The sequence below is a fragment of the Xanthomonas sp. CFBP 8445 genome (genome assembly GCF_025666235.1).
Taxonomy (GTDB): Bacteria; Pseudomonadota; Gammaproteobacteria; order Xanthomonadales; family Xanthomonadaceae; genus Xanthomonas_A; species Xanthomonas_A indica.
In genome coordinates this window covers 3737558-3847304 of record NZ_CP102594.1, presented here as the reverse complement: position 1 = coordinate 3847304, position 109747 = coordinate 3737558, and the positions used below count along the sequence as shown (strand labels likewise).

The 109747-nt window shown below is 68.4% G+C and carries 111 protein-coding genes and 5 tRNA genes (1 of these 116 only partly in view); 74 read left to right on the top strand and 42 right to left on the bottom strand.

Annotated features, from left to right (window positions below; all coding sequences use genetic code 11):
• The 3 genes from NUG21_RS16565 to NUG21_RS16555 all read right to left on the bottom strand — a co-directional run.
• A protein-coding gene (locus NUG21_RS16565; RefSeq protein WP_242081713.1) for a DMT family transporter crosses the window boundary here: on the bottom strand, window positions 1-345 show its beginning. 615 nt of this gene lie to the left of the window's left edge; only the first 345 of its 960 coding nucleotides appear in the window; the start codon lies at window positions 343-345; the stop codon falls past the left edge of the window.
• A 30-nt stretch (window positions 346-375) separates the two neighbouring features.
• Window positions 376-1152: an AraC family transcriptional regulator gene (locus tag NUG21_RS16560; RefSeq protein WP_263391427.1), complete on the bottom strand. Its 777-nt coding sequence runs from the start codon at window positions 1150-1152 to the stop codon at window positions 376-378.
• 289 nt (window positions 1153-1441) lie between these two features.
• Window positions 1442-3196 (bottom strand): glutamine--tRNA ligase/YqeY domain fusion protein, encoded by a 1755-nt coding sequence (locus NUG21_RS16555; RefSeq protein WP_263391426.1) that lies wholly within the window; start codon window positions 3194-3196, stop codon window positions 1442-1444.
• A gap of 208 nt (window positions 3197-3404) precedes the next feature.
• On the opposite strand from NUG21_RS16555, the gene NUG21_RS16550 reads away from it, so the two are divergent.
• Window positions 3405-3632: a putative signal transducing protein gene (locus tag NUG21_RS16550; protein ID WP_017915895.1), complete on the top strand. Its 228-nt coding sequence runs from the start codon at window positions 3405-3407 to the stop codon at window positions 3630-3632.
• A gap of 60 nt (window positions 3633-3692) precedes the next feature.
• Here NUG21_RS16550 and NUG21_RS16545 read toward each other — a convergent pair whose 3' ends face one another.
• The 3 genes from NUG21_RS16545 to NUG21_RS16535 are packed head-to-tail and all read right to left on the bottom strand — an operon-like array spanning window position 3693 to window position 6792.
• A complete protein-coding gene (locus NUG21_RS16545; RefSeq protein WP_242081710.1) occupies window positions 3693-4187 on the bottom strand; it encodes a response regulator in 495 nt (164 codons plus the stop codon).
• Entirely contained in the window at window positions 4184-6094 is a 1911-nt protein-coding gene (locus tag NUG21_RS16540; protein ID WP_263391425.1) for an ATP-binding protein, read from the bottom strand. The genes NUG21_RS16545 and NUG21_RS16540 overlap by 4 nt, the downstream gene beginning before the upstream one ends.
• Entirely contained in the window at window positions 6091-6792 is a 702-nt protein-coding gene (locus NUG21_RS16535) for a helix-turn-helix transcriptional regulator (protein WP_263391424.1), read from the bottom strand. Before NUG21_RS16535 ends, NUG21_RS16540 begins: the two co-directional genes overlap by 4 nt.
• Before the next feature lie 127 nt (window positions 6793-6919).
• Here NUG21_RS16535 and NUG21_RS16530 point away from each other — a divergent pair, with 127 nt between their 5' ends.
• Both NUG21_RS16530 and msrA read left to right on the top strand, forming a co-directional pair.
• Window positions 6920-7447, top strand: coding sequence for an SgcJ/EcaC family oxidoreductase (locus tag NUG21_RS16530; protein WP_263391423.1), 528 nt, complete (start codon window positions 6920-6922; stop codon window positions 7445-7447).
• 103 nt (window positions 7448-7550) lie between these two features.
• Entirely contained in the window at window positions 7551-8201 is a 651-nt protein-coding gene (gene msrA, locus NUG21_RS16525) for a peptide-methionine (S)-S-oxide reductase MsrA (protein WP_263391422.1), read from the top strand.
• On the opposite strand, the gene NUG21_RS16520 is transcribed toward msrA, so the two are convergent.
• The 9 genes from NUG21_RS16520 to ahpC all read right to left on the bottom strand — a co-directional run bounded on the left by NUG21_RS16520 (window position 8147) and on the right by ahpC (window position 16276).
• Window positions 8147-8701: a hypothetical protein gene (locus NUG21_RS16520; protein WP_263391421.1), complete on the bottom strand. Its 555-nt coding sequence runs from the start codon at window positions 8699-8701 to the stop codon at window positions 8147-8149. The genes msrA and NUG21_RS16520 overlap by 55 nt on opposite strands.
• A 31-nt stretch (window positions 8702-8732) precedes the next feature.
• Window positions 8733-8882 (bottom strand): hypothetical protein, encoded by a 150-nt coding sequence (locus NUG21_RS16515; protein ID WP_263391420.1) that lies wholly within the window; start codon window positions 8880-8882, stop codon window positions 8733-8735.
• Between the two features lie 111 nt (window positions 8883-8993).
• Window positions 8994-10220: a hypothetical protein gene (locus NUG21_RS16510; protein WP_263391419.1), complete on the bottom strand. Its 1227-nt coding sequence runs from the start codon at window positions 10218-10220 to the stop codon at window positions 8994-8996.
• 190 nt (window positions 10221-10410) lie between these two features.
• Window positions 10411-10980 (bottom strand): type 1 glutamine amidotransferase family protein, encoded by a 570-nt coding sequence (locus NUG21_RS16505; protein ID WP_019797849.1) that lies wholly within the window; start codon window positions 10978-10980, stop codon window positions 10411-10413.
• A gap of 309 nt (window positions 10981-11289) precedes the next feature.
• The gene (gene tal / locus NUG21_RS16500) at window positions 11290-12258 is read right to left on the bottom strand and encodes a transaldolase (RefSeq protein WP_242081706.1); all 969 of its coding nucleotides are present in this window, start codon (window positions 12256-12258) and stop codon (window positions 11290-11292) included.
• Window positions 12259-12304: 46 nt separating this feature from the next.
• Entirely contained in the window at window positions 12305-12736 is a 432-nt protein-coding gene (gene rnk / locus NUG21_RS16495) for a nucleoside diphosphate kinase regulator (protein WP_263391418.1), read from the bottom strand.
• A gap of 114 nt (window positions 12737-12850) precedes the next feature.
• Window positions 12851-13804 (bottom strand): LysR substrate-binding domain-containing protein, encoded by a 954-nt coding sequence (locus NUG21_RS16490; RefSeq protein ID WP_184502369.1) that lies wholly within the window; start codon window positions 13802-13804, stop codon window positions 12851-12853.
• 150 nt (window positions 13805-13954) lie between these two features.
• Window positions 13955-15547: an alkyl hydroperoxide reductase subunit F gene (ahpF, locus tag NUG21_RS16485; protein ID WP_184502368.1), complete on the bottom strand. Its 1593-nt coding sequence runs from the start codon at window positions 15545-15547 to the stop codon at window positions 13955-13957.
• A gap of 162 nt (window positions 15548-15709) precedes the next feature.
• Window positions 15710-16276: an alkyl hydroperoxide reductase subunit C gene (gene ahpC / locus NUG21_RS16480; protein WP_019795895.1), complete on the bottom strand. Its 567-nt coding sequence runs from the start codon at window positions 16274-16276 to the stop codon at window positions 15710-15712.
• 236 nt (window positions 16277-16512) lie between these two features.
• On the opposite strand from ahpC, the gene prmC reads away from it, so the two are divergent.
• The 4 genes from prmC (at window position 16513) to pip (ending at window position 21422) form a co-directional block, all read left to right on the top strand.
• On the top strand, window positions 16513-17346 hold the full coding sequence (prmC, locus tag NUG21_RS16475) for a peptide chain release factor N(5)-glutamine methyltransferase (protein WP_263391417.1): 834 nt from the start codon (window positions 16513-16515) through the stop codon (window positions 17344-17346).
• Window positions 17347-17657: 311 nt separating this feature from the next.
• Entirely contained in the window at window positions 17658-18254 is a 597-nt protein-coding gene (locus tag NUG21_RS16470; protein WP_263391416.1) for a hypothetical protein, read from the top strand.
• Complete coding sequence (locus tag NUG21_RS16465; protein WP_019797910.1) at window positions 18251-20359, top strand: Tle-like phospholipase domain-containing protein; 2109 nt, start codon at window positions 18251-18253, stop codon at window positions 20357-20359. Before NUG21_RS16470 ends, NUG21_RS16465 begins: the two co-directional genes overlap by 4 nt.
• 121 nt (window positions 20360-20480) lie before the next feature.
• Window positions 20481-21422 (top strand): prolyl aminopeptidase, encoded by a 942-nt coding sequence (gene pip, locus NUG21_RS16460; protein ID WP_184502365.1) that lies wholly within the window; start codon window positions 20481-20483, stop codon window positions 21420-21422.
• 63 nt (window positions 21423-21485) lie between these two features.
• Here the strand turns inward: pip and NUG21_RS16455 are convergent, their stop codons facing one another.
• Entirely contained in the window at window positions 21486-22373 is an 888-nt protein-coding gene (locus NUG21_RS16455) for a transglutaminase-like domain-containing protein (protein ID WP_263391415.1), read from the bottom strand.
• 385 nt (window positions 22374-22758) lie between these two features.
• Between NUG21_RS16455 and NUG21_RS16450 the strand changes: the two genes are divergently transcribed.
• Window positions 22759-23418 (top strand): DUF7716 domain-containing protein, encoded by a 660-nt coding sequence (locus tag NUG21_RS16450; protein WP_263391414.1) that lies wholly within the window; start codon window positions 22759-22761, stop codon window positions 23416-23418.
• A 73-nt stretch (window positions 23419-23491) separates the two neighbouring features.
• Here the strand turns inward: NUG21_RS16450 and NUG21_RS16445 are convergent, their stop codons facing one another.
• Window positions 23492-24376 (bottom strand): LysR family transcriptional regulator, encoded by an 885-nt coding sequence (locus NUG21_RS16445; RefSeq protein ID WP_263393103.1) that lies wholly within the window; start codon window positions 24374-24376, stop codon window positions 23492-23494.
• A gap of 108 nt (window positions 24377-24484) precedes the next feature.
• Here NUG21_RS16445 and NUG21_RS16440 point away from each other — a divergent pair, with 108 nt between their 5' ends.
• Window positions 24485-25903, top strand: a complete 1419-nt coding sequence (locus tag NUG21_RS16440; RefSeq protein ID WP_263391413.1) for an MFS transporter — start codon at window positions 24485-24487, stop codon at window positions 25901-25903.
• A 30-nt stretch (window positions 25904-25933) separates the two neighbouring features.
• On the opposite strand, the gene NUG21_RS16435 is transcribed toward NUG21_RS16440, so the two are convergent.
• From NUG21_RS16435 to NUG21_RS16420, 4 genes are all read right to left on the bottom strand, one after another.
• Window positions 25934-26731: an N-formylglutamate amidohydrolase gene (locus NUG21_RS16435; RefSeq protein ID WP_263391412.1), complete on the bottom strand. Its 798-nt coding sequence runs from the start codon at window positions 26729-26731 to the stop codon at window positions 25934-25936.
• The gene (locus tag NUG21_RS16430) at window positions 26724-27275 is read right to left on the bottom strand and encodes an NUDIX hydrolase (protein ID WP_184502361.1); all 552 of its coding nucleotides are present in this window, start codon (window positions 27273-27275) and stop codon (window positions 26724-26726) included. The genes NUG21_RS16435 and NUG21_RS16430 overlap by 8 nt, the downstream gene beginning before the upstream one ends.
• Window positions 27276-27414: 139 nt before the next feature.
• Window positions 27415-28338 carry a 5'-3' exonuclease gene (locus tag NUG21_RS16425; RefSeq protein WP_263391411.1) on the bottom strand — a complete coding sequence of 308 codons (924 nt, stop codon included), beginning with the start codon at window positions 28336-28338 and terminating at the stop codon, window positions 27415-27417.
• Window positions 28335-28910 (bottom strand): nitroreductase family protein, encoded by a 576-nt coding sequence (locus NUG21_RS16420; RefSeq protein WP_263391410.1) that lies wholly within the window; start codon window positions 28908-28910, stop codon window positions 28335-28337. The genes NUG21_RS16425 and NUG21_RS16420 overlap by 4 nt, the downstream gene beginning before the upstream one ends.
• Window positions 28911-29065: 155 nt before the next feature.
• On the opposite strand from NUG21_RS16420, the gene NUG21_RS16415 reads away from it, so the two are divergent.
• The 3 genes from NUG21_RS16415 to NUG21_RS16405 all read left to right on the top strand — a co-directional run bounded on the left by NUG21_RS16415 (window position 29066) and on the right by NUG21_RS16405 (window position 35448).
• Window positions 29066-31297, top strand: a complete 2232-nt coding sequence (locus tag NUG21_RS16415) for a DUF1631 family protein (RefSeq protein ID WP_184502358.1) — start codon at window positions 29066-29068, stop codon at window positions 31295-31297.
• Window positions 31298-31509: 212 nt separating this feature from the next.
• Window positions 31510-33825, top strand: coding sequence for a PacR family protein (locus NUG21_RS16410; RefSeq protein ID WP_263391409.1), 2316 nt, complete (start codon window positions 31510-31512; stop codon window positions 33823-33825).
• Window positions 33826-34368: 543 nt separating this feature from the next.
• The gene (locus NUG21_RS16405) at window positions 34369-35448 is read left to right on the top strand and encodes an NAD(P) transhydrogenase subunit alpha (protein WP_263391408.1); all 1080 of its coding nucleotides are present in this window, start codon (window positions 34369-34371) and stop codon (window positions 35446-35448) included.
• A gap of 522 nt (window positions 35449-35970) precedes the next feature.
• On the opposite strand, the gene NUG21_RS16400 is transcribed toward NUG21_RS16405, so the two are convergent.
• Genes NUG21_RS16400 through NUG21_RS16390 form a run of 3 tightly spaced genes read right to left on the bottom strand, consistent with a single transcriptional unit; the run spans window position 35971 to window position 37441 of the window.
• A complete protein-coding gene (locus NUG21_RS16400) occupies window positions 35971-36468 on the bottom strand; it encodes a DUF3106 domain-containing protein (protein ID WP_263391407.1) in 498 nt (165 codons plus the stop codon).
• A 5-nt stretch (window positions 36469-36473) separates the two neighbouring features.
• Window positions 36474-36869: a hypothetical protein gene (locus tag NUG21_RS16395; protein ID WP_263391406.1), complete on the bottom strand. Its 396-nt coding sequence runs from the start codon at window positions 36867-36869 to the stop codon at window positions 36474-36476.
• A complete protein-coding gene (locus tag NUG21_RS16390; RefSeq protein WP_184502353.1) occupies window positions 36866-37441 on the bottom strand; it encodes an RNA polymerase sigma factor in 576 nt (191 codons plus the stop codon). Before NUG21_RS16390 ends, NUG21_RS16395 begins: the two co-directional genes overlap by 4 nt.
• 164 nt (window positions 37442-37605) lie before the next feature.
• Between NUG21_RS16390 and NUG21_RS16385 the strand changes: the two genes are divergently transcribed.
• Together NUG21_RS16385 and NUG21_RS16380 are read left to right on the top strand one after the other, a co-directional pair.
• Window positions 37606-37917, top strand: coding sequence for an NAD(P) transhydrogenase subunit alpha part 2 (locus NUG21_RS16385; protein ID WP_019800723.1), 312 nt, complete (start codon window positions 37606-37608; stop codon window positions 37915-37917).
• Between the two features lie 107 nt (window positions 37918-38024).
• Complete coding sequence (locus NUG21_RS16380; RefSeq protein ID WP_263393102.1) at window positions 38025-39494, top strand: NAD(P)(+) transhydrogenase (Re/Si-specific) subunit beta; 1470 nt, start codon at window positions 38025-38027, stop codon at window positions 39492-39494.
• Between the two features lie 203 nt (window positions 39495-39697).
• Here NUG21_RS16380 and NUG21_RS16375 read toward each other — a convergent pair whose 3' ends face one another.
• Entirely contained in the window at window positions 39698-40117 is a 420-nt protein-coding gene (locus NUG21_RS16375) for a hypothetical protein (protein ID WP_019796977.1), read from the bottom strand.
• Window positions 40118-40222: 105 nt separating this feature from the next.
• Between NUG21_RS16375 and sufT the strand changes: the two genes are divergently transcribed.
• The 3 genes from sufT (at window position 40223) to NUG21_RS16360 (ending at window position 44350) form a co-directional block, all read left to right on the top strand.
• A complete protein-coding gene (gene sufT, locus NUG21_RS16370; protein WP_019796976.1) occupies window positions 40223-40774 on the top strand; it encodes a putative Fe-S cluster assembly protein SufT in 552 nt (183 codons plus the stop codon).
• A 108-nt stretch (window positions 40775-40882) separates the two neighbouring features.
• The gene (locus NUG21_RS16365; protein ID WP_263391405.1) at window positions 40883-41983 is read left to right on the top strand and encodes a branched-chain amino acid aminotransferase; all 1101 of its coding nucleotides are present in this window, start codon (window positions 40883-40885) and stop codon (window positions 41981-41983) included.
• Between the two features lie 585 nt (window positions 41984-42568).
• Window positions 42569-44350 carry a serine protease ExpR gene (locus NUG21_RS16360; protein WP_263391404.1) on the top strand — a complete coding sequence of 594 codons (1782 nt, stop codon included), beginning with the start codon at window positions 42569-42571 and terminating at the stop codon, window positions 44348-44350.
• 319 nt (window positions 44351-44669) lie between these two features.
• On the opposite strand, the gene ybaK is transcribed toward NUG21_RS16360, so the two are convergent.
• From ybaK to wrbA, 4 genes are all read right to left on the bottom strand, one after another.
• Complete coding sequence (gene ybaK, locus NUG21_RS16355) at window positions 44670-45143, bottom strand: Cys-tRNA(Pro) deacylase (RefSeq protein ID WP_242081688.1); 474 nt, start codon at window positions 45141-45143, stop codon at window positions 44670-44672.
• 9 nt (window positions 45144-45152) lie between these two features.
• A complete protein-coding gene (locus tag NUG21_RS16350; protein ID WP_017909075.1) occupies window positions 45153-45638 on the bottom strand; it encodes an asparaginase domain-containing protein in 486 nt (161 codons plus the stop codon).
• Between the two features lie 79 nt (window positions 45639-45717).
• A complete protein-coding gene (locus NUG21_RS16345) occupies window positions 45718-46074 on the bottom strand; it encodes a DUF2069 domain-containing protein (RefSeq protein WP_263391403.1) in 357 nt (118 codons plus the stop codon).
• Window positions 46071-46667: an NAD(P)H:quinone oxidoreductase gene (wrbA, locus tag NUG21_RS16340; protein WP_152246294.1), complete on the bottom strand. Its 597-nt coding sequence runs from the start codon at window positions 46665-46667 to the stop codon at window positions 46071-46073. The genes NUG21_RS16345 and wrbA overlap by 4 nt, the downstream gene beginning before the upstream one ends.
• A 76-nt stretch (window positions 46668-46743) precedes the next feature.
• Between wrbA and NUG21_RS16335 the strand changes: the two genes are divergently transcribed.
• The gene (locus tag NUG21_RS16335; RefSeq protein ID WP_184502570.1) at window positions 46744-48018 is read left to right on the top strand and encodes a YihY family inner membrane protein; all 1275 of its coding nucleotides are present in this window, start codon (window positions 46744-46746) and stop codon (window positions 48016-48018) included.
• A 5-nt stretch (window positions 48019-48023) separates the two neighbouring features.
• Window positions 48024-48647 carry a TlpA family protein disulfide reductase gene (locus tag NUG21_RS16330; RefSeq protein ID WP_242160372.1) on the top strand — a complete coding sequence of 208 codons (624 nt, stop codon included), beginning with the start codon at window positions 48024-48026 and terminating at the stop codon, window positions 48645-48647.
• A 454-nt stretch (window positions 48648-49101) separates the two neighbouring features.
• On the opposite strand, the gene ppk2 is transcribed toward NUG21_RS16330, so the two are convergent.
• From ppk2 to hemA, 8 genes are all read right to left on the bottom strand, one after another.
• A complete protein-coding gene (gene ppk2 / locus NUG21_RS16325; protein ID WP_263391402.1) occupies window positions 49102-49890 on the bottom strand; it encodes a polyphosphate kinase 2 in 789 nt (262 codons plus the stop codon).
• A complete protein-coding gene (locus tag NUG21_RS16320; protein ID WP_010341252.1) occupies window positions 49887-50231 on the bottom strand; it encodes a helix-turn-helix domain-containing protein in 345 nt (114 codons plus the stop codon). The genes ppk2 and NUG21_RS16320 overlap by 4 nt, the downstream gene beginning before the upstream one ends.
• Before the next feature lie 13 nt (window positions 50232-50244).
• Window positions 50245-50763 (bottom strand): molybdenum cofactor biosynthesis protein B, encoded by a 519-nt coding sequence (gene moaB, locus NUG21_RS16315; RefSeq protein WP_242160313.1) that lies wholly within the window; start codon window positions 50761-50763, stop codon window positions 50245-50247.
• A 234-nt stretch (window positions 50764-50997) separates the two neighbouring features.
• Window positions 50998-51576 (bottom strand): hypothetical protein, encoded by a 579-nt coding sequence (locus NUG21_RS16310; protein WP_242160314.1) that lies wholly within the window; start codon window positions 51574-51576, stop codon window positions 50998-51000.
• A 358-nt stretch (window positions 51577-51934) separates the two neighbouring features.
• On the bottom strand, window positions 51935-53647 hold the full coding sequence (locus NUG21_RS16305) for an O-linked N-acetylglucosamine transferase, SPINDLY family protein (protein WP_263391401.1): 1713 nt from the start codon (window positions 53645-53647) through the stop codon (window positions 51935-51937).
• A 40-nt stretch (window positions 53648-53687) separates the two neighbouring features.
• A complete protein-coding gene (locus NUG21_RS16300) occupies window positions 53688-54140 on the bottom strand; it encodes a GNAT family N-acetyltransferase (protein ID WP_263391400.1) in 453 nt (150 codons plus the stop codon).
• Window positions 54137-55222 (bottom strand): peptide chain release factor 1, encoded by a 1086-nt coding sequence (prfA, locus tag NUG21_RS16295; RefSeq protein ID WP_184502340.1) that lies wholly within the window; start codon window positions 55220-55222, stop codon window positions 54137-54139. The genes NUG21_RS16300 and prfA overlap by 4 nt, the downstream gene beginning before the upstream one ends.
• A complete protein-coding gene (gene hemA / locus NUG21_RS16290; protein ID WP_160959199.1) occupies window positions 55200-56483 on the bottom strand; it encodes a glutamyl-tRNA reductase in 1284 nt (427 codons plus the stop codon). The genes prfA and hemA overlap by 23 nt, the downstream gene beginning before the upstream one ends.
• A gap of 66 nt (window positions 56484-56549) precedes the next feature.
• On the opposite strand from hemA, the gene NUG21_RS16285 reads away from it, so the two are divergent.
• The 53 genes from NUG21_RS16285 (at window position 56550) to NUG21_RS16025 (ending at window position 98309) form a co-directional block, all read left to right on the top strand.
• On the top strand, window positions 56550-58220 hold the full coding sequence (locus NUG21_RS16285; protein ID WP_263391399.1) for a tetratricopeptide repeat protein: 1671 nt from the start codon (window positions 56550-56552) through the stop codon (window positions 58218-58220).
• Window positions 58221-58282: 62 nt separating this feature from the next.
• Window positions 58283-58870 carry a lipoprotein insertase outer membrane protein LolB gene (lolB, locus tag NUG21_RS16280; RefSeq protein ID WP_263393101.1) on the top strand — a complete coding sequence of 196 codons (588 nt, stop codon included), beginning with the start codon at window positions 58283-58285 and terminating at the stop codon, window positions 58868-58870.
• Window positions 58867-59730, top strand: coding sequence for a 4-(cytidine 5'-diphospho)-2-C-methyl-D-erythritol kinase (gene ispE / locus NUG21_RS16275; protein ID WP_263391398.1), 864 nt, complete (start codon window positions 58867-58869; stop codon window positions 59728-59730). The genes lolB and ispE overlap by 4 nt, the downstream gene beginning before the upstream one ends.
• A 12-nt stretch (window positions 59731-59742) precedes the next feature.
• Window positions 59743-59819 (top strand) — tRNA-Gln (locus NUG21_RS16270).
• Between the two features lie 138 nt (window positions 59820-59957).
• Window positions 59958-60917, top strand: coding sequence for a ribose-phosphate diphosphokinase (locus tag NUG21_RS16265; protein WP_184502335.1), 960 nt, complete (start codon window positions 59958-59960; stop codon window positions 60915-60917).
• Between the two features lie 168 nt (window positions 60918-61085).
• Window positions 61086-61733 carry a 50S ribosomal protein L25/general stress protein Ctc gene (locus NUG21_RS16260; protein WP_017907366.1) on the top strand — a complete coding sequence of 216 codons (648 nt, stop codon included), beginning with the start codon at window positions 61086-61088 and terminating at the stop codon, window positions 61731-61733.
• A 54-nt stretch (window positions 61734-61787) separates the two neighbouring features.
• The gene (gene pth, locus NUG21_RS16255; RefSeq protein ID WP_019797973.1) at window positions 61788-62372 is read left to right on the top strand and encodes an aminoacyl-tRNA hydrolase; all 585 of its coding nucleotides are present in this window, start codon (window positions 61788-61790) and stop codon (window positions 62370-62372) included.
• 73 nt (window positions 62373-62445) lie between these two features.
• Window positions 62446-63537, top strand: coding sequence for a redox-regulated ATPase YchF (ychF, locus tag NUG21_RS16250; protein ID WP_184502333.1), 1092 nt, complete (start codon window positions 62446-62448; stop codon window positions 63535-63537).
• A 159-nt stretch (window positions 63538-63696) separates the two neighbouring features.
• Window positions 63697-63782: transfer RNA gene (locus tag NUG21_RS16245), tRNA-Tyr, on the top strand.
• A 32-nt stretch (window positions 63783-63814) separates the two neighbouring features.
• Window positions 63815-63888 (top strand) — tRNA-Gly (locus NUG21_RS16240).
• A 30-nt stretch (window positions 63889-63918) separates the two neighbouring features.
• A tRNA-Thr gene (locus tag NUG21_RS16235) sits at window positions 63919-63994 on the top strand.
• Between the two features lie 45 nt (window positions 63995-64039).
• The gene (gene tuf, locus NUG21_RS16230) at window positions 64040-65230 is read left to right on the top strand and encodes an elongation factor Tu (protein WP_242081676.1); all 1191 of its coding nucleotides are present in this window, start codon (window positions 64040-64042) and stop codon (window positions 65228-65230) included.
• A gap of 165 nt (window positions 65231-65395) precedes the next feature.
• Window positions 65396-65471: transfer RNA gene (locus tag NUG21_RS16225), tRNA-Trp, on the top strand.
• Between the two features lie 50 nt (window positions 65472-65521).
• Window positions 65522-65935, top strand: coding sequence for a preprotein translocase subunit SecE (gene secE, locus NUG21_RS16220; RefSeq protein WP_019796555.1), 414 nt, complete (start codon window positions 65522-65524; stop codon window positions 65933-65935).
• A 13-nt stretch (window positions 65936-65948) separates the two neighbouring features.
• Entirely contained in the window at window positions 65949-66506 is a 558-nt protein-coding gene (gene nusG / locus NUG21_RS16215; protein WP_010341344.1) for a transcription termination/antitermination protein NusG, read from the top strand.
• Between the two features lie 200 nt (window positions 66507-66706).
• On the top strand, window positions 66707-67135 hold the full coding sequence (gene rplK / locus NUG21_RS16210) for a 50S ribosomal protein L11 (protein WP_010341342.1): 429 nt from the start codon (window positions 66707-66709) through the stop codon (window positions 67133-67135).
• A 3-nt stretch (window positions 67136-67138) separates the two neighbouring features.
• Window positions 67139-67837, top strand: coding sequence for a 50S ribosomal protein L1 (gene rplA / locus NUG21_RS16205; protein ID WP_017908392.1), 699 nt, complete (start codon window positions 67139-67141; stop codon window positions 67835-67837).
• 481 nt (window positions 67838-68318) lie between these two features.
• Entirely contained in the window at window positions 68319-68861 is a 543-nt protein-coding gene (gene rplJ / locus NUG21_RS16200; RefSeq protein WP_010341340.1) for a 50S ribosomal protein L10, read from the top strand.
• 63 nt (window positions 68862-68924) lie between these two features.
• Window positions 68925-69293, top strand: a complete 369-nt coding sequence (gene rplL, locus NUG21_RS16195; protein ID WP_019797548.1) for a 50S ribosomal protein L7/L12 — start codon at window positions 68925-68927, stop codon at window positions 69291-69293.
• Window positions 69294-69596: 303 nt separating this feature from the next.
• Window positions 69597-73748 carry a DNA-directed RNA polymerase subunit beta gene (gene rpoB / locus NUG21_RS16190; protein ID WP_010341337.1) on the top strand — a complete coding sequence of 1384 codons (4152 nt, stop codon included), beginning with the start codon at window positions 69597-69599 and terminating at the stop codon, window positions 73746-73748.
• Window positions 73749-73903: 155 nt separating this feature from the next.
• Window positions 73904-78121 (top strand): DNA-directed RNA polymerase subunit beta', encoded by a 4218-nt coding sequence (gene rpoC, locus NUG21_RS16185; protein ID WP_184502855.1) that lies wholly within the window; start codon window positions 73904-73906, stop codon window positions 78119-78121.
• A gap of 227 nt (window positions 78122-78348) precedes the next feature.
• Entirely contained in the window at window positions 78349-78723 is a 375-nt protein-coding gene (gene rpsL, locus NUG21_RS16180) for a 30S ribosomal protein S12 (protein WP_003469157.1), read from the top strand.
• A gap of 12 nt (window positions 78724-78735) precedes the next feature.
• Window positions 78736-79203, top strand: a complete 468-nt coding sequence (rpsG, locus tag NUG21_RS16175) for a 30S ribosomal protein S7 (RefSeq protein WP_010341334.1) — start codon at window positions 78736-78738, stop codon at window positions 79201-79203.
• A gap of 138 nt (window positions 79204-79341) precedes the next feature.
• Window positions 79342-81432: an elongation factor G gene (gene fusA, locus NUG21_RS16170; RefSeq protein WP_184502856.1), complete on the top strand. Its 2091-nt coding sequence runs from the start codon at window positions 79342-79344 to the stop codon at window positions 81430-81432.
• Between the two features lie 90 nt (window positions 81433-81522).
• Entirely contained in the window at window positions 81523-82713 is a 1191-nt protein-coding gene (gene tuf / locus NUG21_RS16165; protein WP_242081676.1) for an elongation factor Tu, read from the top strand.
• Between the two features lie 489 nt (window positions 82714-83202).
• Window positions 83203-83514: a 30S ribosomal protein S10 gene (gene rpsJ, locus NUG21_RS16160; protein WP_010341589.1), complete on the top strand. Its 312-nt coding sequence runs from the start codon at window positions 83203-83205 to the stop codon at window positions 83512-83514.
• An 11-nt stretch (window positions 83515-83525) separates the two neighbouring features.
• Window positions 83526-84176 (top strand): 50S ribosomal protein L3, encoded by a 651-nt coding sequence (rplC, locus tag NUG21_RS16155; RefSeq protein WP_019796625.1) that lies wholly within the window; start codon window positions 83526-83528, stop codon window positions 84174-84176.
• 12 nt (window positions 84177-84188) lie between these two features.
• Window positions 84189-84794: a 50S ribosomal protein L4 gene (rplD, locus tag NUG21_RS16150; protein ID WP_010341591.1), complete on the top strand. Its 606-nt coding sequence runs from the start codon at window positions 84189-84191 to the stop codon at window positions 84792-84794.
• Window positions 84791-85090 (top strand): 50S ribosomal protein L23, encoded by a 300-nt coding sequence (rplW, locus tag NUG21_RS16145; RefSeq protein ID WP_019796624.1) that lies wholly within the window; start codon window positions 84791-84793, stop codon window positions 85088-85090. Before rplD ends, rplW begins: the two co-directional genes overlap by 4 nt.
• A gap of 10 nt (window positions 85091-85100) precedes the next feature.
• Entirely contained in the window at window positions 85101-85928 is an 828-nt protein-coding gene (rplB, locus tag NUG21_RS16140) for a 50S ribosomal protein L2 (RefSeq protein WP_010341593.1), read from the top strand.
• Between the two features lie 6 nt (window positions 85929-85934).
• A complete protein-coding gene (gene rpsS / locus NUG21_RS16135) occupies window positions 85935-86204 on the top strand; it encodes a 30S ribosomal protein S19 (protein ID WP_010341594.1) in 270 nt (89 codons plus the stop codon).
• A gap of 12 nt (window positions 86205-86216) precedes the next feature.
• The gene (gene rplV / locus NUG21_RS16130; protein ID WP_003470663.1) at window positions 86217-86552 is read left to right on the top strand and encodes a 50S ribosomal protein L22; all 336 of its coding nucleotides are present in this window, start codon (window positions 86217-86219) and stop codon (window positions 86550-86552) included.
• 17 nt (window positions 86553-86569) lie between these two features.
• A complete protein-coding gene (rpsC, locus tag NUG21_RS16125) occupies window positions 86570-87295 on the top strand; it encodes a 30S ribosomal protein S3 (protein ID WP_263391397.1) in 726 nt (241 codons plus the stop codon).
• 5 nt (window positions 87296-87300) lie between these two features.
• Window positions 87301-87714, top strand: coding sequence for a 50S ribosomal protein L16 (gene rplP, locus NUG21_RS16120; RefSeq protein WP_003470657.1), 414 nt, complete (start codon window positions 87301-87303; stop codon window positions 87712-87714).
• The gene (gene rpmC, locus NUG21_RS16115) at window positions 87714-87899 is read left to right on the top strand and encodes a 50S ribosomal protein L29 (RefSeq protein WP_010341597.1); all 186 of its coding nucleotides are present in this window, start codon (window positions 87714-87716) and stop codon (window positions 87897-87899) included. Before rplP ends, rpmC begins: the two co-directional genes overlap by 1 nt.
• An 11-nt stretch (window positions 87900-87910) precedes the next feature.
• The gene (gene rpsQ / locus NUG21_RS16110) at window positions 87911-88180 is read left to right on the top strand and encodes a 30S ribosomal protein S17 (RefSeq protein ID WP_010341599.1); all 270 of its coding nucleotides are present in this window, start codon (window positions 87911-87913) and stop codon (window positions 88178-88180) included.
• A gap of 14 nt (window positions 88181-88194) precedes the next feature.
• Window positions 88195-88563 carry a 50S ribosomal protein L14 gene (rplN, locus tag NUG21_RS16105; RefSeq protein ID WP_003486699.1) on the top strand — a complete coding sequence of 123 codons (369 nt, stop codon included), beginning with the start codon at window positions 88195-88197 and terminating at the stop codon, window positions 88561-88563.
• Between the two features lie 15 nt (window positions 88564-88578).
• Window positions 88579-88896, top strand: coding sequence for a 50S ribosomal protein L24 (rplX, locus tag NUG21_RS16100; RefSeq protein ID WP_010341604.1), 318 nt, complete (start codon window positions 88579-88581; stop codon window positions 88894-88896).
• Between the two features lie 11 nt (window positions 88897-88907).
• Window positions 88908-89450, top strand: coding sequence for a 50S ribosomal protein L5 (gene rplE / locus NUG21_RS16095; protein WP_010341606.1), 543 nt, complete (start codon window positions 88908-88910; stop codon window positions 89448-89450).
• A 110-nt stretch (window positions 89451-89560) separates the two neighbouring features.
• Window positions 89561-89866 carry a 30S ribosomal protein S14 gene (gene rpsN, locus NUG21_RS16090; protein WP_010341607.1) on the top strand — a complete coding sequence of 102 codons (306 nt, stop codon included), beginning with the start codon at window positions 89561-89563 and terminating at the stop codon, window positions 89864-89866.
• Between the two features lie 254 nt (window positions 89867-90120).
• Entirely contained in the window at window positions 90121-90519 is a 399-nt protein-coding gene (gene rpsH / locus NUG21_RS16085; protein WP_010340446.1) for a 30S ribosomal protein S8, read from the top strand.
• A 16-nt stretch (window positions 90520-90535) separates the two neighbouring features.
• Complete coding sequence (gene rplF / locus NUG21_RS16080) at window positions 90536-91063, top strand: 50S ribosomal protein L6 (protein WP_017908703.1); 528 nt, start codon at window positions 90536-90538, stop codon at window positions 91061-91063.
• 87 nt (window positions 91064-91150) lie between these two features.
• Window positions 91151-91510 carry a 50S ribosomal protein L18 gene (rplR, locus tag NUG21_RS16075; protein ID WP_263391396.1) on the top strand — a complete coding sequence of 120 codons (360 nt, stop codon included), beginning with the start codon at window positions 91151-91153 and terminating at the stop codon, window positions 91508-91510.
• Window positions 91511-91665: 155 nt separating this feature from the next.
• Window positions 91666-92211: a 30S ribosomal protein S5 gene (rpsE, locus tag NUG21_RS16070; RefSeq protein ID WP_010340449.1), complete on the top strand. Its 546-nt coding sequence runs from the start codon at window positions 91666-91668 to the stop codon at window positions 92209-92211.
• Window positions 92204-92395 (top strand): 50S ribosomal protein L30, encoded by a 192-nt coding sequence (gene rpmD / locus NUG21_RS16065; RefSeq protein ID WP_019796104.1) that lies wholly within the window; start codon window positions 92204-92206, stop codon window positions 92393-92395. The genes rpsE and rpmD overlap by 8 nt, the downstream gene beginning before the upstream one ends.
• 6 nt (window positions 92396-92401) lie before the next feature.
• The gene (rplO, locus tag NUG21_RS16060; protein WP_019796105.1) at window positions 92402-92845 is read left to right on the top strand and encodes a 50S ribosomal protein L15; all 444 of its coding nucleotides are present in this window, start codon (window positions 92402-92404) and stop codon (window positions 92843-92845) included.
• A 7-nt stretch (window positions 92846-92852) separates the two neighbouring features.
• Window positions 92853-94223, top strand: coding sequence for a preprotein translocase subunit SecY (secY, locus tag NUG21_RS16055; RefSeq protein ID WP_184502564.1), 1371 nt, complete (start codon window positions 92853-92855; stop codon window positions 94221-94223).
• Window positions 94224-94561: 338 nt separating this feature from the next.
• Window positions 94562-94918: a 30S ribosomal protein S13 gene (gene rpsM, locus NUG21_RS16050; RefSeq protein WP_010340453.1), complete on the top strand. Its 357-nt coding sequence runs from the start codon at window positions 94562-94564 to the stop codon at window positions 94916-94918.
• A gap of 9 nt (window positions 94919-94927) precedes the next feature.
• Window positions 94928-95320 carry a 30S ribosomal protein S11 gene (gene rpsK, locus NUG21_RS16045; protein WP_003470632.1) on the top strand — a complete coding sequence of 131 codons (393 nt, stop codon included), beginning with the start codon at window positions 94928-94930 and terminating at the stop codon, window positions 95318-95320.
• A gap of 14 nt (window positions 95321-95334) precedes the next feature.
• A complete protein-coding gene (rpsD, locus tag NUG21_RS16040) occupies window positions 95335-95964 on the top strand; it encodes a 30S ribosomal protein S4 (protein ID WP_010340454.1) in 630 nt (209 codons plus the stop codon).
• Window positions 95965-96014: 50 nt separating this feature from the next.
• Window positions 96015-97013, top strand: a complete 999-nt coding sequence (rpoA, locus tag NUG21_RS16035) for a DNA-directed RNA polymerase subunit alpha (protein WP_010340455.1) — start codon at window positions 96015-96017, stop codon at window positions 97011-97013.
• Between the two features lie 200 nt (window positions 97014-97213).
• A complete protein-coding gene (rplQ, locus tag NUG21_RS16030; RefSeq protein ID WP_010340456.1) occupies window positions 97214-97597 on the top strand; it encodes a 50S ribosomal protein L17 in 384 nt (127 codons plus the stop codon).
• 199 nt (window positions 97598-97796) lie between these two features.
• Window positions 97797-98309 carry a disulfide bond formation protein B gene (locus NUG21_RS16025; protein WP_184502562.1) on the top strand — a complete coding sequence of 171 codons (513 nt, stop codon included), beginning with the start codon at window positions 97797-97799 and terminating at the stop codon, window positions 98307-98309.
• A gap of 167 nt (window positions 98310-98476) precedes the next feature.
• Here NUG21_RS16025 and NUG21_RS16020 read toward each other — a convergent pair whose 3' ends face one another.
• Complete coding sequence (locus NUG21_RS16020; RefSeq protein ID WP_263391395.1) at window positions 98477-99361, bottom strand: alpha/beta hydrolase family protein; 885 nt, start codon at window positions 99359-99361, stop codon at window positions 98477-98479.
• A gap of 277 nt (window positions 99362-99638) precedes the next feature.
• A complete protein-coding gene (locus NUG21_RS16015) occupies window positions 99639-101780 on the bottom strand; it encodes a TonB-dependent receptor (RefSeq protein WP_263391394.1) in 2142 nt (713 codons plus the stop codon).
• A 200-nt stretch (window positions 101781-101980) separates the two neighbouring features.
• Between NUG21_RS16015 and NUG21_RS16010 the strand changes: the two genes are divergently transcribed.
• The gene (locus tag NUG21_RS16010) at window positions 101981-103375 is read left to right on the top strand and encodes a class II 3-deoxy-7-phosphoheptulonate synthase (protein ID WP_242081673.1); all 1395 of its coding nucleotides are present in this window, start codon (window positions 101981-101983) and stop codon (window positions 103373-103375) included.
• Window positions 103376-103634: 259 nt separating this feature from the next.
• Window positions 103635-104792, top strand: a complete 1158-nt coding sequence (locus NUG21_RS16005) for a mechanosensitive ion channel family protein (RefSeq protein WP_263391393.1) — start codon at window positions 103635-103637, stop codon at window positions 104790-104792.
• Window positions 104793-104879: 87 nt separating this feature from the next.
• Here NUG21_RS16005 and NUG21_RS16000 read toward each other — a convergent pair whose 3' ends face one another.
• The 3 genes from NUG21_RS16000 to typA all read right to left on the bottom strand — a co-directional run bounded on the left by NUG21_RS16000 (window position 104880) and on the right by typA (window position 109722).
• A complete protein-coding gene (locus tag NUG21_RS16000; protein WP_263391392.1) occupies window positions 104880-107045 on the bottom strand; it encodes a ricin-type beta-trefoil lectin domain protein in 2166 nt (721 codons plus the stop codon).
• A 345-nt stretch (window positions 107046-107390) separates the two neighbouring features.
• Window positions 107391-107876, bottom strand: a complete 486-nt coding sequence (locus NUG21_RS15995; protein ID WP_184502557.1) for a DUF2127 domain-containing protein — start codon at window positions 107874-107876, stop codon at window positions 107391-107393.
• Between the two features lie 16 nt (window positions 107877-107892).
• The gene (typA, locus tag NUG21_RS15990) at window positions 107893-109722 is read right to left on the bottom strand and encodes a translational GTPase TypA (protein ID WP_010340464.1); all 1830 of its coding nucleotides are present in this window, start codon (window positions 109720-109722) and stop codon (window positions 107893-107895) included.
• Window positions 109723-109747: the final 25 nt, after the last annotated feature.

Here is a 109747-nt window from a genome sequence, read left to right as displayed (position 1 = left end):
CGAGCCGATCACGGTGACCGCCGCCGGCAGCAGGCCGATGATCAGCGCGGTGGCGGCGCCGCCGGCCCACTGCACCGCGCTGCCCAGCAGCACGTAGTAGACGATGTTGCCGAGCAGGCTCAGGCGCAGCAGCGCCCACCATTCGGCGGCGCCCAGCGGCGCGGTCGCGGCGCGCCAGCGCGGCAACAGCACCAGCGCGGCGATGGCGCCATAGGCCAGGTAGCGCGAGACCGCCAACTGCAGCGGCGAGAAGGCGCTCAGCAGTTGTGGCGCCAGGAACACCAGGCCCCACAGCGCGCCCGCGGCCATGCCGCTGCCAACCCCTGCCCATAGACGTTCGCGCATGTGTTCCGGTTCCGTTCCAGCGGTTCCGGCTCAGCATGCCGCCGGCGGCGGGCGCCGGCTTGTCCCAGACTCCTGTCCTGCCGCGGGGCGATGGCGTCGGCGGTAGGCGGCCGGGGTTTGCCCGGTGCTGCGCTTGAGCGCGCGGGTCAGCGCGCTCTGGTCGGCATAGCCGCTGTCCTGGGCCAGCGATGCGATCGGTCGGTCGCCGTGCGCCAGCTGCCGACGCAGCCAGTCCAGCCGCCGTGCCGCCACCCAGTCCTGCGGCGTGCGCCCCAGCGCGGCGCGGAACAGCGCGTGCAGGCGGCTCGGGCTCAGGTGCGCCAGCTGCGCCATGCGCCGCACCGGCCAGTCCTGGCCGGGCGCGGCCTCGATGCGCCGGCACAGCGCCTGCAGCCGCTGCCAGCCGCGCGGCGCGGTGTTCGCCTGCAGCCAGGCCAGCGCCGCGGCGCCGGCCCGGGCATGGGCAAGGTGAAGGTCGGGATGCGGTGCCTGCGCGGCGAGCAGGTCCTGCAAGGGCGGGGGCAGGTCGAGGAAGGGCTGCCGTTGCAGGCGCTGCAGCGCGTCGTCGCCGAAAGCATCGGCGGCGCAATCGACGATCAGGAAGCGGTTGGGGTCCAGCGCGGACTGCGCATGCCGGGTCTGCGGCGCGACCACGGCAGCGCGGAAACGGTCCAGATAGCCACCGCGCCCATCCACGTCCAGTTCCAGCGTGCCGTGCAGCGGCAGCACCAACTGCACATGGCCGTGCTGATGGGCGGCGCCATCGCGGCCGTAGCTGCGCAGGCTGAAGGAGGGGGCGGGGGACATGCCCGTTACGCTAGCGCGCGGGTGGTGGCGGGGGAAGGGCTGGGATTGGGGATTCGCGACAGCCCGATGGCGCGCTGTCGTCGTAGGAGCGGCTTCAGCCGCGCCCCTGGTTCCTGGTAAGGCCCGTCGCGGCTGAAGCCGCTCCTACGGACGCCTGGAGCGTTTCATCGCGGTGTACCAGCGATGCGGTGCGGAGACCAGACGCCGGATCGGCCGGCGCTGGCCCACGCGGCGCGCTGGCGCGTGCGGCCGCGAGGGCCGCAGCCCGTACTGTCTCAGGCGCCCTGCGTCAGGCGCCGCCCTGGCCGCCGCTCCAGGTGTCGCGCAGGGTCACGCTGCGGTTGAACACCGGCGCGTCGGCGCGGTGGTCGTAGCGGTCGGCGACGAAATAGCCGGTGCGCTCGAACTGGAACGCCTGCTCCGGCGCGGCCTGGGCGGCGGCGGGTTCGACGTAGCCGCGCACGCTGCGCTTGGAGGCGGGATTGAGATAATCGCGGTAGGTCTTGCCGTCGGACTCGTCGTCGGGCTTCTCCACCGAGAACAGGCGGTCGTACAGGCGGATCTCCGCCTCCACCGCGTGCGCGGCGCTGACCCAGTGGATGGTGCCCTTGACCTTGCGGTTGGCGCCTTCCATGCCCGGGCGCGATTCCGGGTCGAGCCAGCCGCGCAGTTCCACGATCTCGCCGGCGTCGTTCTTGATCACTTCGTCGACGCGGGCGATGCCGGCGCCGCGCAGGCGCACTTCGCCGCCCGGCACCAGGCGCTTCCAGCCCTTGGGCGGGACTTCGGCGAAATCCTCGCGCTCGATCCACAGTTCGCGCGAGAACGGCACCTCGCGCGTGCCGAAGCTGTCGTCCTTGGGGTGATTGGAGAAGGTCAACGTCTCGCGGTGGCCGTCCGGCAGGTTGCTCAGCACCAGCTTCAGCGGCTCGATCACCGCCATGCGCCGCGCGGCATGCGCGTCCAGGTCTTCGCGCAGGCAGCCTTCCAGCACCGAGAAGTCGATCACCGAGTTCTGCTTGCTGATGCCGACGCGATCGACCAGCAGGCGCAGCGCGGCCGGCGTGTAGCCGCGGCGGCGCAGGCCCTGCAGGGTGTACATGCGCGGGTCGTCCCAGCCGTCGACCAGGCCTTCGGCGACGAGCTGGGTCAGCTTGCGCTTGCTCATCACCGTGTAGTTGATGTTGAGCCGCGAGAACTCGATCTGCCGCGGCTTGGCCGCCTCGCGCGGCAGGCCCTTGTCCAGCAGCGGCTGCAGCAGCTCCGGGTGGCCGGCCAGGTCGACCTTGTCCACGCACCAGTCGTACAGCGGGCGGTGGTCCTCGAACTCCAGCGTGCACAGCGAGTGGGTGATGCCTTCCACGGCATCGCCCAGCGAATGCGCGAAGTCGTACATCGGGTAGATCGGCCAGGCGTTGCCGGTGTTCTGGTGCTCGACGTGCTTGATCCGGTACAGCGCCGGGTCGCGCAGGTTGATGTTGCCGCTGCTCATCTCGATCTTGGCGCGCAGGGTGCGCGCGCCGTCCGGGAACTCGCCCGCGCGCATGCGCCGGAACAGGTCCAGGTTCTCCTCGACGCTGCGGGTGCGGTACGGCGAGTCGCGGCCCGGCTCGGTGAGGGTGCCGCGGTACTCGCGCACCTGCTCGGCGGAGAGGTCGCAGACGAACGCGTGGCCGTCGCGGATCAGCTTTTCGGCGGCCAGGTAGTACACCTCGAAATAGTCCGAGGCGTGGCGCAGCTCGGCCCAGTCGAAGCCCAGCCAGCGCACGTCGTCCTGGATCGCGGCGACGAATTCGGGGTCTTCCTTGGCCGGATTGGTGTCGTCGAAGCGCAGGTTGCAGCGCCCGGCGAACTCGGCGGCGATGCCGAAGTCCAGGCAGATCGCCTTGGCGTGGCCGATGTGCAGATAGCCGTTGGGCTCGGGCGGGAAGCGGGTGCGGATGGCCGTGTGCTTGCCGCTGGCCAGGTCCTCGCGGACGATCTGGCGGATGAAGTCTTTCTTCTCGGCCGGGGCGGAGGCATCGGTGGCGGGGGTGTCGGACATGCGCGCTTTGGAGAATAAGTAAAGCGCAAGTTTAGCCGAGCTGGCCGGCGGCCGCCCCGGCGCGTAGGCTGCCGCTTGGCTCAGCTGCGAGATCCCGCCATGTCCTTGTCCTGCTTCGTCGTCGGCGATCGGCTCCGGCCCACGCGGCCGCAGCGCGCCTGGCGTGCCCACGCCGCCGCCGTCGGCGTACCCGGCTGAGGGGCCGACCATGCAGATCGCCTACCGCGCCCAGCACCTGATCGATGCGCACCTGGCCAAGCACGCGCTGGAGGACGCCGGCATCACCGCCTTCGTGTTCGGCGAGGCCCTGCTCGGTGGCGCCGGCGAACTGCCGTTCGGCGTGGTGCAGGTCTGCGTGGCCGACGAACTGCTGGAAAAGGCGCAGGAAGTGCTGATGGCATTGGGCCTGGGCGGGCAGGTGACGCGGGCGATGTAGGTGTGGGGCGGGGATTGGGGAGTCGGGATTGGGGATTCGTAACGGCAAGCACTCCCGCTTCTACGAATCCCCAATCCCTAATCCCGAATCTCCGCCCCTCGTCGACCAGCCCGGCGGCGCGGCATCGGCCACGGCGAGGGCGCGCAGGCGCTTGAACAGCACCACGGTCTCGGCCACGTTCCAGACCCGCAGGGCCACCTCGAAGGTGTCCAGCGGCTTGGTCAGGAAATCCTTGGCGCCCAGGCCGAGGGCGCGGTGGCGGGCGCTGCGGCTGGGGTCGGCGGTGAGCACGATCACGGGCAGGAAGCTGGACGGGCCGGCCAGCCGCGCCAGTTGCTCCAGGATCGCGTAGCCGTCCAGTTCCGGCATCATCAGGTCGAGCAGGATCAGGTCCGGCGCGAATGCGGCGACCAGGCCCAGCACCCGCTGCGGGTCGGTGGTCGCCACCACCTGGCGGAAGCCCTCGCGCTGCAGCAGTTCCTCCAGCAGGCGGACGTTGGCCGGTTCGTCGTCGACGATCAGGATGCGCGCGGCGAGGACATCGTTGCGGGTCATGCGAGGTGCCGGTCCAGAATGGAAAAGAAGTCGGCCACGTCCAGCGGCTTGGTCAGATAGGCACGCACGGGGTCGCCCTGCACGCGTGCCAGCGTGGTCGCGGTGGCATCGGCGCTGATCACCACCACCGGGATGGCGGCGGTGTGCGGTTGCGCGCGCAGCGCCTGCAGCAGGTCCTCGCCGTTGCCGTCGCTCAGGTGCAGGTCGAGCAGGATCAGGTCGGGCGTGGCGTGCTGCAGATGCGCGTGCGCCTGCGCCAGGCTGGCGGCCTCGTGCAGGCGCCAGTGCGGGCGGCGTTCGACCAGGGTGCGGATCAGCGCCTGGTTGGACGGGTTGTCCTCCACGCTGAGCAACTGGCGCTGGGCTACGCCCGTCGCCGCCGTCGCTACCGTCGGATCCGGTAACGGCGCCGGCTGCGGTCGGTCCAGCGGTAGCGCGACCGTGAACCGCGATCCGTCCGGGCCGCTGTCCACGGCGATACGTCCACCCATCGCCTCGGTCAGGCGCTTGCTCAGCGCCAGGCCCAGGCCGGTGCCCTCGATCGCCGAGCGCTCGGCGCCGAGCCGCTCGAACGGGGTGAACAGCCGCTGCACCTGCGCCGGCGTCAGGCCATGGCCCTGGTCGTGCACGGCCACGGCCAGGGACTGGCCTTCGGGCACGGCGCTCACCCACACCGCGCCACCCGGGCGGTTGAACTTGATCGCGTTGGACAGCAGGTTGATCAGCACCTGGCGCAGCCGCTGCGGATCGGCGCGCACGGTCCATTCCGGCGGCAGCTGCGGCGGCCGCAGCACGATGCCGCGCGCCTGCGCTTCCGGCGCGACCAGGCCCAGCGCCTCCTCCAGCGCGGTGCGCACCGGCACCGGCCGCGGGCTCAGGTCGAGTTGATCGGCCTCGATGCGGGCAATGTCGAGCAGTTCGGTGATCAGCCCCAGCAGGTGCCGGCCGGCGCCGAGGATGTGCTGCAGGTGATCGCGCTGCGCCGCGCCCGGCAGGTCCATCTCCAGCACCTGCGCATAGCCGAGGATGGCGTTGAGCGGGGTGCGCAGTTCGTGGCTGCTGCGCGAGAGGAATTCGGTCTTGGCGCGGTTGGCGCTCTCGGCCTCGCGGCGCGCCGACTGCGCTTCCTCGGCGCGCGCGGCGAGCAGGGTGCTGGCCTGCTGCAGGCGTTGCGCCACCTGGCCCAGTTCGTCGCCGGCCGGCGGCTGCGGCGCCAATGGCCGGCCGTCGCCGAGGCGGTCGGCGTTGGCCGAGAGTTGGCGCAGGCGCCGCGACAGCGACGAGGCGAACCAGGCCACCGCCAGCACCGCGCCGAGCCCGCCCAGCATCGCCGCGCACAGGGTGATCAGCAGGTTGCGCTGGCGCAGCGCCTGCGCCTTGGCGGTGCGCACCTGCAGCTGCGCGGTCTCGTAGTTGCGCAGCTCGCGCAGTTCCGCGCGCAGGATGTCGAGGGTGACCTTGCCTTCGCGCAACTGGCGGATCTCTTCCTCGCGGCTCAGGTCCGGCGCCAGCAGCCGCCGCCAGCCCTGCATCTTCTCCTCGAACAGCGGCTGGATGCGGGCGAAGCGCTGCGCCTGGCGCGGGTCGGTGATGCGTTGCGACAGGCGTTGCACCACGGTCTTCAGCCGCGGCTCGGCGTCGCGGTACGGGGTCAGGAACGCGTCCTGACGCACCAGCCGGTAGCCGCGCACGCCGGCGGCGGTCTCGGCCAGCAGCGCATGCGCCTCATGCAAGTCGCTGAGCAGCTGCAGGGTGCGGCGCACGTCGTTCTCGGCTGCGATGTTCTGCCGTTCGACGCTGTAGATCGCCACCAGCGCCGCCACCAGCAGCAACAGCGGCAACGCCACCAGCGCCAGGCTCTTGCGGGTCAGCGGCCAGTCGTTCCAGCGTCGCGCCAGCGCCCTCACAGCGCCACCCCCGCCTGCACCGCGACCACTGCGGCCTGGGTGCGGTCGGCCACCTGCAGCTTGTGCAGGATGCGCTCGACGTGGACCTTGGCGGTGCCGGCGCTGATGCCCAGTTCGGCGCCGAGCGCGGCATTGGTGAGGCCGCGCGACAGCAGCGCCAGCACCTGTCGCTCGCGCGCGCTGAGCACGGCCAGGCGGTCGGCCTGCGCCGGCTTGCGCCGCCGCGGCGCACGCGGCGGTTCGGCGGCCAGCGGCGCCAGCAGCGCGGCGATCGCAGACAGGGCCTGCACGTCCTCCGGCGCCGGCACGGTGCGCGTGTTCCAGCCCAGGCACAGCGTGCCCAGCGGCACGCCCAGTGCGGCGATCGGCAGGCACAGTTCGCTGGCCTCGGCGGCGGCCTCGCCGCGCAGGCGCCAGGCATGGACCGGGGCCTCGACGGCGACGCTGGCGCCGGGTGGCAGCGCATCGCCCTGGCTGGCCAGCACCAGGCAGCGCGCGCCGCGCAGGGCCAGCACCGCGGCGTGCGGTGCCGCCACCAGGGCACTGGCCGGCACGAGTGCGTGCGCGGCGGCCTGCGCGGCGTCGCCGGCCTCGCGCAGTGCCGCGGCGGCGGCGGCCACGGCCTGCCAGCGCGCGGCGTCGGCGGCGTCGCGGCGCAGCGCTTCACGCCACTGGCCTGCATTGGAAGGAGGGTGCACGGGCGCGTCTCCGGTATGCCGAACGGCATATTCGAGGATATGCCGCCCGGCGGATGTTCCGCAAGCCGCGGCTGCCAATACTCGCTTCGCCCCGAGACGGCATCCCCTCAGCACACGGAGACTTCCCATGCGTCGCATCCTGTTCGCCCTGGCACTGTGCCTGACCACCACCTCCACCGCGCTGGCCGCGCCGGCGATGCACTACGACGGCCAACCGGCGATGCCGGCCAGCAGCGCCGAACGCGAGATCGCCGGCCTGTTCGACCGCTGGAACGCGGCGCTGGCCACCGGCAATCCGCAGCGCGTGGCCGACCTGTACGCCCGCGACGGCGTGCTGCTGCCCACCGTGTCCAACCAGGTCCGCGCCAGCCGCGCCGAGATCGAGGACTACTTCAGCCACTTCCTTGCCGCCAAGCCGCGCGGTGCCATCAACTACCGCCAGGTGCGGCTGCTCGACGACGACAGCGCGGTCGATGCCGGCGTCTACACCTTCACCCTGAACAATCCCGACGGCAGCACCCGCCAGGTGCAGGCGCGCTACACCTTCGTCTACGAAAAGCGCGACGGGCGCTGGCTGATCATCAACCACCACAGCTCGGCGATGCCGGAGCCGGTCGCCACGGCCACCGCCACTGCCACTGCCGCGGCGAAATGAGCGGCGCGCCCGGCGCCGCCGCCGCGGTGGCCGGGCGCACTTGAAAGCGGACGCCGGCAGCGCCATCCACATGACATCGCCGTCGCTGCCAGGAGTCCGTGCCATGTTGGGAATCGGTGCCTTCAAGCAGCGCCTGCCGCGCCCGGGCGAGAGCCTGCCGGGACGCGCGCAGCCGCTGCCGCTGCACAACCGTCACTTCGTCAACGGCCATCCGTTGCGCGACGCCTTCGCCGGCCTGGAGCAGGTGCAGTTCGGCCTGGGTTGCTTTTGGGGCGCCGAACGCAAGTTCTGGTCGCTGCCGGGCGTGTTCAGCACCGCGGTCGGCTACGCCGGCGGCGAGACGCCCAATGCCACCTATCGCGAGGTCTGCTCCGGCCAGACCGGCCACACCGAGGCGGTGCTGGTGGCGTTCGATCCGCAGACCGTGCGCTTCGAGCAGTTGCTGCAGACCTTCTGGGAAAGCCACGATCCGACCCAGGGCATGCGCCAGGGCAACGACACCGGCACCCAGTACCGCTCGGCGATCTATTGCACCACCCAGGCGCAGTACGAGGCCGCGCTGGCCAGCCGCGATGCCTACCAGCAGCGCCTGGACGCCGCCGGCTATGGCCCCATCACCACCGATATCCGCTTCCCGGCGCCGCCGTTCTACTACGCCGAGGACGAGCACCAGCAGTACTTGGCCAAGAACCCGGGCGGCTACTGCGGCCTGGGAGGGACCGGGGTGAGTTGCCCGATCGGGCTGGAGGCCTGAGCCTCGACGCGCAGGTTGCGCCGCGGCCCACCCGCGCTTGGCTGCGGCGCGCCTGCACGCTTCCTGCGCGCTCCCGTCCGCCCTTTGGTGGCCGGGAGCGGCTGAAGCCTAGGGTATCTGCGATCGAAGTCGCTGGTGAGCCGGTAAGCGGCCTCCGCACACGCAGAGAGCCAGGCCAGGATGGGGGTCGATAGCACCATCGCCAGCGCAATCCCACCGGCACTTTCGTTGGATGGCTCAAAGAGATGGAAGGCGGCCGGCGCAAGCAGCCAAGGCACGAATGCGGCCACGTACAGCGCAATGGCCCCTTTTCGATAGCTCCTGGCCGATCTCCAGATCCCTTTGGGTACGAAGCGCGCCTTGTCGTCCGACAGGCCAATCATGCCTTTGGCCATCTTGCAGTACGCCAGGACCCGCGCTGCATTGCTGCGTTCCAACGCGACTCTGATCTCGTCGGCGTCGAGGTTGCCCCCGATCGCGTTGCCGACCGCGATCTGCAAGGCGGCCGCATCCGCATGTCGCCAGGCGCCGTCAAGGGACAGTGCGTACAGGCGTTGCGTACGTTTCACCGAGCCCGAGAAAGCCGGTCCTCCACTTGAGGAAGAACATGGGAAGCGCGCCAGCGGCGGCGATGACGCCGGCGATATGGCTGTAGCGACCTGCGAACTCGGCGAGTGACATGCTGCGGCTCCGGACTGGACTCGGACGCATCAAGCCAAAGCAGCCTCTCAAGGAGCGAGACTGCACCTCGATGGGCGCGGCGACAGCGTGCGTCTTGCCGACGCCATCCGCTTACTTGGCGCTACCCGCGCTGCCCTTGCCGGCGGCGGGCCGCAGCCGCGCCGCGTAGCCGGAAAGCTGCAGCGCCTTGCGCGGCGGCAGGTCGGCCGTGAGCCGTGCGATCGCCGCATCGCCGTCGCGGCTGCGGCCGAGCGCATAGTCGGTCCGTGCCAGTTCCAGCGTGGCGCGCTGGCGTACTGTCAGGTTGCCGAACGGGTCGAAGAAGGAGTCCACGCGCGTGCGGTCCTGCACCCCGGTCCAGCCGAACTCCAGCTCGGCCCGCGTCTCTTCGGCGAGCCGTGCGTAGCGCCGCCGCGCCTCGGCCGGTGCGAGCTGGCCGCTCAGCAGCGCCAGGCGGGTCCGCAACAGCGCCGTTTCTGAGGCCGATGCGTCGGCGGCGTACGCATCCAGGACGCGGCGCATCCACGCCCAGTCGACGTTGCCGGTGTCGGCCTGGGTGCCGAGCAGGTTGAAGGCGAGGATCGCCGCGCGCTGCGTCGCGGTGGTGGCGCGCTCGACCGCGTCCGCCGTCGGGCGCCCCAGCGTCGACGGCTTGACCAGCGCAATCGCCGGATCGTGCGCGAGGATCGCTTCCAGGTCCGGCTTGTGGAAATAGCCGACCACGACCAGCACCGTCTTGCCCGGGTGCGCCAGCGCCGCGGCGTGGATGCGTTGGGCCTGCAGGAAGGTGCGGTACAGGTACAGCCGCCGCGGCAGGTCCTGGTCGGCACGGGGCGCCGGCGTCTGCGCCCACTTCTGCACCGCGGCCACGTTCTCGGCCGCATCCGCGGCAAAGAAGTCGCGCTGCAGGGCGGCCTTGTCGGGGAACGACAAGAAGCCCTGGAAACCCTGTTCGCGGCGCAGTTCCAGCGGGGTGTCCAGGTCCACGCCGAAGCCGAGCTTGGCGTCCTCCACCGGCGGCATCCAGTCGATCGGACAGAGGGCGACGGGATGCGCCGCAGCGTACGGCAGGATCACCCCCTGCACCTCGTAGGTGTACTCGTAATAGTCGCCGCGTGCCGCCTGCTCCGGCGGACGCTCCAGGCAGATCGCGTCCGGCGCGAGGTGCTCCAGGAACGCGGCGAGCACGCCCGGCTGGTCGCGCTCGGAGACCAGTTGCGCGGCGTGCTCCACGCCCAGGATCGCGACCCGGGTCGGTGCCGGCGTGGCGGCCATGCCGGTGGCGCTGGCGGCGGCAAGCGCCTGCAAAAACACACAACGCGCCATCCATCCGCGCATGCACTCTCTCCTGTCGAAGCCGTGGAAGCACCCTGCCGGCGCGCGGGTGTGCGTAACCGCCGTTACGTCATGCCCGGCCACGATCGACCGCGACGCCGCGCGCAGCCGCCGATGGCGGACTGCAGGGTGTGGCGACAAGTGTAGTCATGCTGCGCCGCCGCCGTCTGCATGACAGGTGGCACTGGTCGCGCTAGACGAACTCGGCCGCGAACATCTGCCGCATCTGCGCGATCTGCTCCTCGCGTTCGGGGTGCAGCAGGCGCAGGCATGCCTCGGCGAAGCTGACCGGGCTGGTGCCGGGGGCGGTGATCAGGCCGTCGGCGCTGACCACGCGGCGTTCCTGGTAGTGCGCGCTGCCGGCATAGACAGTGGCGTGCTCGCGCAGGAAGGCTTCGGAGTTGCTGGTGTGCGGACGGGTATCGAGCAGGCCGGCGTAGGCCAGCGCCAGGGTCGCGCCGCAGATCGCCGCCACGCCGCGACCGGCCTCCAGGCGCTGCTGCAGCAACGCGCTCAGGCCCGGAATCTCGCCGGCCTGCCAGCGGTCGCTGCCGGGCAGCAGCCACAGGTCCGCGTCCAACGGCGCCAGATCCGACAGGGCATAGGTGGGGTGCAGGTTCAGTCCGCCGATCGAGGTGATGGGCTTGCCGTCGATGCTGGCGATCTGCAGTGTGTCGCCGAACCAGGCCCGCGCCGCCGGCAGGATGGTGCCGATCTCCCAGTCTGCCACGCCGTCCACCATCACCACTGCGATCGTTGCCATTGCCTTGCCTCTGCACTCGGGCGCGCAGCATAGCCCGGGAAAAGTTGCGGCTGCGCCAACGCGATGTCGAAAGCGCCGTGGGTGATAGGTGCTGCGCCTGCGCCTGTTTGCCGTGTTCCGCGTCGTTGCCGATGCGGCGTCGCGCCGCGCAGCGGCCTGCACCGACGGCAGCGGATCGAACGACGAACAGGCCGCGCGGCGGACACCCCCTCGCCCATCCCCCATTCCCCATTCGCGGTTTCCCGCACAAACAAAGAGCGGCGTCGCCGCCGCTCTTCGGATGCCGCAAGGCGAGCGCCGCTCAGCCGATCAGCCGATCAGCTTGTGCCGGATCGTGTCGCGCAGGCTCTGCAGGTCCTTGGCGAAAGTGTCGATGCCGCCGGCCAGCTTCTCGGTGGCCATCGGGTCGGCGGCCAAGTCGGCAGCGAAGCGCTTGGCGTCGATCGGTTCCACCTTGGCGCCATCGGCCTGGCCGGGCGAGAGCTTGCGCGGCAGCGGGCCGTGGTCGGCGTCGAGCTTCTCCAGCAGGTCCGGCGAGATGGTCAGGCGATCGCAGCCGGCCAGCGCCTCGATCTGCGCGGTGGAGCGGAACGAGGCGCCCATCACCACGGTCGCCGAGCCGCGGCGCTTGAACTCGTCGTACACGCCGCGCACGAACTGCACGCCCGGGTCTTCGTCGATGGTCGCCGGGGTCTGGCCCTTGGCCACGTACCAGTCGAGGATGCGGCCGACGAACGGCGAGATCAGGAAGACCCCGGCCTCGGCGCAGGCCAGGGCCTGGGTGCGGTTGAAGATCAGGGTCAGGTTGCAGTCGATGCCGTCCTTCTGCAGCTGCCGCGCCGCCTCGATGCCTTCCCAGGTCGCGGCGACCTTGATCAGGATGCGGTCCTTGGGGATGCCGCGTTCGGCGTACATGGCGATGAACTTGTGCGCCTTGGCGATGGTGGCGGCGGTGTCGTGGGCCAGGTCGGCGTCCACTTCGGTGGACACGCGGCCGGGTACCAGCGCGCTGAGCTTGGCGCCGACGCCGATGGTCAGGCGGTCGGCGATCTCGTCGACCAGGGCGGCGTGGTCGCCGTCCTGGCCGCGCGCCCAGGCCAGCGCCTCGTCGATCAGGTCGGCATAGACCGGCAGGTCCAGCGCCTTCTTCACCAGGGTCGGGTTGGTGGTGCAGTCCACCGGCTTGAGCCGCTTGATCGCGTCGTAGTCGCCGGTATCGGCCACGACCACGGACAACTCGCGCAACTGGGCGAGCTTGGAGGGGGCGGAAGAGGTCATCGGTATCTCTCGGGAACGAGTGGGAACAAGGATAGGGCCGCGCACGTTAACGCGCTGCGCGCGCGTTGTCGTCGTCGGCGCGCTGCACCGCGGTCACGCGCAGGCGCAGCGGGCGTCCGCCGGGCGCCTGCCAGTCGATGGACTGGCCCACGGCCAGGCCGAGCAGGGCGCTGCCGACCGGGGCCAGCACCGAGATGCGCGCATGCGCGGCATCGGCTTCGTGCGGATAGACCAGGGTCAGGTGGTGGCGCTCGCCGTGCAGCTCGTCTTCGCATTCCACGCGCGAATGCATGGCGACGATGCCGGGAGGAAGTTGGTCCGGCGCCACGACGGTGGCGCGGTCGAGTTCTGCGCCCAGCGCGAGCGCGGCCGGGTGCTGGTGCAAGGCGGGGGAGTCGAGCAGGGCTTCCAGGCGCGCGAGGTCGCGGCTGGAGACGATCAACGAGGGCGGCAGGCCGCTGCGGTGTTGCGAAGTCATGGACAGGCTCCGGTTGGATGGCACAACGAACGGGGGCGGCACCGTGCCGCCCCCTGTCGCCATTGTGCAAGCAAGCCGGCGCCGATGCGACGCCGCGGCCCGGTCGGGCCCCGCTCAGGCCACCTGGCGCGGCGCCTGGCTCGGCAGCGGCGCCTGCGCCGGCAGCGTGAACAACGCTTCGGGCAGCGCGCCGAACAGGTGCGCCAGTTGCTGCAGGAACGCACCCATCGCCGAACTGCGCCGCCACAGCATGGCGATGCGCCGGCTCGGCCCGCCGTCGGGCGCGAACGACAGCAGCCGCAGGTTCGGCGGATTGGCCACCGGCGGCTGCACCGCCAGCAGCGGCAACAGGGTCACGCCGACGTTGGCGGCGACCATTTGCCGCAGCGTCTCCAGGCTGGTGGCCTGGAACTCGGCCTTCTCCAGCGCGCCGGACAGATGGCAGACGTCCAGCGCCTGGTCGCGCAGGCAGTGCCCGTCCTCGAGCAGCAGCAGGCGTTGCGCGTGCAGTTCCTCCAGGGTCAGCGGGGTCGGCCGCCGCGCCAGCGGATGCTGCTCGGGCACCGCCAGCACGAACGGTTCCTCGAACAGGAATTCGGCGTGCAACTGCTCGTCGTGCAGCGGCAGTGCCAGCAGCGCCGCGTCCAGCCGGCCCTCGCGCAGGCGGGTCAGCAGCACGTCGCTCTTCTCTTCGATCAGCAGCAGTTCCAGTTGCGGGAAGCGCTCGCGCACGCGCGGGATCACGTGCGGCAGCAGGTACGGGCCGAGTGTGGGGAAGATGCCCAGGCGCACGGTGCCGGCTTCCGGATCCTGGCTGCGCCGCGCCGCTTCCTTCATCTGCTCGATCTCGGCGACGATGCCGCGCGCGCGGCTGGCCGCCTCGCGCCCGGCCGGGGTCAGCATGACCTTGCGCGGGGCGCGTTCGACCAGAGGCACGCCCAGTTCGTCCTCGAGCTTCTTGATCTGCGTGGACAGCGTCGGCTGGCTGACGAAGCAGGCCGCGGCGGCGCGCCCGAAATGCTTGTGATCGGCCAGCGCCACCAGGTATTTCAGATCACGCAGGTTCATCGACGGGTTCCTCGGGACGCAGCGGCGGGAGGTGTCGCAGGATCACAGCATAGAGCGTCTGGCGCCGCTGACGGCGAGACAGATGGGCGTGCGCGTCGCAGGCCGTACGCCCGGGTCCCGCGCCGGCAGGGCGGCGCGGGACGGGGCGGATCAGGCCGCTTCGGCGACGCTGCCGCTGGCGACCGGTGCGCTGTGGCGGATCAGGTGGTCGAAGGCGCTCAGCGCCGCCTTGGAGCCTTCGCCCATGGCGATGATGATCTGCTTGTACGGCACCGTGGTCGCATCGCCGGCGGCGAACACGCCCGGCAGCGAGGTCTGGCCGCGGTCGTCGACCACGATCTCGCCGCGCGGCGACAGCGCCACCGTGCCCTGCAGCCACTCGGTGTTCGGCAGCAGCCCGATCTGCACGAAGATGCCTTCCAGCGCCAGACGATGCACATCGCCGCCGACGCGGTCCTTGTACACCAGGCCGGTGACCTTCTGGCCATCGCCCAGCACCTCGGTGCTCTGCGCGTTGACCAGGATGTCGACGTTGCCCAGGCTGCGCAGCTTGCGCTGCAGGACGTCGTCGGCGCGCAGCTTGCTGTCGAACTCGACCAGGGTCACGTGGCTGACGATGCCGGCCAGGTCGATCGCCGCTTCCACGCCGGAGTTGCCGCCGCCGATCACCGCCACGCGCTTGCCCTTGAACAGGGGGCCGTCGCAGTGCGGGCAGTAGGCCACGCCCTTGTTGCGGTACTGGTCTTCGCCGGGTACGTTCATCTGCCGCCAGCGCGCGCCGGTGGACAGGATCACCGTGCGGCTCTTCAGCGAGGCGCCGTTGGCCAGCTTGACCTCGACCAGGCCGTCGGCACCGGCCGGCACCAGCTGTTCGGCGCGCTGCAGGTTCATGATGTCCACGTCGTACTGGCGCACGTGCTGCTCCAGCGCCGCGGCCATCTTCGGGCCTTCGGTCTCCTGCACGGAGATGAAGTTCTCGATCGCCATGGTGTCCAGCACCTGGCCGCCGAAGCGCTCGGCCGCCACGCCGGTGCGGATGCCCTTGCGCGCGGCGTAGATCGCCGCCGCCGCGCCGGCCGGGCCGCCGCCGACCACCAGCACGTCGAACGGGGCCTTGGCCGCGATCGCCGCCGCGTCGCGCTTGGCCGCGCCGGTGTCGAGCTTGGCCACGATCTGCTCCAGGGTCATGCGGCCCTGGTCGAAGACTTCGCCGTTGAGGTAGACGGTGGGCACCGACATGATCTGCCGCGCCTCGACCTCGTCCTGGAACAGTGCGCCGTCGATGGCCACGTGCTGGATGTTCGGGTTCAGCACCGCGGCCAGGTTCAGCGCCTGCACCACGTCCGGGCAGTTCTGGCAGGACAGCGAGAAATAGGTTTCGAAGCGGTATTCGCCGGGCAGGTTGCGCACCTGCTCGATCAGCTCGGCGGTGGCCTTGGACGGGTGGCCGCCGACCTGCAGCAGCGCCAGCACCAGCGAGGTGAACTCGTGGCCCATCGGCAGGCCGGCGAAGCGCAGGTGGATGTCGTGGCCGGGGCTGTTCAGCGCGAACGACGGGGCGCGCTCGCCGCTGTCGCGGTGCACGTCCAGGGTGATCTTGTCCGACAGCAGCACCAGATCCTCGAGCAGGTCGAGCATCTCGCGCGACTTGGCGCCATCGTCCACCGACGCGGTGATGTGGATGGGCCGGACGACCCGCTCCAGGTAGGCCTTCAACTGGGTTTTCAGATCGGCATCCAACATGGCGGACTCCTGACGTTGGGCAAAACGAGGGTGAGGCGAACTGCCAGGGCAGTGCGCCGCGAACAAGGGAGGAGGGATGAACCGCAGCCGGCGCCGGCGCGCGATGCCGGCTGCGGTTCACCCCCACCCCCGCCAGCAGGCGGAGATGGGAGCGAGGGCGGCTTAGATCTTGCCGACCAGGTCCAGCGACGGCTTCAGGCTCTTCTCGCCTTCCTTCCACTTGGCTGGGCACACCTCGCCCGGATGCGAGGCGACGAACTGCGCGGCCTTGAGCTTGCGCAGGGTCTCGGTGACGTCGCGCGCGATCGCATTGTCGTGGATCTCGAGGGTCTTGATCACGCCTTCCGGGTTGATCACGAAGGTGCCGCGCAGGGCCAGGCCTTCTTCCTCGATGTGCACGCCGAAGGCGCGGGTGAGCTGGTGGGTCGGGTCGCCGACCAGCGGGAACTGGGCCTTGCCCACCGCCGGCGAGGTCTCGTGCCACACCTTGTGCGAGAAATGGGTATCGGTGGTGACGATGTAGACCTCGGCGCCGATCTTCTGGAACTCGGCGTAATGCTCGGCGGCGTCTTCCACTTCGGTGGGGCAGTTGAAGGTGAAGGCGGCCGGCATGAAGATCAGCACCGACCACTTGCCCTTCAGGTCCGCGTCGGTGACTTCGATGAATTCGCCGTTGCGGTAGGCGTTGGCCTTGAACGGCTGGACCTGGGTGTTGATCAAAGACGACATGGAGTTTCCTCGTGGTTGCAATAGGGTCGGGGGATGGAACGAGGCTCATGATAGGGGGCGCCGATAGATCCCTCAAATCGATTGATGGAATTAAATAGATAGGTTTCCTCTATCGATTTCCAAGCCTGGCTCTTTGCTGCACTGCCGCACGATGGCGCCAGCCGCCCATGGCGCTTAGGCGTTGCTCTCTTCTACCACGTTGGCTTTTCCGCGCCCGCTGCGTCATCGTGACAGCGATGAATGCGCCTACCCCCGAGTCCCTGCTGCGCGCGGCCTGCCTCCAGGTCGAACGCGGCGACGCCGAAGCCTTGCTGCTGCACGCCCTGCAACGCGATCGCGCGTGGTTGTTCGCGCACGCCCGCGAGCCGCTGGCCGAGGCCGTGGTCGCTGGGTTCCAGGCGCTGCTGGCGCGGCGTGCGCAGGGCGAGCCGGTGGCCTACCTGACCGGCCGGCGCGGCTTCTGGACCCTGGACCTGGCGGTCGGGCCGGCCACGCTGATCCCGCGCGCGGACACCGAGCGGCTGGTGGAACTGGCGCTGGAGCGGCTGGATGCGGCGCCGGGCCGGCGTGTCGCCGACCTCGGCACCGGCAGCGGCGCCATCGCCCTGGCCCTGGCCAGCGAACGCCCGCAGGCGCAGGTGACGGCCACCGACCTCAGTGCAGCCGCCCTGGCGGTGGCGCAGGCCAATGCGCGCGCGCACGGCCTGGATAACGTCGCCTTCGTCCACGGCGCCTGGCTGGCACCGCTGGCCGGGCAGCGCTTCGACCTGATCGCCAGCAACCCGCCGTACATCGCCGCCGACGACCCGCACCTGCAGCAGGGCGACCTGCGCTACGAACCGGCCAGTGCGCTGGCGTCCGGTCCCGATGGCCTGGACGATCTGCGCCGGATCGTCGCAGACGCGCCGCCGCATCTGCTGCCCGGTGGCTGGCTGCTGCTGGAACACGGCTGGGACCAGGGCCCGGCCGTACGCGCGCTGCTGGAGGCGGCCGGCTTCGTGGAGGTGGCGACCCACCAGGACCTGGAAGCGCGCGATCGGGTCACGCTTGGGCAGTGGCTGGCGGCGTAAGCCTGCAGCCATCCCATGGGAATTCCGCACTGCGCTGCATCCGCCAGCCCGGGTGTCGGCGTGGCGCTATGCGTAGACAAAGCAGTCATCCGCCGGTTCGGCAACACCGTGCCGCATTCGCTGCGGGTCAGTGTGGAGCGCTCAGTCGCGCATTATTGAAGCGCCGCGCTCCCCGCCTGGCATTGAATATGGTTTGCGATGAGGTGCGGTGGCGCGACCGTCTTCCGTGGGCGCTGGAAGAGGCGGTCAGGCTGGAGCGCCGCGCTGCCAGCGCGTTGCCGTCCCTGACGGCTGCGGCGTAGAGTGCCCGCATGAAAACCCGAATTGCCCTGGCTGCATTCACCCTCTCCATAACCCTGACGGCAGGATGTTCCATGACACACGGCAGCCCGAAAGACCCCGCGAAGAATCCACACCCGGTCAAGCGCTACGAAGTCATCGCTACGTCGCAGGCTCCCGAACCGTGGGATTCGATCGCGGGTTACATCGGATATGACGTGGTCAACAAGAAATGCTTGCCGATGGACTCATTCCTCGGCCAGCAGGATGTCCCCAACATTGGCATCGACATTGAAATGGCTCGCGTGGACGACCACACGTGGAAAGGGTATTTCTACCGCGACGCCTTGCAGGACGAGGATTACTACAAGCTTGGCGTATGCCACTGGGACGTGACCAGTGTGGGCATCACGGCGGTCGCCACGGGAGTCAGGTTCAACTGGAGCCACACGTTGAATACCCTCCTGCGCGACGGCCTGCAGACGAGTTATTTCAAGAAGAGCTTGTACGGCGACCGCGCCGCCGCGCGCTATGGTGCGCAGACCCTGACTGCTGAAGACCCTGAAGTCTCGCAACATCCAGATGCGTACTTTCCCGTCACCGTCGTCGTCAAGGATGTCATCCCATGAGCCACATGGATCAGGTGCGCGCCGACGCGGCCAACGACGCCTATGTCAACCGCTCGCAGCGTGATGTCGAAACGTCGAAGGCCGTTTCCCTGGACGGCAAGGACTATACCGTCTTCGGTTATGCGAACGACCCGACGACCGGCTTTCACGCGACCGCCTATCAAAACGTGGCGGCGCCGCATGACGTCATCATCGCCTATCGCGGCACTGATCCAGCGCTGTTTTCGGGGGCGACCAGCGCGGAGAGGCGGGACCACGCGCTGACCACGCTGCAGGACATTGCTGTCGACGCCAAGATGGTGCGAGACAATGTCAATCCGCAAAAAGCCGCCGCCGATGCGTTCACCGCGGACATGCTCGCCAAGGCAGCCAGTCGCGGCATCCCCAGTGACCAGATCTCGGTTGCCGGCCATTCCCTCGGCGGGGCGCTGGCGGAACTCGAGGCGGCCAAGTACGGCCTGCGCGGCGCCACCTTCAACGGCTATGGCGCGGCGCAGCTGACCGATGGTCCGGCGCAACCGGGCTGCCAACTCACCAATTACCGCATGGCCGGCGATGTGGTGAGCGCGGCCAGCCCGCATATCGGCGAGGTAGTGTCGCTGGCCAGCCAGGACGACATCCAGAGCCTTCGCGCGGGGCGCTATCTGGATGCGCCGGCCGGCGCGCCGCCGCCCAACGTGCTAATCGCGATGCGCCTGGATGATCATGGCGGCCAACAGCACTTTGGCAGCCAGAGTCCGGAGAATATGCTGCAACCCGCCCGCTTCGCAGAGGCGGTGCAGCGCTCTGAGGAGCATGAAGCGGCCATTGCAGCTTTCCGCAGCGACGTATCGCAACACCGCGGGGAACTGTCGCTGGCGCTGCGGCAGATGCAAGCAGGCGATGGCCAGCGCCTGCTGCCTCCCGGAGTCCAGCGGCAAGTGAACGAATACCTGACCTTGCATGCCGATCAGCCTATCCGTGACCGGATCGAAGGCAGCGGTATCGTGCAGGGCGTGCAGCACGGCTTGCAATCCAGTGCCGATGCGGTGCGTTCCAGCGGCCGCTACGTGCAGGCATTGGACGAGCGCATAGCCGCGGTGGCGCGTGAGGGTGGCCGCTTTACCGCACCGTTCATCCCGGTTGCGCCGCTGGCTGGGCATGTGGTGGGCGAAGCCGCCCGCCTGCACGGCCGGGGTGCGGATGCGGCGGCACGTTGGGTAGGCGGTGGACTGGAATCGGCAAAAAGCGCCGTGGAGCGAGGCGCGCATGCGGCTGCCGACGCCGTGGTGGAACGCATCCATGATCCTCGCTTCCAGGCGGGCGTGGCCAACGTCGCCAATCACATCGTCAATGCCTACGATGGCGCGCGGGTTGCGGCGCAAGCCGCCACACAAACGTATCAGCTCGGCAAGCAGGCGGTCTCCGATGGGGTTGAGCGGGCCGAACGCGCGGTGACGCACACCTACGCCGCGACCAGACACGCGATCTCGCAAGCGGCGGACAGCGCCGCACGGGTCGGCACGCAGGCGTACGAAACCGCAAGACAGACCGCCACGCAGGGCATCGATGCGGCCAAGCACGCGGCGGGCCAGGCCTACGACACGCTGACCCATCCTGGGCAATGGTTCCAGCGCGGCACGCCGGCCCCTGCGTCCGCGCAGCCGCATCCGCAGACGCCTGCCGCGACGCATCCGCATGGCGCGTCGACGCCGCCGGCTTCCAGCGTCCAGGCGGCACCGTCGGCCGCACACGCAACCGATCGTGCGCAGAATCTCAACGCGCTGTCTGCGTCCGATCAGGCCATGTTCGCGCGTATCCGCAAGGACGTGCCGGCGCATATCGACGATGCGCACGTCGCGCAGGCGATGCTCGGCGCCAAGCAAGCCGGCATCGTGGGCGCGGACAAGATCGACCGGGTGCAGATGGCCGGCGACACGCTGTGGGTGTCCGGTACCACGCCTGGCTTTCGCGCCGCCACGGACGTGGCGCAGGCGGCTGCACCGATGCACGAGACAGTACAGCGGGCACAGGCGTTCAATCAGCAGCGTGAGCAGCACGTGGCCATGGAAGCGCAGCAGCGGCAGCAGGACGCGCACGGCAGAAGCGCGTCGGTTCTCGGTTAGTCCCGATCCCGCGTGACCGGTCGGCGCTGTGCCAGGCCCCTCCGCGGCCGGCCGTTTGCTGACCAGCGCCGCTGATCGTGGCGCGCATGGGTAGAATCGCGGTTTTCCCGCAGGAGGCGCCATGCGCACGCTGTATCCCGAGATCGAGCCGTTCGACAGCGGCATGTTGCCGGTGGACGCACGGCATACCCTGTCCTACGAACAGTGCGGCAATCCGCACGGCAAGCCGGTGGTGCTGCTGCATGGTGGTCCCGGCGGCGGCTGCAACGCCAAGATGCGCCGCTTCCACGACCCGGCCAAGTACCGCATCGTGCTGTTCGACCAGCGCGGTTCCGGCCGCTCCACGCCGCATGCCGACCTGGTCGACAACACCACCTGGGACCTGGTCGCCGACATCGAGCGGCTGCGCACGCACCTGGGCATCGAGCGCTGGCAGGTGTTCGGCGGCAGCTGGGGCTCGACCCTGGCGCTGGCCTACGCGCAGACGCATCCGCAGCGCGTCACCGAGCTGGTGCTGCGCGGCATCTTCATGCTGCGCCGCTGGGAACTGGAGTGGTTCTACCAGGAAGGCGCCAGCCGCCTGTTCCCCGATGCCTGGGAGCACTACGTCGCGGCGATCCCGCCGGTGGAGCGCGCCGACCTGATCTCGGCCTTCCACCGGCGCCTGACCAGCGACGACGAGGCCACCCGCCTGGCCGCGGCCAAGGCCTGGAGCGTGTGGGAAGGCGCGACCAGCTTCCTGCACGTGGATGCCGATTTCGTCGACAGCCACGAAGACCCGCACTTCGCGCTGGCGTTCGCGCGCATCGAGAACCACTACTTCGTCAACGGCGGCTTCTTCGAGGTCGAGGACCAGTTGCTGCGCGACGCGCACCGCATCGCCGACATCCCCGGGGTGATCGTGCACGGCCGCTACGACGTGGTGTGCCCGCTGGCCAACGCCTGGGACCTGGCCAAGGCCTGGCCGAAGGCGACGCTGCAGATCACGCCGGCGGCCGGCCATTCGGCGTTCGAGGCGGAGAACGTCGACGCGCTGGTGCGCGCCACCGACGGTTTCGCCTGAGTCCGCGCGCGCCTGCGCGGCGCGCTCACGCAGGGGGCGCCGTGCGGCGCCTCCGTTTCCGGCTCAGCAGGCCAGCGCGTTGCCAGGTGCGTACCCGGCAGCCTCGACCGCACCCGGCGGTGCGGGCCGCGCGTCGAGCTGCGCCTGCGTGGTCTCCTCGGTCCACACCACGAACGATTCGAGCACGTTGTCGCCGAAGGTGGTGCTGATCGCCACGTCGGCGGCATCGCGGCCGCGCGCGATCAGCACCCGGCCGATGCGCGGCAGGTTGTGGCGCGCGTCGAAGGTGTACCAGTGCCCGTCGAGGAAGGCCTCGAACCAGCCGGAAAAGTCCATCGGGGCGTCCGAGGCGGGGACGCCGATGTCGCCCAGATAGCCGGTGCAGTAGCGGGCCGGGATGTTCATGCAGCGGCACAGCGCGATGGCCGCATGCGCGAAGTCGCGGCACACGCCGCGCCCTTCCTGCAGCGCCTGCGCGGCGCTCTTGGTGGCGCAAGCGTGGGCGTAGCCGAAGGCGATGTGCGCATGCACGTAGTCGCAGATCGCCTGCACCCGCGCCCAGCCGTGCGGGGTGCCGGCGAACAGCTCCCAGGCCATGCCGCTGAGCAGGTCGGTTTCGCAGTAGCGGCTGCCGAGCAGATACACCAGGGTGTCGTCGGGCAACTGCTCCACCGGCGTCTGCGCCGCATCGTAGCGGTACTGGTCCGGCAGCCCGCTGTCGCGCACCACCGCATCGGCACGCAGGGTCAGCGGGCCGGCGGGCGCCTGCAGGCGCGTGCAGCGGTTGCCGAAGCCGTCGCGATAGCTGTGCAGCGGCGCCGCCGGCGCGCTGTGCAAGGCGGTGGCGGCGACGATGTCGTCGCGGCGGCTGTCGTGGATGTCCAGCATCGCCAGCATCGGCGTCGCTTGCGCGAACCGATAGCGAATCTCGTAACCGAGGCGGATGAGCATGGGGTGTCCGGTGCGGGGCGGGGCGCCGGTGCGGACCGGTCCAGCCCGAGCGTGCGCAGCCAGCGCTCAGCTTGATGTGAAGATGGGCGCTCGCCGCTTCAGCATGCTGAGCGTCGCTGCGGTCGAGGCATGCCGAATGGTCGCAGTGGCGATCGGATGCGTTGCCGATCGTTGGCGCATGTGCGCCAACCCAGCCTCGTCGCTGCACTGGCACGCATCGCGGCGGCGCACCGGCCGCGAACTGCATGGGCGGACGTGGTGGTCTCGCCTGGCGCCGACCCTGGCGAGGTCCGGCGGCGTGCCGTCATGGTCCCGCATGGGCCCCGGCGCAAGCCTGACGTAGACTGCGCTGCCACTGCCTGTCCGACGACACATGATCCCGCTGATGAGCCTGCGCGAGACGCTGGACGCCTTTGCCGCCTGCAACGACGAGGGCCACGTACACGAGGCGTTCGGCTGGGTGCATGCGACCGGTGAGGATCCGCTGCAGGCGCGCTTCTGGTTGCCGCCAGACGAAGCCACCGCGTTCGACGACGATGGCGCAGTGCCGGCGGCGGCGCGCGCGCTGGGCCTGGCGCCCTACCTGGAACCGGCGACGTTCGCCGATGTGCTGGATGTGCAGAAGCGGCAATGCCCGCTGTCCACGTTGCAGGACTACGCGCAGGCGTTGGCCTACTACGCCGAGTCCGACGCGTTCCTGCAGGTGGAGGGTGTGGACGAGGCCCTGGGCGAGGCGGACGAGGACGCCTGGGAGGCGGCCCGTGCACTGGGCGTCGGCCCCGGCATCTTCGCCTCGTTCGATCTGGTGCTTGCGCGCTGCCCGCCTGAACAGATGAAGCCGGCGGCGCAGCAGGTCGCGCGCCTGCTGGATTGGACGATCGGGCGGGCGCTGGCGGCCTGTCGTGCCGGTCCGTTGACAGTCGGCGAGGCACTGGATCGGCGCCGCGCCACGGCGATCGCCGCCGACTTCGCTGCGCTCGCTGTTCCGCTGCAGATACTGGGCTACAAGGCGTTTCCGTGGATGCCGGTGCCGACGCTGGCATAGGGCCACGGGCCGCATGCGCATGGCGTGCATCGTCGTCGCGGCGCATTGCCGTGCCATCGGCGGTGCAGTGGCTTCACCAGCTCCCGGCCAGCAGGGCCTCCGTCAGCACGCGCAGCTTGGCCGAGCGTTGCCGCGACGGCGGATAGATCAACGACAGCGTGCGGCTGCGGCCTTCGAAGGCCTGCAGCACGCGTTGCAGGCGTCCGTCGGCCAGTGCATCGGCCACTGCGAAATCCATCACCTGCACGATGCCCATGCCGGCGATGGCGCCCTCCACCAGCGGGTCACCGTGGTCGAACACCATCCGAGCCGGCGGCGCGAATCCGCAGCGTTGCCCCTCCTGCAGGAATTGCCAGTTCACCAGGCGCCCGCTGCGCGGATTGCGGATCGCCAGGCAGGCGTGATCGCGCAGCGTCTCGAGATCGGTGGGCGCGCCGCGTGCGGCCAGGTAGGCAGGACTGGCGACGGTCACCCAGCGTAGCGGCCGCAACGGGCGCGCGACGATGCGCCTGTCGGCGATGGGGCCGGTGCGCAGTGCCGCGTCGAAGCCTTCCTCGACCAGATCGACCAGGCGGTCGCTGAGCACGGTCTCCACGCGCAGCTGCGGATGCTGCGCCAGCAATGGGGCCAGCAGCGGCACCAGCACCTTGCGGCCGAACATCGACGGCGCGCTGATCCTGAGCGTGCCGGACGGCGTGCAGGAGCGGTCCGCCAGTTGCCGCTCGGCCTCGTCCAGCCCGCCCAGCAGCGGCGCTACCTGCTCGACGAACTGGCGCCCGTCCGGGCTCAGCCCGACGTTGCGGGTCGTGCGCTGCAGCAGCTTGACCCCCAGTGTCGCTTCCAGCCTGCCGATCGCGCGGGACAGCCCCGATTGACTGACGCCGAGCTGGCCGGCGGCGATGGTGAAACTGCGCGCTTCGGCCACGCGCACCAGCATGCGCACCGCGTTGAGATCCATGCTTTTGCGATTCATGCGAAAAATCATGACGCATATGAAGAGCACAGGATTTATCGACGATTTCGCATCAGTGAGACTGGCGGTTCCTCCCCCATGTCCCCGATGCCGATGCACTCCCTATCCCATCCGCGCAGGGCGTTGGCGCTGCTCGCCACCGCGCAATTGCTGATCGCCCTGGACGCCACCATCATCTTCGTCGCCCTGCACGACATGGGCCGGGCGCTGCAGATCGACGCGCAGCGCCTGCAATGGGTGGTCAGCGCCTACACCGTGGCATTCGGCGGTTGCCTGCTGCTCGGCGGCCGCGCAGCCGATCTGTTGGGGCGGCGCCGCTTCTACCGGCTGGGCATGCTGCTGTTCGCGCTGGCCTCGTTGCTGGGCGCGCTGGCACCCAACGCCGTGCTGCTGATCGCCGCGCGGGCCGCGCAAGGCGTGGGCGCGGCCTTGCTGTTTCCGGCGACCCTGGCCCTGATCAACACCCTCTATGCCGAAGGCGTGGCGCGCAATCGCGCGTTGGCGATCTGGAGCACGGCCAGTGCGGTGGGACTGGCGCTGGGCACTTTGCTGGGCGGCGCGCTGACCCAGGCCTTCGGGTGGCCGGCGGTGCTGGCGGTCATCGTGCCGCCGGCCATCGCCTGCGCGGCGGCAGCAGGGCGGTGGTTGCCGGCCGATGGCCCACGCGCGCACGGTCGCACCTTCGACCTGGCCGGATGTGCCACCGTGACCGCCGGCGGCAGCCTGCTGGTGGCCACCCTGGTGCAGGGTCCGGAATGGGGCTGGAGCGCGCCGGTCACGCTGTCCTGTCTGCTGGCATCGGCGGTGCTGCTGGCAGGGTTCGTGTGGATCGAGCAACGCAGCCGCGATCCGTTGATGCGCTTCGCGCTGCTGCGTCTTCCCGGTCTGCGCGCCGCGCTGGGCCTGACCTTCGCTTTCATGAGCAGCTACGGCGTGCAGTACTACTTCCTGGCGCTGTACTTTCAGGACGGCTATGGCTGGAGTCCGCTGCAGGCCGGCATGGCGTTCCTGCCGCCGACGGTGGTCTGCGCCTTCGGCATCCGCATCGCCGAGCGCTTGCTGCAGCGGCGTTCGCCGCGGCAGGTGCTGGCCTGGGGATTCAGCGCGGGCGCGCTGGGCATCGCCGCAGCGACCGTCGCATTGCCGCATGGCGCGGGCTATTGGCCGTTGCTGCCGGGCATTGTCCTGCTCAGTGTGGGGCAGGGCATGAGCTGGACGGCGATGTGGGTGGTGGCCGGTCAGGGCGTGCCGGCGCCGCAGCAGGGCGTGGCCTCGGGCATGGCCGCCACGGCGCAGCAGATCGGCGGTGCCGTGGGCCTGGCGGTGCTGGTGATGGTGGCCAATGCGGCGCGCGGCGCGCAACCGGCCGCCAGCGCGGCGGCGCTGCACGGGTTGGTGCAGGCCCAGTACGGGGCGGCGCTGTTCGCGGTCGTGGGCGTGGCCATCGCGTTGTGCCTGCGCTATCCGCGCGGCGAGTGCGGTGCAGCGCCCTGCCTGTCGCGCGAGGCATGACCGATCGGCCGGGCCCGCGTCCGCCCCGGCTCAGCCCAGCGCCAGCAACTGCGGCTGCAGCGCGGTGAAGATCCGCGCCAGCCGCTGCGCCCAGGCCTGCTGGCCGGCGGCGTCGGCGATCAGGTCCTGGCGGATCTCCAGTTCCACGTGCGGCAGGCCGCGGCCTTCGCCGTGCACGGGCACCGCGTAGTCGCTGCTGTCGCTGACCGCATACGGTGCGTTGTCGCCGACCAGCAGGTCGTCCTCCGCGCGCAGCGCCTGCAGCAGCGCATGGGCGAAGCGGGTGTCGCGGTGGTACAGCACGCCGGCATGCCAGGGCCGCGGCACGCCGTCCATCACCGGGGTGAAGCTGTGCATCATCACCAGCACGGTGGGCCGCGCGGCGGCGCGGCGCGCGTCCAGTTCGGCGGCGATGCGCGCGTGGTAGGGCGCGTGCACGGCGTCGATGCGCTGCTGGCGCTGCGTGGCCGTGAGCCCGGCGTTGCCCGGCACCACGGTGCGGTCGCTGACCGGCGGGATCAGCGTCGGCGAGGCGAGCGGGCGGTTGCAGTCGATCAGCAGCCGCGAGTAAGTCTGCTCGATCGCCCAGGCGTCGAGCAGCGCCGACAGCGCGCGGGTGGTGCCGGCGATGCCGATGTCCCAGCCGATGTGCCGGTCCAGGTCCGCCTGCGCCAGGCCGAGACCGTGCAGCGCGCGCGGGACCGCCTGGCCGGCGTGGTCGGCCAGCAGCACGAATGGCGAGCTGCCGTGTGGGCAGTGGATGCGGAACACCGCCGGGTCGTCGGCACCCAGCAGCGGCGGCAGGGCGGAAACGGATGCCTCAGCCACGCGGCGTACCGTCGAGCTCGTGTTCGATCATCCACAGGCCGGCCCACAGTTTCGCGTCCAACGCGTAGCCTTCGCCCATCTTCTGCACCAGCCACGCGGCAGCGCGCGTGCGCGGCACCGAATGCACGGTGATGTCCTCGCTGGCGTCGCCACCGCCGTTGCCGACCTTGCGCAGGCCGCTGGCGCGCACGAAGGCGACCTTCTCGTTGCTGGCGCCGGCCGAGGTCGGGCCGATCAGCAGCACCTCGGCGTGGTCGGCGGTCCAGCCGGTCTCCTCCTCCAGCTCGCGCACCGCCGACACTTCGATCGATTCGCCGGCATCGATGTCGCCGACCAGGCCGGCCGGCATCTCGATGGTGCGCGCCTGCAGCGGCACGCGGAACTGTTCGACGAACAGCACCTCGTCGTCCGGCGTGACCGCCACGATGATCGCGGCCAGGCCGCCGGCATGCACGCGTTCGGAATACTCCCAGGTGCCGCGCACGACCATGCGCTGGTACTTGCCTTCGTAGACGACGCGGGGCGGGGAATCATGGCGGGGCATGGGCAGCTCGCAGGTAGCGGAGGAAGAAGGCGCGGTCGCGCGCGGCGCGGTCCGGCGATGCGGTGCAGTGTAGAGCGTGCGCTGTGTTTTTTTGATGCGTGCCAGCGTTGGGCGGGCGCGATGCGGCACCGGCGCTCGTTCAGCCGGCCGCAAGCTCCAGGCCGGCGGCCTGCAGCAGCCGGCGCCGGGTCAGTGGCCCGAAGCGCAGCGCCTCGCACAGGCCCTGCAGCATGTCGGCATCGGCCGCGCCGCGGGCGAAATCCGCCGCGGCGGTGTGCAGCGGCGCGTCCAGGGCGATGGTGGTCAACTGCCGCCACAGCAGCGCGTGTTCGCGCTGCTCGCGCAGGCGCACGGCCATCTGCGCGGCACCGCGCAGGCGCAGGAACGCCACTTCCTCGACCCGTGCCAGCAGCGTGTCCAGGTCGCCGAAATGCGCCAGCAGGATCGCCGCCGACTTGGCGCCGATGCCGGTGACCCCGGGAATGTTGTCGATCGCATCGCCGGTCAACGCCAGGTAGTCGGCGATCTGGTGCGCATGCACGCCGTGGCGTGCCTTGACCCCGGCCGCGCCCCAGCGCTGGCCGCGGCCGTAGTCCCATTGCTCGTCGAATTCCAGCAGCAACTGCGACAGGTCCTTGTCGGCGGAGACGATCACGCCGTGGAAGCCGTCGCCGCGCGCGCGATGCAGGGCGCTGCCGATCAGGTCGTCGGCCTCGTAGTCGTGATGCGCCAGCACGCCCAGGCCCAGGGCCGCGCACAGCGCCTTGCAGTGCGCGAACTGGCGGCGCAGCGCATCCGGCGCCGGCGCGCGGTTGGCCTTGTAGGCGGCGTACAGGCGATGCCGGAAGCAACTGTCCAGCGCTTCGTCGAAGGCGATCACGATGTGTCGCGGGCGTTCGCGCTCGAGCAGGTCGAGCAGGAAGCGGGCGAAGCCGTGCACCGCGTTGGTCGGCCAGCCCTGCGCGTCCTGGAACTCGTCGGGAATCGAATGCCAGGCGCGGAACACGTACAGGCTGGCGTCGACCAGGTACAGCGGCCGCGACAGGGGCAGGCCTGCGTTCACGGCGTCCAGTCGCTGAGCAGCGCGCGCGGATCCGGCCGCTCGCGCTCCGGGGCGTCGATGCGGGCGGTGCCGATGTGAATGAAGCCGGCGACGTGTTCGTGCTCGGCCAAGCCCAGCCGCGCGGTCACCGTCTCGTCATACGCCATCCAGCCGGTCAGCCATTGCGCGCCGAAGCCATAGGCCTGCGCCGCCTGCAGCAGCGCGAAGCACACCGACCCGGCGGTCAGCCACTGTTCGATTTCCGGCACCTTGTGCCCGCGCTGCAGGCAGGTGATCACCGCGATCACCACCGGCGCATGCGCGAAGCGTTCGCGGTCCTTTTCCACCGCCGCCGGCGACGCGCCCGGGTCGCGCTGCACGGTGCGCTCGGCGAGGATGTCGCCCAATGCCTGGCGCGCCGGGCCGGCGATGCGCAGGAAGCGGAACGGCACCAGCTTTCCGTGATCGGGGACACGAACCGCCGACTGCAGCATGGCCAGCAGCGTGTCCGCGTCCGGTCCCGGCTCGCCGAGTTGCTTGGATGGCACCGAACGGCGCGCATCCAGCGCTTGCAGCGAATGAATTGTGCGCATAGTCTCGATTCCGTGGGGCGGGCGCGAAATTATAGTCGCGCGCTCGCAGGCGGCAGCGGATGCCGCAGTTACACGGACAATCACGTTGCGTTGCTGATCTGCCGCTAGCTTCCGAATTGACGTCGGTCTCACTGCTGCCTGCGTATCACACTGCCATGACCCTTGCTGAATACGCTGAAGAGTTGTCGCCCAGCCGCAACGCGGATCTGCTCGAGCAGGTCCGGGATGTGGTGTCGGTCCCGCTCGCCGGCGCCTTCGGCGAGGTGCTGGATGTGCTGGCCGAGGCGCTGTTCCGCATGGCCGAGCGCGCCGGGCCGAGCCAGAACGACTATTTCGAAGCCATTCAGTTGCTGCGCCAGCAGCGTGAGCCGATCGCCGCGCGTTTCCGCGCGCACCTGGCCCAGGCCTGGCAGGCGCTGGAGGCTGGCCGCCCGCTGTCGGTGGAGCGCAGCCTGGCGCGCGAGCGTGGCGATCTGAGCCTGGTCTCGGAGCAGGAACTGGACGTGCGCCTGGCGGTGCGTAACCTGGCCGGCGCGATCCAGCACCGCTGGCGGCCGGAACTGATGCGGCTGAACCGGTTCCTCGGCTTCATCGCCGGCGGCCAGCGCATCGATGCCGACAACAACCCGTTCGGCCCCGAGCACGTGGGCGCGGCCGTGTATGCGGCGCTGCACGGGCTGGTGCTGGCGCCGCAGGTGCAACTGGCGATCGTCAAGATCTGCGAGCAGGAACTGCAGGAACGCGTCGGCGAGCTGTATGCGCAACTGGAGCAGCGCCTGAACCAGGTTGCGCGCGCCCGCGCGCTGCCCAGCGGGCGCCCGCGCCGCCGCGCCATCCCGCGCCTGGGCGCGAGCGAGGACGAGGCGGCGCCGGACTGGATCAGCCGCTTCTTCGAGAACTGGGAAACCGCCGCGCCGCTGTCGGCGGCGCAGCGCCGCGCCGCACGCGCGCTGGACGCGCACGCGCGCAACGAACAGGACGTCCTGCCGCCGGCGCTGCGCGCGCTGCTGCACGAGGCGCAGCCGGACGCGGGCGCGGGCGATGGCCGGCGCTGCCTGTCGCCGCGTGAGGTGCTGTCGGTGCTGTCGCTGCTGCAGACCATGCCCTTGGCCGGGTTTGCCGCCGTCTGCGAGCACGGCGGCCCGCTGGCGCAGGGCCTGCGCCGCCAGATCGCCGGCGTCGGCGCCTCGCTCGGCCTGGATCCGGCGAGCACCTGCCTGGACCCGGCCGACGCCGACACGCTGGATCTGGTCGGCCTGCTGTTCGACGTGATGCTGGAGGAGTGCGTGCTGCAGCCGGCGCAGCGCGAACTGCTGGGCCAGATGCTGGTGCCCATGGCCAAGGTCGCACTGATCGACGGGCGCCTGTTCGTGCGCGACGGACATCCGGCGCGGCGTCTGCTCAACCTGCTGGCCGACGCCTGCGATGGCAATGCCGGCAGCACCGGCCCGGAGCAGGCGCTGCTGGCGCAGGCGCAGGCGGCGGTGGAGCGGGTGGTGCGCGATTTCGACGAGCACCTGGCGGTGTTCCTGGCGCTGGAGGCCGAGTTCGGCAGCGCTTACGAGCAGTACCGGCGCCGGGTGGAGATCGCCGAGCGCCGCGCGTCCGAACTGCAGCGGGCGGAGGAGCGCCGCGAGGTCGCCCGCCAGCGCGCCGCGCAGGCCGTGCACGAACTGCTGCAGCAGGCCGGCGACGACCTGATCCTGCCGCCGCCCATCGATGCCTTCCTGCGCCAGTCCTGGTGCCAGTACGTGCAGCAGTCGGCCCTACGCGACGACGGACAGGGCAGTGCGCTCGCCGCGGCGCTGGCGCTGGGCGATGCGGTGCTGGCGCAGTGCCGCCAGGCCCAGGCCGGTGCGGCGCCGCTGGAGGGCTGGCTGCAGCCGCAGCGCGCCGAGCTGACCCGGCTGTGGACCAGCATCGGCCTGGACGCGGCGGCCGCCGAGGCCGCCTGGCAGTCCCTGCACACCGCGCTGGACGACCTGGCGCACGCGCGGCCGTTGCAGGCCGCGCTGCCCGTGGCCAGCGTGGAGGCGCCCGAGCCGCCTGCCGCCGAGACCGTGCCGGCACTGCCGGAGCCGGCCCAGCCCACCGATTTCGACCACATCACCGCCGATTACTTCCGCACCCTGCCGCTGGGCACCTGGCTGGATTTCGTCGATCGCGAAGGCCGCGTGCAGCCCGGGAAGCTGACCTGGGTGAGTCCGATCTCGGCGCGCCTGCTGTTCGTCAACCGTCGCGGCGGGCGCCTGTGCGTCGCCTCGGCCGAGGCGCTGGCGGTGATGGCGCGGCTGGACCGGCTGCGCCTGCACCGCGACGACGATGCCTTCTACAGCGCCATGCAGGGCGCGGTCGACCGCCTGGAACGGGTGGCGGTCGCCGCCTGAGTGGGCGTATTCAGGCCGCGCTGCACGCGTGGTTACGCTGCCGCGCCCTACGATCCTGCTCGGTGTCACGTTCTGGAGCGAGAAATGCGTAGCCCATCACGGTCGACATTCAGCTACCTTGCCTACCATGCAGGAGCGGAAACAGGGGCCGCGTCTGTTCGTCCTCCACCATTCTTCTACCTGGCGCCGTCCATGGCGCGGAGCCGTCGCGCATGAGTTTCAGCCCCAGCCCGCACGCACACCCGGCGCGTGATCCGCGCCTGTTGACGCAGGCGCGCGAGGGCATGCTGCCGGTGCTGGGCCAGGCCTTCGCCGCGGCGCTGGCGCATTTCGACGATGTGCTGTTCGACCGCGCCGAGAGCGCCGGCGCGTCGCAGCTGCTGTTCCTGGACGGCATGCGCGAACTGCGCCGCCGCCGCGACGAGATCGCCGCGCGCTTCCGCGCGCAACTGCACACCGCCTGGGAGGCGCTGGAGGCCGGCGCGCCGCTGTCGGCCGAGGTCGCCCTGGCCGGCTACGGGCAGGGCCTGAGCCTGATCTCCGAACACGAACTGGAGTCGCGGCTGGCGGTGCGCAACCTGGCCAGCGTGCTGCTGCGCGAGTGGAAGCCGGTGCTGACCCGCATCGACCGGCGCCTGGGCTGGATCGCCGGCGGCCTGGAACTGGATGCGGACACCAATCCGATCGGCCCCGAACACATCGGCGTGGCCGTGCATGCCGCGTTCTCCACCAGTGACCTGGCCCCGGAAGTGCGGCTGGTGCTGATCAAGCTGTGCGAGCGCGATTTCACTGCCGGGGTCGGCAAGCTCTATCAGGACCTGGACGACAGCCTGGCCCAGGCCGGGGTGATGCCGGAGATCTCGCGGCCACGGACGCCGCCGCCGCGGCGCACGCCGGCGCCGGAGCAGCGCCCGCCGCGCGAGCCCGGCGCGCCGGCCGATGCCGGCGTCGGTGCCGAGTTGGGCGAGGAGGAAGAACACTACGCGCCGGCCTGGGCCAACCGCTTCGTCAACCGGTGGGCCGAGCGCCGCGGCAGCCTGCAGGCCGGCGAGCGCTACGAGGGTGCCGAGGCGCGCCTGCCCGGCGGCAGCCAGGGCGTGTTGCTGGAGGCGTTGCACGAGTTGCTGCAGCAGACCCGCAACGCGCGCGAGAGCGCCACGTCCGCGGCGACCGCCGCGGTCGGTCAGCAGCGGCCGCTGAGCCAGCGCGAGATGATGTCGGTGCTCTCGCTGCTGCAGGCCACGCCCAGCGCCACGTTGCGCGCGGCGATCGGCGACGACAGCGAGTCGCTGGCGCAGCGGCTCAAGAGCGAGGTGCTGTCCAATGCCACCCAGTTCGGCGTGGACCCGGCGCATGCACGGCTGGATCCGGTCGACGAGGACGCGATCGACCTGGTCGGCATGCTGTTCGACGTGATGCTCGACGAGCGCGACCTGGAAGGCCGCTCGCGCGAACTGATCGGCCGGCTGGTGGTGCCGTTCGTCAAGGTCGCGCTGCTGGACCGGCGCATGTTCGTGCAGAAGACCCACCCGGCGCGGCGCCTGCTCAACTCGCTGGCCGAGGCCTGCGAGGGCAACACCGGCGAGAGTCAGGCCGAGCGCGTGCTGATGGGCAAGGTCGAGGAGATCATCGACCGACTGGTGGCCGAGTTCAACGAGAACCTGGCGATCTTCCTGACCCTGGAAGAGGAATTCCGCGATTTCCTGATGCAGCATCGCCGCCGCATCGAGATCGCCGAGCGCCGCGCCGCCGAGACCCAGCGCGGCCAGGAGAAGCTGGAACTGGCGCGGCAGCGCGCCGACGCAGAATTGCAGGTGCGCCTGCAGGGCCGGCAGCTGCCGCAGGCGCTGCAGGATTTCCTGCGCCAGCCGTGGCAGCACCACCTGACCATGGCGATGCTGCGCGAAGGCGAGGGCGGTCCCGGCGTGCGCGATGCGCTGGCGCTGGCCGACGGCCTGCTCGAGGAAGCCGCCGAAGCGCAGCGGCACATCGTCGGCAAGCCTTGGTTGCAGGCCTGGCAGGGCGCGTTGCAGCGTGTCTTCGCCAGCGTCGGCCTGCATGCCGAGGCGGCCGCGGCGGCGATCGATGCGCTGCACGACACGCTGCAGGCGGTGGCCGAACTGCGCCCGGAACTGGAGCGGCCGCTACCGGAACTGCCGCAGGTGGCGCTGCCGCAGCCGCCGGTGCAGGAGGCGCAGCCGGTGGAAGTGGCGCCGGCGCAGACCATGGACGATTTCGACAACGCCGATGCCGACCGCTTCCGCGCGATGCCGATCGGCACCTGGCTGGATTTCGTCGACCGCGACGGCAAGATGCAGGCCGGCAAGCTGTCGTGGGTGAGCCCGATCTCGTCGCGGCTGCTGTTCGTCAACCGGCGCGGCGTGCGCTTCTGCGTGGCCTCGCCGGAAGAACTGGCGGTGATGGTGCGGCTGGGCCGGCTGCGCGCCCACGTCGACGACGGCGCCTTCGACAGCGCCATGCAGGGCGTGATCGACCGCCTGGATCCGCATAGCGCGACCTTGCACTGAGGGACGTTGCGGGGCGCCGGCATCGCTGCGGTGGCGTCGCACGTGTCACGCGCAACTCGCTGCCCGTATTGGCGGCGTAAGCGCATCACGAACGATGCCTTTTGTCGGCCGTTAGCCGACAGGCCATCGTGATCGTAGGAGCGGCTTCAGCCGCGACGGGCATTCCCGGCAATGCCCGTCGCAACTCAAACCGTTCCTATCCGCGGGCATTGCCTAGCTCTAGGAGGTTGCCTCCGTCGCGCCGGGTTTTCTCGCTCTGCCGGTCGCGGCTGACGCCGCGCCTGCGCACCATCGATCCACGCTGGTCATCGCATTCGGCGATACGCGTTTCCTGGCAAGCCGCGTCACATCCGACTCGGTCATGCGCCCGGCCGCCATCGTCAGAGCGCGCGCCTGCACCGACGCCACCCGCAGGGGATGCCATCGCGTCCGCATCGCCAGCGCGCCTGTCCACCGACGCCTGCCAGGCGGCCGGCGCGCCTCCACCTGGCGTGCGGACCCTGTAGGATCGGCGCGGACGACGGGCAAGGCACGGGGAATCGCATGGCAGTGCAGGTGCTGGTGGTGAAGGAGTCGGCGCAGGGCGAACGCCGCGTGGCGGCCACGCCGGAGACGGTCAAGAAACTGGTCGCGCTGGGCGCGCAGGTGCGGGTCGAGCCGCAAGCGGGGGTGTCGGCAGGGTTCGTCGATGACGCCTACCTAGCCGCCGGCGCCAGCCTGGCCGATGCCGACAGCCCGGCGCAGGCGGATCTGGTGCTGTGCGTGCAGCCGCTGCCGGCGCTGGCGCTGGAGCAGCTCAAGCAGGGCGCCGGCGTGGTCGGCATCCTGCAGCCGCAGGCCGATCCGGCGCGTGCGGCGGCGTTGCAGGCCCGGCAGCTGGTTGCCTTCCCGCTGGAACGGCTGCCGCGCACCACCCGCGCGCAGGCGATGGACGTGCTCAGCTCGCAGGCCGGCATGGCCGGCTACAAGGCGACCCTGATCGCCGCGCAGCTGGCGCCGCGCTTCTTCCCGATGCTGACCACCGCGGCCGGCACCATCCGTCCTTCCAAGGTGCTGATCGTCGGCGCCGGCGTGGCCGGCCTGCAGGCCATCGCCACCGCCAAGCGCCTGGGCGCGCAGGTGGAGGGCTTCGACGTGCGCCCGGAAACCCGCGAACAGATCGAATCGCTGGGCGGCAAGTTCCTCGACCTCGGGGTCAGCGCCGCCGGCGAGGGCGGCTACGCGCGGCAACTCACCGACGACGAACGCGCGGAACAGCAGCGCCGTCTGGCCGAGCACCTGAAGGGCATCGACGTGGTGGTATGCACCGCCGCGGTGCCGGGGCGGCCGGCGCCGAAGATTCTCAGCGCGGCGATGGTCGCCGGCATGAAGCCCGGCAGCGTGGTGGTGGACCTGGCCGCCGAGACCGGCGGCAACTGCGAGCTGACCCGGCCGGGAGAGACCCTCGAACACGCCGGCGTGACCATCGCCGGTCCGCTGGACCTGGCCAGCATGGGCGCGGTGCATGCCAGCGAAATGTACGCGCGCAACGTCTACAACTTCGTTGCCCTGTTCCTGAAGGACGGCGCGATCGCCTACGACTGGAACGACGAACTGCTGGCGAAGACGCGCTGGATGGCGTGAGTCGGCGTTGCGGGGCGTTGACCCGGTGAGAGTGGGGACAGCAGTGACGCGGTCGCCTTCTTTCGCCGGCGCGTCTGTTGGCTGGTTCGCAGTCGACCTGCCGCTCTGGTGTCTATCGACGTTATGCCTGGAGGAGCGGCTTCAGCCGCGACCGGCGTTCCCGGTACAGCCCGTCGCGCCTGACGTTGCTCCCACAAAAGAGCGTGCCGTTCGACGATCGCTTTAGACGCACGGGTCTCCGCGCGGCAGCTTGCGTCTGGCTGAACTCCAGGCACCGATGTCCATCGGGCAAGCCAGCAGGCGGCATTGCAGGCAACTTGATCCAGCACCTCGCAGGCTGCTGTTCCATGTAGGAGCGGCTTCCGCCGCGACGGGCTTTACCGGGAACGCCGTCGCGGCTGAAGCCGCTCCTACGGGTTGTCCTGCGATCTTCGCTGGAGGCCATTGCCCGCGGCACACGGCGATGTGCCGCGCGGCATGCGCAGCAAGTCTCGACCGGCGTCTAGGGAGTGCGCTGCCCGCTTACCTGGACGCATCGGGCGGCGGCCGGTTGTCCGGGCTGGCATTGGCGCGGATCCAGGCGGCGCGTTGCGTCGGTGTCATCGCTTCCCAGCGGTCGCGCAGCGCCTTGCGCTGCTCCGGCGGCAGCGCCCGCATGCGGTCGAACAGCACCCGCGCTTCCTCGCGCTGTTGCGGGCTCATGTCCTCGTAGCGACGCGCACCCTTGCGCGCTTGGTCGCGTTGCTCCGGGGTCATCGACTGCCAGCGCTGCGCGTGCTCGAACATGCGCCGGCGTTGCTGCGGGATGTCGTTCCAGCGCTGGCGCAGCGGCGCGATCAGCAACTCGCGCTGCTGCGGGCTCAGGTGTTCCCAGTCGGGCAGCGGTGGGCCGGCGTCGTCGTCGCGGTCGGCGGCAGGTGGCGGTGGCGGTCCCGGCGGGGGCGGGGCGGCAAAAGCGACCGGGACGACGCTGCCGGCCAGCAGCGCAAGCGCCAGGGAGAGACGGATCAGGCGAGTCATCGGGTTCATTCCATTGCCAGCGAGGTATCGGAGCCCAGCCACAGGTACAGGTCGGGATTTTCGTCCAGCATCGCGGTCGCGGCCTGGTCGGTATCGGCGCCCGCGCCTGCCGGCGTGCTCGCGACCGCGGGCGTGCCGGCAGCGACGCTGGCGGTGGTGATCGGCACCGACGGGGCAGGGCGCAGCAACAGGTGCACGCCCAGCGCCGCACCGAGCAGCGCCGGCACCGCCGCCAGCAGCCAGCCCCAGCGACGGCCCGGTGCGGTGTGCGTCTGGCTGGCCTGCCGGCGCGCCGCACGCAGTCGCGCCAGGGTCGGCGCGGGCAGGGCCTGCAGGCCGGTCTGATGGACCGCGCGCAGGCGCGCGTCGAAGTCCGCGGAGCGGGTGGGATCGGATGTCATCGGACGTCCTCCAGATGTTTCTGCAGCGCCTCGCGGGCGCGCGACAGATGGGTTTTTACCGAGCCTTCCGAGCAGCCCATCGCGCGTGCGGTGGTGGCCACGTCCAGTTCTTCCAGCACGCGCAGGGTGAAGGCCTCGCGCTGCCGGGCCGGCAGTGCACGCAGCGCCGTCACCAGCCGCGCGTGGGTCTGGCGGCGCTCGTGCTGCTCGGACGGATTGGGGCCGTCGTCGGCCCAGTCCGGCGGGCTGTCCGCGTCGCGCTCGCTGTTCGGTGCCCAGAAACGCAGGCGGAAGTTGCGGCGGCGCTGCAGGTCGATGATGCGCCGGCGCAGGATGCTCCAGAACAGCGGTGTCCACTCCTGCGCCGGGCGCTCGCGATAGGCCAGCAGCTTGATCATCGCGTCCTGCACCGCATCCAGTGCGTCCTCGCGCTGGCGCAGGCCGGCTTCGGCGAAGCGGAACGCGCGCGGCCCGATCTCGGCCAGGAACGCATCCAGCGACGCCGGCAGCGGGCGTTGTTCGGCATCGGCATCGGTCGACGGCGGGGCGAGGGCAGGCGTGCTCACCAGCACAGCTTAGCTTCCTGGCAGGGGATGCCGTGGTAAACGCGCCGCGGCGGTCGCGGTTGACCGGCCGTCGCCCGGCGCCTCCGCACGACGGCAGGGCGGCATCGCACAGCGGTTCAGCACGCGGTTATGATGCGGCGGACGGGCGCGGCGCCCGGGAGAACAGTGCGATGAGCGACGGGTTCGTGGCCTTGTACATCTTCATGCTGGCGGCCATTGCCGGGCATGTGATCATCTCGCGGGTGCCGGTGATCCTGCACACCCCGCTGATGTCCGGTTCCAACTTCATCCACGGCATCGTCCTGATCGGTGCGATGGTGGTGCTGGGCCACGCCGACACCACCCTGGAAAAAGTCATCGGCTTCGTCGCGGTGCTGCTCGGCGCCGGCAACGCCGCCGGCGGCTACGTGGTGACCGAGCGCATGCTGGACATGTTCAAGTCCAGCAAGCCGGACGCGGCCAAGACCAAGGCGAAGGATTGAATGCGCGGCATCCGCGCACCGTCGCGGCGCTGGTCGCCGTCGCCCTGCCCGCGCTGCTGCTCGGCATCGCCTCGGGCGTTCTCTCCCACCTGCTGCCGCTCGGGCAGATGTCCTTTTTCGGAGCACGCCTGCTGATGGAACTGTTGCCGATCCTGATCAAGAGCAGCTACCTGGTCGCCGCCACCCTGTTCCTGCTCGGCCTGCAGCGCATGGCTTCGCCCAGGACCGCGCGCAGCGGCATCCGCTGGGCCGGCTTCGGCATGCTGTTGGCGACCGCCGCCACCTTCCTGCTGCCGGGCCTGCACAACCTGCCGCTGATCGTGCTGGCGATCGTGCTCGGCACCGCTGCGGCGTGGATCTCGGCCAAGAAGGTGGCGATCACCGACATGCCGCAGATGGTCGCGCTGTACAACGGCATGGGCGGCGGCTCGGCGGCGGCGATCGGCGCGGTGGAACTGCTGCGCTTCTCGTTCCTGATGCGCCGCGATACCACGCACTGGAGCGAGGCCGCGATCGCCGCGCTGGCCGCGCGCCAGCCCGATGCGACGACGCTCGCATTGGCGGTGATCGGCTCGGCGATCGGCGCGGTGTCGCTGTCCGGCTCGATCATCGCCTGGGCCAAGCTCGACGGCCGCCTGGACAAGCGCGTCACCTTCCCCGCGCAGCAGGCGTTCAACCTGCTGGTGTGCGTGGCGATGCTGGGCGTGGGCGCCTGGGCCGCGATCAGCCTGAGTCCGCTGGCGATCGTGCTGTTCTTCGTGCTGGCGCTGGCCCTGGGCGTGCTGATGACGCTGCCGATCGGCGGCGCCGACATGCCGGTGGTGATCTCGCTGTACAACGCCCTCACCGGCCTGGCGGTGGCGTTCGAAGGTTACGTGCTCGGCAACGAGGCGCTGATCATCGCCGGCATGATGGTCGGCGCGGCCGGCATCCTGTTGACCCGGCTGATGGCCAAGGCGATGAACCGGCCGATCCGCGGCGTGCTGTTCTCCAACTTCGGTGGCGGCGGCCAGGCGCAGGCGATCGCCGGCAGCCAGAAGCCGATCGAGGCCGGCGACGTGGCGGCGATGATGGCCTATGCCGAGCGCGTGGTGATCGTGCCCGGCTACGGCATGGCGGTGGCGCAGGCCCAGCACAAGATCTGGGAGCTGGCGCAGCGGCTGATCGAACGCGGCGTCAAGGTCAAGTTCGCGATCCACCCGGTGGCAGGGCGCATGCCCGGGCACATGAACGTGTTGCTGGCCGAGGCCGGCGTGCCCTACGACCTGATCGCCGACATGGACGACATCAACCCCGAGTTCGCCAGCACCGACGTGTCGCTGGTGATCGGCGCCAACGACGTGGTCAATCCGGTGGCCAGGACCGATCCGGCCAGCCCGATCTACGGCATGCCGATCCTGGACGTGGTCAATTCCAGGAACGTCATCGTGATCAAGCGCGGCAAGGGCACCGGCTTCGCCGGCATCGAGAACGCCCTGTTCTATGCCGACAACACCCGGATGCTCTACGGCGACGGCGCCGAGGCCGCCGGCGCCCTGGTCAGCGAACTGAAGGCGCTGGACGGCGGCGGGCATTGAGTCGGTGCAGGGCGGCTGCAGGAACCGTAGGAGCGGCTTCAGCCGCGACAGGCGTTACCGGTAAGGCCTGCCGTAGCTGATCCCGCAAAAGGGGACAGGCGCCGCGCCTGCAAACGCCGCGCTTCGCGACGAATCGGCTAGGGCGTTCCCGGCGAGACCGTCATCGCCCACCAGCGGCATCCGCCGCGACCTGGGGCCTCGGCTCAGCGCGCGCTGAAATACGCGGTGGCCACGCCGATGCCCAGCCACAGCAGATCGCCGGGGCTGTTGGCCAGCCGGGTCAGGGTCCAGGCGTAGTGGACACCCATCTTCAGCGACGAGTCCCACACGTTCAGGCCCAGGCCCGCGCCCATCTGCGCGGCGGCGATGCCCCAGTTGGCGGCCACGATCACCAGCACCGTGGACAGCATCGCCACGGCGATGCGCAGCGGGCCGCGCGGCAGGTTGCCCAGGCGCAGCATCCAGGCGATCTCCAGCGCCACCACCACGGCCATCCAGCCGGCCTGGCGACCCAGCGACAGCGCCACCAGCAACCAGGCGATCAGCGCGGTGAAACAGCCCATGGCGAGCAGCAGGGGCCACAGCCAGTGCGAGGGCCTGGCCGGCGTGGAGGAAGGCGGCATTCGATGTTCCCGGAGAAGACGTACAGGATACTTCCGGCGCGCGCCCCGCGCACTCGGATAAACTGCACGACTTGCACCGGCGGGGCCTGGCCCCATATCGCCCCCATGTACTCACGCAGCAGCGAACCTGTCCAATTCGAACGCGATTGCGCGGCGGTGATGGTGCCGCAGGGCGACGCGGTGACCCTGCCGGCCGGCAGCTACGGCTACATCACCCAGGCCCTGGGCGGCAGCTACACGGTGTTCGTGGAGGGCAACCTGTTCCGCATCGCCGGCAAGGACGGCGACGCCATCGGCAAGGAGCCGCCGCCAGGGCTGGAACTGCCCGAGGACGCCGGCGACGAGCAGGTGGAGGCCCTGATCTGGCAACAGCTGCGCACCTGCTTCGACCCCGAGATCCCGTTCAACATCGTCGATCTTGGGCTGATCTACGACGTGACCATGCACGCGCGCGACGATGGCCAGCGCACCGTCGAGGTCAAGATGACCCTGACCGCGCCCGGCTGCGGCATGGGCGAGATCCTGGTCGACGACGTGCGCAGCAAGCTGGAGATGATCCCGACGGTGGCCGAAGCCGACGTCGAGCTGGTGTTCGATCCGCCATGGGGCCGGCATATGATGTCCGAGGCCGCACGCCTGGAAACCGGCATGCTCTGACCAGCGCGCGACGCCTCGCGCGTCGTGCGGAGCCCGATCGGGCGCCGCCGCTGCCGTCGCCACGACGCAGCGGCCCTGGCCATCCCTCGACTACCACAGGAATCCCCGGTGTCCGCTACCGAGCCGTCCACGCAGTTCCGCCTGATCCCGTCCACCGCCGCGCGCAGCGCCGAGGCGCGCGCGCAGATCCTCGCCGCGCCGGGCTTCGGCAACTATTTCACCGACCACATGGTCGCCATCGAATGGAGCCGCGAGCAGGGCTGGCACGACGCCGAAGTGCGTGCCTACGGCCCGCTGGCGCTGGACCCGGCCGCCTCGGTGCTGCATTACGGCCAGGAGATCTTCGAAGGCATCAAGGCCTACCGCCATGCCGACGGCTCGATCTGGACCTTCCGCCCGGAGGCCAACGGCAAGCGCCTGCAGCGCTCGGCGCAGCGCCTGGCGCTGCCGGAACTGCCGGTGGAGCTGTTCGTGGAGTCGCTGCGGCAGTTGATCGCGGTCGACGCGGCGTGGGTGCCGTCGGCGCCGGAGACCAGCCTGTACTTCCGTCCGTTCATGATCGCCAACGAGGCCTTCCTGGGCGTGCGCGCCGCGCAGAAGGCCGGCTACTACGTCATCGCCAGCCCGGCCGGCGCCTACTTCGCCAAGGGCGTGGCGCCGGTGGCGATCTGGCTGTCCACCGACTACGCGCGCGCCGCCAAGGGCGGCACCGGCGCGGCCAAGTGCGGCGGCAACTACGCCGCCTCGCTGCTGCCGCAGCAGCAGGCGCAGGCGCAGGGCTGCTCGCAGGTGCTGTTCCTCGACCCGGTCGAGGGCAAGTACATCGAGGAATTGGGCGGCATGAACGTGTTCCTGGTGATGCGCGACGGCAGCCTGGTCACCCCGGCACTGTCGGGCAGCATCCTGGAAGGCATCACCCGCGACAGCATCCTGCAACTGGCCCGCGACCGCGGCATGCAGGTGGTGGAGCGGCAGGTGAGCATCGAAGAGTGGCGTGACGGCGTGGCCTCGGGCGAGATCGCCGAGGTCTTCGCCTGCGGCACCGCCGCGGTGGTGACCCCGATCGGCCAGCTCAAGGGCAAGGATTTTGAGGTCGGCGACCTGACCGCCCCGACCGGCCCGGTGACCCTGTCGCTGCGCCAGGAACTGACCGACATCCAGTACGGCCGCGTCGCCGATCGCCACGGCTGGCTGGTGCGGCTGGGCTGAGCCTGCCGTCTCCGACGCCAGGGTGGCCGTCGGCGGCCCTGGCGGACGGATCCGCGCCGTGGCGCATGGTCCGGCGACATGTCGTCGGCCTTCGCCGGCGGTAGCCGCCGCGGTGCGCTGGAGCGTCTCTCGCGCCTCGGCGCCTCTTCTCTGTGCCGCCGCCTCCCGGTCTCTCCGAAAGCGTCCGCTCCCCTGACATTCCGTGGCCATCCGGACGCGCAGGGGTGTCCCGCAGACCACGCCGTCTGTCCGTATCCGCTGTCCCGTGTTCTTGCCGATGTGTCGCGCGAGAGCCAAAAATGTGCTCTGGATTTGCCAAGTTTGGCGTCTCGCTATGCTGCATCGCAGCAAAAGTGAGGTGCTTATCTCTTTGTTACATTGAAACTCATAGCACTTCTCCGTTTTGTACAACGGATTTCCGTCACGCCCTGCTCCATACGCGCTTGTACTGAGCTAGGTTCGATGAATGGTCGGCAACACGTGGGTCGGCCGGGCTCGCAATGCACGCCAGGTTCAGGTCAGGGCCGGACCGGTGCGGCGCGGAACACCGCCAGCAGGCGGCTACTCAACCGAAAGGAAGTCCGAATGTTCGAAATGTCGCATCGTGGTTCGCGCCAGCGTCCGTGGCTGGTCGTGCTGGGCGCCTCCGCTCTCACCTCGCTGCTGCTGGCCACCCCGGCCTTCGCCGGTGACGTGAACCTCTCCGGCCTGTCTTCTGAGCCGACCGTGCAGCGCTTCATCGTCAAGACCCGCGACGCCGCGCCGATCAGCATCTCCAGCGCCTCCGCGGCCGCTGCCGCGCCCTCGGCGGCGCTGCGCGCCACGCTGCAGTCGGCCGCCGCCGCGCTGCCGGCCAAGAACGGCCGTGCGCTCGGCCTGACCAGCCTGCGCCGCCTGGCGCTGGGGCCGGAAGTGGTCAAGGCCAGCCGTCCGCTGGACCGTGCCGAGGCCGAGACGCTGATGCGGCAGATCGCCGCCGACCCGAACGTCGAGTACGTCGAGGTCGACCAGCGCATGACCATCGCGCTGACCCCGAACGACCCGCGCCTGGGCGACCAGTGGGCCTTCGGCACCAGCAACGCCGGCATCAACGTGCGCTCGGCCTGGGACAAGGCCACCGGCAACGGCGTGGTCGTGGCGGTGATCGACACCGGCATCACCAGTCACCCGGATCTCAACGCCAACATCCTGCCCGGCTACGACTTCATCAGCGACGCCGACGCCGCGCGCGACGGCAACGGCCGCGACAGCGACCCGTCCGACGAAGGCGACTGGTCCGCCGCCGGCGAGTGCTACTCCGGCTCGCCCGCCTCCGACTCCAGCTGGCACGGCACCCACGTGGCCGGCACCATCGCCGCGGTCACCAACAACGGCACCGGCGTGGCCGGCACCGCGTTCAACGCCAAGATCGTGCCGGTGCGCGTGCTCGGCAAGTGCGGCGGCTACACCTCCGACATCGCCGATGCGATCACCTGGGCCTCCGGTGGCACCGTCAGCGGCGTGCCGGCCAACCAGAACCCGGCCGAAGTGATCAACATGTCGCTGGGCGGCAGCGGCACCTGCTCGAGCACCTACCAGAACGCGATCAACGGCGCGGTCGGCCGCGGCACCACGGTGGTGGTGGCGGCGGGCAACAGCTCGACCAACGTGTCCAGCTCGGTGCCGGCCAACTGCAACAACGTGATCGCGGTGGCGGCCACCACCTCGTCGCGGGCCAAGGCCAGCTACTCGAACTACGGCTCGGGCATCGACATCTCCGCGCCGGGTTCGAGCATCCTGTCGACCCTCAACGACGGCACCACCACCCCGGGCAACGCCAGCTACGCCTCCTACAGCGGCACCTCGATGGCGACGCCGCACGTGGCCGGCGTGGTCGCGCTGATGCAGTCGGTGGCGCCGACCGCGCTGACCCCGGCGCAGGTGGAAAGCACCATCAAGAACACCGCGGCCAGCTTCTCCTGCTCGCAGGGTTGCGGCGCCGGCCTGCTCGACGCCAACGCAGCGGTCACCGCGGCGCAGAACGGCGGCAGCGGCGGTGGTGGCGGCGGTGGCGGCAGCAGCAACGAACTGCAGGACGGCGTGGCGGTCACCAACCTCAGCGCCAACACCGGTTCCTCGTTGAACTACACGGTCAAGGTGCCGTCCGGTGCCAGCAGCCTGTCGGTCGCCACCTCCGGCGGTAGCGGCGATGCCGACCTGTACGTGCGCTTCGGCAGCGCGCCGACCGATTCAGCCTACGACTGCCGTCCGTACCGCAACGGCAACAACGAGACCTGCACCTTCAACTCGCCGCAGGCCGGCACCTACTATGTGCGGGTGAAGGCGTACAGCACGTTCTCCGGCGTCAGCCTGAAGGCCGATTACTGAGGCACTCCGTCGCGGCGGCCGCGCCATGGCCGCCGCGCACCTCCCGGTGCCGGATCGCAGCGGGCGGCCAGGACGCCGCTGCTGCCACTCTCGGTCGCCCCGCGCTTCGGCGCGGGGCTTTTTTATGGGCGATGCGCGCGCACTGCCGCGTGGCGCGCCATGGCGCTACGTCCTGCCAGCCACCGCTGCGGTCGTCGTGTGGATCCGCTCGCCGGCACGACCGCGTAGATCCGGGTGCCCGCCAATGCCACGGCGCAGGCGCTGTCCGGCGCGGCGATGGGCAGGATCGCGATCTACGCCACCCGCTCCGATGTCGCCATTACTCGCACAGATCGCAGGCACGCGCCTGCAGCGCGTCGAGCACCTGCGCGGCCTCCATCTCCAGCAGCAGGCCGCGTTGCCCGGCGTTGAACCACACGCTGCCCGCGCCCAGCGCCGATTGCTCGATCAGCACCGGCGCCGGCCGCTGCTGGCCCAGCGGACTGATGCCGCCGACCTTGTAGCCGGTGCGGCGCTCGGCCTCGGCAGCCTCCATCATCCGCGCGGCCTTGCCGCCTGCGGCGGCGGCCAGCTTCTTCAGCTGCACGCGGCGGTCGGATGGCACCACCGCGCAGACCGCGCGCGTGTCGACCCAGGCCATCAGGCTCTTCAGTACCCGCTCCGGCGGCAGGCCCAGCGCCTGCGCGGCCTGCAGGCCCTTGGCGCCAGCCTCGGCGGCGTAGTCGTAGGGATGCAGCCGATACGCGATGCCGGCCGCGTCCAACGCCGTGGTTGCGCGTGTGGCCTTGGACATCGCGGTCGCTCAGGCGGCTTCGAAGCGGTTGGCCGCCACGTTCTTGCGCACCTTCTGCGGGTCCCAGATGCGCCCGTTCATGGCGATGTAGACGCCGGCCGGCAGCGACTGCACCGCACCCACCGCGCAGCCGATGTTGAACTCGGCGTCGGAGCCGCGGAAGCGGGCCGGGTTCAGCGCACCGGTCATCACGATGGTCTTGCCTTCGATCGCCTGCAGCACCTTGCCGGTCTGCACCATCGAGTCGGTGCCGTGGGTGATCAGCACATGGCGCGCGGACTGCGCGGCGATGGTGGCGCGGATCAGTTCGCGGTCTTCGTCGGTGATGTGCAGCGAATCCTTGCGGATGATCGGGATCACGGTGAAGCGGAAGGTCACGCCCAGTTCCTTGAGGATCTGGCCGATCTGCGGGTCGCCGATCTGATAGTCGGACTTGTCGTCGAAGTAGATCTTGTCGATCGTGCCGCCGGTGGTGACGATCAGGAGTTCTTCCATTGCCGTTCCTAGAAGCATGTCGGGACGCGGCCGTGGCCGCGCAGGCCGTCCATGATACCGGGCGCGGCGGGGCGCCCGCTCAGTCGCGCCCGGCCGCGCCGCGGCGGCGGGCGAAACGCGCGCGGATGCCCGGCGCGCTGGACAGGCCCACCACCAGCAGCGCCAGCAGCAGTTCGGCCCAGCCGTAGCCGCGCTGCGGCGGGTGGCTCCAGGCGGTCATCACCCCGTGGCTGAACCACAGCAGCGCGCCGACGCCGCTCCAGAATCGCGCCAGCGCCGAGCCGCGCAGCACGCCCACGGCGAGCAGCAGCGGCGGCAGCGCGAACACCAGCAGGGCGGCCAGACGGTGGCGATCGTCGTGGAACCAGGCCGCGAACAGCGCCGCCAGCGCCAGCAGCGCCACCCCCAGCGCCACCCGCAGGCGCACACCACTCATGGCGCCGCCAGTCGTTGCGCGATGTCGGCCAGGCGTCGGCCGAGCGCGCGCGCCAGCTGCGCTTCTTCCTCGCTGGGTTGCGGGTCGTCGTCGGCGCCGGCGACGTGGCTGGCGCCATAGGGCGTGCCGCCGCTGCGAGTGCTGCTGAGCAGCGGTTCGGTGTAGGGGATGCCGACGATCAGGCAACCGTGGTGCAGCAGCGGCAGATGCATCGACAGCAGGGTGGCTTCCTGGCCGCCGTGCAGGGAGGCGGTCGAGGTGAACACCGCCGCCGGCTTGCCGGCGAGGGTGCCGCTGGCCCAGTCGGCGCCGAGGCCGTCGATGAAGTGCTTGACCGGCGCGGCCATGTTGCCGAAACGGGTCGGGCTGCCCAGTGCCAGGCCCACGCATTCGCGCAGGTCGCTGGCATCCACGTACGGCGCGCCGCTGTCGGGCACCGGCGGTGCGCTGGTCTGGGTGACTGCCGCCACCGGCGGCACGGTGCGCAGGCGCGCGGTCATGCCCGGCACTTCGCCGACGCCGCGCGCGATCTGCCGTGCCAGGCGCGCCACCGAGCCGCCGCGGCTGTAGTACAGGACCAGAATCTCGGCCATGCGGCCCTCTCGTGGATCGGAACGGCCGCCAGTATCGACGATGCCGGCGTCCATGCGCATCGGGTACCCTTGCCCGATGCAGCCGCTGGACACCGTCAACCTCTGGGCCGACCGCCTGCGCGACCGCGCGCGCATGCGCAGCTTCGCCGGCTTCCTGTGGCGGCGCTTCATCGACGACCGCCTGTTCCAGGCCGCGGCCTCGCTGGCCTACACCACCATCTTTGCGCTGGTGCCGTTGGCGGTGGTGGTGTTCGGGGTGCTGTCGGCGTTCCCGGTGTTCGACAAGTGGAGCGACCAGCTCAGCGACTACATCTTCTCCAACTTCGTGCCGGCCGCGGCGCGCTCGGTGGAGTCCTACCTGCGGCAGTTCTCGGCCAGTGCCGGGCAACTGACCACCGCCGGCGTGATCGCGCTGGTGGTCTCGCTGCTGATCACCCTCAACAGCGTCGAGCAGACCTTCAACCAGATCTGGCGGGTGGTCTCGGCGCGGCCGCAACTGACCCGCTTCCTGGTGTACTGGACCGTGCTGACCCTTGGTGCGCTGCTGGCCGCGGCGTCGCTGGCGGTGTCGGCGCGGTTCTTCGCGCTGCCGCTGTTCAAGACCAGCGAGGGCCGGCTGCTGGCGCAGGTAGTACTGAGCGTGGCGCCGGTGCTGATCGAATTCGTGTGCATCACCCTGGTGTACCGGGTGGTGCCGCACCACACGGTCAAGCTGCGCCATGCGGTGCCGGGCGCGCTGCTGGCGGTGCTGCTGCTGGAACTGGTGAAGTGGGGCCTGAGTCTGTACCTGGGCAGCTTCCAGTCGTACCAGCGCATCTACGGCACGGTCGCGTTCGTGCCGATCTTCCTGCTGTGGATCTACCTGAGCTGGATCGCGATCCTGCTCGGCGCCTCGGTATCGTCCTCGATCGCCGCCTTCCGCTACCAGCCGGCCTCGATGCGCCTGCCGGCCGGCTACGAGATCTACGGCCTGCTGCGCCTGCTCGGGCGCTTCGCGCAGGCGCGCAAGCAGGGCAGCGGACTGCAGGAGGACCAGATCCTGCAGTTGGAGCCGATGCTGACCGACTCGCTGATGCAGCAACTGCTGTGCGAACTGGAACGCATCCGCCTGCTCCGCCGCACCGAACAAGGCGACTGGCTGCTGGCCCGCGACCTGAGCGACCTGCCGGTGGCCGAACTGTACGAGAATTGCCAGTTGCGCATCCCCGTCGTCGAAAGCTATCTGCCGTGCCGCGACGACGCCCTGGGCCAGGCGGCCTGCCGCGCGCTGGACGAACTGCGCCTGCCGCTGCGCGACGTGCTCAAGCGTCGTGTCGGCGACCTCTACACCGAGATCGGAGACCTTGCATGACCGCCATGCGCCTGCTGTTCCCGCTGTTCGCCGCCGCCGCGTTGCTGGCCGGCTGCGACCGCCAGCCCACGCCGAAGCCGGCCGACGGCGCCGCGACCACCGCGCCGTCCGCCGCGCCCAAGGCGCCGGCAGCACCGGAAGCGCCCGCCGCGCCGGCGGCTGGACCATCGGTGGTGCAGGAGACCCGCCCCGAGCCGACCCTGAAGATGAAGGCGGTGGACGGGCGTGAGTACGACCTGGCCGCGCATCGCGGGCAGTGGGTGGTGGTGAATTTCTGGGCCACCTGGTGCGCGCCGTGCCTGAAGGAGATGCCGGAGCTGTCGGCCCTGCACGTGATGCGCGACAACATCGAGGTGGTGGGCCTGGCCTACGAGGACATCGAGCCGGCGGAGATGCAGGCCTTCCTGAAGCAGCATCCGGTGGCCTACCCGATCGTCATCGTCGACACCTACGCGCCGCCGGCCGATTTCGCCACCCCGCGCGGCCTGCCGATGACCTACCTGATCGCGCCCGATGGCAAGGTCGCCAAGCAGTTCCTGGGGCCGGTCACCGCCCACGACATCGAAACCGCGATCGCCGCCGCCGGCGGTCCGGCGCCGGGGCAGGGCAAGGCGAAGGCGGCGGGCTGAGGCTGTCAGTGGCCTGGGTGGCGAGGCCGCCGCCCGGGATTGGGGATTCGGGATTGGGGATGTCTACTTCCGTGCGTGCGCATGGTGTCGCCGTCCGATCGCCGCTGGGCCGCGGAGCCGCCGTAGGAGCGGCTTCAGCCGCGACTCGGAAAGCCGACCCGTGCTGGCGCTGCGGGTGCGCCCGCACCGCCCTCCGATGCGTCGGAAGCGCAGCGCTTTCCTTGTAGGAGGGATTTCAGTCCCGACGCCTTGCCCGACGAGAGGCTTGGATGGTTCCGCCCGTCGCGGCTGAAGCCGCTCCTACAGGAGGCAGCAGGCGCCTGCTCCGTGGCCGGGATCCAGCGTAGGAGCGGCTTCAGCTGCGACCTGTTCCACCGAAGCGGCTAATCGCGCAGCCCAGCAACGTGCATTCGGACGACGATTGCACGCCGCACGCTCACCCAATCCCGGCTTCCTAGTCCCCACTCCCGACCCCATACGAGGGAATCGGCTGCAGCAGCCCGAACTTTTCCTTGTGCAGCTTGTGCTTCAGCGGCGGCAGGTCCAGGTCCGGTTCGTGCAGGCGGGTTTCCGGCAACTGGTCGAGCAGGTGCCGGACCAGGGTCAGGCGGCCGCGCTTCTGGTCGTTGAAATCGACCAGGGTCCACGGCGCGTAGTCGCGGTGGGTGGTTTCCAGCATCGCTTCGCGGGCGCGGGTGTAGTCGGCGTACTGGCTGCGCGACTTCAGGTCCACCGGCGACAGTTTCCAGCCCTTCAGCGGGTCGTGCAGGCGCTCGGCGAAGCGCTTTTCCTGCTGCGCCTGGTCCACGCACAGCCAGTACTTGAACAGGCGGATACCGTCGTCCACCAACAACCGCTCGAACAGCGGGGTCTGGCGCAGGAAGGCGTGGTACTCGGCATCGCTGCAGTAGCCCATGACCCGCTCCACGCCGGCGCGGTTGTACCAGCTGCGGTCCATCAGCACGATCTCGCCGGCGGCCGGCAGGTGCGCGATGTGGCGCTGGAAATACCACTGCGTGGCTTCGCGGTCGGTCGGCTTGGGCAGGGCCACCACGCGGCATTGGCGTGGGTTGAGGTGTTCGGCGATGGCCTGGATCGCGCCGCCCTTGCCGGCGGTGTCGCGGCCTTCGAACAGGACCAGCACGCGCTCGCCGCTGTGCTGCACCGCCTGCGCCATCGCCATCAGCTCCAGCTGCAGCGGTTGCATCAGGGCCTTGTACTGCTTGCGCTTGAGGTGACTCATTTGCTGCTCCGCTTGCGGGTGCCGGTGCCGGCCATGCTGCGCGCCACTTCCAGCAGCGCGCCCTGCTGGCGGGCATCGAGGGCGCGGTAGGCCTGCAGCAGGTCGTGTTCGCCGCGGGTGCGCGCCGGGTCCAGTTGGCTGGCCAGTTCGCCGAGCAGCGCGCCGGCGGGGACGCCGAAGGTGCGCGCCAAGGCGGTGAGCTGGGCGCGTCCGGGCAGTTTTTCGCCGGCCATCCAGGCTTTGACCGTGGCCGCGCCGGCGCGCGGAATGGCCGCGGCGATGTCCGCGGCGCTCATGCCGCTGGCCTTGGCCAGCAGACGCAACGTGGTATCCAGGGGCATGCGCGAGTCCAGGTTATTCCTTCAGTCGCGGGCGCAGCGTCGCCAGATTGCAGGGGCGGGTGCGGGCATCCAGTTGCGCGGCGATGATCCGCTCCCAGGCGGTGCGGCAGGCCGAGGTGGAGCCGGGCAGGCAGAACAGGAAGGTGGCGTTGGCCAGGCCGGCGAAGGCGCGCGACTGCAGGGAGGAGGTGCCGATCTCCTCGACGCTGATCGCGCGGAACAGTTCGCCGAACCCGGGCATCTCCTTGTCCAGCAGCGGCAGCAGCGCCTCGGGCGTGGAGTCGCGGCCGGTGAAGCCGGTGCCGCCCGTGACCAGGATGCCGTCCACGGCGGGATCGGCGATCCAGGCCGAGACCGTGGCGCGCATCCGGTAGCGGTCGTCCGGCAGCAGCGCCCGCGCATGCAGGCGGTGGCCGGCGCCGCCGAGCGCGGCGACCAGGTAGTCGCCGGAGCTGTCCTGCTCGAGGGTGCGCGTGTCCGAGACGGTCAGCACGCACAGGTTCAAGGCGATGAAGTCGGCGTTGGCGCTCATGCCGGCAGCCTAGCCGCTCGCCCGGCCGGCGTATAGCCTGCCGGCGCCACCGCTTCAGCCGCGGCTGCGTTGGGCAAGGGAGGCCGTCGCGGACCGAGCCGGCACGTCGCGCAATGCTGGCTGCCGAGCGGAAATGCCTGAGCGGGGCGTCAAGGCCGGAAGTGTGATCAGCGGCCGCAGGCGGCGTGCCTGCAGGCTGCGGCGGGAAGCCTGCAGGCACGGCGCTCTGTCGATTCAGGCGTGGGCATGGGCGGTGGTCCTTTCTTCACATGGCAGCGCCAACATGCGTGGCCGGAAGCGACATACGTTGGCGGCACGATCGGCAGCCAGCGGCAGGCGCTCGGGCTCGCGCTGCAGTGCGCGTCGCTGCGCGTCGGCGCTGTGCCACTCGGTGCGTTCGAGCAGGGTGCGGCCATCGTCGGACAGGTAGAGGTGCGAGGCGATCAGGCCCCGCAGCGCATGCGCGCCGTTCTGCAGGGCGGCGAAGGCGGCATCGGCACGGCGCTGCGCCGATGCCGCATCGCGCGTCGGGACGCGCGTGACCACCACGCAGGACGCTTCCCGATGTGGATCGGACACGCCGCTGCGGATGCGCCGGTAGCGGCGCAGCGTCCGCCGTAGCGCCGGCAGGCGCGCGCGTAGCAGCCCATGCAGTTCCGGCGCGGCGTCGCAGCAGCAGCGTGCGTACAGCAGGTCGGGGGTGTCGCCCAGGGATTCCATCCAGGTCAGGGCCTGCAGTCGGTGGTCGCACAGGCCGCGCACGCAGTCGAGCAGCGCGGTGCGGTCGGGGATGGGCGCCTCGGCGAGCAGCATGCTGCGCGCTGGCGTGGGATGAAGGGGCAGCGGGTGAGGGAACGATGGCGACATCGCGGGATCTGCACAGGGAGCGTGCGCGGAGTATCGGACCTCAAGTTCGCTTGAGGTCAAGCATCGGGGGCGATCCGCGAGACGCAGGTAAGGGGATGCACGCGCAGCGCCTCGCACCCGCTGCCGGTGACGCATCGGTGGGATCTGCAGCGATGGCGCGTCCTCCTCGCCGGGTGTGTCGTGTGCGCGGTCGAAGGATGCGATGCCAGGGGGAGGCATCGGCCACCCCGATGGCAACAGGAGTGCGTTCCAGTACCTTGCGCTGCTCGATGCATCCCGCGGCGCGCAGCGCAGGCGCAAGCGATCAGGCCGAGGCTGCGCCTTGCCAGCCGTGGCGGGCCGCGGTGTCGCGCAGCAGCGCGGCGAAGTCGTCGGCGAAGCTTTGCATGTCGAACAGGCCGCTGTCCGCGCGCCGCGCTTGCAGCTTTTCGCGCAACGCGTGCAGCGCCGTGGGATCGCGCCCCAGGCGCACCGCGGTGGCGACGAACGCCGCGTCGTCGGCGGCATTCATCTCGTCCAGGCCGAGATGATGGTTGAGGCTGCCGGCCACGCGGGCGGCGAAGGTGCTGCCGGGGCAGGTCAACACCGGGCAGCCGGCCCACAAGGCATCGGACGCGGTGGTGTGCGCGTTGTACGGATGCGTATCCAGGAACAGGTCGGCGTGCCGGTAGCGCGCCAGATAGTCCGGATGCGCCAGCTTGGGCATGAAGCGCAGGCGCGTCGGTTCCACGCCCGCCGCTGCGGCGACCGCCCGCAGCCGGTCATCGGCCTGGCCCGGGCCGGACAGCAGCCACAGCACGCTGTCCGGTACCTGGCGCAGCACCTCCAGCATCCGCGCCATGCTGCGTGGGCCGAGTTTGTAGCTGTTGTTGAAGCAGCAGAACACGGTGCCGTGTTCGGGCAGCCCGCAATCGCGGCGCGCGGGCGGAATACCGATGGGGCGGGTATCGTCGGACGGCTGGAAGGCGCGCGGCAGCCGCAGCACCCGCTCGCTGTAGTGCGCGGCCAGCGCGGGCGGCAACGCGTAGGCATCGCCGACCACGTAGTCGATCCATGGCGCGCCGGAGGTGCCGGGGTAGGCCAGCCAGTTCAGCTGCACCGGTGCCGGGCGCAGCGCCAGCACCTCCGGCGTGCCGCCGCCGCCCCAGCCGCGCAGATCGAACAGCAGGTCGATGCCGGCGTCGCGGATGCGCTGGGCGATCTGCCGGTGCGGCTGCCCGGCGACCTCGTGCCACGCGTGTGCGGCCGCCTGCAGGCGCGCGCGGAGCGCGCTGCGGTCGTCGCCGTTGAGCGCGAACAGGTGCACCTGCAGGTCGGCGTGCGCGCGCAGGCGCTCGAACAGGGCAACGGTCAGCAGGCCGGTGGGATGCGCGCCGAAGCCGTTGGACAGGAAGCCGATGCGCAACGCGCCATCGCGGCGCACCTGCGTGGCGGGCAGCGGTGCGAGGGTGCGCGCCAGCGCCTGGGCGCGGTTGCGCGCGCAGCGCAGTTGCTCGTCCGCGCCCGCGTCCTCGTTGAGGAAGGCGAACGGTTCGATCGTCGGCTGCCCTTGCCGCACCGCGCTGCGCACCTGCTGCGACAGCGCGTCCAGTTCGCGCCAGTCGCACAGCTTGCGCCGCCAGTTCAACAGGTAGGCGGCGATCGACGGTTCCTGCGGCAGCAGGGCATGGGCATGCGCGTAGGCCTGCGCCGCGGCCTCGGCCTCGCCGCTGTCTTCCAGCGCGTGGCCCAGCCACACCGCGATGCCCGGGTGCTGCGGCGCCTGCTGCAGCGCCTGGCGCAGGGCCTGCGTCGCCTCGGCATGGCGACCCTGGGTCCAGCGCACCCGCCCCAGCCGCGCCAGCGCCTCCGGATGCCCGGGGCGCAACTGCAATGCGCGCGCGGCGGCCTGTTCGCCGGCCGCCACCGCGCCGGCGCCGAGTTCGGCGTCGGCGAGCATCACCCAGGCCAGGAAATCCTGCGGATCGCGCCGCACCGCGGCCTGCAGTTGCAGGCGTTCGTCGCTGCCGCCGTTCATGCGGCCGTCGCGGTCGCGGCCGATTGCGGGCGGCGCGCATTCACGGCGCCAGCGCCTTGACGTAGTGCTGCGCGCTCAGGTCCTGCTGCCAGCCGCAGGCGCGGTACAGCGCCTGCGCGGACAGATTGTCCTGCGCCGTCTCCAGCACGATGCGCACCGCGCCGTCGTTTGCGGCGTGGCGCTCGGCGGCATGCAGCAGCGCCTGCGCCACGCCGTGGCGGCGGTGCGCCGGCGCCACGTACAGATCGTTGAGGATCCACACCCGCGCCGCCCGCACCGAGGAGAAGGACGGATACAACTGCACGAAGCCGGCGGCCTGCGCATCGCGCTCGGCCAGCAGCACGACCGACTCGGCGTTGCCCAGGCGCGCGGCGAGGAAGGCGTGCGCGGTCGCCGCATCCGGCGCCTGCCCATAGAACTGCCGGTAGGCATCGAACAGCGTTGCCAGCGCCGGCAGGTCGTGCGCATCGGCCTGGCGCACGCGCACGCTCATGGGCTGTCGCTCAGGCGCGCCAGTTCGTCGACCTGGTGCTCGTGGCTCAGGCGCCCGATCAGCGCATCCAGGTCGCCCTCGATCACGTTCGGCAGGTCGTACAGGGTCAGGCCCTCGACGCGGTGGTCGGTGATGCGGCCCTGCGGAAAGTTGTAGGTGCGGATGCGCTGGCTGCGGTCGCCGCTGCCGACCTGCAGCTTGCGGTCCTGCGCCTCGGCCGCGGCCTGCTTGCTGCGCTCGGCCTCCAGCAACTGCGCCTTCAGCCGCTTCAGCGCCTTGTCGCGGTTGGCGTGCTGACTGCGCTCGGTCTGGCACTCCACCACCACGCCGCTGGGCACGTGGGTGATGCGGATCGCCGACTCGGTCTTGTTGACGTGCTGGCCGCCGGCGCCGGAGGAGCGGAAGGTGTCGATCTTCAGGTCGGCCGGGTTGATCGCGATCTCCTCCACGTCGTCGGCCTCGGGAATGATCGCCACCGTCGCCGCGGAGGTGTGGATGCGGCCCTGCGATTCGGTCGCCGGCACGCGCTGCACGCGGTGCGTGCCGGATTCGAATTTCAGCTTGGAATAGGCGCCGCGGCCGACGATGCGCGCCACGACCTCCTTGTAGCCGCCGTGCTCGCCGGGGCTGTCCGATTCCACTTCCACCTTCCAGCCCTGGCGTTCGGCGTAGCGCGCGTACATGCGGAACAGGTCGCCGGCGAAGATCGCCGCCTCGTCGCCGCCGGTGCCGGCGCGCACTTCCAGGAACAGGTTGCCGTCGTCGCGCGGATCGCGCGGCACCAGCAGCAGCGCCAGTTCCGCGTCCAGCTCGCCCAGGCGCGCCTGCGCGGCGGCGATTTCCTCCTCGGCCAGCTCGCGCAGTTCCGGATCGGCGCGCATCGCCTCGGCCGAGGCCAGGTCGGCCTTGGCCGCCGCCTCGGCGGCCAGCGCGGCGGCGACCGGCTCCAGTTGCGCGAACTCGCGCGAGTAATCGCGGAAGCGCGTGTTGTCGCTCACCACCTCGGGGTCGGACAGCAGGCGTTCGAGTTCTTCGCGACGCTCGGCCAGCGCCTCCAGCTTACGGCGCAGGGTCGGTGTCATCGGTCTTCAGGATCGGATGGAAATAGCCCGGCTTCTCCGGGAACAGGCGCTCGGCGGCGCGCGCCAGCTCGGCGTCGCCGCGCAGCGCCGCCTCGCGCAGCGCCGCGGTGGGCGGATGCAGCAGGCGGTTGGTCAGGGTGTTGGCGAGGAACTCCAGTACCTCGTCGGCGGGCTTGCCGTGCGCCAGTTGTTGCCGCGCCTTGGCCAGCACGTCGTCGCGGGTGCTGTCGCCGTGCGCGCGCAGGCGCTTGAGCGGGGCCTGGCGGGTGCTGGCCTGCAGCGCTTCCATGTAGCGCACGACCTGCAGGTCGATGATCGCCTCGGCCGCCTCGGCGGCCTCGCGGCGGCCGCGGCGGTTGTCTTCGACCGCGCGCTCCAGGTCGTCGACGGTGTACAGGTAGGCGTCGGCCAAGTCGGCCACGCCGGCCTCGATGTCGCGCGGCACCGCCAGGTCGAACAGCAGCATCGGCTTGTGCTTGCGCGCGCGCAGCGCCTGCTCGACCTGCGCCCGCGTCACCACCGGCTCGCGCGCGGCGGTGGCCGAGAACACCACGTCGGCCTCGTGCAGGTGACGCTCCAGCTCGCTCAGCGGCAGCGCCACGCCGCCGTGGCGGCTGGCCAGTTCCTGTGCGTGGGCGAGGGTGCGGTTGGCGATCAACAGGCGCCGCACGCGGCCCTCGCTGAGATGCTTGGCGGCCAGCTCGATGGTCTCGCCGGCGCCGACCAGCAGTACGGTGGATTCGCTGAGCCGGGCAAAGGAACTCTGCGCCAGGCGCACCGCGGTGGAGGCGACCGAGACCGGATTGGCGCCGACCCGGGTGTCGGTGCGCGCGCGCTTGGCCACCGAGAAGGTCTGCTGGAACAGCCGGTCCAGGCGGCTGCCCATCGCCCCGTGCTCGCGCGCCAGCGACCAGGCGTCCTTCACCTGGCCGAGGATCTGCGGTTCGCCCAGCACCATCGAGTCCAGCCCGGTGGCGACGCGGAACAGATGCCGCACGGCGTCCGCGTCCTGGTGCTGGTACAGGTAGCCGTGCAGGCCGGCGGCGTGCGAATCCAGCCAATCGGCCAGGTGTTGCGCATCGCCGGCGATCGCGTACAGCTCGGTGCGGTTGCAGGTGGACAGCAGCGCCGCCTCGGCGACGTCGGGCAGCGCGCGCAGCGATTGCAGCGCGCGCGGCAAGGCGTCGCCGGCGAATGCCACCCGTTCGCGCAGGTCGACCGGCGCGGTCTGGTGGTTCAATCCGAGCACCCACAACGTCATCTGTTCAGTTGCTTGCGATAAGCTGCTGGCCATTCAGGGCCCCATTTTACGGCCCGGCCGCTTCCGATGCCCGCACTGATTCGCATCCGTACCTTTCTGCTGCTGTCCGCAATCGCCGCCGTGGCCGCACCGGCCGCGGCCAAGGCGCCGAGCCCCGCCCAGGACGTGATGACGCCGGTGCTGGCCGGCGAGTTCGCCCTGCAGGCCGGGCAACTGGCCGATGCCTCGCGCTGGTACCTGCAGGCCGCCAACGACAGCCCTGGCGACGCCGGCCTGGCCGAGCGCGCCACCCGCATCGCAATGCTGGCCAACGACAGCGCCGCTGCCACCCAGGCCCTGGCGCTGTGGCGCCAGCGCGCGCCGGAGTCGCTGGCCATGCGCAGCGCCGAGGCTTCGCTGGCCCTGCGCAGCGGCAACCTGCGCAAGGCGCGCAGCCTGCTGGTGGCCTTGCTGCGCGACAAGGATCCGCGCGGCTGGCGTTTTGCCCTGATCGCCCTGGTCAGCGGCAACCGCGATCCGGAGGTGGCGGCCAAGGCCCTGGACCAGTTGCTCGACGCCAATGCCATCCCCGACCAGCTCGAAGCCTGGCAGGAGTTCGGGCGCCTGGCGCTGCGCCTGGACCAGCCCAAGCTGGCCGAGCGCATCGTCGATCAACTGGTCAAGCGCTTCCCGCAGGAGCCGCGCGTGGCGCTGCTGCATGCCACGCAGCTGCAGCAGGCAGGCAAGACCGAGCAGGCGCGCGCGCTGCTGCAGGGGGTGGAACCCAAGGTGTCGGGCGACCCGGAGCTGCGCACGGCGCTGGCGTATGCCTACGACGCGATCGGCGACACCGCCGCCGCGGCGCGGGTGCTGGCGCTGGGGCCGCAGACCACCCAGAACTACGGCCTGCGCGCGTCGATGCTGGCCAAGCTGCAGGACAACGCCGCCCTGACTGCGCTGTACGACGAACTGCGCAAGGGCGCCGACCGGCCCGATCCGGAGCGGCGCCTGCTGCTCGGCAAGATCGCCGAGTTCCTCAAGCGCAACCAGGAGGCGGTGGACTGGTACCGCGGCGTGCCGGGCGGTCCGCTGCGCAGCGAGGCGCGGCTGCGCGCCGCCGGTGCGCTGTACGCGCTCGGCCAGAAGGACGCGGCCTTCGCCGAGGCGCGCGCGCTGCAGGACGATGCCGAGGCCGACGATGCCGCGCGCCGCGACGCTTATGTGCTGGAGGCGGAACTGCGCCAGCGCAGCGGCGACGACGCCGGCGAGCTGCAGGTGTTCGAGCGCGGCCTGGCCGCGTATCCGGACGACAACGCGCTGCTGTACGCGCGCGGGCTGTCGTGGGAGCGTCGCGACCGCATCGACCGCGCCGAGGCCGATCTGCGCAAGATCCTGGTCACCGAGCCGGAGAACGTGGCGGCGCTGAACGCGCTCGGCTACACCCTGGCCGACCGCACCAAGCGCTATCGCGAGGCGCTGCAGCTGATCGACCGCGCACGCACCGCCGATCCCGACAATGCCGCAATCATCGACAGCTACGGCTGGGTGCTGTATCGGCTGGGCAAGACCCAGGAGGCGCTGGTGCAACTGCGCCGCGCCTGGAGCCTGGTGAAGGATCCGGAGATCGCCGCGCACATCGGCCAGGTGCTGTGGGAGCAGGGCAAGCGCGAGGAGGCCAACAAGTACTTCGACGAAGCGCGCAAGCTCGATCCGGACAACCGCGCGCTGCGCCGCGCTCTGGAACAGGTGGCGCCGTGAGGCGCGGTCCGCGCACCGCCTGGGCGCTGGCCGCCGGGCTGCTGCTGGCCGGCTGCAGCGCGCTGCCGTCCCGCACTCCGGCGCCGGTCGCCGTCGCCACGCCCGATGCCGCCGCGCAGCAGGCCGAAGCGGCGCGCGCGCAGTGGCTGCAGGCGCATCCGGACTGGGCATTCCAGGGCCGGGTGGCGATCACCAAGGGGCGCAACGGCGGCAGCGGCCGCATCGACTGGACGCAGCGGCAACGGCAGTACGAAGTGCAGCTCAGCGCGCCGGTGACCCGGCAGAGCTGGCGCCTGATCGGCGACAGCCACTCCGAGGCCGGGCGCCTGGAGGGGCTGGAAGGGGGGGCGCGCGACGGCGAGAACGCCGAACAACTGCTATTGGAGGCGACCGGCTGGGAGATCCCGGTCAGCCTGCTGCCGGATTGGGTGCGCGGGCTGGTGGCGACCGACGCGCAGGCGCCGGAGCGGGTCGACTACGACGCGCAGGGGCGGCCGCACACGCTGCGGCAGATGGGCTGGGAGATCGAATTCCAGGACTGGTACCCGCCCAGCGATGGCCGGCCGGCGCTGCCGCGGCGCATCGAGGCGCGCAACGGCGACGCCAAGGTGCGCCTGCTGGTCGACGCCTGGAGCGTGCCTGCGCCATGAGCGGAGCCAAGGACGGGGGCTGGTCGTCCTGGCCGGCCCCGGCGAAGCTGAACCTGTTTCTGCAGATCACCGGCCGCCGGCCGGACGGCTACCACCAGTTGCAGACCGTGTTCCGCCTGCTGGACTGGGGCGACACGGTGCACCTGCGGCCGCGCGCGGACGGCGTGGTGACCCGGATCGGGCCCTCCGTGGCCGGCGTCGCCGAGGCCGACGACCTGCTGGTGCGTGCCGCGCGATTGCTGCAAAAAGCGGCGAATGTCGCACACGGTGTGGATATCCGCGTCGAAAAGCGCATTCCTGCGGGCGGTGGCTTCGGTGGCGGCTCGTCCGATGCGGCCACCGCGCTGGTGGCGCTGAATGCGTTGTGGGGCGCCGGGCTGGACGAGGATGCCCTGGCCGGCCTCGGCCTGTCGCTGGGCGCGGACGTGCCGGTGTTCGTGCGCGGGCGCGATGCCTGGGCCGAAGGTGTGGGCGAGCGACTGACCCCGCTCGGGTTGCCGCCGGCCTGGTATGTGCTGGCCGATCCGGGCGTGCACGTGCCCACCGCGGCGCTGTTCCAGTCCCCGGATTTGACGCGGGATGCTGCGCCCGCGAAAATAGCGGACTTCGTTTCAGGTTTCCTGCTCGGCAATGCGTTCGAGCCGGTCCTGCTTCGCCGCGAACCGGCCGTCCAGGCCACGTTCCAGGCGCTCGCGCGGATCGGCACGCCACGCCTGACCGGGTCGGGGAGCGGGTGTTTCGTCGAGTTCGCCGATCGCGCTGCCGCCGTGCGCGCGCTGGCGGACTTGCCGGACGGGGTGCGCGCCTGGGTGGCAGGCGGCGTCCCGCGTTCGCCGCTGCTCGACGCGCTGGAAGCTTGAACAGGTTTACGCAGGGGCGTCGCCAAGAGGCCCAAGGCACCAGGTTTTGATCCTGGCATTCGTAGGTTCGAATCCTACCGCCCCTGCCATTTAGTATGCAGATCCCTCTGCAAAAGCCCGCACCTCCATGTGCGGGGATTCAATGGGAAAAGCATCGCTTCTCCTCGCTTTCCGATTCACGTCGTTTCGTCGCCACACGCTCTTTGCAGCCACCCCAGAGACCCCTCATGCAAGACCAACGCAACCTGCTGGTGTTCTCCGGCAACGCCAACAAGCCCCTGGCCAAAAGCATCTGCCGCGAGCTGGGCGTACGCCCCGGCAAGGCGATGGTCTCCAGCTTCTCCGACGGCGAAGTGCAGGTGGAGATCGAGGAGAACGTGCGCCGGCAGGAAGTGTTCGTGATCCAGCCGACCTGCGCGCCCAGCGCAGAGAACCTGATGGAGCTGCTGGTGATCATCGACGCGCTCAAGCGCGCCAGCGCCGCCAGCGTCACCGCGGTGGTGCCGTACTTCGGCTACTCGCGGCAGGACCGGCGCATGCGTTCCTCGCGCGTGCCGATCACCGCCAAGGTCGCGGCCAAGATGTTCAGTGCGGTCAACACCGACCGGGTGCTGACCGTCGACCTGCACGCCGACCAGATCCAGGGTTTCTTCGACATCCCGGTCGACAACGTCTACGCCTCGCCGCTGCTGCTGGCCGACATCTGGCGCGCCTACGGCACCGACAACCTGATCGTGGTGTCGCCGGACGTGGGCGGCGTGGTGCGCGCCCGTGCCGTGGCCAAGCGCCTGGACGACGCGGACCTGGCGATCATCGACAAGCGCCGCCCGCGCGCCAACGTGTCGACGGTGATGAACATCATCGGCGACGTCGAGGGCAAGACCTGCGTGCTGGTCGACGACATCGTCGACACCGCCGGCACCCTGTGCGCCGCCGCGGCCGCGCTGAAGGAGCGCGGCGCACTGAAGGTTGCGGCGTACTGCACGCACGCGGTGCTGTCCGGCCCGGCGGTGAGCAACATCAGCAATTCGCAGCTGGACGAACTGGTGGTCACCGACACGATTCCGCTGTCGGAGGCCGCCCGCGCCTGCGGCAAGATCCGTCAGCTGAGCGTCGCCGAGCTGCTGGCCGAAACCATCCGCCGCATCGCCTTCGGCGAGTCGGTGAGCTCGTTGTACGTCGATTGATTCAAGGGCGGGGATTGGAGATTCGGGATTGGGGATTCGCAACGGCGCTGGCTCTGCAAATCCCCAATCCCGAATCCCCAATCCCCGCTCCACACAGACTCTTCTGGTCGCGGAAGAGTCCTTCAAACCGCCGCGAGGCGGTTCATTCAACCAAGGTAGTAAACGCAAATGGCAACCACGCATGAAATCAAGGTTCAGCGCCGCGAAGTCGAGGGCAAGGGTGCGAGCCGCCGCCTCCGTCGCGACGGCCTGATCCCGGCGATCGTCTACGGTGGCGATCTGAAGCCGGTCAACATCCAGCTCGACCACAACGAAGTCTGGCTGGCCAGCCAGAACGACTGGTTCTATTCGTCCATCCTCAGCCTGAGCCTGAACGGCGACGTGCAGAAGGTGTTGCTGCGCGATATGCAGCGTCACCCGTTCAAGCAGCTGATCATGCACATCGACTTCCAGCGCGTGAACGACAACGAAGCCCTGCACGCCTCGGTGCCGCTGCACTTCATCAACGAGGACGTGTCCCCGGCCGGCAAGTCGGCCGAAGTGGTCGTCACCCACGAGCTGAACGAAATCCAGGTGGTGTGCCTGCCGAAGGACCTGCCGGAGTTCGTCGAAGTCGACCTGGCCGCGCTGTCGGTCGGCGACGTGATCCACCTGTCCGATCTGAAGCTGCCGGCCGGCGTCGAGCTGCCGGAACTGAAGCTGGGCAAGGAGCACGACGTGGCGGTGGTCATCGCCAAGCACGGCCGTGTCGAGGAAGAGCCGGAAGCCACCGACGCGGCGGCTGCCGCCGAGCCGGCCAAGAAGGACGGCAAGTAATCGCCTGCGCAGCGTCCGGGCCCTCGGTCCGGACGCTGCGGCGATGCATTGCGCATGACTGGTCTGCGTCTGATCGTCGGCCTGGGCAATCCCGGCGCCGAACACGCGAATACCCGGCACAACGCCGGGTTTCGTTTTGTCGACGCGTTGGCCGAACGGGCCGGCGCGCGCTGGAGCGTGGACGCCAAGCTGTTCGGCGAGACCGCCAAGATCGAGGTCGCGGGGCAGGCGGTGTGGCTGCTGAAGCCGGCCACCTTCATGAACCTCAGCGGCAAGTCGGTGACGGCTGCCTTGCGCTTCTGGAAGATCGAACCGGCGCAGGCGCTGCTGGCGCACGACGAACTGGACCTGGCGCCGGGCACGGCGCGGCTCAAGTTCGACGGCGGCCACGGCGGCCAGAACGGACTGCGCGATACCATCCGCCTGCTCGGGCATGCCGGCTTCCACCGCCTGCGCATCGGCATCGGCCATCCCGGCCACAAGGACAAGGTGGTGCCGTGGGTGCTGGGGCGTGCCGGCAAGGACGACCAGGTCCTCATCGATCGCGCCATCGACGACGCCATCGCGGTGCTGCCGCTGGCCGTGCAGGGCGACTTCAACGAGGCGATGAAGCGGTTGCATACGAGCAGGGATTCGTGATTGGGGATTGGGGATTCGTGGCCGCGCGGCTGGCGAATCCCCAATCCCGAATCCCAAATCCCGGATCACACACATGGGCATCAAATGCGGCATCGTCGGCCTGCCCAACGTCGGCAAGTCGACCCTGTTCAATGCGCTGACCAAGGCGGGCATCGCCGCGGCCAATTTTCCGTTCTGCACCATCGAGCCGAACGTGGGCGTGGTGCCGGTGCCGGATCCGCGCCTGAACGCGCTGGCGGCGATCATCAATCCGCAGAAGGTCGTGCCGACCGCGGTCGAGTTCGTCGACATCGCCGGCCTGGTTGCCGGTGCGGCCAGCGGTGAAGGCCTGGGCAACAAGTTCCTGGCGCACATCCGCGAGGTCGATGCGATCACCCACGTGGTGCGCTGCTTCGAGCATGGCGACATCATCCACGTGAACAACAAGGTCGACCCGGTCTCCGACATCGAGACCATCGACACCGAGTTGGCCCTGGCCGACCTGGACAGCGTCGAGAAGGCGCTAAACCGCGCCGAGCGCGCGGCCAAGGGTGGCGACAAGGATGCGGCCGCGCGCAAGCCGGTGCTGGCCAAGCTGCAGGCCGCGCTGGCAGAGGGCAAGGCCGGGCGCAACGCTGGCCTGGACGAGGAGGAGAAGGCGCTGGTGCGCGATCTGTTCCTGCTCACCCTCAAGCCGGTGATGTACATCGCCAACGTGCTGGAAGACGGCTTCGAGAACAACCCGCACCTGGATGCGGTGCGTGCGCATGCCGCGGCCGAGGGGGCCGAAGTGGTGCCGGTGTCGGCGGCGATCGAGGAAGAGCTGTCGCAACTCGACGATGCCGATCGCGACGCGTTCCTGGCCGACCTGGGCCTGAGCGAGCCGGGCCTGAACCGGGTGATCCGTGCCGGCTACACCCTGTTGGGGCTGCAGACCTACTTCACCGCCGGGGTGAAGGAAGTGCGCGCCTGGACGGTCAAGGCCGGGTCGACCGCGCCGCAGGCCGCGGCGGTGATCCACACCGACTTCGAGAAGGGCTTCATCCGCGCCGAAACCATCGCCTACGACGACTTCATCAAGTACAAGGGCGAGGCCGGCGCCAAGGAAGCCGGGCGCCTGCGCCTGGAGGGCAAGGAGTACCGCGTGCAGGAAGGCGATATCCTGCATTTCCGCTTCAACGTCTGATGCGCGCGTGCGTCCTGGCCGGGCGCATGCGGGCAACGACGATTTCCTTCGACATCGCGTCAAAATACTGTTGACAAGGCGAGGATGTCAGGGAAGAATAGCGGGCTGTTTCACCCCTCTCTGATTTCGGCTTCGCAGCCGGGTTCGAGTGGGTAAGTTGGAGGGATACCCAAGCGGCCAACGGGGGCAGACTGTAAATCTGCTGGCTTACGCCTTCGGTGGTTCGAATCCACCTCCCTCCACCAGTTATTTTGTTGTGGCAGTGCGGCATCCCGTAGCGGGAGTAGTTCAACGGTAGAACCTCAGCCTTCCAAGCTGATGGTGCGGGTTCGATTCCCGTCTCCCGCTCCATTGAACGCGCTTGTGTCACAATAGAACAACGCTCACGTAGCTCAGTCGGTAGAGCACCTCCTTGGTAAGGAGGAGGTCGAAGGTTCGATTCCTTTCGTGAGCACCATATTCAGTCGTCAAATCTTTCTACGATCATCGAGAAGAAGCAGCCATGGCCAAGGGTAAGTTCGAGCGCACCAAGCCGCACGTCAACGTCGGCACCATCGGTCACGTCGACCACGGCAAGACCACGCTGACCGCGGCGCTGACCAAGATCGGCGCAGAGCGCTTCGGCGGCGAGTTCAAGGCGTATGACGCGATCGACGCGGCGCCGGAAGAGAAGGCGCGCGGCATCACGATCTCGACCGCCCACGTGGAATACGAATCCCCGACGCGCCACTACGCGCACGTGGATTGCCCGGGTCACGCGGACTACGTCAAGAACATGATCACCGGTGCGGCGCAGATGGACGGCGCGATCCTGGTGTGCTCGGCCGCTGACGGCCCGATGCCGCAGACCCGCGAGCACATCCTGCTGTCGCGTCAGGTCGGCGTGCCGCACATCGTGGTGTTCCTGAACAAGGCCGACATGGTCGACGACGCCGAGCTGCTCGAGCTGGTCGAGATGGAAGTGCGGGAGCTGCTGAGCAAGTACGACTTCCCGGGCGACGACACCCCGATCATCCACGGTTCGGCCCGCCTGGCGCTGGAAGGCGACCAGAGCGAGATCGGCGTGCCGGCGATCCTGAAGCTGGTGGACGCGCTGGACTCGTTCATCCCGGAGCCGCAGCGCGACGTGGACAAGCCGTTCCTGATGCCGGTGGAAGACGTGTTCTCGATCTCGGGCCGCGGCACCGTGGTGACCGGCCGTATCGAGCGCGGCGTGATCAAGGTGGGCGACGAAATCGAAATCGTCGGCATCCGTGCCACGCAGAAGACCACCGTGACCGGTGTGGAAATGTTCCGCAAGCTGCTGGATCAGGGCCAGGCGGGCGACAACGCGGGCCTGCTGCTGCGCGGCACCAAGCGTGACGACGTGGAGCGCGGCCAGGTGCTGTGCAAGCCGGGTTCGATCAAGCCGCACACCGACTTCGAAGCCGAAGTGTACGTGCTGTCGAAGGACGAGGGTGGCCGTCACACCCCGTTCTTCAAGGGCTATCGCCCGCAGTTCTACTTCCGCACCACCGACATCACCGGTGCGGTGCAGCTGCCGGAAGGCGTGGAAATGGTGATGCCGGGCGACAACGTCAAGATGGTGGTGACGCTGATCAACCCGGTGGCGATGGACGAAGGTCTGCGCTTCGCGATCCGCGAAGGCGGCCGTACCGTCGGCGCCGGCGTGGTGGCCAAGATCATCAAGTAATGCCCTCCGGCGGCCAAGGCCGCCGGGCTCGACGGCAGGACGGCGGCTTCGGTCGCCGGAATCCGACGAGGTGCAGGCGACTTCGGTCGCCGGGTTCAGCGAAGGGCGGGCCGGAACCTTCGGTCCGCCTTCGCCGTCTCAGGGAAGTGCAGTCGTTCTTACTACACGCCAGTAGCTCAATTGGCAGAGCAGCGGTCTCCAAAACCGCAGGTTGGGGGTTCGAGTCCCTCCTGGCGTGCCAATCTGCCGCTCCCTATCCAGTGACCTCGGTCGCATAGCAGCAAGAGTCGGATGAACAGCAAGATCGAGCATTCCAAAGGCCCCGCCGCATCCTCCGGCGGCGATATCGTCAAGTACGTCATCGCTGCGCTGCTGGTGGTCGCCGGCCTGTTTGTCTGGTTCTGGTTCGGCGAGTCGAGCCGTGCTGCACAGCTGGGGAGCTGGTCCGGTCCGCTGCGCGCACTGGCGGTGATCGCGGGTCTGGTGGCCGGTGCCGCGGTGTTCCTGCTGACCGCCAAGGGCCGCGAAGGCCGCGAGTTCCTGTCCGAGTCCCGTTTCGAACTGCGCAAGGTGGTGTGGCCGACCCGTCAGGAGGCCATTCGCACCACCTGGGTGGTGATCGTGGTGGTGATCATTCTGAGTCTGTTGCTGGGCGGGTTCGATTTCCTGATCCAGAAGCTGATGCAGTGGTTCGTGAGCCGTTGAGGAGAGTGCAGCAGTGAAGCGTTGGTATGTCGTTCACGCCTATTCAGGCTTCGAGAAGTCCGTGGCGCAAGCGCTGCGCGACCGTATTGCGCGTGACGAGATGCAGGAGCGCTTCGGCGACGTGCTGGTGCCCACCGAGGAAGTGATCGAGATGCGCTCCGGCCAGAAGCGCCGTTCCGAGCGCAAGTTCTTCCCGGGTTACGTGCTGGTGCAGATCGAAACCCACGATGAAGGCGGCATTCCGCGCATCGACAACGAAAGCTGGCACCTGGTCAAGGAAACGCCGAAGGTGATGGGCTTCATCGGCGGTACCGCCGACCGTCCGCTGCCGATCCGCGACGAAGAGGCCGATGCGATCCTGCAGCGCGTTCAGGATGGCGTGGAGAAGCCGCGTCCCAAGGTGCTGTTCGAGCCGGGCCAGATGGTACGCGTCACCGACGGCCCGTTCAACGACTTCAACGGCGTGGTCGAGGAAGTCAACTACGAGAAGAGCCGCCTGCGCGTGGCGGTGCTGATCTTCGGCCGCTCCACCCCGGTGGAACTGGAATTCGGCCAGGTCGAGAAGGCCTGAGCCCGCCCCGGCGCGGCTGCGCCGGGCGCCAGAATCTCTGCTATACTGCGCGGCTCCCTGTCCAGGCAAGCCGCGGGGCAGAACGGAAGCCGCCGCGAGGCGGCTTTCTGCGCACTTCAAAAACGTGATGGCGGGACACGTGATTTTCCCGTCGCGATGGGGAGCCTGCGGTTCAGGCGCTAGCACCCGGAGACACTAAAATGGCAAAGAAAGTCGTCGGTTACATCAAGCTGCAGGTGAAGGCCGGTCAGGCCAACCCCTCGCCGCCGGTCGGTCCTGCGCTGGGTCAGCGCGGTCTGAACATCATGGAATTCTGCAAGGCGTTCAACGCCGCCACGCAGAAGCTGGAGCCGGGCCTGCCGACTCCGGTCATCATCACGGCCTATTCGGACCGTACCTTCACCTTCGTCACCAAGAGCACCCCGGCCAGCGTGCTGCTGAAGAAGGCCGCGGGCGTGAGCTCCGGCTCCAAGCGTCCGAACACCGAGAAGGTGGGCAAGGTGACCCGCAAGCAGCTCGAAGAGATCGCCAAGGCGAAGGAAGCCGACCTGACGGCGGCGGAGCTGGAAGCGGCGGTACGCACGATTGCGGGTTCCGCCCGCAGCATGGGCCTGACGGTGGAGGGTTAAGCAATGGCACAGACCAAGCGACAGAAAGCGATCCGTGCTGCCGTGCAGCCGGGCAAGGCGTATTCGATCGACGAAGCGCTGAAGATCGTCAAGACCACCAGCAAGGCCAAGTTCGTCGAAGCCGTCGACGTGGCCGTGCGCCTGGGCGTGGACGCCAAGAAGTCCGACCAGCAAGTGCGCGGTTCCACCGTGCTGCCGGCCGGTACCGGCAAGAGCGTGCGCGTGGCGGTGTTCGCCCCCGCCGGCGCCAAGGCTGACGAAGCGCTGGCCGCCGGTGCCGACGCCGTCGGCATGGACGACCTGGCCGAGAAGATGCAGGGCGGCGACCTGAACTACGACGTGGTCATCGCCACCCCGGACGCGATGCGCGTCGTCGGTAAGCTGGGCACCCTGCTGGGCCCGCGCGGCCTGATGCCGAACCCCAAGGTCGGCACCGTGTCCGCCAACCCGGCCGAAGCGGTCAAGAACGCCAAGTCGGGTCAGGTGCGCTACCGCACCGACAAGGCCGGCATCATCCACTGCACCATCGGCAAGGCCAGCTTCGAAGACGATGCGCTGAAGAGCAACCTGCAGGCGCTGCTGCTGGACCTGGTCAAGGCCAAGCCGGCGACCTCGAAGGGCACCTACCTGCAGAAGATCTCGGTGAGCTCGACCATGGGTCCGGGCGTCACCATCGATCAGGCTTCGCTGTCCCTGAAGTAATCGCAAGACGGCGCCGCCCGCGAGGTGCGGCGCCGGTTTCACCCTTTTGAAGGCGTCGCCCGGGGCAACCCGACGCGAAGCCGTCAAAGACCGCAGGCGCGGTCTGCGCATACCGACGACGGGCACGGAAGCTCGAAATGGCAAGGAGTCGCCGTCGGTACAGCGGGATCGCTTAATCAGCCCCTCGGGGCCAGCCGGCGTAGATGGTGCCGCCTTTCTGGAGTTTTTCTGGTGCAGGCCAGCCCGGTGTCCCGGGCGCGCTCACTCCAGGTCTGGAACGGCCACCAACTGGGATGCCATGCGGCATCCCCGGCATCCAGGAAGGAGGCCGCCCAGGACCGCAAGCGGCAGGAGCCGCGAGCGGAGTAAGTTTGAAGCAGGGATTCGAGATTCGAGATTGGGGATCGGCAAGAGCGGCGTTGCGGCTCCTGACGAATCCCGAATCACCAATCCCAACTCCCGGCTTTAACGGAGGAGTGCAATGGCTCTCAATCTTTCCCAGAAGCAAGAAGTCGTCGCCGAACTGGCCGACGTCGCCGCGAAGGCCCACTCCTTGGTTGCTGCCGAGTACGCCGGCATCACGGTCTCGCAAATGACCGCGATGCGCAAGAAGGCGCGCGAAACCGGTGTGTACTTGCGTGTTGTCAAGAACACCCTGGCCGCGCGTGCCGTTGCCGGTACCGAATACGAGTGCGTCCAGGACGCGCTGGTCGGTCCGCTGCTGTATGCGTTCTCGACGGAAGAACCCGGCGCTGCCGGTCGTCTGATCAAGGAATTCGCCAAGGGTAACGACAAGCTGCAGGCCAAGGTCGTGTCGCTGGGTGGTCAGCTGTATCCGGCCGCTCATCTCGAGGTATTGGCGTCGCTGCCGACCCGCGAGCAGGCGCTGGCCATGCTGGCACGCGTCCTGGCCGAGCCGGCGAGCATGTTCGCCCGTGCGGTCAAGGCCGTGGGCGACAAGCAGGGTGGCGGCGACGCCGCTCCCGCCGACGCCGAAGCGGAAGCCCCGGCCGAAACGGCTTAAGTTCGCGACACCTGAAACGGTTCACTAGAACCTCATCCAGAAAAAATTCCAAAGGTAATCACAATGTCCCTGTCTAACGAGCAGATCGTCGACGCAATCGCCGAAAAGACCCTCATGGAAGTGATGGAGCTGGTCAAGGCCATCGAAGACAAGTTCGGCGTTTCCGCCGCCGCCCCGGTCGCCGCTGCCGGTCCGGCCGTGGCCGCCGCCCCGGTCGAAGAGCAGACCGAGTTCAACGTCATCCTGGTCGACGCCGGCGCCAAGAAGGTCGACGTCATCAAGGCTGTCCGCGCCATCACCGGCCTGGGCCTGAAGGAAGCCAAGGACCTCACCGAGGCCGGCGGCGTGCTGAAGGAAGCCGTGTCGAAGGAAGACGCCGACAAGTTCAAGAAGGACCTGGAAGCCGCTGGCGCGAAGGTCGAAGTCAAGTAAGCAGTCCCTTGCATCGCCAGCCGTTCAAGGCGATGCACTGAAGGCTGGGGGCGAAAGCCCCCGGCCTTTGGCCGTTTCAGGCGGGAACCGGGAATCGGGAATGGAGAATCGGAACAGCCACGCTACGTGCGCTCCACGATTCCCCTTTCTCCATTCCCCATTCCCTGCTTCACCACCGAGTTGGTAGTTGGAAGTAGCGGGAGAAGGCGTGCTGGTGCCGGCAATACCAGCGACTTCCAACTGACAATTTATGTTCACTCAGGGCCGCGGACGCGCGGCCCGCATCAGCCAAGGTGATACCTCATGACGTCTTATTCGTTCACCGAAAAGAAGCGTATCCGCAAGGACTTCGGCAAGCAGCGCTCGATCCTCGAAGTGCCGTTCCTGCTCGCCATCCAGGTGGATTCCTACCGCGAGTTCCTGCAGGAGAACACCGACCCGAACAAGCGTTCGGACCACGGCCTGCACGCGGCCCTGAAATCGGTGTTCCCGATCTCCAGCTACAGCGGCAACGCGGCGCTGGAGTACGTCGGCTACAAGCTCGGCGAACCGGTGTTCGACGAGCGTGAATGCCGCCAGCGCGGCATGAGCTACGGCGCGCCGCTGCGCGTGACCGTGCGCCTGGTGATCTACGACCGCGAGTCCTCGACCAAGGCGATCAAGTACGTCAAGGAGCAGGAGGTCTATCTCGGCGAAATCCCGCTGATGACCGACAACGGCACCTTCATCGTCAACGGCACCGAGCGCGTCATCGTCTCGCAGCTGCACCGCTCGCCGGGCGTGTTCTTCGACCACGACCGTGGCAAGACCCACAGCTCGGGCAAGCTGCTGTACAGCGCCCGCATCATTCCGTACCGCGGCTCCTGGCTGGACTTCGAGTTCGACCCGAAGGACGCGCTGTTCACCCGTATCGACCGCCGGCGCAAGCTGCCGGTGTCGATCCTGCTGCGCGCGCTCGGCTACTCGAACGAGGAGATGCTCTCGGAGTTCTTCGAGATCAACACCTTCCACATCGACCCGAAGGAAGGCGTGCAGCTGGAGCTGGTGCCCGAGCGCCTGCGCGGCGAAACCCTGAACTTCGACCTGGCCGACGGCGACAAGGTCATCGTCGAAGCCGGCAAGCGCATCACCGCGCGCCACGTCAAGCAGCTCGAGGCCTCCGGCATCGCCGCGCTGGCCGTGCCCGACGAGTACCTGGTCGGCCGCATCCTGTCGCACGACGTGGTCGATGCTTCGACCGGCGAACTGCTGGCCAGCGCCAACGACGAGATCAGCGAAGATCAGCTGACCGCGTTCCGCAAGGCCGGCGTCGACGCCGTGGGTACGCTGTGGGTCAACGACCTGGATCGTGGTCCGTACCTGTCCAACACCCTGCGCATCGATCCGACCAAGACCCAGCTCGAGGCGCTGGTCGAGATCTACCGCATGATGCGTCCGGGCGAGCCGCCGACCAAGGACGCCGCGCAGAACCTGTTCCACAACCTGTTCTTCACCTTCGAGCGCTACGACCTGTCCACGGTCGGCCGCATGAAGTTCAACCGTCGCGTCGGCCGCAAGGAAGTCACCGGCGAGTCGGTGCTGTACGACAAGAAGTACTTCGGCGAGCGCAACGACGAGGAGTCCAAGCGCCTGGTCGCCGAGCACGGCGACAGCTCCGACATCCTGGACGTGATCAAGGTCCTGACCGAGATCCGCAACGGCCGCGGCGTGGTCGACGACATCGACCACCTGGGCAACCGTCGCGTGCGCTCGGTCGGCGAAATGGCCGAGAACGTGTTCCGCGTGGGCCTGGTCCGCGTCGAGCGCGCGGTCAAGGAGCGCCTGTCGATGGCCGAGTCCGAAGGCCTGACCCCGCAGGAACTTATCAACGCCAAGCCGGTGGCCGCCGCGATCAAGGAGTTCTTCGGCTCCTCGCAGCTGTCGCAGTTCATGGACCAGAACAACCCGCTGTCGGAAGTGACGCATAAGCGTCGCGTCTCCGCGCTGGGCCCGGGCGGCCTGACCCGCGAGCGCGCCGGCTTCGAAGTGCGCGACGTGCATCCGACCCACTACGGCCGCGTCTGCACCATCGAAACCCCGGAAGGCCCGAACATCGGCCTGATCAACTCGCTGGCGGTGTATGCCCGCACCAACCAGTACGGCTTCCTGGAGACGCCGTACCGTAAGGTCGTGGACGGCCAGATCACCGACGAAGTCGAGTACCTGTCGGCGATCGAAGAGAACGAGTACGTCATCGCCCAGGCCAACGCGCTGCACGATGCCAAGAGCCGCCTGACCGAGCAGTTCGTGCCGTGCCGCTACCAGGGCGAGTCGCTGCTGAAGCCGCCGGCGGAAGTGCACTTCATGGACGTGTCGCCGATGCAGACCGTGTCGATCGCGGCCGCGCTGGTGCCGTTCCTGGAGCACGACGACGCCAACCGCGCGCTGATGGGCGCGAACATGCAGCGCCAGGCCGTGCCGACGCTGCGTGCGCAGAAGCCGCTGGTCGGCACCGGCATCGAGCGCGCCGTGGCGCGCGACTCGGGCGTGACCGTGAACGCGCGCCGTGGCGGCGTGATCGAGCAGATCGACGCCGGCCGCATCGTGGTCAAGGTCAACGAGGCCGAGATCGGCGGCGGCACCGACGCCGGCGTCGACATCTACAACCTGATCAAGTACACGCGTTCCAACCAGAACACCTGCATCAACCAGCGTCCGCTGGTGAACGTAGGCGACGTGATCGCGCGCGGCGACGTGCTGGCCGACGGTCCCTCGACCGACATCGGCGAGCTGGCCCTGGGCCAGAACATGCTGATCGCGTTCATGCCGTGGAACGGCTACAACTTCGAAGACTCCATCCTGCTCTCCGAGCGCGTGGTGGAAGAGGATCGCTACACCACGATCCACATCGAAGAGCTGACCTGCGTGGCGCGCGACACCAAGCTGGGGCCGGAGGAAATCTCCGCCGACATCCCCAACGTGTCCGAGCAGGCGCTGAACCGTCTGGACGAGAGCGGCGTGGTGTACATCGGTGCGGAAGTGCGCGCCGGCGACATCATGGTCGGCAAGGTCACGCCGAAGGGCGAGAGCCAGCTGACCCCGGAAGAGAAGCTGCTTCGCGCGATCTTCGGCGAGAAGGCTTCGGACGTGAAGGACAGCTCGCTGCGCGTGCCGCCGGGCATGGACGGCACCGTCATCGACGTGCAGGTGTTCACCCGCGACGGTATCGAGAAGGACAAGCGCGCCCGCCAGATCGAGGAAAACGAGATCAAGCGCGTCAAGAAGGACTTCGACGACCAGTTCCGCATCCTGGAGAGCGCGATCTATGCGCGTCTGCGTGGCCAGCTGATCGGCAAGGTCGCCAACGGCGGTCCGAACCTGAAGAAGGGCGACACCATCAGCGACGCCTACCTGGACGGCCTGAAGAAGTCCGACTGGTTCGCGCTTCGCATGAAGGACGAGGACGCCTCCGAGGCGATCGAGCGCGCGCAGAAGCAGATCCAGGCGCACGAGAAGGAGTTCGAGCGTCGCTTCGCCGACAAGCGCGGCAAGATCACCGCCGGCGACGACCTCGCCCCGGGCGTGCTGAAGATGGTCAAGGTGTTCCTGGCGGTGAAGCGCCGCATCCAGCCCGGCGACAAGATGGCCGGTCGCCACGGCAACAAGGGTGTCGTGTCGATGATCCAGCCGATCGAGGACATGCCGTACATGGCCAACGGCGAGACCGTGGACATCGTGCTGAACCCGCTGGGCGTGCCGTCGCGTATGAACATCGGCCAGGTGCTGGAAGTGCACCTGGGCTGGGCCGCCAAGGGCCTGGGTCGCAAGATCCAGAACATGCTCGAGGCCCAGGCCAAGGTCGCCGACCTGCGCAAGTTCCTGGCGCAGATCTACAACCACGACCAGAAGCTGGGCGAGGACCGCGTGGATCTGGACCAGTTCAGCGACGCGGAGCTGCTGGCGCTGTCGAAGAACCTGACCGACGGCGTGCCGATGGCCACCCCGGTGTTCGACGGTGCGACCGAGGCCGAGATCAAGCACATGCTCGAACTCGCCGACCTGCCGATCAGCGGCCAGACCCAGCTGTACGACGGCCGCACCGGCGAGGCATTCGATCGCCACACCACGGTCGGCTACATGCACATGCTGAAGCTGAACCACCTGGTCGACGACAAGATGCACGCGCGCTCCACCGGCCCGTACTCGCTGGTCACCCAGCAGCCGCTGGGCGGCAAGGCGCAGTTCGGCGGCCAGCGCTTCGGCGAAATGGAAGTCTGGGCGCTGGAAGCCTACGGCGCGGCCTACACCCTGCAGGAAATGCTGACGGTGAAGTCCGACGACGTGCAGGGCCGCAACCAGATGTACAAGAACATCGTCGACGGCGAGCACGAGATGGTCGCCGGCATGCCGGAGTCCTTCAACGTGCTGGTGAAGGAAATCCGCTCGCTGGCGATCAACATGGAACTGGAAGACTGAGGGGCCGGGACCCGGATCCCGGGGCCCGGGACTCGGAAAAGCCAGGAGCGCAGCCGCTCTGCTTTTCCGGGTCCCCGGTCCCGAGTCCCGGGTCCCGATAGAACCCTTTTCGCCCCCGTCCTCGATACGAAATTCCTCCGACCCGGAGATACCCAATGAAAGACCTGCTCAACCTCTTCAACCAGCAGCGCCAGACGCTGGACTTCGACGCGATCAAGATCGCGCTGGCCTCGCCGGACCTGATCCGTTCGTGGTCCTTCGGCGAAGTGAAGAAGCCGGAAACCATCAACTACCGTACCTTCAAGCCGGAGCGCGACGGCCTGTTCTGCGCCGCCATCTTCGGCCCGATCAAGGACTACGAGTGCCTGTGCGGCAAGTACAAGCGCATGAAGCACCGCGGCGTGGTCTGCGAAAAGTGCGGCACCGAAGTGACCCTGGCCAAGGTGCGTCGCGAGCGCATGGGCCACATCGACCTGGCCTCGCCGGTCGCGCACATCTGGTTCCTGAAGTCGCTGCCGTCGCGCATCGGCCTGATGCTGGACATGACCCTGCGCGACATCGAGCGCGTGCTGTACTTCGAAGCCTACGTGGTGACCGAGCCGGGCCTGACCGCGCTCGAGCGCCGCCAGTTGCTGACCGAAGAGCAGTACCTGACCGCGCGCCAGGAGCACGGCGACGACTTCGACGCCGCCATGGGCGCCGAGGCGGTGTACGAACTGCTGCGCACCATCGACCTGCAGTCGGAAATGACCCGCCTGCGCGAAGAGATCGCCGGCACCGGGTCGGAGACCAAGCTCAAGCGCCTGACCAAGCGCATCAAGCTGATCGAGGCCTTCATCGAGTCCGGCAACCGTCCGGAGTGGATGGTGATGACCGTGCTGCCGGTGCTGCCGCCGGATCTGCGTCCGCTGGTGCCGCTGGACGGCGGCCGCTTCGCGACCTCCGATCTGAACGACCTGTACCGCCGCGTCATCAACCGCAACAACCGTCTGCGCCGCCTGCTCGAGCTGAACGCGCCGGACATCATCGTGCGCAACGAAAAGCGCATGCTGCAGGAATCGGTCGATGCGCTGCTGGACAACGGCCGTCGCGGCCGTGCCATCACCGGCACCAACAAGCGCCCGCTGAAGTCGCTGGCCGACATGATCAAGGGCAAGCAGGGCCGGTTCCGCCAGAACCTGCTCGGCAAGCGCGTGGACTACTCCGGCCGTTCGGTGATCGTGGTCGGCCCGACCCTGCGCCTGCACGAGTGCGGCCTGCCGAAGAAGATGGCGCTGGAGCTGTTCAAGCCGTTCGTGTTCGCCAAGCTGCAGCGTCGCGGCCTGGCCACCACCATCAAGGCCGCCAAGAAGCTGGTCGAGCGCGAAGAAGCCGAGGTCTGGGACATCCTGGAAGAGGTGATCCGCGAGCACCCGGTGCTGCTGAACCGTGCGCCGACCCTGCACCGTCTGGGCATCCAGGCGTTCGAGCCGGTGCTGATCGAAGGCAAGGCGATCCAGCTGCACCCGCTGGTCTGCACCGCGTTCAACGCCGACTTCGACGGTGACCAGATGGCCGTGCACGTGCCGCTGTCGCTGGAAGCGCAGCTGGAAGCGCGCGCGCTGATGATGTCCACCAACAACATCCTGTCGCCGGCCAACGGCGAGCCGATCATCGTGCCGTCGCAGGACGTGGTGCTGGGTCTGTACTACATGACCCGCGCGCTGGAGAACAAGAAGGGCGAGGGCATGGTCTTCGCCAACATCGCCGAAGTGAAGCGCGCCTACGACAACCGTGCGGTCGAACTGCACGCCAAGGTCAAGGTCCGCATCACCGAGACGGTGATCGACGAGGACGGCAACCGCACCAAGAAGGCCTCGATCGTGGACACCACGATCGGGCGTGCGCTGCTGGCCGAAATCCTGCCGGAAGGCCTGCCGTTCGCGCTGGCCAACACCGAGCTGACCAAGAAGAACATCAGCCGCCTGATCAACTCCAGCTACCGCCAGCTGGGTCTGAAGGACAGCGTGGTGTTCGCCGACAAGCTGATGTACACCGGCTTTGCCTACGCCACCCGCGCCGGCGTGTCGATCGGCATCGACGACATGCTGATCCCGTCGGAGAAGAAGGGCATCCTCGGCGAAGCCGAGCAGGAAGTGCTGGAAATCCAGGAGCAGTACCAGTCCGGTCTGGTCACCGCCGGCGAGCGCTACAACAAGGTCGTGGACATCTGGTCGCGTACCAACGAGCGCATCGCCAAGGCGATGATGGACACCATCGGCACCGAAAAGGTGGTCAACGCCAAGGGCGAGACCATCGACCAGAAGTCGATGAACTCGCTGTACATCATGGCCGACTCTGGCGCGCGTGGTTCGCAGGCGCAGATCCGTCAGCTGGCCGGCATGCGCGGCCTGATGGCCCGCCCGGACGGCTCGATCATCGAGACGCCGATCAAGGCGAACTTCCGCGAAGGCCTGAACGTGCAGGAGTACTTCAACTCCACCCACGGTGCCCGTAAGGGTTTGGCCGATACCGCGCTGAAGACCGCCAACTCCGGTTACCTGACCCGTCGCCTGGTCGACGTGGCGCAGGACGTGGTGATCACCGAGCCCGATTGCGGCACCACCGACGGCCTGACCATGACCCCGATCGTGGAAGGCGGCGACGTGGTCGAGCCGTTGCGCGACCGCGTGCTCGGCCGCGTGGTGGCCGAGGACGTGTTCCTGCCGGGCAACGACGAGGATCCGATCGTCACCCGCAACACCCTGCTCGACGAGCAGTGGGTGGCCAAGCTGGAAGAGGCCGGCGTGCAGTCGGTCAAGGTCCGCTCGACCATCACCTGCGAGTCGGCGTTCGGCGTGTGCGCGCGCTGCTATGGCCGCGACCTGGCCCGTGGCCACCTGGTCAACATCGGCGAAGCGGTCGGCGTCATCGCCGCGCAGTCGATCGGCGAGCCGGGTACCCAGCTGACCATGCGTACCTTCCACATCGGCGGCGCGGCATCGCGTGCGGCCGCGGTGGACAACATCACGGTCAAGACCACCGGTTCGATCAAGTTCAACAACCTCAAGTCGGTCGAGCACGCCAACGGCTCGCTGGTGGCGGTGTCGCGTTCGGGCGAACTGTCGGTGCTCGACGGCCACGGCCGCGAGCGCGAGCGCTACAAGCTGCCGTACGGCGCCACCATCACCGCCAAGGACGGTGATGCGGTCAAGGCCGGCCAGTCGGTGGCGAACTGGGATCCGCACAACCACCCGATCGTGTCGGAAGTGGCCGGTTTCATCCGCTTCATCGACTTCATCGACGGCGTCACCGTCATCGAGAAGACCGACGAACTGACCGGCCTGGCCTCGCGCGAGATCACCGATCCGAAGCGTCGCGGCACCCAGGCAAAGGACCTGCGCCCGATCGTGCGCATCGTCGACGCCAAGGGCAACGATCTGACCATCCCGGGTACCGATCTGCCGGCGCAGTACCTGCTGCCGCCGCGCTCGATCGTCAACCTGCAGGACGGCGCGCCGGTCGGCGTGGGCGACGTGGTCGCCAAGATCCCGCAGGAAGCGTCCAAGACCCGCGACATCACCGGTGGTCTGCCGCGCGTGGCCGACCTGTTCGAAGCGCGCAAGCCGAAGGATCCGGCGATCCTGGCCGAGCGCTCGGGCATCATCAGCTTCGGCAAGGACACCAAGGGCAAGCAGCGCCTGATCATCAAGGACACCGACGGGTCGGAGCACGAAGAGCTGATCCCGAAGTACCGCCAGATCATCGTGTTCGAAGGCGAGCACGTGGCCAAGGGCGAAACCGTGGTGGACGGCGAGCCGAGCCCGCAGGACATCCTGCGTCTGCTGGGCGTCGAGCCGCTGGCCGCGTACCTGGTCAAGGAAATCCAGGACGTGTACCGCCTGCAGGGTGTGAAGATCAACGACAAGCACATCGAGGTCATCACCCGGCAGATGCTGCGCAAGGTCGAGATCACCGACCAGGGCAACAGCAAGTTCCTCAACGGCGAGCAGGCCGAGCGCCAGCGCGTCATCGAGGAGAATGCCCGTCTGGTCACGCGCAACGAGCTGCCGGCCAAGTACGAGCCGGTGCTGCTGGGCATCACCAAGGCCTCGCTGGCGACCGAGTCGTTCATTTCGGCCGCGTCGTTCCAGGAGACCACCCGCGTCCTCACCGAGGCGGCGGTCCGCGGCACCAGCGACACGCTGCGCGGCCTGAAGGAAAACGTGATCGTGGGTCGCCTGATCCCGGCCGGTACCGGCCTGGCGTACCACAACACGCGCCGCCGCAATGCCAGCGGCCTGACCGAGTCGGAGATGCAGACCCTGTCCGGCGGCAGCGCCGAGCCGGCGGTCGAGACCTCCGCACCGGCGGCTGCCGGCAGCGAAGAGTAAGCAGTAAGCGGACCGGTCCCGCCCGCGGGGCCGCTCTACCAAGCGAAAGGGGGCGCAGCGGAAGCGCCCCGTATTCCGGCCCCGGATGGGCCAGCAAGTAAAAATTCCGTTGAGTTGACGGCGCTTTGACTTGCCCGCTATACTTTCCTGTCTCGGCAGGCCGTCCTTCGGCCTGCCTTCGTTTTCACGCATCCAGGCCCGACGGCCTCAATCAGAAGAATCCACTGATGGCGACGATCAACCAGCTGGTCCGCAAGCCGCGGCAGGCGACCACCTACAAGAGCGCCTCTCCGGCGCTGGACAAGTGCCCGCAGCGCCGTGGCGTCTGCACGCGCGTGTACACCACCACCCCGAAGAAGCCGAACTCGGCCCTGCGCAAGGTCGCCAAGGTGCGCCTGACCAACCAGGAAGAGGTCATCAGCTACATCGGCGGCGAAGGCCACAACCTGCAGGAGCACTCCGTGGTCCTGATCCGCGGCGGCCGCGTCAAGGATCTGCCGGGCGTGCGCTACCACACCGTGCGCGGTTCGCTCGACGCCGCCGGCGTCGCCAAGCGTCGCCAGGGCCGTTCCAAGTACGGCGCCAAGCGCCCGAAGAGCTAAGGGGAAGTACACATGTCTCGTAAAGGTAATACGCCGCAGCGCGCCGTTCTCCCGGATCCCAAGCACGGGAGCGAAACCATCGCCCGCTTCATCAACATGGTGATGCTGAGCGGCAAGAAGTCGGTCGCCGAAAAGATCGTGTACGGCGCGATGGACGTGATCGGCGAGAAGAACCCCAACGCCATCGAGCTGGTGCAGAAGGCGCTGGACAACGTCGCTCCGGCGGTCGAGGTCAAGTCGCGCCGCGTCGGCGGTGCCACCTACCAGGTGCCGGTCGAGGTGCGTTCCTCCCGTCGCATGGCGCTGGCGATGCGCTGGCTGATCGACTCGGCGCGCAAGCGCGGCGAGAACTCGATGCCGCGCAAGCTCGCGGCCGAGCTGGTCGATGCCTCGGAAAACCGTGGCGGCGCCATCAAGAAGCGCGAAGAAACTCACCGCATGGCGGAAGCGAACAAGGCGTTCGCGCACTACCGCTGGTGACCTTCCGGGCCTTGGAAACGGGGCCCGCTGGCACCATCTGAGTGCCGCTAGCCGCGCCGTTGCGCGCGGCACAAATCCGAAGGCCGCCGCAAGGCGGCGTTCGGCCATCCGAAATCCAAGAAATTTGAGAGGCTCCCTGTGGCCCGTACCACTCCCATCGAGCGTTACCGCAACTTCGGCATCATGGCCCACATCGATGCCGGCAAGACCACCACCTCCGAACGCATCCTGTTCTACACCGGCGTCAGCCACAAGATCGGCGAGGTGCATGACGGTGCCGCGACGATGGACTGGATGGAGCAGGAGCAGGAGCGTGGCATCACGATCACCTCCGCGGCCACCACCGCGTTCTGGACCGGCATGGACAAGTCCATGCCGCAGCACCGCTTCAACATCATCGACACCCCCGGGCACGTGGACTTCACCATCGAAGTCGAGCGCTCGCTGCGCGTGCTCGACGGCGCGGTGTTCGTGCTGTGCGCGGTCGGCGGCGTGCAGCCGCAGTCCGAGACCGTGTGGCGTCAGGCCAACAAGTACGCGGTGCCGCGTCTGGCGTTCGTCAACAAGATGGACCGCACCGGCGCCAACTTCGACAAGGTCGTCGAGCAGCTGAAGGCCCGCCTGGGCGCCTACCCGGTGCCGATGCAGGTGCCGATCGGCGCCGAAGACGGCTTCGAGGGCGTGGTCGACCTGGTCAAGATGAAGGCGATCCACTGGGATACCGCCTCGCAGGGCACCGTGTTCGAATACCGCGACATTCCCGCGCACTTGGTCGACAAGGCCACCGACGCGCGCGCGTTCATGGTCGAGGCCGCGGCCGAAGCCAATGAAGACCTGATGGACAAGTACCTCAACGAGGGCGACCTGTCCGAGGCCGAGATCCTGGGCGGTCTGCGCGAGCGCACCCTGAAGGTGGAGGTGGTGCCGGTGTACTGCGGCACCGCGTTCAAGAACAAGGGCGTGCAGGCCATGCTCGACGGCGTGATCCAGCTGCTGCCGTCGCCCAGCGACCGTCCGCCGGTCAAGGGCATCGACGAAGACGAGAAGGAAGACAGCCGTCCGGCCACCGACAACGCCCCGTTCTCGGCGCTGGCGTTCAAGATCATGACCGATCCGTTCGTCGGTTCGCTGACCTTCTTCCGCGTCTACTCCGGCACGCTGAACTCCGGCGACCAGGTGTACAACCCGGTCAAGTCGAAGAAGGAGCGCGTGGGCCGCATCCTGCAGATGCACTCCAACAACCGCGAAGAGATCAAGGAAGTGCGCGCGGGCGACATCGCCGCGGCGGTGGGCCTGAAGGACGTCACCACCGGCGACACGCTGTGCGCGCAGGACCACATCATCACCCTGGAACGCATGGTGTTCCCGGAGCCGGTGATCTCGATGGCGGTCGAGCCGAAGACCAAGTCGGACCAGGAAAAGATGGGCATCGCATTGAGCCGTCTGGCGCAGGAAGATCCCTCGTTCCGCGTCAACACCGACGAAGAGTCCGGCCAGACCATCATCCGTGGCATGGGCGAGCTGCACCTGGAAATCATCGTCGACCGCATGAAGCGCGAGTTCAACGTCGAAGCCAACGTCGGCAAGCCGCAGGTTGCCTACCGCGAGACCATCCGCAAGGCGGTCAAGCAGGAAGGCAAGTTCGTGCGTCAGTCCGGCGGTAAGGGCCAGTACGGTCACGTCGTGCTCGAGATCGAGCCGCAGGAGCGTGGTCAGGGCTACACCTTCGAGAACGCGATCGTCGGCGGCGTGGTGCCGAAGGAATACATCCCGGCGGTGGACAAGGGCATCCAGGAAGCGGTGGCCAACGGCGTGATGGCCGGCTACCCGATCGTGGACGTCAAGGTGCGCCTGATCGACGGTTCGTACCACGACGTCGACTCGTCGGAAATGGCGTTCAAGATCGCCGGCTCGATGGGCTTCAAGGAAGGCTTCAACAAGGCCAACCCGGTGCTGCTGGAGCCGATCATGAAGGTCGAGATCGTCACCCCGGAGGATTACCTGGGCGACGTGATGGGCGACGTGAGCCGTCGTCGCGGCATCCTGCAGGGCCAGGACGACAGCCCGTCGGGCAAGGTGATCAACGCGATGGTGCCGCTGGGCGAAATGTTCGGCTACGCCACCACGCTGCGCTCGATGTCGCAGGGTCGCGCCACCTTCTCGATGGAGTTCGACCACTACGCCGAAGCGCCGGCCAACATCGCCGACTCGGTCATCAAGAAGAACTGAGATTAGAGCGACGGTATGCGTGCCGCGGACCCGATCCGCGCCGCATCCCGCTCTCTCGTCCCCCAATACGAATCACGAGGTAGAGAAGACATGGCAAAGGGTAAGTTCGAGCGCACCAAGCCGCACGTCAACGTCGGCACCATCGGTCACGTCGACCACGGCAAGACCACGCTGACCGCGGCGCTGACCAAGATCGGCGCAGAGCGCTTCGGCGGCGAGTTCAAGGCGTACGACGCGATCGACGCGGCGCCGGAAGAGAAGGCGCGCGGCATCACGATCTCGACCGCCCACGTGGAATACGAATCCCCGACGCGCCACTACGCGCACGTGGATTGCCCGGGTCACGCGGACTACGTCAAGAACATGATCACCGGTGCGGCGCAGATGGACGGCGCGATCCTGGTGTGCTCGGCCGCTGACGGCCCGATGCCGCAGACCCGCGAGCACATCCTGCTGTCGCGTCAGGTCGGCGTGCCGCACATCGTGGTGTTCCTGAACAAGGCCGACATGGTCGACGACGCCGAGCTGCTCGAGCTGGTCGAGATGGAAGTGCGGGAGCTGCTGAGCAAGTACGACTTCCCGGGCGACGACACCCCGATCATCCACGGTTCGGCCCGCCTGGCGCTGGAAGGCGACCAGAGCGAGATCGGCGTGCCGGCGATCCTGAAGCTGGTGGACGCGCTGGACTCGTTCATCCCGGAGCCGCAGCGCGACGTGGACAAGCCGTTCCTGATGCCGGTGGAAGACGTGTTCTCGATCTCGGGCCGCGGCACCGTGGTGACCGGCCGTATCGAGCGCGGCGTGATCAAGGTGGGCGACGAAATCGAAATCGTCGGCATCCGTGCCACGCAGAAGACCACCGTGACCGGTGTGGAAATGTTCCGCAAGCTGCTGGATCAGGGCCAGGCGGGCGACAACGCGGGCCTGCTGCTGCGCGGCACCAAGCGTGACGACGTGGAGCGCGGCCAGGTGCTGTGCAAGCCGGGTTCGATCAAGCCGCACACCGACTTCGAAGCCGAAGTGTACGTGCTGTCGAAGGACGAGGGTGGCCGTCACACCCCGTTCTTCAAGGGCTATCGCCCGCAGTTCTACTTCCGCACCACCGACATCACCGGTGCGGTGCAGCTGCCGGAAGGCGTGGAAATGGTGATGCCGGGCGACAACGTCAAGATGGTGGTGACGCTGATCAACCCGGTGGCGATGGACGAAGGTCTGCGCTTCGCGATCCGCGAAGGCGGCCGTACCGTCGGCGCCGGCGTGGTGGCCAAGATCATCAAGTAATGTCCTCCGGCGGCGCAGGCCGCCGGTGTTGGAATCGCCAGCGACTGCGGTCGCCGGCATCGCGAAGGGTCGGCGCAAGCCGGCCCTTCGTCGTTTCCGGCATCGGTGCAGGCGCTGCCGCGCTTCACGCGCTTTTCTCGTCCAGGGTGTTGCGGCCGGGCAGGGTGGTCGCTATAATACGCGGCTCGGCGTTCCTGGGTAGGGCGCCGGCAAGACAGCGAAAAGAGAGGCAGGACGCCGCTCGTGTTCGCAGGACCGGGAAGGTCGCGTCGCATGGAGCACTCAACAACCCTGGGTTGTTGACGCTGCTCTAGCTGCGCATTATACTTTTCCGTCTGGGCAGGCCGGGTCGACTGGTCTGCCCCAGTTTTTGGGGCGGAGGAATGCCCCCGCCGAGCCGGATGCTTTGCGGTACGACATCAGGAAACAACCGGGGCAGGTATCCCAGAGGCCTTGCCCGTCGCTCTTTTAACGAAGGAACCCACCGTCATGGCGGACCAAAAGATCCGGATTCGGCTGAAGGCGTTCGATCATCGTTTGATCGACCGTTCGGCCAGCGAGATCGTCGAGACGGCCAAGCGGACCGGCGCGCAAGTGCGTGGCCCGATCCCGCTGCCGACCAAGATCGAACGCTACACCATCCTCGTTTCCCCGCACGTCGACAAGGACGCGCGTGACCAGTACGAGACCCGCACGCACAAGCGCGTGCTCGACATCGTCGACCCCAACGACAAGACCGTGGACGCGCTGATGAAGCTCGAGCTCGCGGCTGGCGTCGATGTCCAGATCAAGTTGACCTGAGGACTACGACCATGACGAAGAAGTATTCGTTGGGCTTCGTGGGCCGCAAGGCCGGCATGAGCCGCGTCTTCACCGAAGACGGCCGCTCCATCCCGGTGACCCTGATCGAAGCGACCCCGAACCGCATCACCCAGCTCAAGACCGTCGAAGCCGACGGCTACAGCGCTGTGCAGATCACCGTGGGCGCCCGTCGCGCCGCGCTGGTCAACAAGCCGGCTGCCGGCCATTTCGCCAAGGCGAAGGTCGAAGCGGGTCGCGGCCTGTGGGAGTTCCGCGTCGAGGACGCGCAGCTGGGCGAGTTCGCCGTCGGCGGCGAAATCAAGGCGGACATCTTCGCCGTCGGCCAGAAGGTCGACGTCCAGGGCGTCACCAAGGGTAAGGGCTTCCAGGGCACCATCAAGCGGCACAACTTCCGCATGGGCGACGCCACCCACGGTAACTCGCTGTCGCATCGCGCGCCGGGTTCGCTGGGTCAGCGCCAGACCCCGGGTCGCGTTTTCCCGGGCAAGAAGATGTCCGGCCACATGGGCGCGGTGCAGCAGAGCACGCAGAATCTGGAAGTGGTCAAGGTCGACGTCGAGCGTGGCCTGATCGCCATCCGCGGCGCTGTGCCTGGCGCTGCCGGTGGCGACGTGATCGTGCGTCCGGCTAGCAAGGCATAAGGAGAGATGACGATGGAACTCGTTATCACGGGTAGCAACAACAAGGTCTCGGTCTCCGACGCCGTGTTCGGCCGCGATTTCAGCGAGGATCTGGTTCACCAGGTCGTCGTCGCCTATCGCAACGCCGGCCGCGCCGGCACCAAGGCGCAGAAGACGCGTTCGGAAGTCAACGGCACCACCAAGAAGTCGAAGAAGCAGAAGGGTGGTGGCGCTCGCCACGGCGCGCTGACCGCTCCGATCTTCGTCGGCGGTGGCGTGACCTTCGCGGCCAAGCCGCGCAGCTTCGAGCAGAAGGTCAACCGCAAGATGTACCGCGCGGCCATCTGCGCGATCCTCTCGGAACTGAACCGCCAGGGCCGCCTGATGGTCGTCGACGCGTTCGACGTCGAGGCCAGCAAGACCAAGGGCCTGGTCGAGAAGCTGAAGGGGCTGGAAGTGGGCAAGCGCCCGCTGATCGTGACCGAAGAAGCCTCCGAGCATCTGTACCTGTCGGCCCGCAACCTTCCCTACGTGGAAGTGCGTGACGTGCAGGGCCTGGATCCGGTGTCGCTGGTCGGGGCCGACACGGTCGTGATCACCGCCGATGCGGTCAAGAAGGTCGAGGAGTGGCTGGCATGAGCAGCAACGAAAAAATCTTCAGCGTGCTGCGCGCTCCGCGTGTCTCGGAAAAGACCGCGCGCCTGCAGGAACTCACCAATCAGTACGTCTTCGAGATTTCGAACGAAGCCACCAAGGCCGATGTCAAGGCCGCGGTCGAGCAGCTGTTCGACGTCAAGGTCGAGTCGGTCAATGTGTTGAACGTCAAGGGCAAGAACAAGTCCTTCCGTTCGCGCAGCGGTCGTCGCGGCGATTGGCGCAAGGCGTACGTGCGTCTGGCCGAAGGCCAGTCCATCGACGTAACGGCCAAGGCCTGAGGTACATCCCATGCCATTGATGAAATTCAAGCCCACCTCCGCAGGCCGTCGTTCGGCCGTGCGCGTGGTCACGCCCGATCTGCACAAGGGCGCCCCGCACGCTGCACTGGTGGAAAAGCAGAGCAAGTCCGGTGGTCGTAACCACCACGGCCGCATCACCACCCGCCACGTCGGCGGTGGCCACAAGCAGCACTACCGCGTCATCGACTTCAAGCGCAACAAGGAAGGTATCCCGGCGCGCGTGGAGCGGATCGAATACGATCCCAACCGCACCGCCCATATCGCCCTGCTGTGCTACGCCGACGGCGAGCGCCGCTACATCATCGCGCCGAAGGGCCTGAAGGCCGGCGACCAGGTGATCGCGGGTTCGGATGCGCCGATCAAGACCGGCAACACCCTGCCGCTGCGCAACATCCCGGTCGGTACCACCGTCCACGGGATCGAGCTGAAGCCGGGCAAGGGCGCGCAGATCGCGCGTGCCGCCGGTGCCGCGGTGCAGCTGGTCGCGCGTGAAGGCATCTACGCCACCCTGCGTCTGCGCTCCGGCGAAATGCGCAAGGTGCCGTCCGAGTGCCGCGCCACCATCGGCGAAGTCGGCAACGACGAGCACAACCTCGAGAAGCTGGGCAAGGCGGGCGCCAAGCGCTGGCGCGGCGTGCGTCCGACCGTTCGCGGTGCGGCCATGAACCCGGTCGACCACCCGCACGGTGGTGGTGAGGCGAAGGCCGGTCAGGGTAATCCGCATCCGGTCACCCCGTGGGGTGTCCCGACCAAGGGTTACAAGACGCGCCATAACAAGCGCACCGAACAATTCATCGTCCGCGATCGTAGGGGCTAATCGACCATGGCACGTTCACTCAAGAAGGGCCCGTTCGTCGATCACCACCTCGTCAAGAAGGTGGAGGCCGCGGCCGGTAGCAAGCGTCCGATCAAGACCTGGTCGCGTCGTTCGATGATCCTGCCGGAGATGGTGGGTTTCACCATCGCCGTGCATAACGGCAAGAACCACGTTCCGGTGCTGGTCAACGAGAACATGGTCGGCCACAAGCTCGGCGAATTTGCCGTCACCCGGACCTTCAAGGGTCACGGTGGCGACAAGAAGTCGGGCCGGTAAGGAGAGATGACGATGGAAGCGAAAGCAATCCTGCGCACCGCGCGCATCTCCCCGCAGAAGGCCCGCCTGGTCGCCGACCAGGTCCGTGGTCTTTCCGCCGAGCGGGCGGTCAACCTGCTGAAGTTCTCGGACAAGAAGGCTGCCCACCTGATCAAGAAGGTGGTGGAGTCGGCGATCGCCAATGCCGAGAACAATCAAGGCGCGGATGTCGACGAGCTGAAGGTCAAGACCATCATGGTTGATGAAGGTCCGACCCTGAAGCGTTTCATGGCGCGGGCGAAAGGCCGCGGTACCCGCATCCTCAAGCGCACCAGCCACATCACTGTGGTTGTGGGCGCCGCCAAGTAAGCGGAAAGGAAAAGACGATGGGTCATAAAGTTCATCCGATCGGAATCCGCCTGGGTATCGCCAAGGACTGGAATTCCAAGTGGTACGCCAACAAGGCCGAGTTCGCCGGTTACCTGGCAGCCGACCTCAAGGTCCGCGAAATGCTGCGCAAGAAGCTGGCGCAGGCGGGCATCAGCAAGATCCTGATCGAGCGTCCGGCCAAGACCGCGCGCGTGACGATCCACACTGCCCGCCCGGGCGTGGTGATCGGCAAGCGCGGTGAGGACATCGAGAAGCTGCGCAAGGAAGTGAGCGAGATGATGGGCGTCCCCGCCCACATCAACGTCACCGAAGTGCGCAAGCCGGAGCTGGACGCGCAGCTGGTCGCCGAGTCGATCGCGCAGCAGCTGGAGCGTCGCATCATGTTCCGCCGCGCGATGAAGCGCTCGGTCGGCAATGCGATGCGCCTGGGTGCCCTGGGCATCAAGGTCAACGTCGCCGGCCGTCTGAACGGTGCGGAAATCGCCCGTTCCGAGTGGTACCGCGAGGGCCGCGTGCCGCTGCACACGCTGCGTGCCGACATCGACTACGGCTTCGCCGAAGCCAAGACGACCTACGGCATCATCGGCATCAAGGTCTGGATCTACAAGGGCGAGATCTTCGATTTCTCCCAGGTTGGCCAGGAAAAGCAGGACGATTCCCCGCGCAACGATCGTAACGATCGCGGCGACCGTCCGTCGCGTCCGGCCCGTGAAGCGAGGTAACGGCAATGTTGCAACCCAAGCGAACCAAATACCGCAAGATGCACAAGGGTCGTAACGACGGCCTGGCGTGGAGCGGAAACGCCGTCAGCTTCGGCGAGTACGGGCTGAAGGCCACGGCGCACGGTCAGCTGACCGCGCGCCAGATCGAAGCGGCGCGCCGCTCGATCAGCCGCTACGTCAAGCGCGGCGGCAAGATGTGGATCCGCGTGTTCCCGGACAAGCCGATCACCAAGAAGCCGATCGAAGTGCGAATGGGCTCCGGTAAGGGTAACGTCGAGTACTGGGTCGCCCAGATCCAGCCCGGTCGCATGATCTATGAAATCGAAGGCGTCGGCGAAGATGTCGCGCGCGAGGCGTTCCGCCTGGCCGCTGCCAAGCTTTCGGTGACCACCACCTTCGTGACCCGGACGGTACGCTGATGGACATCAAACAACTCCGCGAGAAGTCGGCCGACGATCTGAAGGCCCACCTGACCGATCTGCGCAAGGAGCAGTTCGCCCTGCGCATGCAGCAGGTCACCGGGCAGCTGCCGAAGACTCACGAAACCCGCCGGGTGCGCCGCGAGATCGCTCGCGTCAAGCACCTGCTCGGCAGCACGAAGTAAGGATGGCCGCGATGAGCGACAATAACGAAAGCAAGACGCTGCGCACGGTCGAAGGCCGTGTGGTCAGCAACAAGATGGACAAGACCGTCACCGTGCTGGTGGAGCGTCAGGTCAAGCATGCGCTGTACGGCAAGTACATCAAGCGCTCGACCAAGCTCCACGCCCACGACGCCGACAACGCCTGCAACGAAGGCGATGTCGTGCGCGTGACCGAGATTGCGCCGATGTCCAAGACCAAGAACTGGCGGGTGGTGGAAATCGTCACCCGCGCGGCCGAATAAGGGAGATCTGAATCATGATCCAGATGCAGAGCTACCTCGACGTCGCCGACAATTCCGGTGCCAAGGAAGTGATGTGCATCAAGGTGCTCGGCGGCTCCAAGCGCCGCTACGCGCACATTGGCGACATCATCAAGGTCACCGTCAAGGACGCGATCCCGCGCGGCAAGGTCAAGAAGGGCGAAGTCTACGACGCCGTCGTCGTGCGTACCCGCAAGGGCGTGCGTCGTCCGGACGGTTCGTTGATCCGCTTCGATGGCAACGCCGCGGTGTTGCTCAACAACAAGCAGGAGCCGATCGGTACGCGCATCTTCGGGCCTGTGACCCGCGAGCTGCGTTCCGAGAAGTTCATGAAGATCGTCTCGCTCGCTCCCGAAGTGCTGTGAGCGGAGGACATACACATGGCTAACCGTATCAAGAAGGGCGACCAGGTCGTCGTCACCACCGGCAAGGACAAGGGCAAGCAGGGCGAAGTCGTCCGCGTCGACGGCGACCGCGTGGTCGTCTCCAACGCGAACATCGTCAAGCGCCACACCAAGCCGAACCCGCAGGCGGGCGTCGCCGGCGGCGTGGTCGAGCGCGAAGCGTCGATCCATATTTCCAACGTTGCGATCCTCAACCCGGCGACGGGCAAGGGCGACCGCGTTGGCTTCAAGGTGCTGGAGGATGGACGCAAACTGCGTGTGTTCCGCTCCAGCGGTGAGGCGCTCGACGCCTGAGGAATGACACAATGACTTCCCGTCTCGAAAAGATCTACAAGGAAGAAGTGGTACCGGCTCTGATGAAGAAGTTCGGTTACACCAATCCGATGGAAGTGCCGAAGCTGGTCAAGGTCACGCTGAACATGGGCGTGGGCGAGGCCGCGACGAACAAGAAGATCCTGGAAAACGCCGTCGCCGACATGGCCAAGGTTTCCGGCCAGAAGCCGGTGGTGACCAAGTCGCGCATCTCGGTGGCCTCGTTCAAGATCCGCGATGGCTGGCCGATCGGCTGCAAGACCACGCTGCGTCGCGCCAAGATGTACGAGTTCCTGGACCGCCTGATCAACATCTCGCTGCCGCGCGTGCGCGACTTCCGTGGTGTCTCCGGGCGTTCGTTCGACGGCCGCGGCAACTTCAACATGGGCGTGAAGGAGCAGATCATCTTCCCGGAAATCGACTTCGACGCCGTCGACGCGATCCGCGGTATGGATATCGCCATCACCACCACCGCCAAGACCGACGCCGAAGCCAAGGCGCTGCTCGAAGCGTTCAAGTTCCCGTTCCGTAACTGATTGACGCCGGGATTCGGGATTCGGGATTCGGGATGGAAGGGCGCTGTGCCCGTTACATCCCGGATTCTGGAAATCTCCAATCCCCACTCTCGAATCCCGAGGATTTACAGATGGCAAAGACCTCCATGGTCAACCGCGACATCAAGCGCAAGAAGCTGGCGAAGAAGTTCGCCGACAAGCGTGATGCGCTGAAGAAGATCATCGCCTCCGGCACCGCCTCGTACGACGAGAAGGCCGAGGCCGTGACCAAGCTGCAGAAGCTGCCGCGCGATTCGTCGCCGAGCCGCCAGCGTACCCGTTGCGAACTGTCCGGCCGCCCGCGTGGCGTGTACGGCAAGTTCGGCCTGGGCCGCAACATGCTGCGCAAGGCGACCATGAACGGCGACGTTCCGGGCCTGCGCAAGGCCAGCTGGTAATTCCAGCGGCGCCGGTCCCGTCCGCGGGGCCGGGCAGGGCGGTCTAGCCGCCCGCGTGTCGTTCAGACAACGAGTCCGACGCAAGTCGGACTTTTTGTCGTATACTCCCGCTCCTTGCCTCGCGGCAGGGACGGGTATGGCAGCCGCCGCGGGTTCCTCCGGCGGTTGCGCGCTTCACCCCCTGCGTCATTCCACCGCTCCACCACACAAGATTTTCGCGAAAGCGGATATCGGTGCACTCAAAGGTAGACACCATGAGCATGACTGATCCCATCGCCGACCTGCTGGTCCGCATCAAGAATGCGGCCGCGGTTGGCAAGCCGACGGTGAAGATGCCGTCCTCCAAGATCAAGGTTGCGATCGCGGAAGTGCTGAAGGCCGAAGGCTACATCAGCGATCTGCGCGTCAACGCGATCGAAAACAACAAGTCCGAACTGGAAATCGTGCTGAAGTATTTCGAGGGCCGCCCGGTCATCGATACGCTCAAGCGCGTGTCGCGTTCGGGTCTGCGCCAGTATCGCGGCAAGACCGAGCTGCCGAAGGTTCTCGGCGGTCTGGGCGTTGCCATCATTTCCACGTCCAAGGGCATCATGACCGATGCGCAGGCCCGTCAGGCCGGCGTCGGTGGCGAAGTCCTGTGCTTCGTGGCCTAAGGGAAGGAGCACTCACATGTCCCGCGTAGCCAAGAAGCCGATCTCCCTCCCGAAGGGCGTCGAACTCACCGTCCAGGCCGATCAGGTCAGCGTCAAGGGCCCGAAGGGCACCCTGTCGCTGCCGAAGCCGGCCGGCGTCGAAATCAAGCAGGAAAACGGTGTCGCCACGCTGTCGGCGAACGATCCGTCGCACATCGCCATCACCGGCACCGTCCGCGCCATCCTGGCGAACATGGTGCAGGGCGTGTCCGCGGGCTTCGAGCGCAAGCTCGAGCTGGTGGGCGTCGGCTACCGTGCCACGATGCAGGGCAAGGACCTGAGCCTGGCGCTCGGCTTCTCGCACCCGATCGTGTTCAGCGCGCCGGAAGGCATCACCCTGGCCGCTCCGACCCAGACCGAGATCCTGGTGCAGGGCGCCGACAAGCAGCGCGTCGGCGAAGTCGCCGCCAAGATCCGCGGTTTCCGTCCGCCGGAGCCCTACAAGGGCAAGGGTGTGAAGTACGCCGGTGAAGCCATCATTCGCAAGGAAGCCAAGAAGGCCTAAGCCAGGTCCTTCCGCCAGGAGTTCGGCCTCGCCAGGCCGGATTCCCCACGAACGCCTCGCTTCCTTCAGCTTCCGTAGGACACAGACATGACCATCAACAAGAACACCGCCCGCCTGCGTCGCGCCAAGTCGACCCGCGCCCACATCCGCGAGCTCGGCGTTGCCCGCCTGTCGGTGCTGCGCACCGGCCAGCACCTGTACGCGCAGGTCTTCACCGCCGACGGCTCCAAGGTGCTCGCCGCGGCGAACACCCTGCAGGCCGACGTCAAGGACGGCCTGAAGAACGGCAAGAACAGCGACGCCGCCGCCAAGGTCGGCAAGCTGATCGCCGAGCGCGCCAGGGCCGCGGGCGTCGAGAAGGTCGCGTTCGACCGCTCGGGCTACCGCTACCACGGCCGCATCAAGGCGCTGGCCGACGCCGCGCGCGAAGGCGGCCTGCAGTTCTGATCATTGCGGGTTCGGCAATGCCGCGCCCGTCCTGCCGATGCGGGCTGCATCGGACCTTGGCGCGCCTTCTGTGCGCGCCCGGGGAACACGGCGCCAGACCACAACCACAAGCGGCAACGAAGCCGTAAATCTTTTCCTCTATCAAGGGCATCACAATGGCTGAAGAACAGCGTGCACCGCGGGGTCGTGATCGCGACCGCAACCGCGAAGAGAAAGTCGACGACGGCATGATCGAGAAGCTGGTCGCGGTCAACCGCGTCAGCAAGACGGTCAAGGGCGGTCGCCAGTTCACCTTCACCGCGCTGACCGTGGTCGGCGACGGCAACGGCAAGATCGGCTTCGGTTACGGCAAGGCGCGCGAAGTGCCGGTCGCGATCCAGAAGTCGATGGAGTATGCGCGCAAGGGCATGCTCAACATCGATCTGAACAACGGCACCCTGTGGCACCCGGTGAAGTCCGGCCACGGCGCGGCGCGCGTGTTCATGATGCCGGCGTCGGAAGGTACCGGCGTGATCGCCGGCGGCGCGATGCGCGCCGTGCTGGAAGCGGTGGGCGTGAAGAACGTGCTGGCCAAGGCCGTCGGTTCGCGCAACCCGATCAACCTGGTGCGCGCCACCCTGCGCGGCCTGGAAGACATGCAGTCGCCGGCCCGCATCGCGGCCAAGCGCGGCAAGAAGGTGGAGGATCTGACCCATGGCTAATGAATCCGCCAAGACCGTCAAGGTGCGCCTGGTGCGCGGCCTGCGTGGTACCCAGTCGCGTCACCGCCTGTCGGTGCGTGCCCTGGGCCTGAACAAGCTCAACGATGTGCGCGAACTGAAGGACAGCCCGCAAGTGCGCGGCCTGATCAACAAGGTTCAGTACCTCGTCCAGGTTGAGGAGTAATCGACCATGACTTTGCATCTGAATGATCTGAAGCCCGCGCCGGGCGCGCGCACCGAGCGCACCCGCGTCGGTCGCGGCATCGGTTCCGGCCTGGGCAAGACCGCTGGCCGCGGCCACAAGGGTTCGTTCGCGCGTAAGGGCGGCGGCAAGATCAAGGCCGGCTTCGAAGGCGGCCAGACCCCCATGCAGCGCCGTCTGCCGAAGATCGGCTTCCGTTCGAAGATGGCCAAGGACACCGCCGAAGTGCTGTCCTACCAGCTCGACAACCTGCCGGCCGGCGAGATCGATTTCGCTGCGCTGCGCGCCGCGAAGCTGGTCCCGAGCACCGCGAAGAAGGCCAAGGTCGTCCTGAAGGGCGAACTGACCAAGGCGTTCGTGCTGAAGGGCGTCGCCGCGACCGCCGGTGCCAAGGCGGCAATCGAAGCTGCCGGCGGCAGCGTGCAGGAGTAACACGCAGATGGCGCAGGCTGGCATGGGTAACCTCGGCGGCGGGCTCGGCAAGTTCACTGAACTTCGCCAGCGCCTGTTGTTCGTCCTCGGCGCATTGATCGTCTACCGCATCGGCTGCTATGTGCCGGTGCCGGGCGTCAATCCCGAAGCCATGCTTGCGCTGATGCAGGCGCAGGGCGGCGGCATCGTGGACATGTTCAACATGTTCTCGGGCGGCGCCCTGCACCGTTTCAGCATCTTCGCGCTGAACGTGATGCCGTACATCTCGGCATCGATCGTGATCCAGCTGGCCACGCACATCTTCCCGTCGCTGAAGGCGATGCAGAAGGAAGGCGAGTCGGGTCGGCGCAAGATCACCCAGTATTCGCGCATCGGCGCGGTGCTGCTGGCGGTAGTGCAGGGCGGCAGCATCGCCCTGGCGTTGCAGAACCAGACTGCACCGGGCGGCGCGCCGGTCGTCTACGCTCCCGGCATGGGCTTCGTGCTCACCGCGGTGATCGCGTTGACCGCCGGCACCATCTTCCTGATGTGGGTCGGCGAGCAAGTGACCGAGCGCGGCATCGGCAACGGCGTCTCGCTGATCATCTTCGCCGGCATCGTCGCCGGCCTGCCGGCGGCGGCGATCCAGACCGTGGAGTCCTACCGCGACGGCAACATGAGCTTCATCTCGCTGCTGCTGATCGTGCTGACGATCCTCGCCTTCACCCTGTTCGTGGTGTTCGTCGAGCGCGGGCAGCGGCGGATCACGGTGAACTACGCACGCCGCCAGGGTGGCCGCAATGCGTACATGAACCAGACCTCGTTCCTGCCGCTGAAGCTCAACATGGCCGGCGTGATCCCGCCGATCTTCGCCTCGAGCATTCTCGCCTTCCCGGCGACGCTGTCGATGTGGTCCGGCCAGGCTGCCTCCAACAGCACCTTCGGCAGCGTGCTGCAGCGCATCGCCAATGCGCTCGGCCCCGGCGAGCCGGTGCACATGATCGTGTTCGCCGCGCTGATCATCGGCTTCGCGTTCTTCTACACGGCGCTGGTGTTCAACTCGCAGGAAACCGCCGACAACCTGAAGAAGTCCGGCGCGCTGATCCCGGGTATCCGTCCGGGCAAGGCCACCGCCGACTACGTCGACGGCGTGTTGACCCGCCTGACCGCGGCCGGCTCGGTGTACCTGGTGATCGTGTGTCTGCTGCCGGAAGTGATGCGTGCCCAGCTCGGCACCTCGTTCCACTTCGGCGGCACCTCGCTGCTGATCGCAGTCGTGGTGGTGATGGACTTCATCGCGCAGATCCAGGCGCACCTGATGTCGCACCAGTACGAAAGCCTGTTGAAGAAGGCCAACCTCAAGGGCGGCTCGCGCGGCGGCGGTTTTGCCCGCGGTTGATTGCTATACTGTTTGAATCCTTCCGCGAAGACGCCCCGGTTCCCGGGCGCAGTCTTCCGACTTGAAGGGCGGCCCGTGCAGCGGTCTCGTGCGCGGGTGAGACGTGGTGGTCCTGCGCTGGAGTAGCGCGGGCGGCAAGGCGGAACCATCGCCTCGCCAACGACGTCCGGCGCCGGAGCATGGGCACACTCCCCATGCCGGGCTTGCGGAACCTCAGGTTCCGCGGGCTTCCATGTAACCCGAGACCTTGCTAGACTTACAAGTTCACTTTTTGATCCATCCTGCCGGATGGCGCCGTGGTGCGCCGTCGGGCCATCACTCAGTTGGAGAACCGCGTCATGGCGCGTATTGCAGGCGTCAACCTGCCAGCCCAGAAGCACGTCTGGGTCGGGTTGCAAAGCATTTACGGCATCGGCCGTACCCGTTCGAAGAAGGTCTGCGAAGCCGCAGGCGTGACCTCGACCACCAAGATCCGCGACCTGTCCGAGCCGGAAATCGAGCGCCTGCGTCTCGAAGTCGGCAAGTACATCGTCGAAGGCGACCTGCGTCGCGAAATCGGCATCGCCATCAAGCGACTGATGGACCTGGGCTGCTACCGCGGCCTGCGTCACCGTCGTGGCCTGCCCCTGCGCGGTCAGCGCACCCGTACCAACGCCCGCACCCGCAAGGGTCCGCGCAAGGCGATCAAGAAGTAAGGGACCGACATGGCTAAGCCCGCAGCAGCAAAGACCAAGAAGAAGATCAAGCGCGTCGTCACCGACGGTGTCGCCCACGTCCACGCTTCGTTCAACAACACCATCGTGACCATCACCGACCGTCAGGGCAATGCGTTGTCCTGGGCGACCTCCGGTGGCGCCGGTTTCCGCGGTTCGCGCAAGTCCACGCCGTTCGCGGCGCAGGTGGCCGCCGAGAAGGCCGGGCGCGCTGCGCTCGACTACGGCGTGAAGTCGCTGGAAGTGCGCATCAAGGGCCCGGGTCCGGGTCGCGAGTCCGCCGTCCGTTCGTTGAACAACGTCGGATACAAGATCACCAACATCATCGACGTGACGCCGATCCCGCACAACGGGTGCCGTCCGCCGAAGAAGCGTCGCGTCTAAAGGAGCGATAAGAAATGGCTCGTTATATCGGTCCTACCTGTAAGCTCGCGCGCCGCGAAGGCGCCGATCTTTCCCTCAAGAGCCCGGCGCGTGCGCTGGACTCCAAGTGCAAGCTGGAGCAGAAGCCCGGCCAGCACGGCGCGACCGCCCGCAAGGGCAAGCTGTCCGACTACGCCACCCAGCTGCGCGAAAAGCAGAAGGTCAAGCGTATCTACGGCCTGCTGGAGCGTCAGTTCCGCAACTACTACAAGAAGGCCTCGACCAAGAAGGGCAACACCGGCGAGAACCTGCTGCAGCTGCTGGAAACCCGCCTCGACAACGTCGTCTACCGCATGGGCTTCGCCGTCACCCGTCCGGCCGCGCGCCAGCTGGTGTCGCACCGTGGCGTGCTGGTCAACGGCAAGTCGGTGAACCTGGCCTCGTACCAGGTCAAGGCCGGCGACGCGATCGCCCTGTCGGAAAAGGCGCAGAAGCAGCTTCGCGTGCAGGAAGCGCTGACCGTTGCCGAAACGCACGACCTGAACCCGTCGTGGGTCGAGGTCGATTCGAAGAAGTTCAGCGGCATCTTCAAGGCCGTGCCGGACCGTGCGGACCTGCCTGCCGACATCAACGAAGCGCTGATCGTCGAGTTGTATTCGAAGTAATCACATCGGAGAGCCTCCGGTCACGGAGGCTCGTCAGGAGAACCCGCAACATGACGGTTACCGCCAACCAGGTTCTGCGCCCCCGTGGGCCGCAGATCGAACGCCTTACCGACAACCGCGCCAAGGTCGTGATCGAGCCCTTGGAGCGCGGGTATGGGCATACGCTGGGCAACGCCCTGCGTCGCGTGCTGCTGTCCTCGATTCCCGGCTTCGCGATCACCGAAGTCGAGATCGACGGCGTGCTGCACGAGTACACCACGGTCGAAGGGCTGCAGGAGGACGTGCTGGAAGTCCTGCTGAACCTCAAGGACGTGGCCATCCGCATGCATACCGGTGACAGCGCCACGCTGTCGCTGTCCAAGCAGGGCCCGGGCACGGTCACTGCCGCCGACATCAAGACCGACCACAACGTCGAGATCCTCAACAACGACCACGTGATCTGCCACCTGACCAAGGACACGGCGATCAACATGCGTCTGAAGATCGAGCGTGGCTTCGGCTACCAGCCGGCCGCCGCGCGTCGCCGTCCGGACGAAGAGACCCGTACCATCGGCCGCCTGGTCCTGGACGCCTCGTTCTCGCCGGTGCGCCGCGTCGCCTACGCGGTTGAGTCGGCTCGCGTCGAACAGCGCACCGACCTGGACAAGCTGGTCCTGGACATCGAAACCAACGGCACGATCGACGCCGAGGAAGCCGTGCGCACCGCCGCCGACATCCTCAGCGACCAGCTGTCGGTGTTCGGCGACTTCACCCATCGCGACCGTGGCGCGGCCAAGCCGGCCAGCAACGGCGTGGATCCGGTGCTGCTGCGTCCGATCGACGATCTGGAACTGACCGTGCGCTCGGCCAATTGCCTGAAGGCCGAGAGCATCTACTACATCGGCGATCTGATCCAGAAGACCGAGGTCGAGCTGCTCAAGACCCCGAACCTGGGCAAGAAGTCGCTCACCGAGATCAAGGAAGTGCTGGCCCAGCGTGGCCTGTCGCTCGGCATGAAGCTGGAGAACTGGCCGCCGGCCGGTGTCGCCCAGCACGGCATGCTCGGCTGAGTCTTGCGTCTCCGGCCGGTGCCGCAAGGCACCGGCCGCGCGTTGTCCGCTTCATCCGCACCACCACGTCGACGGGTCGCCAAGCCCGCGGCGTCGCCCGGTCAAGGACGGCCGGCACGGACCATCCGCAGTCCACATTCAACGCCAGGACGGCGACAGCGATCCCCAGCAGTTCCACTCTTCCATAGGAATCCCAACCCATGCGTCACCAGAAATCCGGCCGCAAGTTCAGCCGCACCAGCGCCCACCGCGAGGCGATGTTCAAGAACATGGCGGCGTCGCTGATCAAGCACGAGCTGATCAAGACCACCCTGCCGAAGGCCAAGGAACTGCGCCGCGTCGCGGAGCCGCTGATCACCCTGGCCAAGGTCGACAACGTCGCCAACCGCCGCCTGGCCTTTGCGCGCCTGCGCGACAAGGAAGCCGTGGGCACCCTGTTCACCACGCTGGGCCCGCGCTACCAGGCGCGCCCGGGTGGCTACCTGCGCATCCTCAAGTGCGGCTTCCGCGCCGGCGACAACGCGCCGATGGCGTACGTCGAACTGGTCGACCGCCCGGCCGTGGCCGAGGAAGTGGCCGAGTAATCGGTTCGCACCTGCAGCAGCAAGAAGCCCGGCATGTCCGGGCTTTTTTGTTTTTGGGGCGGGGATCGGGGAGTCGGGATTGGGGATTGGTGGAGCGTGGTCGCGTGCGGGAAAGCGACTGCCACTGGCGCCATGACACATGGTGATGGGGCGCACGATCGCGGATAATGCGCGGATCGTCGCTGCGAGTCCGAGTCCGATGAATCCGTTACGCTGGGGTTTCCGCGCGCAGTTCCTGCTCGGCTTTCTGATCTGCGCCGGCTTGCTGGGCTATGCGATCTTCGTGCAGCTGCAGCTGGGCATCGAGCCGTGCCCGCTGTGCATCTTCCAGCGCATCGCGTTCGCCGCGCTGGGCGTGCTGTTCCTGCTCGGCGCCTTGCACGGGCCGCGCAGCGCCGGCGGGCGCAAGCTCTATGGCGTGCTGGCGTTCCTGGCCGCGCTCGTGGGCGCCGGCATCTCCACCAAGCACGTCTCGGTGCAGTTGTTCCCGGACCCGATGGCCTCCTGCGGCCCGCCGCTGAGCTTCCTGCGCGAGACCCTGGGACCGTTCGAGGTGCTGCGCCGGGTGCTGACCGGCACCGGCGATTGCGGCAACATCGACTGGCGCTTCCTCGGCCTGTCGATGCCGATGTGGTGCCTGATCTGCTTCGTGCTGCTGGCCGTGTTCGCGCTCTATGCCGGCTTCAAGAGCCGCCGGCGCACGCTGATCTGAGCGTGCCTCTGTTGCGCGCAGCTCGCTCGGCCTGACCGCCCCGGGCGGCGCCGCTGGGCTTGCCGCTGCGGCAGCGCCCGCGCAGCCCGCGTCCACCACCGCGCACGCACGTTCTCCATCCGATCCGGCCGCCGGCTCCACCGCTGGTCGCGCGATGCGGGCCTGCGTCAGCGCGACGCGCTGGCCGGCGCCGGCGCGCCTGCGGCCGGCGACAGGACCTGGGCGAGGAACGCGGCCACCGGCCTGGCCCAGACCGACGGGTCGGCCTGGGCGAAGGTCTTGTGGCCATCGTCGCCGAACGGCGGCAGATCGGCGAAGGCGACCGGCGGCGTCGAGCCGGCGCGGTAGGCCGCATACATGCGGTGCGCCAGTTCGCGCCGGAAGAAGTGATCGTTCTCGGCGTACAGCCATAGCTGTGGCAGCGTGTTGGCCGCGCCCAGGGTCTTCTCCGCCTCGATCAGGCGATCCTCGCCGGCGCAGATGACCTCCTTGCCGTTGCTGCCGCGCCCGCCGGCGAAGCTGATGACGCCGCGTACGCCGGGTGGCGGCGCGTCGGCCAGCGCCACCGCGCCGAGTCCGCCGGCGGACTGACCGACCACGATGATGCGCTGCGGATCCACGCCGGGAAGGCGGGCGGCGGCCTCGACGATCGCCGCCTCCGCCGCGGCGATCTTGCGCCCGGCGACGACGAAATCGACGTCGTGGCAGTTGCCGGCGCCTTCCAGATAGCGGCCGCTGGAGTTGCCGTAGCCGGGCCGCAGCGCCACCACCACCATGTCGCCGTGGGCGGCGAACCAGCGTGCGGCGCGGGCGAAGCCGAGGCGGGTGTCGGCGAGCTTGCGCTTGTCTGCAGGCGTGCCGTGGTGGATGACGATCAGCGGGAACGGACCGGGGCCGGCGGGGCGATACACGCGGGCGGCCAGGTCGTAGTCGACGCCTTGCACGACCACCGGCATCCGGAAGTCCGTGACGCGTGCGGCGTGCGCCGGCGGCGGTGCGGCCAGGGTGAGGACGGCGGCCGCGAGGGCGGCGGCGAATAGGTGTTTCAGCATGGGCGCGACCTGGCCTGGGCGGATGCGCGGCAACGCGTCGTGGCGGTCCGTTGCGATCGGCAGGCCGTCGCGGGCCTGCCTTCGCTGGGCGAGGCCACGGCCACGACGCGGCACGCGGCTTCGCTGCAATGCCGGACGGGTCGCGGCAAGCGGCCGGACCCGTCGCGTCCTTCGATCGCGGCGCAGCATCGTGGCGAATTCGACGGCGTGGTACCGCTGCTCTGCCACGACGCCTGCAGCGCACGACCGTGCGCCGCAGGCCATCGCCGCTGCTTGCTCAGAAGTCCTGTTGCAGGCTCAGGTAGACGCCACGGCGCGGCGCCCACTGCGGCGCGAACACGCCGATGCCGCCGCCGTCGCGCAACTGGTAGTGGCGGTCGAGCACGTTGAGCACGGCGAGCTGCGCGTGCAGCGGGTGGCTGCTGGCCAGGGCGAAGTCGTGGCCGGCGCTGAGGTTGAGCTGGAAGTACGCCGGCAGCTCGCCGCCGTTGGGCACGCCGTCGGCATCGGTGCGCAGGCCGCTGCCGAACAGGTAGTCGGCGCCGATGCGGCTGTCGTCGGCCAGGGCGTAGTTGATGCCGCCGGAGGAGGTCAGCTTCTGGTCGTGGTCCAGGTGGATCCAGTGGTCGTAGGCGTAGGCCAGCGCGTCCGGGTCGAAGTTGTACAGGCTGGTCATCACCCGCTTGCCCATGGCCTTGCTGTAGGCCGCGTTGAAGTAGGCGTTGATCGGGCCGTTGCTGTAGTCGGCGCTGAACTCGGCGCCGCGGATGCGGCCGTAGCGGTAGTTGAAGGTGGAATAGACATAGGCGGCGCCGAACTGGCCTTCGTCCTGCAGGCGGTCGGCCTTGCGGTAGTAGGTGTCCAGGCCCAGGGTCAGGTGGTCGCCGACCATCTGCGAGATGCCCAGGTCGTAGTAGTCGCTGCGCTCGCTCAGCGGCTTGGTCGGGCCGCCTGCTGCCGACTGCTGGTTGGTGGTGCCGTCGTACAGGGCGATGTCGCTGGTGGAGATCAGTTCGGTGGCCGGCGGGGTGAAGTAGCGCGCATAGCCGGCGTGCAGGGTGGTGCTGTCGCTGGCGTGCCAGACCACGCCCAGGCGTGGGCTGAGCTGGCCCTCGGTGGTGCCGAAGGCCTTGTAGCGGTCGCCGCGCACGCCGTAGTTGATGGTCCAGGCGTCGCTCGGCTCCCATTCGTCCTGCAGGTACACCGCGTAGGTGCTGGCGTGGAAACGGCTGGCGTCGGGGATGAACAGCGGCACGTCGCTGCTCTGGCTGCCGTCGTCGTTGGCCGGGAACACGTAGGCGTTGTTGCTGGCATTGGCGTGTTCGAAGTTGCCGTACACGCCATAGCGCAAGGTGTGCGTGCCGCCCCACGGCGTGGAGAAGTCGGCCTGCAGGGTGCTGGCGCGGTTGGCGCGCTGCACCTGCGAGGCGATGCCGTTGAAGATCAGGTCGCCGGCGATGTCCGGGGAGAACGCGACGCTGCTGTAGCGCTGGCCGGCCGACAGCTGGTAGCTGGTGTCGCCGAGCGCGCCTTGCAGCACCAGGGTGCCGAAGCGGGTGTTCTCGCGCTGGTTCTCGTCGAGTTGCGCGGAATCGAAGCTGTTGTTGCCCAGATAGATGAACGCCGGCGTCTGCCCCGGGTTGTTGGGGATCTGGAAGCGGTTGTTGGCGTAGCCGACCAGCAGGCTGAGCCGGGTGTTCTCGTTCAGCAGGTAGCTGAGGTCGGCGAAGCCCTTGCCCTGGTGGGTCTTGTCGTGGATCGGGTTGTCGCTGTCGGTCGGGTTCTCCATGCCGATGCGGTTCTGCAGGTAGTTGCCGCTGGCGAACCAGCTGAAGCGGCCGTCGCTGCCCCACCACGAGGCGTTGGGGTTGAGCGTGCCGTAGGAGCCGCCGGTGATGCCGACGCTGCCGCCGTTGCCCAGTTCCACGCCGTTCTTGGTGGTGATGTCGACCACCGCCGCGGTGCGGTCGCCGAACTGCGCCGGCAGTGCGCCGTCGAGCAGGCGGATGTTCTTGATCGTGCGCGGGTCCAGGGTCTGGCCGAAGCCGGAGATGGACTCGGGGATCATCACGCCGTTGATGCGGTACTGCAGGTTGGCGTGGTCGCCGCGCACGTGCACGCCGCCATAGGAATCCTGGACCACGCCCGGCGCCTGCAGCAGCACCTGGTTGAGCGGGGTGGAGGCGCCCAGCGGCAGGCGGGCGATGTCCTCGGCGCTGATCGCGTACTGGCTGCTGCCGATGTCCGGCGACAGCGCGTTGCGCGCGGCTTCCAGCTTGGCGGTGACGGTGACCGGGTCGAGATCGACGGTCGGTTCGGCGGCAGCGGTGCTGTCGGTGGCGGCGTCTGCGGCGAGGGCGAGACCCGGGGCGACCAGCAGGACCAGGGCGATGGCGGAGGAGAGGGGGCGACGTGTCATGGCGAGGCGAACCGAAGGAGGAGGAATTGTTACTTAATAACAGTGTGCTTTCGCAAAAACGCCGGCGTAGGCCGGAAGTCATGGTGGCGTCGCGGGGTTGCTTGCCATTCATGTCGCGGCGCTGCCAGCGTGACCGGCGTGCGGCGCTATGCGGCGCGCCCCGGCTCTGCGAACATCACACACTGCCAAGGAGTCCTTTCATGAATCTGTCTGCCGCCGCCGTGTCCGAATCCGCCTCGTCGTCCTGGTCACCCGCCAGTTGGCGCGAGCGGCCGGCGCTGCAGATGCCGGTGTATCCGGATCCGCAGGCACTGGAGGCCGCGCTGGCGGAGCTGCGGCACTTGCCGCCGCTGGTCACCTCCTGGGAGATCTTCGCGCTTAAGAAGCAGCTGGCCGAGGCGCAGGAAGGCAAGCGCTTCCTGCTGCAGGGCGGCGATTGCGCGGAGAACTTCAGCGATTGCGAATCCGGCACCATTTCCAACCGGCTCAAGGTGCTGCTGCAGATGAGCCTGGTGCTGGTGCACGGGCTGCGCCTGCCGGTGGTGCGGGTCGGCCGCTATGCCGGGCAATACGCCAAGCCGCGCTCGGCCGACACCGAAACCCGTGACGGTGTGACCCTGCCCAGCTACCGCGGCGACGTGGTCAACGGCCCGGAGTTCACCGCGCAGGCGCGGGTGCCGGATCCGCGGCGCATGATCACCGCGCACTCGCGTTCGGCAATGACCATGAACTTCGTGCGTGCGTTGATCGACGGCGGCTTCGCCGACCTGCACCATCCCGAGTACTGGAACCTGAGCTGGGTCGGCTATTCGCCGCTGGCCGAGGACTACCAGAAGATGGTGGGCTCGATCGGCGATGCGGTGCGCTTCATGGAGACCCTGTCCGGCGCGCAGCTGTACAACCTCAACCGGGTCGATTTCTACACCTCGCACGAGGCCTTGCTGCTGCCCTACGAGGAAGCACTGACGCGCGAGGTGCCGCGGCAGTGGGGCTGGTTCAACCTCAGCACGCACTACCCGTGGATCGGCATGCGCACCGCGGCGCTGGACGGCGCGCACGTGGAGTACTTCCGCGGCATCCGCAATCCGATCGCGATCAAGGTCGGTCCGTCGGCGCAGCCGGACCAGCTGCTGCGCCTGATCGACGTGCTCAATCCGGAGGACGAGCCGGGCCGGCTGACCTTCATCCACCGCATGGGCGCGGCGCAGATCGCCGAGAAGCTGCCGCCGCTGCTGGAGGCGGTGAAGCGCGACGGCCGCCGCGTGCTGTGGGTGTGCGATGCGATGCACGGCAACACCGAGAGCACCAGCAACGGCTACAAGACCCGGCGCTACCAGAACGTCCTGGGCGAGGTGGAGCAGTCGTTCGACATCCACGCCGCGGCCGGTACCCGCCTGGGCGGCGTGCATCTGGAACTGACCGGCGAGGACGTCACCGAGTGCACCGGCGGCGCGCGCGAACTGACCGAGCGCGATCTGGAGCGCGCCTACCGCTCCAGCGTGGATCCGCGGCTGAACTACGAGCAGTCGCTGGAGATCGCGATGGCGATCGTGCGCAAGCAGAACGGGCGCACCGTCGCCACGCCGCTCGCGTAGCGGGTTGGCGTGGTTCGCCGGCGCGCAGCGTGCGCGTCGGCGCTGGCGTTGGGCGCAGGCCTGCGCGGGTCTTTACGTCTGCACGCACGGCGCGTGGCAGTGTCTCGCTGCCGTTGGCAAGCTGTCGCAGGAAGTATGCGCATGCGCGACGACGTCCGCTGCGGCCGCCGCCTGGCGCCGCAGCGGGCGCGCTCGACATCGCGCTAATCCCTGCGCTGCCAGACTATCGCGACTCCTCCCCCCGACACAGGAGCGCATCTTGACCCTCGATCTTCACTGGGTGCCCTGGCGTGCCTACACGCTGCCGATCGGCGCCGCGCTGATTCTCGGTTTTCTGGCCTGGTGGCTGCTGTTGCGCATCGCCCAGCGCATGCGTGGCCGCGACTACCGGCGCGCGCGCATCGTGCGCGTGGTCAGCGTGCCGGTCGCCTTCCTGCTGCCGATGCTGATGCTCAGCTTTGCGCTCGAATCCACCCCGCTGGACGAGAAGGCACTGACCGACCTGCAGCACCTGCTGCACATCGGCATGATCGGCTGCGTGACCTGGCTGCTGGTGCGCGGCGTGGCGGCGCTGGAAACGGCGATCCTGCGCAGCCATCCGATCGAGGTGGCGGACAACCTCACCGCGCGCCGTGTGCAGACCCAGACCCGGGTGCTGGCGCGGGTGGCGATGGGCACGATCATCCTGGTCGGCACCTCGATCGTGCTGCTGACCTTCCCGGCGGTGCGGCAGATCGGCACCACCCTGCTGGCCTCGGCCGGCATCATCGGCCTGGTCGCCGGTATCGCCGCCAAGCCGGTGTTCGGCAACCTGATCGCCGGCCTGCAGATCGCGCTGACCCAGCCGATCCGGCTCGACGATGTGGTCATCGTCGAAGGCGAGTGGGGACGCATCGAGGAGATCGGCAGTTCCTACGTGGTGGTGCGGATCTGGGACGAGCGGCGGATGGTGGTGCCGCTGACCTGGTTCATCGAGAACCCGTTCCAGAACTGGACGCGCAGCAGCGCCGACCTGCTCGGCACCGCGTTCCTGTGGCTGGACTACCGCACGCCGATCGCGCAAGTGCGCGCCGAACTGGAGCGCATCTGCAAGAGCGAGCCGCTGTGGGATGGGCGGGTCTGCGTGACCCAGGTGACCGATACCAGCGAGCGCACGATCCAGGTGCGCCTGCTGGTCAGTGCGCGCAATTCCGGCGATGCCTTCGACCTGCGTTGCATCGTGCGCGAACGCATGCTGGACTTCCTGGTGCGCGAGCATCCCTATGCGCTGCCGCTGCTGCGCGCGGAAGTGGCGCCGGAGCCGGTGCGGCTGTCGCATCCGCCGGTGCGCGCCAGCGACTCGGAGGCGATGCGTTCGCCTGGCGCCGAGGATGGCGTGCCGGCCGTGCCAGCTCCTGCGCAGCGCGGCACTGGGTAAGAGGCGCCGCGACGCAGGTCGCGCGAACAGCACGTCGCCGGCACGCGATGCGGTGCCGGCGACGGCCTTGCCAGGTTGGCAGGCGCGTCAGTTCGGCTGCACTTCCCAAAGCTGATTGACGTTGCCCAGGCATTCCCACATCTGCACGATGGCGCCGTTGCGAATGCCGCCGGCGGAGTCGTCCAGGCATTTGCCGTTCAACTCGCTGCGGATCTGGCCGCGGATCCGCCACGCCTGCGTGGCGGTGCCGGTGCACGCCATCATGCGCAGCGCGCCGCCGTTTTGGGCAGTGGTCGCTGCCTCCAGGCAATTGCCGCCGTAGCCCACGATCGAGCCGTTCTTGCCGAGTTGCCATTGCTGGTTCTTGGTGCCGTTGCAGTCCCAGAGTTGCACCGGCGTCCCGGCGGTGACGCCGAAACCGGCGACGTCCAGACAGCGTCCGGTCGAGACCCGGATCTCGCCGGTCGAGGGGCTGTACGACCAGCGCTGGTTGGTGCCACCGAGATTGTCCCAGAGCTGCAGCCGCGCGCCGTTGTTCGACCCGAGCGCCACCACGTCCAGGACCTTGCCGCCGCTGGCGATGAGCGAGGCATTGGTGAAGTACCAGCCCTGGTTCGAGGTGCTCAGCGATTGATAGAGCTGGATCGGTGCCCCATTGGCACTGCTCACGCCGGTGATATCGAGCACCTTGTCGGTGCCCTCGCCGCGCAGGCTATGGCTGCCACGCTTGAACGACCACTTCTGCTGGCGGAACCCGTTGCAGTCCCAGACCTGCATCGAGGCACCATCGTTGATATCTCCATTCCTGACGTCGAGGCATTTGCCGGACGGGCCCATGATCTGTCCGGGCGAACTGGAATCGTCCAACGGCACCACGGTCGGCCGGTACTGGACCACATTGGGCACCGTGGTGAGGAAGGCGCGGGCATTGTCGGCCTGGTCCGGCACGCCACAGGCTTGCCCGTTGCAGGTGTTGATCGCCGGCGACGAATACACCAGGATCTCGCTCTGTCCATTGACCGCGTAAGCCATCGTGGTGTGGAAGCTGCCGGTGTCGCTGCGGTGGCCGAAATTGAAGCCCGGCTCCTGGCCGGTTTCGTGCTGGTGGCCGGAGCCGAGGAGGTGGCCGAACTCGTGGGCCAGGGTGCCGCGGGTGCAGTAGTAGCCACCGTCGACGCCGTCGGAGATCACCGCGTAGCCCCAGCGCGAATCGGTGCCGCCGGACTGCCAGGCGACGCCACAGCTCTGCTGGGAATTGTTGAAGCGTCGCACGAGGCCGACCATATCCGCGCCGAGCCGGTCGCGGGCATCGTGCAGCGGCACCAGCGCTGCGGCGGTCGCCTGGCTGACGCCGGTGAGTTCGTCGAGGGTGCCGTTGTTCAGTGTGTTGTCGGGGTAGTCGACCTGCACGGTCCCGACCAGGCGGTAGCGCACATTGATGTTGGCGTTGGCGAAGGATTGGTTCGCCGTCTCCACCAGATTGGTGAGCACGGTGTCGATCGCCGTGATGCCGCCGCGGTAGTCCCGATAGCCGGGCGTATAGCCGAGCAGCACGTCGATCGTGTTGGTCGAGGTGCTGCCGGCCTGTGCATTGACTTGCGCGAGGCTGCTGTATCCGGCGATATAGCCCTGGGCGGTATCGCCCGGAGGCAGTTGGACGGCCGAATCGGCCAGGCGTCGCGCGTCCGCGCGGCTGCCGGCGGAATGCAGGTCGGCGCTGGCGGCCGCCATGATGTAGGGCTTGCCCTCGATGGTGGTGAGCTGGTAGGTCATGCCATCGATGGTGCCCAGCGACCCGAACACCGCGTCCTTGCCGAAAGTGATGACCGTCTCGTTGCCCATCGGTTGGCCGTCCACCCGGCCGACCCACGTCCAGATGCCGCGCCTGGCGTCGCGCCGGCTCTGATAGCTGATCTGCAGGTTTTTCCCGTCCGGTGTGGGCACCGTCATCGTGCCGTCGACGCTGGCCTTGATCGCGTGCGCCTCGCTGAGGGTGATGGGGTACAGGGCGAAGGCGCCGTCGTGTCCGGTCGGGGTGCGGCTGGTGTAGCGGATCAGGGCGCCGCTGTCCTTCGCGTCGAACAGGGACGCGCGCTGAGCGGCGGCCATTGGCGGCGCAGTGGTGGCCGCAGCGGACGCGTGCTTGGCGTCCGAGGTTGCGCTGTGTTTGTGATCGATAGCGCCCCCGCAGGCGCTCAGGCCAGTGCAAAGTAACACTGCCACACTCCAACCCATCGCTTTCGCGATTTGCATCGTCTATTCCCCTGTGGTGATTGTCCGCCACCTATCTATCGATAGTGGCGCGCTTTTCCGGGGCGCCCGGAACTTGTCAAGGGTTAGAATCGACCGAAGTGGACAATTCTGTAGACATTTGCGTGTCGTGGCCGGGGGGAAATCGAGTTGCGTGGAGCGCGCCCGAAAGTCTCGTGAAGGACATCACAATCGATTCGCCGGCATGTGTCGGCTAGGCGTCCTGTCCATCAGGAGGAGAGCGCCAACGTCATGTCCGCCGACCCCGTGGTATGGCGAGGCCGGTCGTCGGGAGGTATGCGTTGGGGCGTCACGGTGCTGGACCCCGTGACAGGGATGCGGTGTAGATCAGGCGGCGGGAGGATGCCGCCGGCGCCGCACCAGGTCGCGGGCCAGGATGCCGACCACGGCGAGATTGATCGCCAGCACCGCCCACGACGCCCAGCCGGGGTGGCGCACGATCGCGTACACGTCGAACGGCAGGTAGATGGCCGCGGAGACGCAGCCCAGCAGCGAGGCCCAGGCCTTGGCGCGCCACAGGCCCCAGGCCTCGATGAGGTGCAGCACGCCGTAGGCGAGCATGCCGGCGGCGGCCAGGTGCACCGCCCCGGGGCTGATCATGGTCAGCAGCGAGGGCAGGGCACCGTGGTCCGGATCCAGGCTGAAGCGCACGATCAGCTTGTCCACCCCCGCGCGCAGCGGGGCCGGACCCATCAGTTCCAGCCCCGTGGCCGCCAGCACCGCGAGCAGGCCCTTGCCGGCCTCCAGCAGTGCGATCAGGTGCAGGCCCGGATGCGCATGCGGATCCGGGTTGTACGCCTTGTCGGCGGCCATGGGCGTGCGCTGCCGCTCAGCCCGCGCGGCCGGCGCGCTTGCGCTCGTTTTCGGTCAGGTGCTTCTTGCGCAAGCGGATCTCCTTCGGGGTGACTTCGACCAGTTCGTCGTCCTCGATGAAGTCCAGCGCCTGCTCCAGCGTGTACTTGATCGCCGGGGTCAGCTTGATCGCATCGTCCTTGCCCGAGGCACGCATATTGGTCAGCGGCTTGGTCTTGATTGCGTTGACGGTCAGGTCGTTGTCCTTGGAGTGGATGCCGACCAGCTGTCCTTCATACACGTTGTCGCCCTCGGCGGCAAACAGGCGGCCGCGCTCTTCCAGCGGACCCAGCGCGTAGGCGGGGGTGGCGCCCGGCGCGTTGGCGATCATCACGCCGTTCTGGCGCTTGGCGATGGCGCCCTGTTCCTTCGGGCCGTAGTGGTCGAACACGTGGAACAGCAGGCCCGAACCCTGGGTCAGGGTGCGGAACTCGTTCTGGAAGCCGATCAGGCCACGCGCCGGGATCATGTAGTCCAGGCGCACGCGGCCCTTGCCGTCCGGCTCCATGTTCTTGAGCTGGCCCTTGCGGATGCCCAGCTTCTCCATCACGCCGCCCTGGTGCTGCTCTTCGATGTCCACCACCAGCTGCTCGACCGGCTCCATCAGCTGCCCGTCGATCTCCTTGATGATCACTTCAGGGCGCGACACGGCCAGTTCGAAGCCTTCGCGGCGCATGTTCTCGATCAACACCGACAGGTGCAGCTCGCCGCGGCCGGACACCAGGAACTTGTCGGCATCTTCCAGCTGCTGCACCTTCAGCGCCACGTTGTGCACGGTCTCGCGCTCCAGCCGATCCTTGAGCTGGCGGCTGGTCAGGAACTTGCCGCCGGACAGGTCCTTGTTGCCGGCGAACGGCGAGTTGTTGACCTGGAAGGTCATCGAGATGGTCGGCTCGTCCACGGTCAGCGGCGGCAGCGCCTCGGGGGCTTCCAGCGCGCAGACGGTGTCGGAAATGGTCAGTTCCTGGATGCCGGAGATGGCGACGATGTCGCCGGCCTGCGCGCTGTCCTGCTCGATGCGCTCCAGGCCCAGGAAGCCCAGCACCTGCAGCACCTTGCCCTGGCGCTTCTTGCCTTCGCGGTCGATCACCGCCACCGGCATGTTCTTCTTCAGCACGCCGCGCTGGATGCGGCCGATGCCGATCACGCCGACGAAGTTGTTGTAGTCCAGCTGGCTGATGCGCATCTGGAACGGGCCGTCCGGATCCACGTCCGGCTTCGGCGCGTGCTGCATGATCGCTTCGTACAGCGGGGTCATGTCGCCGTCGCGCACGCTGTCGTCCAGCGAGGCGTAGCCGTTCAGCGCCGAGGTGTAGACGATCGGGAAGTCGAGCTGCTCGTTGGTGGCGCCGAGCTTGTCGAACAGGTCGAACACCTGGTCGATCACCCAGTCCGGGCGCGCGCCGGGGCGGTCGATCTTGTTGACCACCACGATCGGCTTGAAGCCCATCGCGAACGCCTTCTGGGTCACGAAACGGGTCTGCGGCATCGGGCCGTCCATCGCGTCGACCAGGATCAGCACGGTGTCCACCATCGACAGCACGCGCTCCACCTCGCCGCCGAAGTCGGCGTGTCCGGGGGTGTCGACGATGTTGATGCGGTTGCCCTGCCAGGTGATGGCGGTGTTCTTGGCCAGGATGGTGATGCCGCGTTCCTTTTCCTGGTCGTTGCTGTCCATCACGCGCTCGGCCAGCACCGTGCGCTCGGACAGGGTGCCGGACTGCTTCAGCAGGCAGTCGACGAGGGTGGTCTTGCCGTGGTCGACGTGGGCGACGATGGCGATATTGCGAAGATTTTCGATGGACATGCGAAAGGGGGCCAGCCGGCGCCAG

What these genes read in the sequence shown, in the direction of transcription:
- rplV (WP_003470663.1), top strand. Translation starts at nt 86,217, where the DNA reads ATGGAAGCGAAAGCAATCCTGCGCACCGCGCGCATCTCCCCGCAGAAG.
- rplW (WP_019796624.1), top strand. Translation starts at nt 84,791, where the DNA reads ATGAGCAGCAACGAAAAAATCTTCAGCGTGCTGCGCGCTCCGCGTGTC.
- NUG21_RS16300 (WP_263391400.1), bottom strand. Translation starts at nt 54,140, where the DNA reads ATGAGCGTGCGCGTGCGCCAGGCCGATGCGCACGACCTGCCGGCGCTG.
- rpsD (WP_010340454.1), top strand. Translation starts at nt 95,335, where the DNA reads ATGGCTCGTTATATCGGTCCTACCTGTAAGCTCGCGCGCCGCGAAGGC.
- NUG21_RS16320 (WP_010341252.1), bottom strand. Translation starts at nt 50,231, where the DNA reads ATGCCCCTGGATACCACGTTGCGTCTGCTGGCCAAGGCCAGCGGCATG.
- rpsG (WP_010341334.1), top strand. Translation starts at nt 78,736, where the DNA reads ATGTCTCGTAAAGGTAATACGCCGCAGCGCGCCGTTCTCCCGGATCCC.
- rpmD (WP_019796104.1), top strand. Translation starts at nt 92,204, where the DNA reads ATGGCTAATGAATCCGCCAAGACCGTCAAGGTGCGCCTGGTGCGCGGC.
- msrA (WP_263391422.1), top strand. Translation starts at nt 7,551, where the DNA reads ATGTTGGGAATCGGTGCCTTCAAGCAGCGCCTGCCGCGCCCGGGCGAG.
- rplR (WP_263391396.1), top strand. Translation starts at nt 91,151, where the DNA reads ATGACCATCAACAAGAACACCGCCCGCCTGCGTCGCGCCAAGTCGACC.
- NUG21_RS16420 (WP_263391410.1), bottom strand. Translation starts at nt 28,910, where the DNA reads ATGCGCACAATTCATTCGCTGCAAGCGCTGGATGCGCGCCGTTCGGTG.
- NUG21_RS16550 (WP_017915895.1), top strand. Translation starts at nt 3,405, where the DNA reads ATGCAGATCGCCTACCGCGCCCAGCACCTGATCGATGCGCACCTGGCC.
- secE (WP_019796555.1), top strand. Translation starts at nt 65,522, where the DNA reads ATGAACAGCAAGATCGAGCATTCCAAAGGCCCCGCCGCATCCTCCGGC.
- NUG21_RS16025 (WP_184502562.1), top strand. Translation starts at nt 97,797, where the DNA reads ATGAATCCGTTACGCTGGGGTTTCCGCGCGCAGTTCCTGCTCGGCTTT.
- rplP (WP_003470657.1), top strand. Translation starts at nt 87,301, where the DNA reads ATGTTGCAACCCAAGCGAACCAAATACCGCAAGATGCACAAGGGTCGT.
- rplL (WP_019797548.1), top strand. Translation starts at nt 68,925, where the DNA reads ATGTCCCTGTCTAACGAGCAGATCGTCGACGCAATCGCCGAAAAGACC.
- ahpF (WP_184502368.1), bottom strand. Translation starts at nt 15,547, where the DNA reads ATGTTGGATGCCGATCTGAAAACCCAGTTGAAGGCCTACCTGGAGCGG.
- NUG21_RS16015 (WP_263391394.1), bottom strand. Translation starts at nt 101,780, where the DNA reads ATGACACGTCGCCCCCTCTCCTCCGCCATCGCCCTGGTCCTGCTGGTC.
- rplJ (WP_010341340.1), top strand. Translation starts at nt 68,319, where the DNA reads ATGGCTCTCAATCTTTCCCAGAAGCAAGAAGTCGTCGCCGAACTGGCC.
- hemA (WP_160959199.1), bottom strand. Translation starts at nt 56,483, where the DNA reads ATGACGTTGTGGGTGCTCGGATTGAACCACCAGACCGCGCCGGTCGAC.
- rpoA (WP_010340455.1), top strand. Translation starts at nt 96,015, where the DNA reads ATGACGGTTACCGCCAACCAGGTTCTGCGCCCCCGTGGGCCGCAGATC.
- rpsK (WP_003470632.1), top strand. Translation starts at nt 94,928, where the DNA reads ATGGCTAAGCCCGCAGCAGCAAAGACCAAGAAGAAGATCAAGCGCGTC.
- rpsS (WP_010341594.1), top strand. Translation starts at nt 85,935, where the DNA reads ATGGCACGTTCACTCAAGAAGGGCCCGTTCGTCGATCACCACCTCGTC.
- rpsJ (WP_010341589.1), top strand. Translation starts at nt 83,203, where the DNA reads ATGGCGGACCAAAAGATCCGGATTCGGCTGAAGGCGTTCGATCATCGT.
- rplB (WP_010341593.1), top strand. Translation starts at nt 85,101, where the DNA reads ATGCCATTGATGAAATTCAAGCCCACCTCCGCAGGCCGTCGTTCGGCC.
- NUG21_RS16335 (WP_184502570.1), top strand. Translation starts at nt 46,744, where the DNA reads ATGCAGCCGCTGGACACCGTCAACCTCTGGGCCGACCGCCTGCGCGAC.
- NUG21_RS16020 (WP_263391395.1), bottom strand. Translation starts at nt 99,361, where the DNA reads ATGCTGAAACACCTATTCGCCGCCGCCCTCGCGGCCGCCGTCCTCACC.
- NUG21_RS16330 (WP_242160372.1), top strand. Translation starts at nt 48,024, where the DNA reads ATGCGCCTGCTGTTCCCGCTGTTCGCCGCCGCCGCGTTGCTGGCCGGC.
- NUG21_RS16465 (WP_019797910.1), top strand. Translation starts at nt 18,251, where the DNA reads ATGAGCCACATGGATCAGGTGCGCGCCGACGCGGCCAACGACGCCTAT.
- rpsM (WP_010340453.1), top strand. Translation starts at nt 94,562, where the DNA reads ATGGCGCGTATTGCAGGCGTCAACCTGCCAGCCCAGAAGCACGTCTGG.
- rplA (WP_017908392.1), top strand. Translation starts at nt 67,139, where the DNA reads ATGGCACAGACCAAGCGACAGAAAGCGATCCGTGCTGCCGTGCAGCCG.
- NUG21_RS16405 (WP_263391408.1), top strand. Translation starts at nt 34,369, where the DNA reads ATGGCAGTGCAGGTGCTGGTGGTGAAGGAGTCGGCGCAGGGCGAACGC.
- rplX (WP_010341604.1), top strand. Translation starts at nt 88,579, where the DNA reads ATGGCTAACCGTATCAAGAAGGGCGACCAGGTCGTCGTCACCACCGGC.
- NUG21_RS16395 (WP_263391406.1), bottom strand. Translation starts at nt 36,869, where the DNA reads ATGACATCCGATCCCACCCGCTCCGCGGACTTCGACGCGCGCCTGCGC.
- NUG21_RS16375 (WP_019796977.1), bottom strand. Translation starts at nt 40,117, where the DNA reads ATGCCGCCTTCCTCCACGCCGGCCAGGCCCTCGCACTGGCTGTGGCCC.
- NUG21_RS16350 (WP_017909075.1), bottom strand. Translation starts at nt 45,638, where the DNA reads ATGGAAGAACTCCTGATCGTCACCACCGGCGGCACGATCGACAAGATC.
- rpoC (WP_184502855.1), top strand. Translation starts at nt 73,904, where the DNA reads ATGAAAGACCTGCTCAACCTCTTCAACCAGCAGCGCCAGACGCTGGAC.
- tuf (WP_242081676.1), top strand. Translation starts at nt 81,523, where the DNA reads ATGGCAAAGGGTAAGTTCGAGCGCACCAAGCCGCACGTCAACGTCGGC.
- prmC (WP_263391417.1), top strand. Translation starts at nt 16,513, where the DNA reads ATGAATGCGCCTACCCCCGAGTCCCTGCTGCGCGCGGCCTGCCTCCAG.
- rpsC (WP_263391397.1), top strand. Translation starts at nt 86,570, where the DNA reads ATGGGTCATAAAGTTCATCCGATCGGAATCCGCCTGGGTATCGCCAAG.
- rplE (WP_010341606.1), top strand. Translation starts at nt 88,908, where the DNA reads ATGACTTCCCGTCTCGAAAAGATCTACAAGGAAGAAGTGGTACCGGCT.
- rplQ (WP_010340456.1), top strand. Translation starts at nt 97,214, where the DNA reads ATGCGTCACCAGAAATCCGGCCGCAAGTTCAGCCGCACCAGCGCCCAC.
- NUG21_RS16530 (WP_263391423.1), top strand. Translation starts at nt 6,920, where the DNA reads ATGCGTCGCATCCTGTTCGCCCTGGCACTGTGCCTGACCACCACCTCC.
- tuf (WP_242081676.1), top strand. Translation starts at nt 64,040, where the DNA reads ATGGCCAAGGGTAAGTTCGAGCGCACCAAGCCGCACGTCAACGTCGGC.
- ybaK (WP_242081688.1), bottom strand. Translation starts at nt 45,143, where the DNA reads ATGTCCAAGGCCACACGCGCAACCACGGCGTTGGACGCGGCCGGCATC.
- NUG21_RS16505 (WP_019797849.1), bottom strand. Translation starts at nt 10,980, where the DNA reads ATGGCAACGATCGCAGTGGTGATGGTGGACGGCGTGGCAGACTGGGAG.
- NUG21_RS16455 (WP_263391415.1), bottom strand. Translation starts at nt 22,373, where the DNA reads ATGCTCATCCGCCTCGGTTACGAGATTCGCTATCGGTTCGCGCAAGCG.
- NUG21_RS16360 (WP_263391404.1), top strand. Translation starts at nt 42,569, where the DNA reads ATGTTCGAAATGTCGCATCGTGGTTCGCGCCAGCGTCCGTGGCTGGTC.
- NUG21_RS16260 (WP_017907366.1), top strand. Translation starts at nt 61,086, where the DNA reads ATGGCAACCACGCATGAAATCAAGGTTCAGCGCCGCGAAGTCGAGGGC.
- ahpC (WP_019795895.1), bottom strand. Translation starts at nt 16,276, where the DNA reads ATGTCGTCTTTGATCAACACCCAGGTCCAGCCGTTCAAGGCCAACGCC.
- NUG21_RS16400 (WP_263391407.1), bottom strand. Translation starts at nt 36,468, where the DNA reads ATGACTCGCCTGATCCGTCTCTCCCTGGCGCTTGCGCTGCTGGCCGGC.
- typA (WP_010340464.1), bottom strand. Translation starts at nt 109,722, where the DNA reads ATGTCCATCGAAAATCTTCGCAATATCGCCATCGTCGCCCACGTCGAC.
- NUG21_RS16515 (WP_263391420.1), bottom strand. Translation starts at nt 8,882, where the DNA reads ATGTCACTCGCCGAGTTCGCAGGTCGCTACAGCCATATCGCCGGCGTC.
- NUG21_RS16265 (WP_184502335.1), top strand. Translation starts at nt 59,958, where the DNA reads ATGCAAGACCAACGCAACCTGCTGGTGTTCTCCGGCAACGCCAACAAG.
- wrbA (WP_152246294.1), bottom strand. Translation starts at nt 46,667, where the DNA reads ATGGCCGAGATTCTGGTCCTGTACTACAGCCGCGGCGGCTCGGTGGCG.
- ychF (WP_184502333.1), top strand. Translation starts at nt 62,446, where the DNA reads ATGGGCATCAAATGCGGCATCGTCGGCCTGCCCAACGTCGGCAAGTCG.
- pip (WP_184502365.1), top strand. Translation starts at nt 20,481, where the DNA reads ATGCGCACGCTGTATCCCGAGATCGAGCCGTTCGACAGCGGCATGTTG.
- NUG21_RS16305 (WP_263391401.1), bottom strand. Translation starts at nt 53,647, where the DNA reads ATGAACGGCGGCAGCGACGAACGCCTGCAACTGCAGGCCGCGGTGCGG.
- rnk (WP_263391418.1), bottom strand. Translation starts at nt 12,736, where the DNA reads ATGACTTCGCAACACCGCAGCGGCCTGCCGCCCTCGTTGATCGTCTCC.
- NUG21_RS16440 (WP_263391413.1), top strand. Translation starts at nt 24,485, where the DNA reads ATGCACTCCCTATCCCATCCGCGCAGGGCGTTGGCGCTGCTCGCCACC.
- pth (WP_019797973.1), top strand. Translation starts at nt 61,788, where the DNA reads ATGACTGGTCTGCGTCTGATCGTCGGCCTGGGCAATCCCGGCGCCGAA.
- NUG21_RS16490 (WP_184502369.1), bottom strand. Translation starts at nt 13,804, where the DNA reads ATGAACCTGCGTGATCTGAAATACCTGGTGGCGCTGGCCGATCACAAG.
- NUG21_RS16010 (WP_242081673.1), top strand. Translation starts at nt 101,981, where the DNA reads ATGAATCTGTCTGCCGCCGCCGTGTCCGAATCCGCCTCGTCGTCCTGG.
- rplC (WP_019796625.1), top strand. Translation starts at nt 83,526, where the DNA reads ATGACGAAGAAGTATTCGTTGGGCTTCGTGGGCCGCAAGGCCGGCATG.
- rpsH (WP_010340446.1), top strand. Translation starts at nt 90,121, where the DNA reads ATGAGCATGACTGATCCCATCGCCGACCTGCTGGTCCGCATCAAGAAT.
- NUG21_RS16415 (WP_184502358.1), top strand. Translation starts at nt 29,066, where the DNA reads ATGACCCTTGCTGAATACGCTGAAGAGTTGTCGCCCAGCCGCAACGCG.
- ispE (WP_263391398.1), top strand. Translation starts at nt 58,867, where the DNA reads ATGAGCGGAGCCAAGGACGGGGGCTGGTCGTCCTGGCCGGCCCCGGCG.
- NUG21_RS16310 (WP_242160314.1), bottom strand. Translation starts at nt 51,576, where the DNA reads ATGCTGCTCGCCGAGGCGCCCATCCCCGACCGCACCGCGCTGCTCGAC.
- rplF (WP_017908703.1), top strand. Translation starts at nt 90,536, where the DNA reads ATGTCCCGCGTAGCCAAGAAGCCGATCTCCCTCCCGAAGGGCGTCGAA.
- NUG21_RS15995 (WP_184502557.1), bottom strand. Translation starts at nt 107,876, where the DNA reads ATGGCCGCCGACAAGGCGTACAACCCGGATCCGCATGCGCATCCGGGC.
- moaB (WP_242160313.1), bottom strand. Translation starts at nt 50,763, where the DNA reads ATGAGCGCCAACGCCGACTTCATCGCCTTGAACCTGTGCGTGCTGACC.
- secY (WP_184502564.1), top strand. Translation starts at nt 92,853, where the DNA reads ATGGCGCAGGCTGGCATGGGTAACCTCGGCGGCGGGCTCGGCAAGTTC.
- NUG21_RS16560 (WP_263391427.1), bottom strand. Translation starts at nt 1,152, where the DNA reads ATGTCCCCCGCCCCCTCCTTCAGCCTGCGCAGCTACGGCCGCGATGGC.
- NUG21_RS16345 (WP_263391403.1), bottom strand. Translation starts at nt 46,074, where the DNA reads ATGAGTGGTGTGCGCCTGCGGGTGGCGCTGGGGGTGGCGCTGCTGGCG.
- rpsE (WP_010340449.1), top strand. Translation starts at nt 91,666, where the DNA reads ATGGCTGAAGAACAGCGTGCACCGCGGGGTCGTGATCGCGACCGCAAC.
- rpoB (WP_010341337.1), top strand. Translation starts at nt 69,597, where the DNA reads ATGACGTCTTATTCGTTCACCGAAAAGAAGCGTATCCGCAAGGACTTC.
- rpsL (WP_003469157.1), top strand. Translation starts at nt 78,349, where the DNA reads ATGGCGACGATCAACCAGCTGGTCCGCAAGCCGCGGCAGGCGACCACC.
- tal (WP_242081706.1), bottom strand. Translation starts at nt 12,258, where the DNA reads ATGACCTCTTCCGCCCCCTCCAAGCTCGCCCAGTTGCGCGAGTTGTCC.
- NUG21_RS16450 (WP_263391414.1), top strand. Translation starts at nt 22,759, where the DNA reads ATGAGCCTGCGCGAGACGCTGGACGCCTTTGCCGCCTGCAACGACGAG.
- NUG21_RS16510 (WP_263391419.1), bottom strand. Translation starts at nt 10,220, where the DNA reads ATGCGCGGATGGATGGCGCGTTGTGTGTTTTTGCAGGCGCTTGCCGCC.
- NUG21_RS16545 (WP_242081710.1), bottom strand. Translation starts at nt 4,187, where the DNA reads ATGACCCGCAACGATGTCCTCGCCGCGCGCATCCTGATCGTCGACGAC.
- rpmC (WP_010341597.1), top strand. Translation starts at nt 87,714, where the DNA reads ATGGACATCAAACAACTCCGCGAGAAGTCGGCCGACGATCTGAAGGCC.
- NUG21_RS16430 (WP_184502361.1), bottom strand. Translation starts at nt 27,275, where the DNA reads ATGCCCCGCCATGATTCCCCGCCCCGCGTCGTCTACGAAGGCAAGTAC.
- NUG21_RS16470 (WP_263391416.1), top strand. Translation starts at nt 17,658, where the DNA reads ATGAAAACCCGAATTGCCCTGGCTGCATTCACCCTCTCCATAACCCTG.
- rplO (WP_019796105.1), top strand. Translation starts at nt 92,402, where the DNA reads ATGACTTTGCATCTGAATGATCTGAAGCCCGCGCCGGGCGCGCGCACC.
- ppk2 (WP_263391402.1), bottom strand. Translation starts at nt 49,890, where the DNA reads ATGAGTCACCTCAAGCGCAAGCAGTACAAGGCCCTGATGCAACCGCTG.
- rpsQ (WP_010341599.1), top strand. Translation starts at nt 87,911, where the DNA reads ATGAGCGACAATAACGAAAGCAAGACGCTGCGCACGGTCGAAGGCCGT.
- NUG21_RS16410 (WP_263391409.1), top strand. Translation starts at nt 31,510, where the DNA reads ATGAGTTTCAGCCCCAGCCCGCACGCACACCCGGCGCGTGATCCGCGC.
- NUG21_RS16285 (WP_263391399.1), top strand. Translation starts at nt 56,550, where the DNA reads ATGCCCGCACTGATTCGCATCCGTACCTTTCTGCTGCTGTCCGCAATC.
- NUG21_RS16555 (WP_263391426.1), bottom strand. Translation starts at nt 3,196, where the DNA reads ATGTCCGACACCCCCGCCACCGATGCCTCCGCCCCGGCCGAGAAGAAA.
- rplN (WP_003486699.1), top strand. Translation starts at nt 88,195, where the DNA reads ATGATCCAGATGCAGAGCTACCTCGACGTCGCCGACAATTCCGGTGCC.
- rplK (WP_010341342.1), top strand. Translation starts at nt 66,707, where the DNA reads ATGGCAAAGAAAGTCGTCGGTTACATCAAGCTGCAGGTGAAGGCCGGT.
- prfA (WP_184502340.1), bottom strand. Translation starts at nt 55,222, where the DNA reads ATGACACCGACCCTGCGCCGTAAGCTGGAGGCGCTGGCCGAGCGTCGC.
- NUG21_RS16380 (WP_263393102.1), top strand. Translation starts at nt 38,025, where the DNA reads ATGTCCTTTTTCGGAGCACGCCTGCTGATGGAACTGTTGCCGATCCTG.
- rplD (WP_010341591.1), top strand. Translation starts at nt 84,189, where the DNA reads ATGGAACTCGTTATCACGGGTAGCAACAACAAGGTCTCGGTCTCCGAC.
- rpsN (WP_010341607.1), top strand. Translation starts at nt 89,561, where the DNA reads ATGGCAAAGACCTCCATGGTCAACCGCGACATCAAGCGCAAGAAGCTG.
- NUG21_RS16000 (WP_263391392.1), bottom strand. Translation starts at nt 107,045, where the DNA reads ATGCAAATCGCGAAAGCGATGGGTTGGAGTGTGGCAGTGTTACTTTGC.
- NUG21_RS16385 (WP_019800723.1), top strand. Translation starts at nt 37,606, where the DNA reads ATGAGCGACGGGTTCGTGGCCTTGTACATCTTCATGCTGGCGGCCATT.
- sufT (WP_019796976.1), top strand. Translation starts at nt 40,223, where the DNA reads ATGTACTCACGCAGCAGCGAACCTGTCCAATTCGAACGCGATTGCGCG.
- NUG21_RS16445 (WP_263393103.1), bottom strand. Translation starts at nt 24,376, where the DNA reads ATGGATCTCAACGCGGTGCGCATGCTGGTGCGCGTGGCCGAAGCGCGC.